This is a genomic window from Polaribacter sp. HL-MS24 (assembly GCF_032758595.1).
In the GTDB taxonomy this organism is placed as follows: Bacteria; Bacteroidota; Bacteroidia; order Flavobacteriales; family Flavobacteriaceae; genus Polaribacter.
Map to the genome: position 1 here is coordinate 1,235,417 of NZ_CP136415.1, position 115,343 is coordinate 1,350,759.

94 protein-coding genes and 8 pseudogenes (2 of these 102 running past the window's edge) are annotated in these 115,343 nt (G+C 34.6%); 71 read left to right on the plus strand and 31 right to left on the minus strand.

Features of this window, described 5'->3' with window-relative positions:
• Positions 1–617, minus strand: the 5' portion of a protein-coding gene (locus RRF69_RS05875; protein WP_316941085.1) for a class I SAM-dependent methyltransferase. The gene continues 136 nt to the left of window position 1, outside the view; 617 of the gene's 753 nt are visible here — the first part of the coding sequence; its start codon is at positions 615–617; its stop codon lies off the left edge, out of view.
• A gap of 44 nt (positions 618–661) precedes the next feature.
• Between RRF69_RS05875 and RRF69_RS05880 the strand changes: the two genes are divergently transcribed.
• Positions 662–2,044 (plus strand): T9SS type A sorting domain-containing protein, encoded by a 1,383-nt coding sequence (locus tag RRF69_RS05880; RefSeq protein ID WP_316941086.1) that lies wholly within the window; start codon positions 662–664, stop codon positions 2,042–2,044.
• A gap of 55 nt (positions 2,045–2,099) precedes the next feature.
• On the opposite strand, the gene RRF69_RS05885 is transcribed toward RRF69_RS05880, so the two are convergent.
• The 3 genes from RRF69_RS05885 to RRF69_RS05895 are packed head-to-tail and all read right to left on the minus strand — an operon-like array spanning position 2,100 to position 4,500.
• The gene (locus RRF69_RS05885) at positions 2,100–2,444 is read right to left on the minus strand and encodes an SdpI family protein (protein ID WP_316941087.1); all 345 of its coding nucleotides are present in this window, start codon (positions 2,442–2,444) and stop codon (positions 2,100–2,102) included.
• 4 nt (positions 2,445–2,448) lie between these two features.
• Complete coding sequence (locus tag RRF69_RS05890) at positions 2,449–3,315, minus strand: acyl-CoA thioesterase II (RefSeq protein ID WP_316941088.1); 867 nt, start codon at positions 3,313–3,315, stop codon at positions 2,449–2,451.
• 6 nt (positions 3,316–3,321) lie between these two features.
• On the minus strand, positions 3,322–4,500 hold the full coding sequence (locus tag RRF69_RS05895; RefSeq protein WP_316941089.1) for a GNAT family N-acetyltransferase: 1,179 nt from the start codon (positions 4,498–4,500) through the stop codon (positions 3,322–3,324).
• A gap of 128 nt (positions 4,501–4,628) precedes the next feature.
• Between RRF69_RS05895 and RRF69_RS05900 the strand changes: the two genes are divergently transcribed.
• The 5 genes and pseudogenes from RRF69_RS05900 (at position 4,629) to RRF69_RS05920 (ending at position 11,346) form a co-directional block, all read left to right on the plus strand.
• Positions 4,629–5,129, plus strand: coding sequence for a MarR family transcriptional regulator (locus tag RRF69_RS05900; protein ID WP_316941090.1), 501 nt, complete (start codon positions 4,629–4,631; stop codon positions 5,127–5,129).
• 6 nt (positions 5,130–5,135) lie between these two features.
• On the plus strand, positions 5,136–6,218 hold the full coding sequence (locus RRF69_RS05905) for an efflux RND transporter periplasmic adaptor subunit (RefSeq protein WP_316941091.1): 1,083 nt from the start codon (positions 5,136–5,138) through the stop codon (positions 6,216–6,218).
• A 37-nt stretch (positions 6,219–6,255) separates the two neighbouring features.
• Positions 6,256–9,453: pseudogene (locus RRF69_RS05910) on the plus strand (efflux RND transporter permease subunit).
• Positions 9,443–10,762, plus strand: a complete 1,320-nt coding sequence (locus RRF69_RS05915; RefSeq protein ID WP_316941092.1) for a TolC family protein — start codon at positions 9,443–9,445, stop codon at positions 10,760–10,762. Before RRF69_RS05910 ends, RRF69_RS05915 begins: the two are co-directional and overlap by 11 nt.
• A gap of 2 nt (positions 10,763–10,764) precedes the next feature.
• Positions 10,765–11,346 (plus strand): methyltransferase domain-containing protein, encoded by a 582-nt coding sequence (locus tag RRF69_RS05920; RefSeq protein WP_316938928.1) that lies wholly within the window; start codon positions 10,765–10,767, stop codon positions 11,344–11,346.
• Between the two features lie 17 nt (positions 11,347–11,363).
• Here the strand turns inward: RRF69_RS05920 and RRF69_RS05925 are convergent, their stop codons facing one another.
• Positions 11,364–12,542, minus strand: a complete 1,179-nt coding sequence (locus tag RRF69_RS05925) for an acyl-CoA dehydrogenase family protein (protein WP_316938929.1) — start codon at positions 12,540–12,542, stop codon at positions 11,364–11,366.
• A gap of 170 nt (positions 12,543–12,712) precedes the next feature.
• On the opposite strand from RRF69_RS05925, the gene rnpA reads away from it, so the two are divergent.
• The 17 genes and pseudogenes from rnpA to purD all read left to right on the plus strand — a co-directional run bounded on the left by rnpA (position 12,713) and on the right by purD (position 30,340).
• Positions 12,713–13,105 (plus strand): ribonuclease P protein component, encoded by a 393-nt coding sequence (gene rnpA, locus RRF69_RS05930; protein ID WP_316938930.1) that lies wholly within the window; start codon positions 12,713–12,715, stop codon positions 13,103–13,105.
• Positions 13,092–14,732 (plus strand): S41 family peptidase, encoded by a 1,641-nt coding sequence (locus RRF69_RS05935; RefSeq protein ID WP_316938931.1) that lies wholly within the window; start codon positions 13,092–13,094, stop codon positions 14,730–14,732. Before rnpA ends, RRF69_RS05935 begins: the two co-directional genes overlap by 14 nt.
• Before the next feature lie 39 nt (positions 14,733–14,771).
• Positions 14,772–16,456: pseudogene (locus tag RRF69_RS05940) on the plus strand (DUF6909 family protein).
• A gap of 20 nt (positions 16,457–16,476) precedes the next feature.
• Entirely contained in the window at positions 16,477–17,514 is a 1,038-nt protein-coding gene (locus tag RRF69_RS05945; RefSeq protein WP_316938932.1) for a hypothetical protein, read from the plus strand.
• A gap of 127 nt (positions 17,515–17,641) precedes the next feature.
• Positions 17,642–18,805 (plus strand): CDP-glycerol glycerophosphotransferase family protein, encoded by a 1,164-nt coding sequence (locus RRF69_RS05950; protein ID WP_316938933.1) that lies wholly within the window; start codon positions 17,642–17,644, stop codon positions 18,803–18,805.
• A gap of 5 nt (positions 18,806–18,810) precedes the next feature.
• Positions 18,811–19,500, plus strand: a complete 690-nt coding sequence (locus RRF69_RS05955) for an IspD/TarI family cytidylyltransferase (RefSeq protein WP_316938934.1) — start codon at positions 18,811–18,813, stop codon at positions 19,498–19,500.
• Positions 19,490–20,059: an SDR family oxidoreductase gene (locus RRF69_RS05960; RefSeq protein ID WP_316938935.1), complete on the plus strand. Its 570-nt coding sequence runs from the start codon at positions 19,490–19,492 to the stop codon at positions 20,057–20,059. Before RRF69_RS05955 ends, RRF69_RS05960 begins: the two co-directional genes overlap by 11 nt.
• A 5-nt stretch (positions 20,060–20,064) precedes the next feature.
• Positions 20,065–20,199 (plus strand): hypothetical protein, encoded by a 135-nt coding sequence (locus RRF69_RS05965; RefSeq protein ID WP_316938936.1) that lies wholly within the window; start codon positions 20,065–20,067, stop codon positions 20,197–20,199.
• Between the two features lie 102 nt (positions 20,200–20,301).
• Positions 20,302–21,543 carry an oligosaccharide flippase family protein gene (locus tag RRF69_RS05970; protein ID WP_316938937.1) on the plus strand — a complete coding sequence of 414 codons (1,242 nt, stop codon included), beginning with the start codon at positions 20,302–20,304 and terminating at the stop codon, positions 21,541–21,543.
• Between the two features lie 229 nt (positions 21,544–21,772).
• Positions 21,773–22,831, plus strand: coding sequence for an O-antigen polymerase (locus tag RRF69_RS05975; RefSeq protein WP_316938938.1), 1,059 nt, complete (start codon positions 21,773–21,775; stop codon positions 22,829–22,831).
• Positions 22,832–22,952: 121 nt separating this feature from the next.
• Positions 22,953–24,047: an O-antigen ligase family protein gene (locus tag RRF69_RS05980; protein ID WP_316938939.1), complete on the plus strand. Its 1,095-nt coding sequence runs from the start codon at positions 22,953–22,955 to the stop codon at positions 24,045–24,047.
• Positions 24,044–25,120: a glycosyltransferase family 4 protein gene (locus tag RRF69_RS05985; RefSeq protein ID WP_316938940.1), complete on the plus strand. Its 1,077-nt coding sequence runs from the start codon at positions 24,044–24,046 to the stop codon at positions 25,118–25,120. Before RRF69_RS05980 ends, RRF69_RS05985 begins: the two co-directional genes overlap by 4 nt.
• Positions 25,120–25,668, plus strand: a complete 549-nt coding sequence (locus RRF69_RS05990; protein WP_316938941.1) for a putative colanic acid biosynthesis acetyltransferase — start codon at positions 25,120–25,122, stop codon at positions 25,666–25,668. Before RRF69_RS05985 ends, RRF69_RS05990 begins: the two co-directional genes overlap by 1 nt.
• Positions 25,661–26,827, plus strand: a complete 1,167-nt coding sequence (locus RRF69_RS05995) for a glycosyltransferase family 4 protein (protein WP_316938942.1) — start codon at positions 25,661–25,663, stop codon at positions 26,825–26,827. Before RRF69_RS05990 ends, RRF69_RS05995 begins: the two co-directional genes overlap by 8 nt.
• Positions 26,828–26,860: 33 nt before the next feature.
• A complete protein-coding gene (locus RRF69_RS06000) occupies positions 26,861–28,213 on the plus strand; it encodes an exopolysaccharide biosynthesis polyprenyl glycosylphosphotransferase (RefSeq protein WP_316938943.1) in 1,353 nt (450 codons plus the stop codon).
• Complete coding sequence (locus RRF69_RS06005; protein WP_316938944.1) at positions 28,213–28,986, plus strand: glycosyltransferase family 2 protein; 774 nt, start codon at positions 28,213–28,215, stop codon at positions 28,984–28,986. The genes RRF69_RS06000 and RRF69_RS06005 overlap by 1 nt, the downstream gene beginning before the upstream one ends.
• Positions 28,987–29,066: 80 nt before the next feature.
• A pseudogene (gene purD / locus RRF69_RS06010) lies at positions 29,067–30,340 on the plus strand (phosphoribosylamine--glycine ligase).
• Positions 30,341–30,348: 8 nt separating this feature from the next.
• On the opposite strand, the gene RRF69_RS06015 reads toward purD, so the two are convergent.
• On the minus strand, positions 30,349–31,389 hold the full coding sequence (locus RRF69_RS06015; protein WP_316938945.1) for a sensor histidine kinase: 1,041 nt from the start codon (positions 31,387–31,389) through the stop codon (positions 30,349–30,351).
• Between the two features lie 10 nt (positions 31,390–31,399).
• Positions 31,400–32,095 carry a response regulator transcription factor gene (locus tag RRF69_RS06020; protein ID WP_316938946.1) on the minus strand — a complete coding sequence of 232 codons (696 nt, stop codon included), beginning with the start codon at positions 32,093–32,095 and terminating at the stop codon, positions 31,400–31,402.
• A gap of 211 nt (positions 32,096–32,306) precedes the next feature.
• Here RRF69_RS06020 and RRF69_RS06025 point away from each other — a divergent pair, with 211 nt between their 5' ends.
• The gene (locus RRF69_RS06025) at positions 32,307–33,950 is read left to right on the plus strand and encodes a lamin tail domain-containing protein (RefSeq protein WP_316938947.1); all 1,644 of its coding nucleotides are present in this window, start codon (positions 32,307–32,309) and stop codon (positions 33,948–33,950) included.
• A 71-nt stretch (positions 33,951–34,021) separates the two neighbouring features.
• Complete coding sequence (locus RRF69_RS06030) at positions 34,022–34,738, plus strand: 3'-5' exonuclease (RefSeq protein ID WP_316938948.1); 717 nt, start codon at positions 34,022–34,024, stop codon at positions 34,736–34,738.
• On the opposite strand, the pseudogene RRF69_RS06035 reads toward RRF69_RS06030, so the two are convergent.
• Positions 34,739–36,597: pseudogene (locus RRF69_RS06035) on the minus strand (ABC-F family ATP-binding cassette domain-containing protein).
• Between the two features lie 183 nt (positions 36,598–36,780).
• On the opposite strand from RRF69_RS06035, the gene RRF69_RS06040 reads away from it, so the two are divergent.
• The 6 genes from RRF69_RS06040 to RRF69_RS06065 all read left to right on the plus strand — a co-directional run bounded on the left by RRF69_RS06040 (position 36,781) and on the right by RRF69_RS06065 (position 42,505).
• A complete protein-coding gene (locus tag RRF69_RS06040; RefSeq protein WP_316938949.1) occupies positions 36,781–38,454 on the plus strand; it encodes an ABC transporter ATP-binding protein in 1,674 nt (557 codons plus the stop codon).
• A gap of 58 nt (positions 38,455–38,512) precedes the next feature.
• The gene (locus tag RRF69_RS06045; protein ID WP_316938950.1) at positions 38,513–39,529 is read left to right on the plus strand and encodes a sugar phosphate nucleotidyltransferase; all 1,017 of its coding nucleotides are present in this window, start codon (positions 38,513–38,515) and stop codon (positions 39,527–39,529) included.
• The gene (locus tag RRF69_RS06050; protein WP_316938951.1) at positions 39,530–40,510 is read left to right on the plus strand and encodes a tetratricopeptide repeat protein; all 981 of its coding nucleotides are present in this window, start codon (positions 39,530–39,532) and stop codon (positions 40,508–40,510) included.
• Between the two features lie 5 nt (positions 40,511–40,515).
• Positions 40,516–41,283, plus strand: coding sequence for a DUF4292 domain-containing protein (locus RRF69_RS06055; RefSeq protein WP_316938952.1), 768 nt, complete (start codon positions 40,516–40,518; stop codon positions 41,281–41,283).
• Between the two features lie 101 nt (positions 41,284–41,384).
• Positions 41,385–41,990: a hypothetical protein gene (locus RRF69_RS06060; RefSeq protein WP_316938953.1), complete on the plus strand. Its 606-nt coding sequence runs from the start codon at positions 41,385–41,387 to the stop codon at positions 41,988–41,990.
• Between the two features lie 113 nt (positions 41,991–42,103).
• Positions 42,104–42,505: a murein hydrolase activator EnvC family protein gene (locus RRF69_RS06065; RefSeq protein ID WP_316938954.1), complete on the plus strand. Its 402-nt coding sequence runs from the start codon at positions 42,104–42,106 to the stop codon at positions 42,503–42,505.
• Between the two features lies 1 nt (position 42,506).
• On the opposite strand, the gene RRF69_RS06070 is transcribed toward RRF69_RS06065, so the two are convergent.
• The 4 genes from RRF69_RS06070 to RRF69_RS06085 all read right to left on the minus strand — a co-directional run bounded on the left by RRF69_RS06070 (position 42,507) and on the right by RRF69_RS06085 (position 46,130).
• Complete coding sequence (locus RRF69_RS06070; protein WP_316938955.1) at positions 42,507–44,096, minus strand: NAD(P)/FAD-dependent oxidoreductase; 1,590 nt, start codon at positions 44,094–44,096, stop codon at positions 42,507–42,509.
• Between the two features lie 58 nt (positions 44,097–44,154).
• Positions 44,155–44,652: a mechanosensitive ion channel domain-containing protein gene (locus RRF69_RS06075; RefSeq protein WP_316938956.1), complete on the minus strand. Its 498-nt coding sequence runs from the start codon at positions 44,650–44,652 to the stop codon at positions 44,155–44,157.
• Positions 44,653–44,663: 11 nt separating this feature from the next.
• Complete coding sequence (locus RRF69_RS06080) at positions 44,664–45,173, minus strand: acyl-CoA thioesterase (RefSeq protein WP_316938957.1); 510 nt, start codon at positions 45,171–45,173, stop codon at positions 44,664–44,666.
• Between the two features lie 75 nt (positions 45,174–45,248).
• Positions 45,249–46,130, minus strand: coding sequence for an SPOR domain-containing protein (locus RRF69_RS06085; RefSeq protein ID WP_316938958.1), 882 nt, complete (start codon positions 46,128–46,130; stop codon positions 45,249–45,251).
• A gap of 94 nt (positions 46,131–46,224) precedes the next feature.
• Between RRF69_RS06085 and dprA the strand changes: the two genes are divergently transcribed.
• Positions 46,225–47,325, plus strand: coding sequence for a DNA-processing protein DprA (gene dprA, locus RRF69_RS06090; protein ID WP_316938959.1), 1,101 nt, complete (start codon positions 46,225–46,227; stop codon positions 47,323–47,325).
• A gap of 165 nt (positions 47,326–47,490) precedes the next feature.
• Positions 47,491–48,558 carry a hypothetical protein gene (locus tag RRF69_RS06095; protein WP_316941115.1) on the plus strand — a complete coding sequence of 356 codons (1,068 nt, stop codon included), beginning with the start codon at positions 47,491–47,493 and terminating at the stop codon, positions 48,556–48,558.
• Positions 48,559–48,563: 5 nt separating this feature from the next.
• Here RRF69_RS06095 and RRF69_RS06100 read toward each other — a convergent pair whose 3' ends face one another.
• Both RRF69_RS06100 and mfd read right to left on the minus strand, forming a co-directional pair.
• Positions 48,564–49,421 carry a DMT family transporter gene (locus RRF69_RS06100; RefSeq protein WP_316938960.1) on the minus strand — a complete coding sequence of 286 codons (858 nt, stop codon included), beginning with the start codon at positions 49,419–49,421 and terminating at the stop codon, positions 48,564–48,566.
• On the minus strand, positions 49,421–52,801 hold the full coding sequence (gene mfd, locus RRF69_RS06105) for a transcription-repair coupling factor (protein ID WP_316938961.1): 3,381 nt from the start codon (positions 52,799–52,801) through the stop codon (positions 49,421–49,423). Before mfd ends, RRF69_RS06100 begins: the two co-directional genes overlap by 1 nt.
• Before the next feature lie 171 nt (positions 52,802–52,972).
• On the opposite strand from mfd, the gene RRF69_RS06110 reads away from it, so the two are divergent.
• From RRF69_RS06110 to RRF69_RS06140, 7 genes and pseudogenes are all read left to right on the plus strand, one after another.
• Complete coding sequence (locus tag RRF69_RS06110; protein WP_316938962.1) at positions 52,973–53,623, plus strand: metal-dependent transcriptional regulator; 651 nt, start codon at positions 52,973–52,975, stop codon at positions 53,621–53,623.
• A 1-nt stretch (position 53,624) separates the two neighbouring features.
• On the plus strand, positions 53,625–54,461 hold the full coding sequence (locus RRF69_RS06115) for a ZIP family metal transporter (RefSeq protein ID WP_316938963.1): 837 nt from the start codon (positions 53,625–53,627) through the stop codon (positions 54,459–54,461).
• A gap of 157 nt (positions 54,462–54,618) precedes the next feature.
• Positions 54,619–57,753: a UvrD-helicase domain-containing protein gene (locus RRF69_RS06120; protein WP_316938964.1), complete on the plus strand. Its 3,135-nt coding sequence runs from the start codon at positions 54,619–54,621 to the stop codon at positions 57,751–57,753.
• 48 nt (positions 57,754–57,801) lie between these two features.
• The gene (gene kbl, locus RRF69_RS06125) at positions 57,802–58,995 is read left to right on the plus strand and encodes a glycine C-acetyltransferase (protein ID WP_316938965.1); all 1,194 of its coding nucleotides are present in this window, start codon (positions 57,802–57,804) and stop codon (positions 58,993–58,995) included.
• Positions 58,996–59,109: 114 nt separating this feature from the next.
• Entirely contained in the window at positions 59,110–60,468 is a 1,359-nt protein-coding gene (locus RRF69_RS06130; protein WP_316938966.1) for an OmpA family protein, read from the plus strand.
• Positions 60,469–60,621: 153 nt separating this feature from the next.
• A pseudogene (gene atpD / locus RRF69_RS06135) lies at positions 60,622–62,135 on the plus strand (F0F1 ATP synthase subunit beta).
• Between the two features lie 72 nt (positions 62,136–62,207).
• Positions 62,208–62,501: a hypothetical protein gene (locus tag RRF69_RS06140; RefSeq protein ID WP_316938967.1), complete on the plus strand. Its 294-nt coding sequence runs from the start codon at positions 62,208–62,210 to the stop codon at positions 62,499–62,501.
• 69 nt (positions 62,502–62,570) lie between these two features.
• Here the strand turns inward: RRF69_RS06140 and RRF69_RS06145 are convergent, their stop codons facing one another.
• The 3 genes from RRF69_RS06145 to RRF69_RS06155 are packed head-to-tail and all read right to left on the minus strand — an operon-like array spanning position 62,571 to position 66,855.
• Positions 62,571–64,028, minus strand: a complete 1,458-nt coding sequence (locus RRF69_RS06145; protein WP_316938968.1) for a DUF5689 domain-containing protein — start codon at positions 64,026–64,028, stop codon at positions 62,571–62,573.
• Between the two features lie 18 nt (positions 64,029–64,046).
• A complete protein-coding gene (locus tag RRF69_RS06150; RefSeq protein ID WP_316938969.1) occupies positions 64,047–66,128 on the minus strand; it encodes a TonB-dependent receptor in 2,082 nt (693 codons plus the stop codon).
• Positions 66,067–66,855: a carboxypeptidase-like regulatory domain-containing protein gene (locus RRF69_RS06155; RefSeq protein WP_316938970.1), complete on the minus strand. Its 789-nt coding sequence runs from the start codon at positions 66,853–66,855 to the stop codon at positions 66,067–66,069. The genes RRF69_RS06150 and RRF69_RS06155 overlap by 62 nt, the downstream gene beginning before the upstream one ends.
• A gap of 140 nt (positions 66,856–66,995) precedes the next feature.
• Here RRF69_RS06155 and RRF69_RS06160 point away from each other — a divergent pair, with 140 nt between their 5' ends.
• The gene (locus tag RRF69_RS06160) at positions 66,996–68,045 is read left to right on the plus strand and encodes an endonuclease/exonuclease/phosphatase family protein (RefSeq protein WP_410479452.1); all 1,050 of its coding nucleotides are present in this window, start codon (positions 66,996–66,998) and stop codon (positions 68,043–68,045) included.
• A gap of 16 nt (positions 68,046–68,061) precedes the next feature.
• Here RRF69_RS06160 and recJ read toward each other — a convergent pair whose 3' ends face one another.
• Positions 68,062–69,747, minus strand: a complete 1,686-nt coding sequence (gene recJ / locus RRF69_RS06165) for a single-stranded-DNA-specific exonuclease RecJ (RefSeq protein WP_316938972.1) — start codon at positions 69,745–69,747, stop codon at positions 68,062–68,064.
• 24 nt (positions 69,748–69,771) lie between these two features.
• Complete coding sequence (locus tag RRF69_RS06170; protein ID WP_316938973.1) at positions 69,772–70,194, minus strand: OsmC family protein; 423 nt, start codon at positions 70,192–70,194, stop codon at positions 69,772–69,774.
• Positions 70,195–70,267: 73 nt separating this feature from the next.
• Between RRF69_RS06170 and RRF69_RS06175 the strand changes: the two genes are divergently transcribed.
• The 13 genes from RRF69_RS06175 to RRF69_RS06235 all read left to right on the plus strand — a co-directional run bounded on the left by RRF69_RS06175 (position 70,268) and on the right by RRF69_RS06235 (position 84,998).
• Positions 70,268–71,812, plus strand: coding sequence for a lectin-like protein (locus tag RRF69_RS06175; RefSeq protein ID WP_316938974.1), 1,545 nt, complete (start codon positions 70,268–70,270; stop codon positions 71,810–71,812).
• Positions 71,776–72,417, plus strand: coding sequence for a T9SS type B sorting domain-containing protein (locus RRF69_RS06180; RefSeq protein ID WP_316938975.1), 642 nt, complete (start codon positions 71,776–71,778; stop codon positions 72,415–72,417). Before RRF69_RS06175 ends, RRF69_RS06180 begins: the two co-directional genes overlap by 37 nt.
• Before the next feature lie 54 nt (positions 72,418–72,471).
• Positions 72,472–73,062: a carboxymuconolactone decarboxylase family protein gene (locus RRF69_RS06185; protein WP_316938976.1), complete on the plus strand. Its 591-nt coding sequence runs from the start codon at positions 72,472–72,474 to the stop codon at positions 73,060–73,062.
• A gap of 562 nt (positions 73,063–73,624) precedes the next feature.
• Positions 73,625–73,840 (plus strand): hypothetical protein, encoded by a 216-nt coding sequence (locus RRF69_RS06190; protein ID WP_316938977.1) that lies wholly within the window; start codon positions 73,625–73,627, stop codon positions 73,838–73,840.
• 258 nt (positions 73,841–74,098) lie between these two features.
• A complete protein-coding gene (locus tag RRF69_RS06195) occupies positions 74,099–76,009 on the plus strand; it encodes a M12 family metallo-peptidase (protein WP_316938978.1) in 1,911 nt (636 codons plus the stop codon).
• Between the two features lie 82 nt (positions 76,010–76,091).
• Positions 76,092–76,667 (plus strand): hypothetical protein, encoded by a 576-nt coding sequence (locus RRF69_RS06200; protein ID WP_316938979.1) that lies wholly within the window; start codon positions 76,092–76,094, stop codon positions 76,665–76,667.
• A gap of 320 nt (positions 76,668–76,987) precedes the next feature.
• Positions 76,988–77,179 (plus strand): pyridoxamine 5'-phosphate oxidase family protein, encoded by a 192-nt coding sequence (locus tag RRF69_RS06205; protein ID WP_316938980.1) that lies wholly within the window; start codon positions 76,988–76,990, stop codon positions 77,177–77,179.
• 267 nt (positions 77,180–77,446) lie between these two features.
• Positions 77,447–78,022 (plus strand): hypothetical protein, encoded by a 576-nt coding sequence (locus RRF69_RS06210; protein ID WP_316938981.1) that lies wholly within the window; start codon positions 77,447–77,449, stop codon positions 78,020–78,022.
• A gap of 611 nt (positions 78,023–78,633) precedes the next feature.
• Positions 78,634–79,776: a hypothetical protein gene (locus RRF69_RS06215; protein WP_316938982.1), complete on the plus strand. Its 1,143-nt coding sequence runs from the start codon at positions 78,634–78,636 to the stop codon at positions 79,774–79,776.
• A 4-nt stretch (positions 79,777–79,780) separates the two neighbouring features.
• Positions 79,781–81,448: a hypothetical protein gene (locus RRF69_RS06220; protein ID WP_316938983.1), complete on the plus strand. Its 1,668-nt coding sequence runs from the start codon at positions 79,781–79,783 to the stop codon at positions 81,446–81,448.
• A complete protein-coding gene (locus tag RRF69_RS06225; RefSeq protein WP_316938984.1) occupies positions 81,441–81,965 on the plus strand; it encodes an ATP-binding protein in 525 nt (174 codons plus the stop codon). The genes RRF69_RS06220 and RRF69_RS06225 overlap by 8 nt, the downstream gene beginning before the upstream one ends.
• Before the next feature lie 2 nt (positions 81,966–81,967).
• The gene (locus tag RRF69_RS06230) at positions 81,968–82,990 is read left to right on the plus strand and encodes a hypothetical protein (RefSeq protein WP_316938985.1); all 1,023 of its coding nucleotides are present in this window, start codon (positions 81,968–81,970) and stop codon (positions 82,988–82,990) included.
• A 70-nt stretch (positions 82,991–83,060) separates the two neighbouring features.
• Positions 83,061–84,998 carry a hypothetical protein gene (locus RRF69_RS06235; protein ID WP_316938986.1) on the plus strand — a complete coding sequence of 646 codons (1,938 nt, stop codon included), beginning with the start codon at positions 83,061–83,063 and terminating at the stop codon, positions 84,996–84,998.
• A gap of 99 nt (positions 84,999–85,097) precedes the next feature.
• Here RRF69_RS06235 and RRF69_RS06240 read toward each other — a convergent pair whose 3' ends face one another.
• Entirely contained in the window at positions 85,098–85,748 is a 651-nt protein-coding gene (locus tag RRF69_RS06240; protein WP_316938987.1) for a helix-hairpin-helix domain-containing protein, read from the minus strand.
• A 56-nt stretch (positions 85,749–85,804) separates the two neighbouring features.
• On the opposite strand from RRF69_RS06240, the gene RRF69_RS06245 reads away from it, so the two are divergent.
• Entirely contained in the window at positions 85,805–86,269 is a 465-nt protein-coding gene (locus tag RRF69_RS06245) for a pyridoxamine 5'-phosphate oxidase family protein (protein ID WP_316938988.1), read from the plus strand.
• On the plus strand, positions 86,259–86,594 hold the full coding sequence (locus RRF69_RS06250; RefSeq protein ID WP_316938989.1) for a n-acetylglutamate synthase: 336 nt from the start codon (positions 86,259–86,261) through the stop codon (positions 86,592–86,594). Before RRF69_RS06245 ends, RRF69_RS06250 begins: the two co-directional genes overlap by 11 nt.
• Before the next feature lie 140 nt (positions 86,595–86,734).
• On the opposite strand, the gene groL is transcribed toward RRF69_RS06250, so the two are convergent.
• From groL to miaB, 7 genes and pseudogenes are all read right to left on the minus strand, one after another.
• Positions 86,735–88,375: a chaperonin GroEL gene (groL, locus tag RRF69_RS06255; protein ID WP_316938990.1), complete on the minus strand. Its 1,641-nt coding sequence runs from the start codon at positions 88,373–88,375 to the stop codon at positions 86,735–86,737.
• 79 nt (positions 88,376–88,454) lie between these two features.
• Positions 88,455–88,730: a co-chaperone GroES gene (gene groES / locus RRF69_RS06260; RefSeq protein ID WP_087564052.1), complete on the minus strand. Its 276-nt coding sequence runs from the start codon at positions 88,728–88,730 to the stop codon at positions 88,455–88,457.
• Between the two features lie 170 nt (positions 88,731–88,900).
• Positions 88,901–89,233: a preprotein translocase subunit SecG gene (secG, locus tag RRF69_RS06265; protein WP_316938991.1), complete on the minus strand. Its 333-nt coding sequence runs from the start codon at positions 89,231–89,233 to the stop codon at positions 88,901–88,903.
• Positions 89,230–89,976, minus strand: a complete 747-nt coding sequence (locus RRF69_RS06270; RefSeq protein ID WP_316938992.1) for a hypothetical protein — start codon at positions 89,974–89,976, stop codon at positions 89,230–89,232. The genes secG and RRF69_RS06270 overlap by 4 nt, the downstream gene beginning before the upstream one ends.
• Positions 89,970–90,476 carry an LptE family protein gene (locus RRF69_RS06275; protein ID WP_316938993.1) on the minus strand — a complete coding sequence of 169 codons (507 nt, stop codon included), beginning with the start codon at positions 90,474–90,476 and terminating at the stop codon, positions 89,970–89,972. The genes RRF69_RS06270 and RRF69_RS06275 overlap by 7 nt, the downstream gene beginning before the upstream one ends.
• A gap of 17 nt (positions 90,477–90,493) precedes the next feature.
• Positions 90,494–91,716, minus strand: a pseudogene (locus RRF69_RS06280) (sigma 54-interacting transcriptional regulator).
• Between the two features lie 72 nt (positions 91,717–91,788).
• Positions 91,789–93,242 (minus strand): annotated as a pseudogene (gene miaB / locus RRF69_RS06285) (tRNA (N6-isopentenyl adenosine(37)-C2)-methylthiotransferase MiaB).
• 203 nt (positions 93,243–93,445) lie between these two features.
• Between miaB and topA the strand changes: the two are divergent.
• From topA to RRF69_RS06325, 8 genes and pseudogenes are all read left to right on the plus strand, one after another.
• On the plus strand, positions 93,446–95,944 hold the full coding sequence (gene topA / locus RRF69_RS06290) for a type I DNA topoisomerase (RefSeq protein ID WP_316938994.1): 2,499 nt from the start codon (positions 93,446–93,448) through the stop codon (positions 95,942–95,944).
• A 39-nt stretch (positions 95,945–95,983) separates the two neighbouring features.
• A pseudogene (locus RRF69_RS06295) lies at positions 95,984–97,146 on the plus strand (formimidoylglutamase).
• A gap of 96 nt (positions 97,147–97,242) precedes the next feature.
• Positions 97,243–98,601 (plus strand): gliding motility lipoprotein GldK, encoded by a 1,359-nt coding sequence (gene gldK / locus RRF69_RS06300; RefSeq protein WP_316938995.1) that lies wholly within the window; start codon positions 97,243–97,245, stop codon positions 98,599–98,601.
• A 38-nt stretch (positions 98,602–98,639) separates the two neighbouring features.
• Positions 98,640–99,272: a gliding motility protein GldL gene (gene gldL, locus RRF69_RS06305; protein ID WP_316938996.1), complete on the plus strand. Its 633-nt coding sequence runs from the start codon at positions 98,640–98,642 to the stop codon at positions 99,270–99,272.
• A gap of 46 nt (positions 99,273–99,318) precedes the next feature.
• Positions 99,319–100,686: a gliding motility protein GldM gene (gldM, locus tag RRF69_RS06310; RefSeq protein WP_316938997.1), complete on the plus strand. Its 1,368-nt coding sequence runs from the start codon at positions 99,319–99,321 to the stop codon at positions 100,684–100,686.
• Positions 100,673–100,858: a GldM family protein gene (locus RRF69_RS06315; protein WP_316938998.1), complete on the plus strand. Its 186-nt coding sequence runs from the start codon at positions 100,673–100,675 to the stop codon at positions 100,856–100,858. Before gldM ends, RRF69_RS06315 begins: the two co-directional genes overlap by 14 nt.
• A 17-nt stretch (positions 100,859–100,875) precedes the next feature.
• A complete protein-coding gene (gene gldN / locus RRF69_RS06320) occupies positions 100,876–101,745 on the plus strand; it encodes a gliding motility protein GldN (RefSeq protein WP_316938999.1) in 870 nt (289 codons plus the stop codon).
• 77 nt (positions 101,746–101,822) lie between these two features.
• Positions 101,823–102,869 (plus strand): FAD-binding oxidoreductase, encoded by a 1,047-nt coding sequence (locus tag RRF69_RS06325; RefSeq protein WP_316939000.1) that lies wholly within the window; start codon positions 101,823–101,825, stop codon positions 102,867–102,869.
• Between the two features lie 4 nt (positions 102,870–102,873).
• On the opposite strand, the gene RRF69_RS06330 is transcribed toward RRF69_RS06325, so the two are convergent.
• Positions 102,874–103,092: a hypothetical protein gene (locus RRF69_RS06330; protein ID WP_316939001.1), complete on the minus strand. Its 219-nt coding sequence runs from the start codon at positions 103,090–103,092 to the stop codon at positions 102,874–102,876.
• 203 nt (positions 103,093–103,295) lie between these two features.
• Between RRF69_RS06330 and RRF69_RS06335 the strand changes: the two genes are divergently transcribed.
• From RRF69_RS06335 to RRF69_RS06350, 4 genes are all read left to right on the plus strand, one after another.
• Complete coding sequence (locus RRF69_RS06335; RefSeq protein ID WP_316939002.1) at positions 103,296–105,215, plus strand: ABC-F family ATP-binding cassette domain-containing protein; 1,920 nt, start codon at positions 103,296–103,298, stop codon at positions 105,213–105,215.
• A 72-nt stretch (positions 105,216–105,287) separates the two neighbouring features.
• Entirely contained in the window at positions 105,288–106,223 is a 936-nt protein-coding gene (locus tag RRF69_RS06340) for a 1-aminocyclopropane-1-carboxylate deaminase/D-cysteine desulfhydrase (protein ID WP_316939003.1), read from the plus strand.
• Positions 106,223–107,047 carry a glucosaminidase domain-containing protein gene (locus tag RRF69_RS06345; protein WP_316939004.1) on the plus strand — a complete coding sequence of 275 codons (825 nt, stop codon included), beginning with the start codon at positions 106,223–106,225 and terminating at the stop codon, positions 107,045–107,047. Before RRF69_RS06340 ends, RRF69_RS06345 begins: the two co-directional genes overlap by 1 nt.
• Before the next feature lie 2 nt (positions 107,048–107,049).
• A complete protein-coding gene (locus tag RRF69_RS06350) occupies positions 107,050–107,565 on the plus strand; it encodes a gamma carbonic anhydrase family protein (protein ID WP_316939005.1) in 516 nt (171 codons plus the stop codon).
• 103 nt (positions 107,566–107,668) lie between these two features.
• On the opposite strand, the gene RRF69_RS06355 is transcribed toward RRF69_RS06350, so the two are convergent.
• Positions 107,669–108,112: a hypothetical protein gene (locus tag RRF69_RS06355; RefSeq protein ID WP_316939006.1), complete on the minus strand. Its 444-nt coding sequence runs from the start codon at positions 108,110–108,112 to the stop codon at positions 107,669–107,671.
• 94 nt (positions 108,113–108,206) lie between these two features.
• Between RRF69_RS06355 and RRF69_RS06360 the strand changes: the two genes are divergently transcribed.
• Entirely contained in the window at positions 108,207–109,829 is a 1,623-nt protein-coding gene (locus RRF69_RS06360) for a mechanosensitive ion channel family protein (protein WP_316939007.1), read from the plus strand.
• Between the two features lie 177 nt (positions 109,830–110,006).
• Here RRF69_RS06360 and RRF69_RS06365 read toward each other — a convergent pair whose 3' ends face one another.
• A complete protein-coding gene (locus RRF69_RS06365; protein WP_316939008.1) occupies positions 110,007–110,345 on the minus strand; it encodes a HopJ type III effector protein in 339 nt (112 codons plus the stop codon).
• Between the two features lie 29 nt (positions 110,346–110,374).
• Positions 110,375–111,052: a 16S rRNA (cytidine(1402)-2'-O)-methyltransferase gene (gene rsmI, locus RRF69_RS06370; RefSeq protein ID WP_316939009.1), complete on the minus strand. Its 678-nt coding sequence runs from the start codon at positions 111,050–111,052 to the stop codon at positions 110,375–110,377.
• A gap of 239 nt (positions 111,053–111,291) precedes the next feature.
• Here rsmI and aspS point away from each other — a divergent pair, with 239 nt between their 5' ends.
• The gene (aspS, locus tag RRF69_RS06375) at positions 111,292–113,049 is read left to right on the plus strand and encodes an aspartate--tRNA ligase (protein ID WP_316939010.1); all 1,758 of its coding nucleotides are present in this window, start codon (positions 111,292–111,294) and stop codon (positions 113,047–113,049) included.
• A 173-nt stretch (positions 113,050–113,222) separates the two neighbouring features.
• A protein-coding gene (locus RRF69_RS06380) for a DUF2339 domain-containing protein (RefSeq protein ID WP_316939011.1) crosses the window boundary here: on the plus strand, positions 113,223–115,343 show its 5' portion. 363 nt of this gene lie beyond the right edge of the window; 2,121 of the gene's 2,484 nt are visible here — the first part of the coding sequence; it begins with the start codon at positions 113,223–113,225; the stop codon falls past the right edge of the window.

Genomic DNA, 115,343 nt, shown 5'->3' on the forward strand with positions numbered 1-115,343 from the left:
AATTCTAGCTCTTTAGGCAATAATTTAAAAGTATGAGCATCTCCATGAGTGGTTAAAAAAAGAAGCCCATTGTTTTTTAAAACCCTAGTTAATTCTGTCATCCAAGAATAATGCAATTCTTCTGAAAGATGTGTAAAGATGGATATACCATAAATAATATCTAAAAAATCATCCTTAAATTGTAAAGGAGGATGTAAATCATTATTTTTAAAATGAATTCCTTCTAAATTTTCAGAACACCATTTTACATATTTTTTATTGTAATCTGTTCCATAAAAAGTATTTGTTTTTTTTAATGTTAAAGGTAAATGCCTTAAAATTCTACCAGTTCCACATCCCCAATCTAAAATTGATATGTTTTCTAATTTTTTAAATTGACTTAAGTGATTAATTAACCATGTTGCTGTAGGAATTCCATTAGTATAAAATTTATCGTAATTTAGATTGAAAGTTTCATATAAATAAAAATCAGGGGGGAGTTTTACCTTAGGATTATTTTTTTTAAACTTTTTATTTGATTTTCTGTTTTTCCATTTTTGGCGATAAAAGTTTATCTGTTCAATAATTGATAATAAATTAAGATGAGATAATATTTTTTTTAAGATAATTTTTTTCAACTTAAGATAAGTTTATATTTTTGTAAATATAAAATAAAATCAACATGAAAAAGCAACGAATTACATTTTTTTTTCTTTTAATGGTTAATTTTTCTTTTTGTGGTAACAGTAAAGATAATCCGATATATCCAGCTTCTTATGATACTTTGATTTCTGTAACTTCAGTTGGCACAGAAGATGTAGGTTTTATCTCTAATGGTATTCAATTAGAATGGAGAGATCGTGTTGAAAATTTAATTGGAAATTCAAATTCAACTCATCATTTAAATAATCTAGTTGACATACCAGCTCCTGGTTATACCATACCAGTGTTAATAAACAATTATCAAGGAATAAAATATTGGGAAGTTTGGGGTACATCTACTGCGGCTTCTCATATTAGTGGTACAATTAGATTAATGTTAAGTGAAAACTCAAGTTTAAATTCTAAAGAAGTTGAGAGTATTTTAAAACTAACCTCTTCAAATTTAGATTCAATCCTAGAAAACAATAACTACATAAACAAAATGGGGGCAGGTAGATTAGATGCGTATAAAGCAGTTAAAATGGTGTATAAAATGACACAGCCAAATGATTTTATAGAAATAAAAAATCCACCTTACGCTATAAAAATTAACAATGAAAAATTTAGAGAAAGTATAAAAGTAGATTTTACTGCTAGGAATTATATAGAATTAGAAAATACAGTTTTAGAGCCTAATTCAAATGGATCAACAATTCTTTCTATAGACCCAACAATTCCTTTACCTTCTTCTGCACGGATATCACAAAATAGGAATTCAAAAAAAGCAACTGTTAGTACTTCTTTTTTTGACGGGAAAATATTTCAACTAGAGTATTTTTTAAAGAATGGAGTACAAGAAAATTTAGATTTAGTAAACCCTAATGATCCAAGTGGAAGTACATCTAGAAGTGTTCCTTTTATAGAATTCACGTTCAATATGGAAAGTGATAAATTGGAAGTTGATATCAGTGGTTACTGTAACGTAACTTCAGCTAAATATGTTGCTAACGAAACAGATTTTGAAGTTGTTGAAATAGGAGCAACAACTTTGTCAGATTGTGGAGAAGATGAAGAAACAGACTATTTTAAACCTATAACAGGTAATTTTTATATGCAACAACCTGCAGAAAAAGTAAATTATCAAATAACTGAAAATCAAAAAGGCTTATGGCTTTGGGTAGATGAAACTCACCAATTATTCTTTTCAGAAAAAGTGTTAAGTGTTGAGGAAAATGAATTGGAAAAAGTAGTGAATATATATCCTAATCCGTCTAAAGGAATTGTAAATATTGATGTAGAATCAACTTCAATAGAGATTTTAGAAGTTTCAATTTTTGACATTCAAGGTAGAGAAATTATAAAAAAAATAAATAATTTAAAAGCCATTGATATTTCTAAAGTATCTTCAGGTGTTTATTTTTAAAAGTGAAAAGTTCTAATAATACGTCAATAATTAAAAAAATTCTAAAAGAATAGTGTTATTTTCTTTTCCCTTCATCAGTAAAAATTTCAGAAATTGATTTCTCAGTTTTGAGAATACAAACGACTAGGGTAAGCATTACCAACACCATGGGCTGCCAGCTGATATTTGTTTGCGCAATCGAAGCAAAAAGAAGTCCAGCTAAAAAAGAAATTCCGGCATAAATGACTAGGTTTTTATTGAAGGTAGTGTTTGCAAAGTTCCATATATCAAGGTTTTGCATGGTTCTATAGGTTCGGTAACCATAGAGTTTGTTGATGTTCTTTGGAGGGAATTTCCAAAAGAGAATACTTATTAAAAACAATAATCCATTGGTAGTTAAAACATAGGTAAAGGCATTCATTATCTTATCTTTTTTTGGGTCTTATCAATCCTTCTTGTGCAAATGATGCAATCAGTTTTCCATCTCGGGTAAATAAATTTCCTTTTGACAAGCCTCTGGCTCCAAAAGAATTTGGTGATTCTGAAGAGAACAGCATCCAGTCATCAAAATCAAAGTCTCTAAAAAACCACATCGAATGGTCCAAGCTGGCAGTTTGTAAATTTCCAAAATTCGCTTTGCTCGCATTTGGATTGATAGCAGCGTTTAACACATTGTAATCAGAAATATAGGTAAGAATTTGTTGTTTTGTTTGAAGATCCAGTCCTGATGCATCCCCTTTTAATTTGAACCAAATCGTATCTTCTGCAGGCAAATCTTTCGGGTCTAGAGGATTTGGAATTAGCGTGGGTTTAAACTCAATGGGTCTCTCAATATTCAAAAAAGCTTTCATGTCTTTTGGAATAAAATCTCCAAATTGGTCCACTATTTCACTCCAACCAATTAATTCTTCGGGTTGTTTGATGTTGGTCTCTATTGCTTTCTGGTGCTCATAACCTTCTTCAGATTTATGAAAAGAGGCTGCCAAAATAAAAATAGTCACCTCATTTTGCATGGCTTTTACACGTCTCGTTGAAAAACTCCCACCATCACGCACAATTTCTACCTTAAAAACAATTGGAATGTCCAGTTTTCCAGCTTCAAGAAAATAGGAATGCAAGGAGTGTAAAATACGATCTGTTGGAACCGTCCTATTGGCAGCATTTAAGGATTGTGCCAACACCTGTCCTCCAAAAACATTGGGGCTTCCGATGGTTTTACTAATCCCTTTATAGGTATTTGCATCAATTTGTTCTAAGTTTAATAATGCAATTAAATCGGTTACATTTTTCATTTGCAATTATTTTTTAAAAGGAAATTTTTGATGAAAAGGCGTAGGCTCAATTCGTTGTAAAAATAACTTTATAATTCTATTTTTGATTGATTTTTTATGACGAATGTATATTGTCAAGTCCTGTGGGACAGCGCCAACAGAACTTTTAATTTCGCTAGCAGTTCTTCCAAAATTTAAATATTTTAATTTTTTGTGAATAGCAATTTCTACATAGTCATATAACATTCTTTGATAGATGGCGTATTCTCTGTTTAAGGCATAATCAATCCCTACAAAATGAGCATCCAACGAATTTTGGTTGATACTTCCAGACATAAATCCAACCATTTTTCCATCTAAAAAATACGCTTTGAGAAGATAGTTTTTTTCTAGTTTTTCTATAAGTTTTTTATAGGTGTCTAGATTGAAATTGCCTAAATTAAAATCAGCTTTTGAAGCTACTTTTTTATAAAGCGCAGTCATTTCAGGCAATAAGCGATCGATGTTTTTTAGAGTTACATTTTCTCTTTCTAACGAAGCACTCAATTGAATGGCTTTTCTGGCTTTGACCCTAAATTTGGTTTTTAAAGCGGCCAAATAATCATCGAAATGATGCCATCCTTTTTGGAGTTCCAAAAGCATGTTTGGTGCTACTAAAAAGGGGCTGTAATTGTAATCTTTTAAAGCATCTGTAATCCATAAAGATTCCTTTTTAAAATCTTTCAATAAGAAAAAAGTTACTTCTTTTTTTAAGTTAGGATGACTATTGGTATAATGTAAAATTGCTTTTGTAATTTCCTTAAGGATTGTTTTTTTGTTTTGATTCTCTTTAATGTAAACGCCATGTTCCCCACTCACAAAGGTATTGCCGCAGATTAGTATTTTTATGGGTCTTTTCTTTGGAAAGAGGTGCAGTTGTCTACCAATGTTTTTAATTTTTCGAATAAAAAACTCCAAATCATTATTGATATCGTTTATATAAAAGTCGAAAATTTGTAGGGCTGCAAAAGCAATTGCTTGTTCGTTTACATCAACCAAAACAACATAGGAAAACTGCATTTCAGGATGGTTTTCCTCAATTGAAAGTAAATACTCTTTGCGAAAGTAAAGATTCTTTTCACACTGCAGCGCATGCCAATATCTTTCAGGGATTTCTGAAACAGAGGAAAAGTATTGGGCATTATTTGTGTTGGCGCAAGGAATCAAATCAATGTTTTCATGGGTTACACTATTCGAATTTTTTTGTAAAGTTCCGTTTTATTGGTTTAAAAAGATACATTTATTCAAAGAAATTTAAGGGTATTTGATTTTTGACAAACTTTATTTAGTTGCATATGCAACTAAATAAAGTTTTTAGCTATCTTTGTTTGGTGAACAAAGAAGACATTCATATAGATTTTGAAAATTCGATTGGTCCTTGGATAGGAAAAACGGTCAAATTGATGGACTATATTATTCTTGAGTCATTGAAGTCCAATAATTTAGATTTGACTAAAGAACAAATGATCGTTTTGAAAAACCTACATGAAACAGATGGTTTGAATCAAAACGACCTTGCTTTTTTGACACTCAGGAACAAATCTTCACTGACGAGGCTGCTTGCTAAAATGGAAAGTAAAAATTATATTTTAAGAAAACAGAGCCCAACAGACAAGCGGGTCAACAATGTGTTTTTGACAGACTTAGGAAAAGAAACGTTTAATAAAACAAAGCCTGTTATTAAAGAAATGATAACGACCATGGAGTTGGGGATCTCTAAAGAAGAAAAGGATCAGATGATTAAAACGCTCAAAAAAGTACAAACAAATTTTAATTCTAATAGTGAATTCATTTAAATAATTATGAGAAAAATAATTCTAGCAATTTTAGGAGTTGGACTCATTGCAGGAGCAATGTATGTAGGCAACATTCTTGTGGAGAAAAATCAGAAGGCAAAGCCGATTTTCAAACAAAAAATCAAAACTGTTTTTGTTGAGGTCGTTGAAAACAAAGACATTCCTGTTATTTTAACAGCAAGTGGAAACTTGATTGCCAAAAATAAAATTGCCTTGTTCTCTGAAGTCCAAGGAGTTTTAAAATCTTCACATAAGGCCTTTAAAGCGGGGACTCGCTTTGCAAAAGGAGAAACTCTTTTGAATATCAATAGTGACGAATTTTATGCAAGTTTGCAATCACAGAAAAGTAATTTACAGAATTTAGTGATCGCAATTTTACCTGATCTGAGATTGGATTTTCCAAACGATTTTCAAAAGTGGGAACGTTTTCTAGAGGGGTTTGATATGAATTCTGCAACGCCAGCCCTTCCTGATTTTTCATCGGATAAAGAAAAATATTTTGTTTCTGGAAGAGGGATTATAACAGCCTATTATACGGTTAAGAATTTAGAAGTTCGCTATGCAAAACATGAAATAAGAGCTCCTTTTTCTGGAGTAATTACAGAAGCATTAGTGCATCCAGGAACCTTGGTAAGACTTGGACAGCAGTTAGGAGAGTTCATAGACACCAGTGTGTATGAAATGGAAGTTTCTATCAGTACAGAATATGCACGTTTTGTGAAAGTGGGCAATCCAGTTGTGCTCTCTAATTTTGAGAAATCAACACAGTATCGTGGTAAAGTAGTTCGTATCAATGGCAAAGTAGATCAAGAATCACAAACTATAAAAGTATTTATTGAGGTTCAGCATGCAGACTTAAAAGAAGGAATGTTCTTGGAGGCTAGTTTGGTCGCAAAAACAATACCTCAAGCCTTTGAAATTTCAAGAAAATTATTGGTAGAGAATCAAGCAGTATATCTTGTAAAAAATGACAGTATTTTAACTTTGACAAGCGTACAACCCATGTATTTTGGTGCAGAAAAAGTTGTGATTAAAGGACTTTCAAATCAAGCAAAATTACTTACGCAAGCAGTACCTTGGTGCTTTTGACGGAATGGTCGTAAAAATCAATACCAAAAAGTAAACCATGAGAAAAATCATTACGTATTTTATCAAATATCCAGTAGCGGTAAACGTTATCATCATTGCATTTCTTGTTTTTGGTGTTATTGGTGCTCTGAATTTAAAATCTTCTTTTTTTCCGCTGACTGACTCGCAGTTAATTCGAATTAGTTTGGTCTATCCAGGAGCTTCACCTGCCGAAATGGAAGAGGGAGTTGTTTTAAAGATTGAAGATAATTTAAAAGGAATTGTAGGGGTAGAAAGAGTTACTTCTGTTTCTAGAGAAAATTCTGCAAATGTAAATATAGAGGTTGAAAAAGGAAAGAATATCGACGTTGTTTTGTCTGACGTAAAGAATGCGGTAGATAGAGTACCCTCTTTTCCTTCTGGAATGGAACCCCCAGTAATTGCAAAGGTAGAAAACATTCGACCGACCATTAGTTTTACATTAAGTGGCGATAATGTTTCTTTAAAATCGTTAAAAGATTATGCCCGGAATGTAGAAAATGACATCCGAGGAATTGAAGGAATTTCTCAAGTAGCTCTTTCGGGGTTCCCAGAAGAAGAAATCGAAATTGCGCTTAGAGAGAAGGATTTACGTGCCTTTAAATTGTCTTTTACAGAAGTTGCAACTGCAATTCAAAATGCCAATTTATTAATTACTGGAGGAAACATTAAAACTGCTGAGGAAGATTATCTTATCAGAGCAAGTAACCGATCGTATTATGGAGTAGAACTTCAGAATTTAATTGTGAGAACTGAGTCTAACGGGACCATTATTCGTCTAAAAGATATAGCAACATTGCGAGACACCTTAGTCTGAAAATCCAGATCGATTATATTTTAACGGCAACTTAGCAATTGATATCACAGTCAGTAATACCAATAATGAAGACCTTATTTCTTCAGCAGATAAAATAAACGAGTACATTGAAAAGTACAATCAGCAACAGCAAAACGTTCAATTAAGTGTAACTAGCGATCGGAGTACAACCTTAAAAGACCGAACCTGGCTTTTGACTAAAAATGCCATTTCTGGGATTCTTTTGGTTCTATTTTTCTTAGCATTATTCTTAAATTTAAGATTGGCAATTTGGGTTGCTTTTGGGTTGCCCGTTGCCTTTTTAGGGATGTTTGTTTTTGCAGCACAATTTGGAGTAACAATCAATGTGTTATCCCTGTTTGGAATGATCATCGTAATCGGAATTTTAGTAGATGATGGAATTGTAATTGGTGAAAACATTTATCATCATTATTATGACTTGGGCAAATCAAAAATTAAAGCAGCAATAGATGGAACAATGGAGGTAATTCCACCAATTGTTTCAGCAATTCTAACGACCATTATCGCTTTTTCGACGTTCTTTTTTGTAGACGGTAACATTGGGAGTTTTTTCAGTGAGGTCTCTACAATTGTATTGTTAACTCTGAGCGTTTCTTTAATTGAAGCGCTCATTATTTTACCCGCACATATTGCTCATTCCAAAGCGTTGGATCGAAAAAAATTAGAAAAAGGAGATGCATTTAACACAAATAAGGTAGATGTTTTCTTTAAAAAAATAAACAAAAAAGCAGATACTGTATTGGGCAAATTTAGAGATCAGTACTATGTGCCTTTTTTGAAATTTTCATTACAGCATAAGTTTTTTGTTTTCTGCATTTTTGTTGCTACACTTTTAATCAGCTTTTCGTCATTGACAGCAGGAATTATAAAAAGTTCCTTTTTCCCAAGAATTGCCAGTGACCGAGTACAAGTTACCTTAAACATGCCTCAAGGAACCAATGAGAAAATCACCGATTCGGTAATTTCTTTTATTGAAGAGAAAGTATGGCTGGTCAATAAGGAATACACCCAAAAGCAGACAGGAAACCTACAAGTTGTTCAAAACACCCTGAAAAGGGTTGGTCCCGGAAGTGCCAATGCGACTTTGACCATCAATTTACTCCTGGAGAATCTCGTGATTTTTCTTCACCTGAAATTACGAATGCCATTGAGGAACTTGTTGGGAAGGTATATGGTGTAGAAAATTTGGTTTTTGGTTCTGGAGGTAATTTTGGAGGAAGCCCTGTTGCAGTTTCTTTGTTGGGAAATAATATTTCCGAATTAAAAGCTGTGAAAAAAGAATTAAAACAAGTCTTAGAAAACAACCCTGTTTTAAAGGATGTGGCAGACAATGATCCTGCAGGGATCAAAGAGGTACGCATTCAACTAAAAGACAATGCCTATTTGCTTGGGCTCAATTTGCAATCGGTCATGGCACAGGTACGAAATGGATTTTTTGGTTTTCAAGCCCAACGTTTTCAGAGGGGTCAAGACGAAATCAAAGTTTGGGTTCGCTATGATAAAAAAGACCGATCTTCTATTAAAAACTTAGATGATATGCGCCTGATCACTCCATCTGGAAATCGAATTCCTTTTTCAGAAATAGCGACCTATACTATAGAACGTGGAGATATTGCAATCAACCATTTGGAAGGGAAACGAGAAATTCAAATCACGGCAGATTTAAAAGATTTAAGCGCTAGTGAAACGGAAATCTTAGAGGATATTAAAACCACTATTCTGCCAGAAATCTTGTCAAAATATCCCACGGTTTCTCCTTTGTATGAAGGGCAAAATCGAGAGGCAAAAAAAACAACAGATTCTTTAGGAAAAGTAGGGTGGGTTATTTTAGGGCTCATTTATATTGTTATTGCCTTTACGTTTCGTTCCTACTCCCAACCCATATTGCTTATCGTAATGATTCCTTTTAGCATGATTGGAGTAATTTGGGGGCATTATTTACACAATTTTGCCATTGGAATTTTATCCTTTTTAGGAATTATTGCTCTTGTTGGAATTATGGTCAACGATGGGTTGGTTTTAATCGGAAAGTTTAACAGCTACCTCAAAGACGGCATGAAATTCGATGTGGCATTGATCAAAGCTGGGCAATCTCGTTTTAGAGCTATTTTCTTAACCTCATTGACTACGATTGCGGGTCTTGCTCCGTTAATATTCGAAAAAAGTAGGCAGGCACAATTTTTAATTCCAATGGCAATTTCTATTGCCTATGGGATTTTGATAGCTACAATTTTAACCCTAGTAATGTTACCCTTGTTACTTTCGGTTTCAAACACAATAAAAGTTTGGGTAAAATGGTTACGCACCAATCAAAAAATAACTAGAGAAGAAGTAGAAAGAGCCATTATCGAATCTAAATTTGATGAAGATGAAATTTAATAAACACTATATTTTAGTACTGATTTGTATTACCGTTTTAGAGGGTTTTTCACAAGAAATTTTGACCAAAGAAGACGCTCTTGTAATTACCTTAGAAAATAATTTTGGGATTCAAATTGCCAAAAATAATTTAGAAATTGCCAAAAATAATTCGAGCATTTACAATACTCGGTATTTGCCTTCAGTAGCCCTTTCCTCTGGAGCCAATTTCAGAAGAGACAATCAGACCATTACTCGTCAAGACGGAAGTGCGACGAGTATTGATGCTGCGATTACAAAATCATACAATAGTTCTGTAAATCTAAATTACACGCTCTTTGATGGTTTGGGAAGAAAATACAATTATCAGCAGTTAAAAGAAACATACAATCTAAGTGCTTTGCAGGCAAGAGAAACCATTGAAAACACGTATTTTCAATTGTTTACAGCCTATTTTCAAATTGCTAGATTTTCTGAAAACAAAAACAATTTGGAAGAGGCTTTGCAAATTTCTAAAACACGTTTACAAAGAGCTACCTATCAATATGAATATGGACAATCAACACAATTGGCGTTATTAAACGCCAAAGTAGATGTCAATAATGATAGTATAGCCTTGATGAGTGCAGTGCAGTTACTAAGTTCAGCCAAACGGGGATTGAATTTTGTTTTAGGAGTCGAAAAAGAGTTGGATTATGAAGTAGAAACTCAGGTCCATTTTAATAGCTTGTTGAATTTTGAAGATTTGCATCAGAAGGCACTTCTACAAAACACCACTTTAAAACAAAATGAAAAGAACATCGCAATCAGTGATTTTAATATTAAAATAAACAAGGCAAACTACTTACCATCTTTAGGGCTGAATACTTCCTATGGCTGGAACATGAGTGAAAATCCAGCCACTTCTTTTTTAGCGGGTTCAACCTCTAATGGATTGAATGCGGGTTTAAATTTATCGTGGAATTTGTTTGATGGAGGCCTGAACAAGACCAGAGTTTCCAATGCCAAAATTGCTCGAGAGAATCAGCAAATTGCACTCGAACAACAAAAACTCAATATCAAAAATACCTTGAAAAATACTTGGGATAATTATCAAAATCAATTGTTTATCTTACAAGCACAAGAAGCCAATGTACTCACTACAAAAAATAATTTTGAAAGAACTCAGGCTCAGTATCAATTAGGGCAAGTTACTTCCATTGAATTTCGACAAGCACAAATCAATTTTATCAATTCAAAAACCGCCTTTAACAACGCGAAGTTTGACGCCAAATTGATTGAAATTCAGCTGTTACAATTGAGTGGAGACATTTTAAATGTTCAATTTTAACAATGAAATTATCAGAAACCTTTTGGAACACCAAATATAAAGATCAGAAAACAGGATGGGATTTAGGCGTAATTTCACCGCCTTTAAAGGCCTATTTTGATCAAATTGAAAACAAAGAACTCAAAATTTTAATTACAGGTGGTGGCAATTCCTATGAGGCAGAATATTTGTTTTCGAAAGGCTTTGAAAATGTTTTTGTGCTTGATATATCAAAAATTGCTTTAGAAAACATCAAAAAACGAGTGCCCAATTTTCCAACAACGCAGTTACTTCATGCCAATTTTTTTGAGATTGAAGATTCTTTTGATTTGGTGATAGAACAAACCTTTTTTTGTGCAATAGATCCAAGTTTAAGGCTACAGTATGCTCAGAAAATGGAGTCAATCTTAACACCAAAAGGCAAAATTGTTGGATTACTTTTTGAGGCAGTATTGAACGAAGATCATCCTCCTTTTGGTGGGACAAAGGAAGAATATTTGACGTATTTTCAGCCCTATTTTCAGATTGTGAAGATGGATCCTTGTTATAATTCTTATCCCAATAGACAGGGAATGGAGCTATTTGTTCAGCTGATTAAAAAATAACAAGGAATCCTTAATTTTTATTTAAAGGCGTTCAAGCCTGTAATGTCAAATCCAGTGATTAGTAGATGAATATCGTGAGTTCCTTCATAGGTTATTACGCTTTCTAAATTCATCATATGACGCATGATAGAATATTCGCCAGTAATTCCCATACCACCAAGCATTTGTCGAGCTTCTCTGGCAATATGAATGGCCATGTCTACATTGTTTCGTTTGGCCATAGAAATTTGGGCAGAGGTTGCCTTGCCCTCGTTTTTTAAGGTTCCTAAACGCCAAGCCAATAATTGTGCTTTGGTAATTTCAGTGATCATTTCTGCTAATTTTTTTTGTTGCAATTGAAACTGACCAATAGGTTTTCCAAATTGCTCTCGTTCTTTTACATAGCGCAAAGCGGTATCATAGCAGTCCATTGCTGCTCCAATAGCACCTAAGGCAATTCCATATCTAGCAGAGTCTAAACAGCCTAATGGCGCACCCAATCCCGATTTGTTTGGCAATAAATTTTCTTTAGGAACCTTTACATTGTCAAAAATAAGCTCGCCAGTGGCAGAAGCTCTTAAAGACCATTTGTTATGAGTTTCAGGCGTCGAAAATCCTTCCATTCCACGTTCTACAATTAGTCCATGAATTCGTCCTTCTTCGTTTTTTGCCCATACCACAGCAACTTGAGCAAAAGGTGCATTGGAAATCCACATTTTTGCACCATTTAAAAGATAGTGATCTCCCATATCTTTATAATTTGTTGTCATTCCTGAAGGATTCGAACCGTGATTTGGTTCTGTCAACCCAAAACAGCCCATCCATTCTCCGGTTGCTAATTTTGGTAAATATTTTGTGCGCTGTGCTTCATTTCCATAGGCGTAAATTGGATACATCACTAAAGAAGATTGCACAGAGGCAGTAGATCTAACTCCAGAATCTCCGCGTTCAATTTCTTGCATGATCAATCCGTATGAAATTTGATCCAATCCTGCCCCACCATATTCTTCAGGAATATAAGGGCCAAAAGCACCAATTTCTGCCAATCCAGCAATGATTTGCGTTGGAAATTCTGCTTTTTGGGCATATTCTTCGATAATGGGAGAAACATCTCGTTTTACCCAATCACGTGCAGCTTCTCGAATCAACCTGTGTTCTTCCGTTAATAAATCATCAATATTATAATAATCGGGTGCTTGAAATAGATCTGGTTTCATCGGTTTTACAACGATTTAGTAAATTTTAACAAAAATATTAAATATTGTTTGATATTTAACAATTCTATTGGGAAATAATTTATTGAAATGAAGTTAAAAATACGCAACTTTTTTAAAGTTAAGGGTTGGAAATGGACAAAAAGTTATAGTTTTCTTTTAAGTTTGTAGTGATGAAGCACACCTTAGGTAAATTGGAGCGGTTAAAAAGTAAAAAGCTTATAGAGAAATTGTATCAGGATGGGAATTCGGTAAAATTGTTCCCGTTGCGAATGATGTATCTACAAACAGCACATACTTCTGATTTTCCTGCACAAGTAGGTGTTTCTGTAGCGAAAAGAAATTTTAAATTGGCTGTAGATCGAAACCGAATTAAGCGATTAATGCGCGAGGCCTATCGGTTGCAAAAAGAAATTGTTTATGATCAACTAGAAGATCCCTATGTTTTTATGATTTCGTATCTTGGAAAGGAAGAAGTTCCATACCAAGAAGTATATTTGAAGATGAAAATACTACTGACATTATTTGTCAAGGAAACTAAAAGTAAAAAAAATGAAACACTTTAAATTGAACAGATCTACAACTGTTGTACTAATCGTTGTCAGTATTTTTTTGACCTATTCTTTTCAATCAAAATTTTTTGAAGTCGCCAAACAAATAGAAATTTACACCACCTTATTCAAGGAACTGAATTTGTATTATATTGATGAAATCAATCCAGCTGAATTTACCAATAAGGCCATTAAAAACACTTTAAAAGAGTTAGACCCCTATACTAATTTTTACAATGAGCAAGATGTCGAAGACGCAAAAATTCGAAGAGCGGGATCGTATGGAGGAATTGGCGTTGAAGTATATTATACTAAAAAAGGAATTCAACTTACTGAAATTTACAAAGGATTTTCGGCAGATAAAGCTGATTTAAAAGCAGGAGACATTCTGCTTTCTGTTGATGGGCAGTCTTTGAAGGATAGGGCTCCAGAGGAGCTTTCGATGTATTTAGAAGGTGTTCCAAACAGTAGGTTTAGGGTTGAAATTGAGCGACAAGGAAAGCTTCTGACTAAAGAATTGACCAGAGATCGAATTGTTGTAAATCCTGTTCCTTTTGCCGAAATGATTGACGGAGAAACAGGATATATTACCCTCACACAATTTACAGATCAAGCCTCGAAGGAAGTTAAAAAGGCGTACAGAAAATTAAAGAAACTAGGAATGAAAAACCTGGTTTTTGATTTAAGATCAAACCCTGGAGGATCTCTCTTAGAGGCGATTCATATCTCTAATTTTTTTCTTTCCAAGGGGAAGAAAATTGTGACAACCAAGGGCAAAGTAAAAAAATGGAGCAACACTTACCTTACCCAAAACGAGCCTTTAGATCTTGAAATGCCATTAGTGGTATTGGTTAATGAAACATCAGCATCTGCTTCAGAAATTGTGAGTGGTTCGCTGCAAGATTATGACCGAGCGGTGATTATGGGACAGCGAACTTTTGGAAAAGGATTGGTACAGCGATACCGCACTTTAAGTTATGGGACTCAATTAAAAGTGACCATTTCAAAATATTATACACCAAGTGGACGGTGCATTCAGGAGTTAGATTATGCAAACAGGTCGAAAGACGGCAGGGTACCTGCCTTTTCTGAAAGTGGGATTCACGAGTTTAAAACAGCAGCTGGGAGAACCGTGTATGACGGGGGAGGGATTTTGCCCGATGTCAGGATTCAAACTTCCGAAGTTACAGCAGCGACAAAAAAATTAGTCAACTCAAGAGTTATTTTTAATTTTGCAACAGCCTATTATTACCAACATCAAAAGCTAGAAACCTCAGGAAAATTTGATTTTTCAGATTCAGATTTTCAACAGTTTATAGAATATCTAAAAAAAGATACTATTTTTGAAACAAAACAAGAAGCACTTTTTACGAAGGCATACCATACAATTCCGAAAGATAAAAACCAACGGATTGACAAAGAATATCAACACATCAAAAAAATATTGATGGAGGACAAGATTAACGAAATTTTAAAAAATAGAGACCTGATTAAAACGCTTCTAGTCGAAGAGATTTTGACGAGGTATTTTTACAAAGAAGGGGTATATCGCTACAAATTAAAAGAGGATATGGTTGTTTTGAAGGCCGTTGAACTGCTGCATAATCCTCAGCAATATCGTGCGATTTTATCAGTGGAATAACCAAATGGGGAATGTGTATCTTCGTATAAATATTTCGGAATGTTAGAAACTAGAAAAATAGATAGAACAAGAGCTCAAGAATCGACCAATGCGATAGAAAAATTATACATTTCTATGCGTCATTTATTGAGTAGAGGTTTTTATAAACCTATGGGTATTTCTGGAGAAACCTTACGAAAGTCCCTGCTGCTTTTAAGGCCAGAAATCTATGGTGCTATAGCTGAAGAGCGATTAGAACTAAATGGATTGCTCTATGTGATAGAACGATTGCCAGAAGGGATCGAAGAATGTCAGTTCATCAATTTAACGGCAGATGAGGGTTATAAAAACTCCAATTTTAAAACGATTGTTCCACCCAAGAGAAGGCGAAATTGTTATCGAATTGACAAAGATCAAATGAATATCGAAATTACCCGTGGGCGATCTGAAATTTATGATATTCTAACTCACCTTACTTTTTTATTTATTGAATCTCACAAGATCAATCAGCGAGTAAATATTCTAGATGGAAAAGATTTTACGCGGGAATGGAAAAATTTAGAGGCGGTTGTTGTAGATCAAAAAGAAATATCAAAAGAAGAACGAGAAGTCACTTTAGCTCATTTGTGTAACATCTTGGGAAGAACCTATAGTGAGGTTTCTGATATGGACAAAACCTTTGCCACGGATGCGAACCCACATCGTTTTTTTCAACTTATTTATTGGTTGGGAAAACTGGCAATTAACGAAGCGATTGATGGCAACAAACGTTCTGTCACCTTTAGTTCTGTTTTGGTAGAAGAAATTGGGCATCACATTTATGGGGATATTTGGGCTGCAAATATCAAAAAAACACTCTTAGAAAACAATTTAATTCACAGACCAATCCACATCATTAGTGCCAATATGCACAGTGTCTTGAATTCCATATATGCAGAAAAAGCCCTTCCAAAAGAAGCGAAAAAGGCAAAAGGGTTTGAACTTTTTGAATTGATGAGTGACGCTAATAGTAGCCATTTGCAGAACACCGTGAAAGATTTTGCTGCCAAAAATGGATTGATTTACCTTAAAGATACTTCGGGTACAAATATAAATGTACAAATTATTGATACCCGTGAAATAAATCAAGACGTTACTACGTTTGAAAAGAAAATTGCTCAGGAGGAAAGTCCCGTAATTATTGTGATGGATTATGCTTTTGGAGAACAGGCTTATGAAACGATGGATGAATTATTGAAACCGTACAAGTCTAGCCAAGGAGAAATTCACTTAAATGTAGCGTCGATTTCAATCATGGGAAAAGCAGGTATTTTAGAAGGAGGGAAAGGAGATATTATGATTCCTTCGTCGCATATTTTTGAAGGGACAGCCGATAACTATCCATTTAAAAACGAGTTAAAAAAAGAGGATTTAGAAGGATTTGGAGTACAGGTTTTTGATGGAGCAATGATTTCTGTTTTAGGAACTTCACTACAGAATAAAGATTTATTGAATTATTTTCACGATTCTACTGGAACGTTATTGGTTTAGAAATGGAAGGGGCGCATTATCAAAAAGCGATTCAATCTGCTTCTAGAATTAGAGGAAATATCTCAGAAAATGTAAAAGTAAGATACGCCTATTATGCCTCGGACAATCCTTTGGAAACAGGAGCGACATTGGCCTCTGGAGGTCTTGGAATGACTGGGGTAACACCTACTTATGCAATTACAAAAAGAATAATAGAACAAATTTTCAACAATTAATACGGTAAACTAAAAAAACAATGGCAACCAACCAACCCAATACCGACGAAGAAGTAGACTTAGGCTCTTTATTTGTCATCATAGGAAAAGGATTTTCAAAGATATTCAACTTTATAGGGAGTATATTTAAAGGAATTTTTCATTTTATCATTTCCCTATTACTTTTTTTAAAAGAGCATCGGCTTAAAATTTCAATAGCAACAATCATCGGTTTTATTCTTGGCGCTTTTATTGAAATTAAAAGCCCTACAACCTATAGCTCAGAACTGCTCCTTCAGACCAATTTTAAAAGCTCCACTCAATTATATGCGGACATTCAGTATTACAATGATTTGGTCAAGCAAAAGGATACAGCAAGAATTCAAAAAACCTTTGGGCTAGATCAAGACGAAGCGGTTTCTCTCAAAGAGTTTGTCATCGAACCCCTAAGAAATGAAAATGATATTATTTCAGGGTATAATGACCTTATTTTAGCGGTAGACACCCTAACCATAAGAAGTTATGATTTTCAAAAGTTTAAGACCTCTTTTACTGATTTAGACTATAATCTGCACAAAGTAACGGTTGTTTCAGAAAAGAATGATGTTTTTGAAGGCTTGGATCAAGTAATTATTTCTTCTGTTGTTGAGAATGCATATTTTAGGAACTTAAAGATTTTGACCAATGAAAACCTAAACCGTACAGATTCTATTTATAGACAAAATTTAGCGCAAGTAGATTCTTTACGAAGTGTATACATGCAGGTGATGCTGGCCGAAGCAAAAAAAGAATCCAATGGCACCAATATTGATCTAGGAGGTTCCAAAAGCACGACTAAAGAAATTGAACTTTTTGAATCCAGTAAAGAAATAAATGAAGAACTCGGGAAGACACTCAATGAGAAGTCTGAAAAATATGAGGTGATAAATGTCATTTCAAACTTTCAACCAATCGGAAATAAAATCGAAGGAATTCGTGAAAACAAAGCTTTTCAATTTGCTTTTCTAGGGGCATTATTGATGATTGGAGTTTTGGTCTTTCATAAATTAAATCGTTATTTAGAGAATTACAAGAAGTAATACTTGAAGGGGATTAAGAACATGGATTCTATTTCTGAATAAGACAGCTATTTATTACGAGTCTTTTGTAACACATGTCAGAGAGGTAGAAACATTTTGTTGAAAGAGAATTATAAATATTTCAGACTTGATAAAAAACAATATTTTAAAAGTAATAACTTACATATTAGACAAAATAATTCCTAAGAAAAAAAGGATTGTTTTTTCTAGTTTCCCTGACCTTTCTGACAATGCTTTTGCCCTTTTCAGTTTTATGGTCTCTGACAAAAGGCTAATAGAATATTCATTTATTTGGTTATTGCAAAAAGAAACTAAAAAGTATCCCGAACTTCAAAATAGGGCTAACATCCTTTTTGTAAAAAAAAATTCTGTAAGAGGGTTTTATCTTTATTTGTCTTCTATTGTAGTTTTCTATACTCATGGATTGTATAAGAATATCGTTTCTTTTAACAATAAAAAAAGGATTAACTTATGGCATGGGATGCCATTTAAAAAAGTAGGAATTCTAGAAGATAATTTTATGGGCGCCATTCCATCACAAGATAAATTAATTGTTACTTCCCAAAAATGTGCTCAAATTTATGCAAAGCCATTTAATATTTTAGAGAAAAATATTTTACCGTTAGGTCAGTCCAGAAATGATTTTTTAAAAAAGGAGACCTTTTTTTTTAAAAATAAGGGGATTGATTTATCTCAATATAAAAAAATTATATCTTGGCTTCCTACTTATAAAAAATCAAATTTTGATAGTAGAATAGATGGTGTTTTTGATGAAAATAAAATAGGTTTTCTAAAAAGAGCTGAATTAAAAATCTTAAATTCATATTTATTAGATAAAAAGATACTTCTTATTTTAAAACTTCATCCAATGGATGCGTTAAACAAAGAGGTTTTTGATTCTTTAAAAAATATTTTAATTATTAGAAATAAGGATTTGGAAGATTGTCAAGAACAGTTATATCCAATCCTTGGTTTATCAGATGCACTGATTACCGATTTTTCTTCAGTATTTATTGATTATTTACTTTTAGATAAACCAATAGCTTTTGATTTGGCTGACTTTGAAAGTTATAATAAGAGCAGAGGGTTTTTATTTGATGATCCCAAAAAATTATTAATTGGGAATCACCTATACAATTATAATGATTTGATCGTTTTTCTAAATAATATTTATGAAGAAATAGATGAGTATAGAGAAGAAAGAATTCTTGTAAAAAACATGTTTCATAAAAACTGTGATTTTGACAGCTCTAGAAGAATTACAGATTGGATGCTAAATGAATTAATTTAAAAAAAATGAAAAAAAATTCAGTGTTACTGTTATCAGGAGGAATTGGTGCTCGTATGCAAAAATCAATACCAAAACAACATTTATTACTTTTTGGTAGACCGATTATTATTCACTCACTAGAGCGTATTGATAAGTTGGTTGATATTGATAAAATTGTAATTACATGCAATAAAAATCATATTGATGATTTAAAAGAAATGACAAAAGTGTATGGTTTTAAAAACGAAATAATCATCATTGAAGGAGGTAAATCGAGGCAAGAATCTGTTCAAAAAGGCTTGATGGAAATTAATACTCCTTCTGTTTTAATTCATGAAGCTGCAAGACCTTTTGTCAGGTTAAAAGAGTTTGAAAAGCTTATAGATTCAAAAGAACAAAATATCACATATGGAGTTGATATTCCATATACAGTATTAATGAGAAAAGGAGATTTTATTACTGAAAACTTAAACAGATCAAGTTTAATTAATATTCAATTACCACAAAAATTTAATACCCAGAAACTAAAAAGAGCACATTTGGAAGCCATTCAGAACAAAAAGACATTTACAGAAGATACAAGTCTTCTTTTGGATTTTTTTGGGAAAAAAATTAAAATTTTTAAAGGAACAGAATTTAATATTAAAATTACAAACCCTATTGATTATAAAATTGCAGAAATTATTTATAAAGATTATATATTAAATGAAGAATAAGAAGGTTTATTTAGTCACAGGAGCAAGTAAAGGGATTGGTAGAGAAACTGCAATTAAATTAAGTAACCAAGATCCTACTGGTATTTTTGTCTTAATAGCAAGAGATTTGTCAAAATTAAATAAGACCAAAAGCTTGATGAACTCAACTTCAGAAGTTCTTACTAAGTCGCTAGATTTAGCGAATAGTAATGAAATAGTCGATTTTATTCAATCGATTGGAATAAATTACGGTAGCATAGATTTTTTAGTGAATATTGCAGGGTATGTAAACCCGAAATCGTTACAAGAAACATCAGATGAAAATTTTGAATTAACCTACAGGATAAATGTCTTTTCAGTATTTACTTTGACCAGAGAAGTTGTTAGGTTTATGAAAACAAATGGGGGTAAAATTTTAAATGTTGCTTCTACAGCAGGGTTATCTTCAAGACCTGGATGGGCTGCTTATGCTTCGTCTAAAGCTGCTGTGATTAGTTTTACTAAAACAATGTCAGATGAGTTGGAAGAGTATGGCATTAAAACATATGTTGTCTCCATGGTAGATGTGCTACTGATTTAAGAAAATTGTTAGCTCCAGAAGAAGATGCAAGCACAATTATGCAGCCAGAAGAAGTTGCGGAAACAATTGCGACCCTTTTGAGTGACAAAGGAGATAATTTAGATGGTCAAAATATAATTATAAGAAAACAAATAAGATAAGATTATTTCAGACATTTTAGGTTTTAGGATAAATATAATTACCCAAATGCTATTATAAGAATCTTTATAGAAAGCTTTCAGAAAGAAATATCATGAAGAAAAATGGGCATAATTAAGAACAATGATTACAAAATAATTGCAAAAAACCTCTCCTATTTAACTGTTTTAAAGGTTTTAAATATTGGAATTAAAATTGTTTTAGCCGGGTATTTAATTAGAATCTTAGGAGAACTGAATTATGGTATCATTACTTGGGTAGATTCTGTAGTTCAGTATTTTATAATGATCATTAATTTCGGATTCAATATTTATGCTGCAAAATATATTGTAGAACACAAAAATCAAGACACAAAAATTAACGAAATAATTTCTTCAATCTTCTATATCAAAGGGATTCTGTTTATTTCTTCAATTTTTTGTATTTTGTTCTTAGGTCAGTTCAATGAATTTTCTTCGTATAAGAACCTTCTTTTACTATTTATGTTTTGTGGTATTGGGGAAGTTTTATTTCCTATTTGGTTTTTTCAAGGGGTAGAAAATTTAAAACCAGCTACAATTATAGTTTTCTTTTCAAGACTTTTTCTATTGATTAGTACGATTCTATTTGTAAAAGCAACAACACATGTTGAGGTTTATGTTTTTTTACTTGTAATCTCGTCTATTTTAATGGGGCTACTTGGCTTTTGGTATGTTTTTAAGTATTATAACATAAAACTGATAAAGGTTTCTTTTGAGTCAATTAAAAATTATTTCAAAGAATCTTTACCCTTTTTTTTAGGAAGATTTTTGTCATTAGTGTTTAATTTTGGGACTATATTTTTTATTGGTAAGTTTTGTGAGTTCGAGCAAGTTGCTGGATTTGATATTAGTTTAAAAATTATAATGCTAGCTGTGATTCCTTTTGAAATGTTACAACAGGCTGTTTTTCCGACAATATCTAGAACTAAGGATAAAAAATTACTGAGAAAATTAATTTTAATGGCGGTTATTTTAGGTACGATACTGGGGGCTATAATTTTTTTGATATCAGAAAAATTACTTTATTTATTAGGGGGTGAAACAATCATTCTTTTTTCTTCCACTTTAAAATTATTATCCCTACTAAGTCCTTTTGTAGCATTAACATTTATTCTAGGAACCTGTTCTTTGGTAGCCTTTGGTTATTACAGAGAGTATAATTTCTCATTAATTTTTACATCAATTATTTATATTTTAATATTATTTTCACTTTATTATTTACATCAAATTACTTTTTTGAATTTAATATATTTAAGAGTTTTTGGTGATGTTTTAATGGTGGTAATTAGACTTTACTTCTCGGTTAAAAAAAGAATACTAATTTAAATCCTAACAAGTGATTATATCAATTGTCTTATTGATCTTTTTATTGATAGAATTATATTTACTTGGTAAAGTCTTAAAATACTTTTTACTAAGCCCAGTATACATATATCTTATTTTTAGCATATTATGCATCATACTTTCCATATTATATTTTTATTTTTTTGAGAATAAATTTTCTCTTTTTAATGTTGATGATGTTTCTAATAGAGTTTTTATAAAGACCATTAATATGTATATCATTGCACTAATTTCTTTTATATTTAGTGTTATTGTTTATTATGATCAATCAACAAAAAAAACAAAAAAATTATTCAATAAGTCTTTATCAGATAAACTTTTTTTTAAGTACAGTGTATCCAATATTATTGTTTATTCAGCGGGGATTATTTTAATAATAATTATTTTTCTTTTTTTTATTACTTATGGAAAAGGGATCTTTATTAGAGAAGATTATATCCCCGATCGAAATAAGGCATTAACAACAATAATAAAAATCCTAAGTTTTATAGAATCTTTAATTTTAGGTTTTATTTACAAAAAAAATAAAATAGTAAGTGTTTTATTGTTTATTCTTTTTATTTTAATTTCAATTGGGACAGGTTCTAGAACAGTATTCCTTTTTTTTATTCTTTACACATTTCTAATTTTTATTTCTAATGGGAATACATTATTAAATAAGATTCGTTTTTCAATTCAAATTTTATTTTCATTGTTTTTATTAGCTTATATAATGAAATTGAGACAACTACCCGAACATGGAATTATTCCTTATTTAAAAAGTATTGGTTCGTCGTCACAGGATATTTATCGTAGTTTCTTTTTTAATATTTATTATTCATTTATTTATGGTGTTTTTGTTACAATTAAAACAGTTGAAAAATCTCAAATAGATTGGAGTATTATTTTAATCAATATTAATCCACTACCGGGTTCTTTAGCTGGCTGGTATGACCATGCAGATAATATGAGAATCAATATATACGCACCTTATTCTCTTCACGGTAGAGTTTATAAAACTGGCCTATTTTTTACAGTTTTGTATTTTTTTCTAACCGGCCTAATTTTTTCATATTTTGAAAAAAAAATTAGAAATTTATTAAGCAATAACAAGAGAATTTATTCATTTATTATTATCATTATTTTAATACTTCATATAGTTTATGCTTTTGAATATAACATGAGATCTGCTGTTCGATATTTTTATTATGCTTTTAGTATAATTTTTATAGTTTATGTTTTCAATCAAATAAAAAAAGATTTACCTAAAATAAATGGACATCAAGAATAATTTACATTACATATCATTGTTAATATTTAGTTTATTTGCCTTGTTGCCAAATAATCTAAAGGGTTTACCAGTAATAGTGTTATTTGTGTCAAGTTTTATCATTTATTTGAAAGGTACAAGTATGAAATATCCTATTAAAAAGGTTTCTCAGATGTCCATATTGTATCTTATACTTTTGATTTCGTTATTATATACAAGAAATTTTGAAAGTATTGATAAATATCTGACAACTAGATTAAGTTTATTAATTGTCCCAATTTCTATGGGTCTCTTATATTCGACAAATGAGATATTGAGTCATAAATTTCTTTTAAACTATACTAAGATTCTATTATTTGTGACAACTTTTTATTCATTATGGATTTTATTTTTCTTTTTTCAGTTAGGGGTGTTTTCTAATAATATGAGTAAATATGATGCAATAGCCTATATTACAAATGAAATGTGGTTAATAAGTCAGCATCCAATTTATGCTTCTATGTTTATAGCAATAACTCTCCTTTTAATAGTTTACTTTTGGTTAACTCTAAAAAAAAGAATCTTCATTTTTTATACTTTACCGTTTGTTATAATTAATTTTGCAACACTATTTATTTTAGAACGTAAGGGAGTCTTATTGAGCTTGTTATTTGGGCTATTTTTTTTATTACTGAGTTTTGTCAAAAGAAATAAACAAAGAAGTTTTTTACTCAGTTTTGGCGTTATATTTTTTTTATCAAGTTTCTTCTTAATGATGTCATCAAATAGGTTCAAAGAGTTATATAGCTTTCAAAATTTTAATGAAAAATTAGAATTTAACTCAACAAGTTTAAGATTTGGAATTTATAATTGTGCCATTCGTAAAATAAGAGAAGCTCCAATATTTGGATATGGTTTAGGAGACGTTCAGGTTGAATTAGATAAATGTTATCATCAAAACGCACCCATATTAACTGAAATCACTTATAACAGTCACAATCAATATTTAAGTTACTTTTTAAGTAGTGGTATTTTTGGTTTTTTACTGTTATTTTTTGTGATGCTCAAATCGATCATAGATTCCATCCGTAATAAAAATGTTCTGTTATTATCCATATCTGTTTTCTTTGCAGTGAGTATGTTGTTTGAAAATATTTTAGAAAGGCAATCGGGAGTTATAGTATTCTCTTTTTACATGTGTTTGTTTAGCTTTTACAACTTTTCAAAGCCTAAAAAATTTGAAGTTATATCAGAATGAGAAAAATACTACTTATCGGTCCATTTCCAAAACCTATTTCAGGAGTTTCTTTAGCAAATAAAATTGTCAAAGAAATTCTTGACAAAAACCTGTTTTTTAAAGTATCCATTGTAAATACCTCATTTCCTTCTTTCAAAGAAAATATTGGTAAATTTTCGTTTCAGAAATTGGTTTTCTTTTTAAAAGTAAACCTACAGTTATACAGAATATTTCAACATCAAATAATCTATATCACCCCAGGGCAAACGTTTCTTGGAGTTTTGAAATATGGAAGCTTTATCATTTTAGGGGCGTTTTTGAAAAAAGAAATGATTGTACACGTTCATGGGAATTATCTAGGGACTCAATACAATTTATTGTCAGGAATCAAAAAAAAAGTGTTTCATTTTTTGATTTCTCAATTTACAAAAGGAATCGTTTTGTCTGATTCTTTAAAACCGAATCTTCAACCTTTCTTAACGTCTGAAAAAATATTTTCGCTTCCCAATTTTGCACAGCCCTATTTGATTTCTGAAAACCAAAATGTAGAGACCAGCGAATTAAAGATCATTTATTTAAGCAACTTAATGAAGGAAAAAGGGATTTTTACCCTTTTAAATGCTTTGCAAATACTTGAAGTTAAAAAAATAAAATATTCTGCTAAAATTGCAGGAAATATTGACGACAGCTCTTTAAAACAAATTCAATCCAAAATAAAAAAATTAAAGCATACAAGTTATATTGGAATTGTAGATGGTCAAGAGAAAAAAGAATTATTAGATTGGGGAAACATTTTTGTTTTACCCACCTATTACAAAATGGAGGGACAACCTATTTCTATTTTAGAAGCTATGGCGACTAAAAATGTAATTATTACGACTCAACATGCTGGAATTCCCGATCTTATAGAAGAAAATAATAACGGTTTTTTTATCGATCCAAAGGGAAAAGGAAAACTTGAAGATATTTTGATTTTTTTAGCCAAGCATCAAGAAGAAATTTTACGGATTGCAGAATTTAATAGAACACATTTTTTGCGTAATTTTACGTTACGTCAGTTTGAGGAAAATCTTTTACAAATACTCGATAAATAATGTACCAACAACTCAATACATTTCAACTCCCCTCAAATTTCAGAGGTAAAAACCCTTTTATCGTTCAGCTTTGGTGGATTGTTCAAGGCACATTTTTTAGAATGTCACCCCAGTTTATGTATGGATTCAGACGTTTTCTACTAAGGATTTTTGGTGCTAAGATTGGAAAAAAGGTAATTATTCGTCCCACTGTCAGAACCACTTATCCTTGGAAAGTATCTATTGGTGATTTTTCCTGGATTGGAGATGATGTAGTATTGTATTCTTTAGGAGAAATTGAGATTGGAAAGCATGTGGTAATTTCACAAAAATCATATTTATGTACAGGCTCACACGATTTCGAAAAAATTGATTTCCCCATATTTCATAAAAAAATTCAGATAGAAGACGAATGTTGGTTAGCAACTGATGTGTACCTAGCTCCAGGTGTTACAATAGGGAAAGGAACGGTTATAGGGGCCAGAAGTAGTGTGTTTAAAAACCTGCCAAGTAATTCAATATGCATGGGTTCTCCTGCCAAAATCATAAGAGAAAGAATTCGTGAATAATAAAAAGAAAATTTTAATCGTTTCTCCATTTTTTTATCCTGAACCCATTTCTACAGGTAAATTTAATACAGACCTTGTTCGGTCTTTGTCTGAAAAGGGGCACGAAGTTACCGTGTTGTGCTTTCATCCCTTTTATCCAAGTTGGAAATCAATAAAAAGCAATGAGCAAATTGAAGGGGTGACAATCATAAGGGGTGGAAATACGCTAATCTACCCCAAAAAAACAATCTTTAGAAGGATGGTTTTAGAGGTTGGATTTGCTTTTTTTGTACTTAAAAAACTTAGAAAAGTCCAAAAAAATAAAGATATTATCATGCCTGTATTCCCTCCTAGTTTAGCGTTTTATCTTCTTTTACCTTTTCTAAACAGAGAGGTTAGAAAAGTAGGAATGATTCATGATTTACAAGAAATATACTCTTCCAACAAGAAAGGATTATTAAATAAAGGGGTAAAGTATTTTATTCATAAAATTGAAAAAAAATGTTTTAACTTCTGTGATAAATTAATTTTTCTCTCTAACGAAATGAAAGAAGCAGCAGTTGAGCTCTATCAATTAGATCCAATTAAATCTGCAGTACAGTACCCTTTTATAACGCTGAAAAATACGATAACGAATCAGTTAACGACCGTTTTGAAACCAGAGAACACAAATGTTGTGTATTCGGGAGCTTTGGGAGAAAAACAAAACCCTACAGGATTGTATAATTTTTTCAATTATGCGTCTGAAATAATTGAGAATGGAGTCTTTCATTTTTTTTCACAGGGGGAGGTTTTCAATCAACTGAAAGAGGAAAATAAGAATCCAAAAATTCTCTTTCATGATTTAGTTCCAAAGGAAAATTTAGAAGAATTGTATCAAAAGAGTGATGTACAAATCTTGCCTCAACTTTCAAATACTTCACGGGGATCATTGCCTTCCAAATTGCCAAATATTTTAGCTTCTGGATGTAAAATATTGGTAATTACAGACAAGAATAGTGAGATCGAAAATCTTTTTTTAAGTAAGAATTTACATACAGCTATTAATTCGTGGGATAATGAAATAATTTTAGAAGCCCTACAGCAACTTCTTATTTCAAATTCCAAAGACCATAATCAAATAAAAGTTGCCTCAGAAATATTTACAATTGATCGTTTGATACAAGAAATTTTAATCTAAACGACCTATCTTTGGTCTAGAAATCTATAAAAATTGAAAAAAAGATATTCCTTTTTAATAAAACCCTTGCAGGTTTTACTCGATCTAATCTTAATCAATAGTATTATTTACCTTGTCTATGACAAGGAGTTTTTGAATGTATATTTTTTAAGTTATAGTTCGCTTTTTTGGCTTTTTACAGCTTATTTTACGGGATTTTATAAAGTATTTCGTTTTACCAAAAGTCTAGGGATTCTCACCTTATTGGTAAAACAATTTTTCTTTTTTGTTTTAGGTTACTTTGCCTATTTCGGAATTTTCAGAGAGGGAGAAGTGGTGCACAATCAATTCATCATCCTTGTTTCCATTTTGATTTCGATTACGGTCTTTAAGTTTTTAGGATATATGTTATTGCAGCTTTACAGATCTCTTGGACGTAATTCAAGAACCACCGTTGTTTTGGGCTATGATGATTCCTCCAAAAAAGTCATCCAAATTTTTAAAAGCAAAGCCAATTTGGGCTATCAGTTTTTAGGATTTTTTACAGATAAAGCATCATCCAATTCAAGTTATTTGGGGGCATTTAAGGATGTTTTTCAATACATAGAAGCTCATACCGTTGATGAGATCTACTGCTCTTTGTCTCAGTTTACCAATGAACAAATCAAGAAAATAAAAAAAGTATCAAATGCAAAAGGAATTGTTTTAAAGCTAATTCCCGATGCAAATGAGTTGTACAGTAAAAACCAAAGTGTCGAGTATTACGATGACACCTTAATGGTGTTGAATGTAAAAAAATTGCCTTTTGAATTTTCAGAAAACTTTTACATCAAAAGAATTTTTGATATCTTTTTCTCACTTTTTGTATGTGTCTTTGTGCTTTCTTGGTTAACCCCCATTCTTTGGGTCTTAGTGAAATTAGAATCTAAAGGACCTCTAATTTTTAAACAAAAAAGAGAAGGGATTCATGTCAAAGAGTTTGTTTGTTATAAGTTCCGATCCATGAAAATCAACAAGAAATCGAACTCTCATACTATAAAAAATGATGCAAGAGTGACCAAAATAGGCGCTTTTATGAGAAAAACAAGTATTGATGAATTGCCGCAATTTATCAATGTTTTGTTGGGTGATATGAGTATTGTAGGACCAAGACCTCATTTGGAAAGCTTGTCTATCGAATACCAAAAGAATGTAGATGAGTATTTAAAAAGGCATATTGTAAAACTAGGAATTACAGGTTTGGCTCAAGTATCTGGATATCGTGGAGAAGTACTCAAAAAGTCAGACATCAAGAACAGGGTTCGATTGGATATTTTTTATATTGAAAATTGGTCTTTTTTCTTAGATATAAAAATCATCATACTGACGGTTTTAAATATTTTTAAAGGGGAAGAAAAAGCGTATTAATGGTCTATGAATATGACATAACCGCAACCATTGTTCTGTATCATGAAGACCTCGATGTTCTTCAAAAAACTGTCGACTCTTTTTTAAAAATACCCTTTAAAAAGCGACTGTTTTTGGTTGACAATTCTGCAACAGATGTTTTAAAAAAATCCTTTCCTCAAGAAGAAATTACTTATATTTTTACAGGGAAGAATATCGGTTTTGGGGCAGCCCATAATTTGGTTTTAAACCATATAAATTCCAATTATCACTTAGTACTCAATCCGGATGTAGCGTTTGAGGAAGCGGTCCTTCCTGTTTTAATTCGACAATTAGAAATGGACAAAGAGCTAGCTTTGATAAGTCCAAAGGTGATGTATCCAAGTGGAGAACACCAATTTGTATGCCGAACTTATCCCACCCTTTTTGATTTGATCAATAGGCGTTTTAAATTTTCTAAAAATGCAATTTTAAAGCATGAGTATAGAACTCAAGACCTATCACAACCATTTTACCCAGACTTTATTCACGGCTGTTTTTTGGTTTTTAAAACCTCCATTTTTAAAGACCTCAATGGGTTTGACGAACGGTATTTTCTCTATATGGAAGATGTAGACATCTGTAAAAAAATTGATGCAATCGGCAAAAAGAAATTATATTATCCAAAGGTGGAAATTGAGCATATACTCAAAAGAGGTTCCTCTAAAAATTTTCACTTGTTAATTCTCCATATTTCATCTGCCATCAAATATTTTTTTAAGTGGGGGTTTTCAAAAAACAACACAGGTTCTTGATTTTCCCATAAAAAGTCTTTCTATCGAAAGCGGTATTCAGCAGAATTTAAAATATATTTGCATCATCAATACAACAACCCATGAACATTCTAATTTTAGGTGCTGGCGGAAGGGAGCACGCATTTGCCTTAAAACTTTCTGAAAGTAAAAAAATTACACAACTTTTTGTAGCCCTAGAAATGCGGGAACCGATACGATTGCCACGAATGTGCAAATCAATCCTACCGATTTTGAAGCGGTAAAAGAAACGGTACTCCAACATAAGATTCAGATGGTTGTGGTAGGTCCAGAAGGGCCTTTGGTAGAGGGGGTACATGATTTCTTTTTAGCCGATTCGGAATTGAAAGAGATCCCTGTCATTGGTCCCAAAAAAGATGGCGCTTTATTAGAAGGCAGTAAAGATTTTTCAAAACAATTCATGCAGAAACATGGAATTCCAACAGCTCGCTATCAATCGTTTACAAAGGAAAATTTAACAGATGGCTTTACTTTTTTAGAAACCTTAGCACCTCCTTATGTGTTGAAAGCAGATGGATTGGCGGCAGGAAAAGGGGTCTTGATTTTAAATGATTTGCAAGAGGCAAAAGCAGAATTGGAAGAAATGGTTTCCAACCAAAAATTTGGAACGGCTTCTTCAACAGTTGTGATTGAAGAATTTTTAAAAGGGATAGAATTGTCTGTTTTTGTTTTGACGGATGGGAAGAGTTATAAAATTTTACCTTCTGCTAAAGATTACAAAAGAATTGGCGAAGGAGATACAGGCCTAAATACAGGAGGAATGGGCGCAATTTCACCGGTGCCTTTTGCAGATGATGCATTTTTGTCGAGAGTTGAAGAACTAGTTGTAAAACCTACGATCAAAGGGCTTCAAAAAGACGGTATCGATTATAGAGGGTTTATTTTTATTGGATTGATGAATGATCATGGAAATCCTTCTGTTGTAGAATACAACGTACGAATGGGAGATCCAGAAACTGAAGCGGTTTTACCAAGAATCGCCTCAGACTTGTATGAATTATTTGATGGGGTTGCTAAACAGACCTTACATGAGAAGTCATTTTCTGTCCTTCCCAAAACTGCAACAACCGTCATGTTGGTTTCAGGAGGCTATCCAGAAGCCTATCAAAACGGAAAAGAAATTACAGGGGTAGCAGCTGTTAAAGATTCTATTGTTTTTCATGCTGGAACAAAAACGGAAAGTGGCAAAACCTTGACTAACGGAGGACGTGTCATGGCGGTTACTTCTTTGGGTGATTCCATCGAAGAAGCTTTGGCAAAAACCTATGCATCCATCGAAAAAATCAACTTCGAAAACATGAATTATAGAAAAGATATTGGGTTCGATCTACTTTAAAAAGCAATTTAATTTGCTTTTTCTAAGGTAAATGAAATTTCTGTTCCTTTACCAAAAGTACTTTGCAATCTAATGCTTTGATCGTGCGCTTCAACAATGTGTTTTACAATAGACAAGCCCAATCCAGAGCCCCCTTGTTCACGAGATCTACTTTGATCTACTCGATAAAAGCGCTCAAACAAACGAGGAATGTATTCTTGTTTAATCCCTTCCCCATTGTCAATCACATTTAGCATGAATGCTTTATCTGTATAGGAGTCTACGCTAACAATTGTTGATCCATTGGGCTTTCCGTACTTGATAGAGTTTACAATTAAATTGATAAGAACTTGTTCATACTTTTCAATATCTCCTTTTACAAAAACAGGAAACTCGTAAATTCGATCAAATCGCAACGTAATGTTTCTCTTTTTGGCCTTCATTTCCAATAAGTCAAACACATTTTGAACCAATTCTAAGACGTTAAAGATTCCGATGTCTAGGTACATCCCATCTGTTTCCAACTTGGCAATCATGTCTAAATCTTTAATGACGGCAACCAATCTTTCTACACCTTTATTTGCACGATTTAGATATTTGGTTCGAATTTCCTTGTCGTTTGCGGCACCTTCTATTAGGGTTAAGATATAGCCTTGTACCGTAAAAAGAGGTGTTTTTAGCTCATGGGCTACATTCCCTAAAAAATCACGTCTAAAAGAATCAATTTCTGTTAGATTCTTAATTTCTAATTGTTTTCCTTTTACAAATTTTTGGACACTCAACGAAATCGATTCAATGTCTGTTGTGACAGGTTTTCGCTGAATTTCGTTAATGTCGAGGTTAGAAAATTCTTTGTATATGGTTTTAATCTTTCGATAAATAAAGCGTTCTGCCCTGTATTGAATGATGAAAAAAGACAAGACAAACTGTACGATAACAAAAACAAATCCTGCTGCAGCTCCGATAGATGCATACAGAAAAAAGTAGCATAGTGTTCCAATTACAACCGATAATAAAGTAAGGTATAAAGAGGAAACCAGAGCATATTTATACTTTTTTTTAAGTTTCATACTTCTCGTTTTAAAGATCTTCTTCTAAAACAAATTTGTAACCCACCCCTTTGACAGTTTTAAAGTGATTGTCTCCTATTTTCTCTCTTAGTTTCCGAATGTGAACATCAATAGTTCTTCCTCCAACCACAACTTCATTTCCCCAAACAGTATCTAAAATAACTTCTCTTTTAAAGACTTTACCGGGTTTTGAGGTAAGTAAAGAAAACAATTCAAATTCTTTTCTTGGCAATGCAATTTTTTTATCCGCTTTATAAACCACATATTGATCTCTATCGATCACAATATCTCCAATCTTAAACGAAGCTTCATTTTCTTCTTTAGTTTTTAGTCGTCTCAATAAAGATTTGACCTTACTAATTAGCACTTTTGGCTTAACGGGTTTTGTAATATAGTCGTCTGCTCCTGCTTCAAATCCAGCAACTTGAGAATAATCTTCTCCGCGTGCGGTTAAAAAAGAGATAATTACATTGTCCAAAGATTTGATCTTTCGTATTTTTTCACAGGCTTCGATACCATCCATTTCTGGCATCATGATGTCCAATAAAATCAAATTTGGAATGTTCTTTTTTGCAGATTTAACAGCTTCGACCCCATTAGATGCTGTAAAAACTTGATATCCTTCGTTTTTTAAATTATACCCTACTATTTCTAGAATATCTGGTTCGTCATCAACAAGAAGGATTTTAATATCACTTTTATTCATAAACTATTTTCTATATTGTTTCAAAAATAAGCATAATTAAATAAGCATACTCAGACTTAACAATCATTTAATTTTAACGATTTAATTTAACATTCAGATAACATTTGATGCTAAGGAACTCGTTTTTAGGATCTTTTAAAAAAAAATTAACATACTGATATTTTATTTTTTTTTAATTTTATCCTAGATTAATCAATAAAAATAAATGAAAATGAAAAAGAATTATCTCATAACTTCATTTATAACACTCTGTTTTGGTTTTTTGTCCTATGGACAGATTGTTATCAATGAAGTTGACTCAGACACTGATGGCACAGACGTTGCCGAATTTATCGAACTGAAATGGACACCCAATACGGCCTTAGATGGCTATGTTGTTGTTTTGTTTAATGGAGCTGATGATTTAAGTTATGATTCCTTTGATTTAGATGGAAAAAGTACCGATGCAAATGGGTTTTTTATATTGGCAAATACTCCTTTAGCTGAAAGTGGAGATATCGATATGGGTGCTAGTGGAAAAATTCAGAACGGTCCAGACGCCGTTGCTGTTTATCAAGCCAATGGGACTGACTTCCCTAATGATACCCCAATTACTCTCACAAATTTGATTGATGTTATCATTTATGATATTGATGAAGCTGATGATTCTGGCTTATTATCAGGTTTCAATCAAACGGTCCAATACAATGAGGCAGAAAATAATGCATCAACAACACAATCAATCCAAAGGTTAAGCGATGGAAGTTATAAGATTTCGAATCCTACTTTCAGAGCAGAGAACGAAAATTCAGCCCCTTGTGTAGTGTCATTAACAACAATCAATACAACTTGTGATATGGAAACTACGGGAGTTGATACGTATTCTGTTTCTATCGGTTTTACTGGTGGGAACACAGGTATAAGCTATACGTTAAGCTCCGATGTTGGGACCCTTGGTGGAGACCATCCAAACACAACCGAAAGTGGAACGATAACCATTTCTATGATCAATGAAGGAACCAATGCTAATTTCACGCTTTTAGGAGGAACTGGGAGTAGTTGTAGTGAAACTAGAACCTTCAATAGCCCTACTTGCTTTCCTACCCCAACATGTCCTGAGGTTGGAGCACTCATTATTACTGAGATTATGCAAAACCCAACTACTCCAAATGATGTAGGGGAATATTTTGAAATTTACAATACAACAAGTTCTTCAATAGATTTATTGGGATGGACTTTGAAAGACTCCAGTAACTCAGGAGAAGACCACATAATCGCTTCTTCAGTAGTGGTTCCTGCCAACGGATATGCCGTTTTAGGGAAGGATTCAAACACTGCGAACAATGGTGGAGTTTCGCTCGATTATGCATACGGGAATGGCTATATTTTAGGAAATACTTCAGATGATATTGTTTTGGATTGTAATGGATCAACCATTGATGCTGTTGCTTGGGATAGTGGAGTGACTTTTCCCAACCCATCTGGCAAAAGTATGGAGTTGGCTACCAATAAATATACAGCATCTGCAAATGACACCGGAACCAATTGGGCTGAGGCTACCGTAGAAATTTCCTCAGGTGGAGATTTAGGGACCCCGGGAAGTACAAATAGTTTTGTCTTGGCACTTCGCGAAGCGGTGAATTTAGATTTCAAAGTATATCCAAACCCAATCAAAGCCAATTTATTTACAATTACGACAAGTCATAACGACCCCAAGGATGTATGCATTTATACAGTATTAGGAAAAGAAGTCTTTACCCAATCATTTGCTGGAATTTCTAAAACTTTTGATGTTTCTTCCCTTCGTAGCGGGATTTATATTTTAAAAGTGACAGAAGCCAACCAAAGTGCAACAAAAAGATTAGTGATCCAATAAGGTTGCATTTGTAAAAGTATAAAACTCCAAAAATGTAGAGTACCCTACTTTTTATAAGATTAAGTACGCGTATGAATTTGAAAACCAACTTTAAGAACATTTTGTTTTTAGATATTGAGACTGTTCCTGAATTTGAAAATTGGTCTCAATTGTCAGAAGAGCAGCAAACCTTATTTGCCAAGAAAACCCAATATCAAAGAAAGGAAGACTTTAGTGCAGAAGAATTTTATGATCGCGCAGGAATTTGGGCAGAGTTTGGGAAGATTGTCTGTATTTCAGTAGGGTATTTTTGGAAAACCGGAAAGCAGAAAAAATTTAGAACCACTTCTTTTTATGGGGATGATGAATTGATAATTTTGACCAATTTTAAAGACCTTTTAAACACTCATTTTAGCCAAGACTACAAGGTTCTCTGCGCCCACAATGGCAAAGAATTTGACTTCCCTTTTATCGCCAGAAGAATGATTCTTCATAGGATTACATTGCCTCAAAAATTGAATTTATTCGGAAAAAAACCCTGGGAAATACCACATTTAGACACCTTGGAATTGTGGAAGTTTGGAGATTATAAACACTATACTTCTCTGCGATTGCTCACTTCAATTTTAGGAATTCCTTCTCCAAAAGATGATATTGATGGTAGCGAGGTTGCACGAGTATATTACTATGAAAAAAAGATAGATAGGATTGTAAAATACTGTGAAAAAGACACCATAGCTGTAGCCCAAATTTTATTGAGGTTTAACAACGAAGATTTGTTGAAAGATACCGATATAACAAATGTGTAATTAGTCTTCTAATTTCATAGAAAGCTCTAACCAACGCTCTTCTTTCAGAGTCAATTCAGCAATTATTTCAGCAAGTTCTTCCGACTTTGCTGCAATTTCATCGGCAGGAATTTCTACGTTCACAAACTGATTTTCAATGGTCGCTTTTCTTTTTTGAAGGCGTTCGATTTCAACATCTAAACCTCCAAATTCTCTTTTTTCATTAAAATTTAACCCTTCTGTTTTTTTCTTTTTTTGAACAACTTTTTCAGGAACTTTCGTAACTTCTACTTCTGAAGGTCCAGAGGCATCGTAGGCTCTAAAATCTGAGTAATTTCAGGAAAATTTTCAATAATACCTTCACCTCTAAAAACAAACAAGGCATCGACAATTTTGTCCATAAAGTACCTGTCGTGAGAAACAACCAATAAATTTCCTGGGTAATCCAACAAGAAATTTTCCAAGACATTTAAGGTTACAACATCAAGATCGTTGGTAGGTTCATCTAAGATCAAAAAGTTTGGATTTTGAATTAAAACGGCACACAAATACAATCTTTTTTGTTCTCCTCCAGAAAGGCGTTCTACAAAATCGTATTGTTTTTTCTTGTCAAACAAAAAGCGCTCCAACAACTGCGAAGCAGAGATTTTTCGTCCTTTAGTCAATGGAATAAATTCTCCAAATTCTTTAATCACTTCAATTACTTTTTGACCCGGTTTCACATTGATTCCAGCCTGTGTATAGTATCCGAATTTTACAGTTTCACCTACGGTTACTTTTCCACTATCAAGTGCGGCTGTTTCTGTGATGATATTTAAAAAGGAGGATTTTCCAGTTCCATTTTTCCCTATCATACCGATACGTTCTCCACGTTTAAAAATATAATCAAAGCCGTCTAAAATCTTTTTGTCGCCATAAGATTTTTTCAATTTATGAAGCTCTAGGATTTTACTGCCCAAACGCTCCATATGAATTTCCAATTGAACCTGATGGTCTTGTCTTCTTTGATGTGCCTTTTCTTTAATCTGATAAAAGTCGTCCGTTCTAGATTTCGACTTTGTCGTTCTTGCTTTGGGCTGTCTGCGCATCCAGTCCAATTCTTTTTTGAAGAGACTTTTTGCCTTGCCCAAATTTGTAGCTTCTAAAGCTAAACGCTCTTCTTTATTCTGTAGGTAGTAGGAGTAATTTCCTTTGTATTTATATATTTTCCCTTCGTCTAACTCGATGATTTCATTACAAACGCGCTCCAAAAAATACCGATCATGTGTAACCATAAAAAGCGTAATTTTCTCTTTTGCAAAGAAGGCCTCTAGCCATTCAATCATTTCTAAATCCAAATGATTCGTAGGTTCATCTAAGATTAATAAATCGGGTTTATTAATCAAAACAATTGCCAATGAAAGACGTTTTTTTTGCCCTCCAGATAGCTTACCCACTTTCAAGCTAAGATCGTCTAATTTTAATTTGGATAAAATTTGGGTGTACTGTGTTTCAAAGTCCCATGCATTGTACTGTTCCATCAACTCAAATGCTGTCTGATATGCATCTGAATTTTCAGGATTTTTCAAAGCCTCTTCATACTGTTTTACAACATTGAGGACGGTATTGTCTGTTGTAAAAATAGTTTCTTCAATAGTTAGATCAGGATTGAGGTCCATGTTTTGAGCCAAATACGCAATAGAAATTCCTTTTCTGGAAACAACTTGCCCAGAATCTGAGCTGTCTAGACCTGCAATGATATTCAAAATCGAGGTTTTACCACTTCCATTTTTAGCAACAAAGGCAATTTTTTGGTCTTTATTAATTCCGAAGGAGATCTCTTCAAACAAAACACGTTCGCCGTAAGATTTAGATATATTTTCTACTGTTAAGTAATTCAAAAGATTCAATTTTAGAATTGCAAAGTAACAAAAAACCCAAGTGGGAATGAGGGTTTTAAATGTATAAATTTCGATTTTTAAATCCTGTGATTTTTAGGATTCTCTTTTTATTTAAAAGTTTCTACTGCTTCAGAAATTGGAATAAAATTAAAAGCTTATTTTTATTTTTTTAAAAGCCCGTGAATGCTAGACATTAAGAATTTTTCAATTTCTTTTCTTCAAGATCAAAAGTACTCTACAGTCATTCATGAGATTTCTTTTTCACTAGGGAAGAACGAAATCCTGGGCATTGTTGGCGAGTCGGGAAGTGGAAAGTCGGTCACCTCATTAGCAATTTTGGGGCTTTTGCAGAGGAAAGTTTCAAAAACAGAGGGATCTATTTTGTACCACAATGAACCTATCAACAATTATTCAGAAAAGCAATTTCAAAAAATACGAGGTAATAAAATTGCCATGATTTTTCAAGAACCCATGAGTTCTTTAAATCCCACCGTAACCTGTGGCGCTCAAGTTGGAGAAATGTTACAACAACATACGCTTCTTTCAAAAACAGAAATTAAAGAAGCAGTACTTTCTCTTTTTGAAAAAGTAAAATTACCCACAGTAGATCGAATTTACAAGGCTTATCCACATCAAATTAGCGGAGGTCAAAAACAACGGGTAATGATTGCGATGGCCATTGCTTGCAAACCAGAAATTTTAATTGCCGACGAACCGACCACGGCTTTAGACGTTACAGTTCAAAAAGAAATTATATTGTTGCTCAAAGAACTGCAGCAAGAATACGGGATGAGCATTCTTTTTATCACTCACGATTTGGCTTTGGTGTCCGAAATAGCGGATCGCGTTCTTGTCATGTATCAAGGTGTTATTGTTGAGCAAGGAGCAGTTGAGGCTGTTTTTGGAAGTCCCAAACAGGAGTATACCAAAGCGCTAATCAGCTCCAAACCCAATTTAGAGCACAGACTTCACAAGCTGCCAACAGTAAAAGATTTTATGGACAAGAAGGTGGACAGCGCTATCTATACTAGCGCCGAAAGAACTGCTTTTCATAAAAAAATATATCAGAAAAATCCTCTTTTAGAACTTCGAAATTTAAATAAAAGCTTTGTTACAAAAGCATCATGGTTCCAAAAAGAGGAGGTAGTACATGCGGTCAACGATGTTTCTTTTCAAATTTTTGAAGGAGAAACCTTAGGCTTGGTTGGAGAGTCTGGATGTGGAAAAACAACTCTAGGAAGAACCATTTTACATTTAGAAAAAGCGACTTCTGGACAAGTATTTTTTGAAGGAAAAGACATTACGAGATTGACTAAAACCGAATTAAAAAAAGTACGAAAAGACATTCAGATAATATTTCAGGATCCCTTTTCATCTTTAAATCCGAGAATTACAGTTGGAAACGCAATTTTAGAACCCATGAAAGTGCATGGTATTTTATCGAATACCAAGGAACGAACTGACTATGTTTTGGGTCTACTAAAGAAAGTAGGTTTAGAGGAATCTCATTTTAATAGATATCCCCATGAATTTTCTGGGGGACAACGCCAACGAATTGGGATTGCAAGAACCATTGCCCTTCAGCCAAAATTGATAATTTGTGACGAATCGGTTTCCGCACTAGATGTTTCGGTACAGGCTCAGGTTTTAAATTTATTGAACACTTTAAAAGCAGAGTTTAAGTTTACATATATATTTATTTCACACGATTTGTCCGTGGTCAAGTACATGTCGGACCAATTGGTCGTTATGAATAAAGGGAAAATTGAAGAGATTGATGATGCGGATATTGTTTATAAATCTCCTAAAACGACCTATACAAAAACGCTTATTAATGCAATTCCAAAAGGGATGTAAGGTTTTTTAATCCCTTAAGAAGTGGTATATTGCACCTTGAAATTAAAAAATCACCCCTATGAAAATAATAGTTCCCATGGCCGGAATTGGGTCACGTTTGCGACCACATACATTAACAGTTCCAAAACCATTAACTGTAATTGCAGGAAAACCCATTGTTCAACGATTGGTAGAAGATATTACAGCAGTTATTGATCAACAAATCGATGAAATTGCCTTTATTATTGGTCCTGTTGCAAAAGGATTCCCCGTAAATACCAAAGAACAATTATTGAAAATTGCAGCAGAACTTGGGACTAAAGGAACGGTTTACATACAAGAAGAAGCTTTAGGAACAGCGCATGCATTGTATTGTGCCAAAGAATCTTTAAGCGGTCCTTGTGTAGTTGCTTATGCAGATACTTTGTTCAAAGCAGACTTTAAATTAGATGCAAGTGCAGATGGTGCAATTTGGGTAAAGCAGGTGGAGGACCCTAGTGCTTTTGGTGTAGTACAAGTGGAAGAGGGGTTCATTACCGATTTTATTGAAAAGCCAAAGGACTTTGTTTCTGATTTAGCCATTATTGGAATCTACTATTTTAAAGATGGTGATCAAGTGCGCAAAGAGGTTCAGTATTTAGTAGACAACGATCTTAGAGAAAATAATGAATACCAATTGACCAATGTCCTAGAAACCTTAAAAAGAGATGGCGCAAAATTTGTTCCTGGAAAAGTAGAGGCTTGGATGGATTGTGGGCTGAAAGATCCAACAGTGGACACCAACAAACAAGTTTTAAGTTTTGAATATGCTGCAGGAAACAATTTGGTTTCGAATGATTTACAGTTAGTAAATTCAGAAATTATTCAACCCTGTTACATCGGTAAAAATGTGGTGTTGAAAAACAGTAAAATTGGCCCTTATGCTTCTATTGGTGAAAATAGCGTAGTGGAAAATTCGAACATATCGAATTCACTTATTCAATCTAATGTTCAGATTACAAATGCAACTTTAGACAATGCCATGATTGGAAATCATGCAAAATACAATGGAGAGTTTACGTCTATAAGTATAGGAGATTATACAGAATTACTATAAATGACTTTTAAAAGGAAGACAAAAGAAGGAAGCATTTCCAACCAATTTATGGCAATTAAGTGGATGGGGATTCTTTGTTTTTTTCTTTTGTTTTCTAACCCGCTTTCAGCTCAAGACAGCATTCCTTTGCCCACCGATGTAAATGAAGAAAAAGAGATTAAGTTTCAACAATTTTTTTTCAAAGCTTTATCAGAAAAGGCAATCCTTAATTTTCAAAAAGCTATTGAAAATCTAGAGAGCTGTCATCAAATCGTCCCGAATGATGTAGCAGTTTTCTTCGAGTTTTCTAAAAATTATTACGCATTGCATCAACCCCAATTAGCCAAAGCATACATAGAGAAAGCACTTGAAATAGACCCTCAAAATCCATGGATGAGAAGTCACTTATCAGCTATTTTACAAAGCAACAATGCTCTTGAGGATGCGATTGAAATCCAAAAAGTTCTTGTAGAAGAATATCCAAGGGAAGCTTCTTTTGCAATGACATTATCCAAACTATATCTTCAAAGTGATCAACCCCAAGAGGCGCTCAATTTCTTAAGTCAATTAGATCAAAAAAACCAACTAGGAACCTCTTTAAGGCAGTTAAAGGATTCTTTGGAAACCCATGCATCTAAGGTTGAAATAAAAGCCCCCCTAACTCAATCAGCTTCTAATATAGAGCTCTTTGAATCCATGAAGACCTATGCATCTTTGAAGACCCTATTAGAGAATTCAAAGAGTGAGGCTGTTTTATTGAAATACAGTGAACTGGGAATTCAGCTTTTTCCAGCTCAGCCCTATATATATTTGGTTTTTGGAACCACACTTAACAAACAGCAATCGTATCAAAAAGCCATTTCTGTTTTAAAGAATGGTCTAGATTTTGTGTTTGAAGATGCACAAGAAAAAGCCTTTTTCAGAGAATTGGTTCTTTCTTATCTAGGAATCGGAAAGATTGAAGAAGCTCAAAAATATATAAAGAAGATAGAAAAAGAATAGCGTCGATGAAATACCTCCTACAATTTTGTTTTTTTTTAACTGTTTTTACAGCATGTAAAGCCAATAAAGCAGTGATTGATGCAACGGTCATTGCAGAAAAAACTTCTGCCAAAAAAGTAGCAAGAAAACATGTTTCTGCGAATTTTGATAAAAAAACAGTTTCTGCGAAATTAAAGGTGAAGTTTGACAACGGTAAAACACAGCAAAACCTTGTCGTAGAAATGCAAATGGTAAAAGATGAGGTGATTTTACTAAAAGTCTCAAAATTCATGACGGTTTTAAGAGCAAAAATCACCCCAACAAGTGTCCAGTATTATTCTCCATTCTTTAAGAATTCTTTTGAAGGCGATTATTCCAGTGTTGCAGATGTATTAGGAGTTGCAATCAATTTTGAACAACTGCAAAATGTTCTTTTGGGACAGGCAATCCAGAATGTGAAAAAGCAACAACATCACCTTGAAATTATAGACAATGCCTATGTATTGTCCCCTGAAAAACAATCTCTGATGTTTGATTTATTCTTTGCAATCAATCCATCGCATTATAAATTGGATCGACAAAGTATAGTAAGCACCTCAGAAAGTAAACGATTGGATATCCTATACAAGAAATATCAAATTATTGAAGATGAAGTTTTTCCAGCAAAAATGAGTTTGAAAGCAAAACAAAAAAAGAAGACAACGACGATCGATATCACATTGAAAACGGTTAAATTTAACACCGAAATTGACACCTCTTTTCGTATTCCAAGTAATTATAAGCGCATTCAATAATGACCAAACTTCGACTTTGCATACCAGTTTTTGTTCTCTTTTTGAGCTCATTGTGTTTTGTTGGTCAAACAAGAAAGCAATTAGAAACACAACGGAAGGAATTGAATGTTAAAATTCAAAAAGTAAACAAGTTAATTTTTAAAGCAAAAAAAGATCAAAAAAATGCTTTGGAAGATTTAAAAGACCTCAATCAAAAAATTGAAGTTCGTGAACAATTGATTGCAACGATCAATTTAGAAGCCAAGCTTTTATCAAATGAAATTACCTCAAACGAAAAGAAAATTGCACAACTTGATAAAAAACTGGCTACTTTAAAAAAGGATTATGCAGACATGATTTACAAATCCTACAAGAGCAAATCACAGCAAAGTAGAATCATGTTTTTGTTGTCTTCTAAGAATTTTAGACAAGCATACAAGCGGTTGCAGTATATGAAACAATATACCTCTTTTCGAAAAAAACAAGGGGAAGAAATTACTGTTCAAACCCTTTTGATTACTCAGTTAATAGATTCTTTAACCCTTCAAAAAAAGGAAAAAGACACACTGGTTCTTTTTGAAAAAGAAGAAAAAAAGAAGATTGAGGTTGATCAAGAAAAGAAAAAAAGCTTGGTTTCTCAAATAAAAAAGAAAGAAAAAAATATAAGAAAGAACTTCGAAATTCGATTCGAGAAGAAAAAAGAGTTGCTGACAAAATTGATAAATTAATTCGAGAGGCCATTGCAAGAGCAAATAGGAAAGTCAAAGAAAAGTCAAAAAACACCAAAAAAAATGAATTTATTTTAAGTCCAGAAGCTAAAGCGCTCGCTGCAAAATTTGAATTGAACAAAGGAAAGCTACCTTGGCCTTTACGAGAGAGTTTGATCACAAGGCGTTTTGGAAAACAACCCCATCCAACTTTCAGTGGAATCACCTTAAACAGTCCTGGACTCCATCTGGTAACTCAAAAAGGAGCCTATGCAGAAGCTATTTTTGGAGGCACAGTATTGGCAATACAATTGTCCTCAGAACGCAAAAAAAATGTATTAGTTCAACATGGAAACTATATCACCGCCTACAACAACCTTGAGAATACATTGGTAAAAATGGGAGATAAGGTTGTGACGGGACAAAAATTAGGAAAGGTATATACCGATAAAGTGACGGGGAAGACCACCTTAATTTTTGTATTGTTTAAAAATACAACCCGTTTGAATCCAGCTTCTTGGATGTTAAAACGCTAAACTACGCTTTCAAAATTTTTTTGATAAGATTTTTCTTTGTCAATGCAGCACTTGTAATGACTCCTGAAAACAATGCAGCAGCAACCCCTGCAGTAACGATATCTTGTCCTGTTAGGTAGAAATTTTGAATGGGAGTTCTTGGCTGTAAGAAGCGTTGTCTGAATCGCTTTGGACTATGGTCTACTCCGTAAATCTCTCCTTCTTTATAATTGACGAAGTGTTTTGTAGTTAGGGGAGTAGAAAGTTCGTAATGTGTAATTTTTCCTTCTGCCTGAGGAATGTGTTTGTACAATTCCTTTAACAATCGTTGAGCAATTTTTTCTTTAAGGGCAGTATAGGCTTCATCTCTTTTCATCCATTGAGAATTGCTCCACTTGTCAAAAGGGGCATAGGGCAACAAGGTGATGATGTCTATTGTGCTTTTTCCTGGATAGCGATTGGACCAGTCAGGGTCTTTTGCAGATGGAAAAGAAATATAGACTACAGGAAAATCGGCATCTAAATCCTTTACATACTCATCAATAGCAGTGTCGTGATCCAAGTGTTCTGGATAAATCCAATAATTAGTTTTAGGCAATTGCAATGTTTCTGGAGAACCTTCCAGACCAATATACAAACAGGCGTGCGAAACCGATCGTTTGACCTTTTGAAGCTGCTTTTTCAATTGATGTTTTTGAACTGTTTTCTGAGGTAGTAGATGGTCATATGTGGTCATGATTCCTGCTCCTGAAATAATATTTTTAGTAGAAAATTGTTTTCCGTCTTTCATTTGTACACCCGTTGCTTTGTTCTTTTCAACGATAATCTTATCTACTTCAGCACTGATTAAGATAGTTCCTCCCGCCTTTTCAATAACCTTGTCTAGGGACGCTGCAATTACTGAAGAACCCCCAACTGGGAAACTTCCCCCAGAAAAATAATGTCTTGCCACTGCAGCGTGCATTACAAAACTACTTTGTTTAGGGGGCAACCCATAATCACCATATTGTGCTGAAAGCACTTTAATTAATGTTTTGTTTTGGGTGATGGAGGAAAGAACTTCGTAGGTCGTTTTGTCTGAAAACTTATAAAAGGCTTTTCGGAATTTTCTTCCGAATAATTTACTTAACAATGGAGACAAGGCTTTGTCCATATAAAACCCTTTACTGGTTTTTACGGCTGCAAATACCAAATCTACATAAGCAATGATGGCCTCTTTTTCTTCTGGGAAATGTCCTGTTAAGGTGTCTTTAAAATTCTGTACCCCTTTTACAAAGTTGTACTCTTTCTTACCAATCACCACTTTGTCGTAGACTTCCCCCATATCAGCCCATTTCAATTGATTATCAGAAATATAATTGAAGATTTTTTTAATGATTGAATTTTCTCGTTGTACCTCGCCAATATAATGAATACCAACATCCCATTCGAAGCCCTTTCTTTTAAAAACATGGGTGAATCCACCAGCGATATAGTGTCTTTCTAGTACCAACACTTTTTGCCCTTCTTTGGCAAGAATTGCTGCAGTGGCTAAACTACCTATTCCAGAACCAATAATGATGGTATCGTACTTTTGAGCTAGGACGGGTTGTTTTTTGTAAGATTGAATCATTGTTTAAAATTGTATTGGGAATAAACGAATATACAATCTTAAAAATGAAGAGGGCTCCTTAATTGTTTTTGTACTTAATGGGTTTGTCTAGAATCACAGAATTGGGAACCGTAATTAATTCATTCTCATCTGTTTTTAAGGTAATGAAAAAAGCATTTACGTTCATAATTTTACCAGTTATCGTATTGTCAAGTTCGATGATGGAAATGGTATCACCGATTTTTACAGGATAATTTAGAAAAATTATGATTCCAGCAGAGATGTTTGATAAAATAGACCATTTTGCAAAGAAAGCAATTCCTAAAACGGTTAAAAAGGAAGAGATAAAGAGAAGTAATTCTTGCCTTTCAACCCCCCATATAAATGAAATAAAGACAATGATTAAGGAATAAACAATGATGGATACAATTTTATTAATCACAAGAATTCTCGCTTTTTGAAATCCAAATTTTATTTGAATTTTATGCAAAGAGAGCGTAATGATATAACGAGTGAGGAGCGCAAGGATAAGCGTTGCTACCGATTGAAAAATTTTAAAATTATCGAAGACAATCATAGTTTTTTTATTTATGTAAACAATGCTTTTAGTTCAGTAGCATCTGCAGGATTTAGTTTTCCGGCTAAAATCAAACTCAATTGTTTTCTTCGTAAAGCGCCTTCAAAACGTTCTATTTCTAAATCAGATTCTGGAATAATTTGGTCAACTGCAACTGGTTTTCCTGTTTCATCAACCGCAACAAAGGTATAAATACCTTCATTCACTTTAGTTTTGATTCCCGTTTGCCTGTCTTCAATCCATACGTCTGCAAAAATCTCCATTGAGGATTTAAATGCACGCGATACCTTGGCTTCTATAGTTAGTACACTCCCTACAGGAACCGACTTATTAAATGCCACATGATTTACAGAAGCGGTCACAACTATTTTTCTTGAATGGCGTCTTGCTGCAATACTGCATGCTCTATCCATTCGAGCCAATAATTCACCTCCAAATAGATTGTCCAAATAATTGGTCTCTCCAGGTAAAACAAGATCTGTTAATACGGTTAGTGATTCTGAAGGTGTTTTTGCACTCATACTTATTTTTTTCGAAGGTAAGATTCATTGAGTAACAAATGCGAAGATTGAAAAGAAAAGGAGTTCTGTACGTTGTTAGAACTTCTTAATCAAAATCCAAGCATCTTTTGAAACTTCTTTTTTAATGGTAGCAAGTGTTGTAATTGCTTCTTTTTTTGTGTAAAAACTATCAAAAGAAACTTGTGTTAGCCCCCATTTATTGACCCCTAAAATTGCTGCTTTAAAACCTTTATTTCGTAATTGTTTTAATTTTTTCTCTGCATTTTCAGGAAACTGAAAAGCCCCTGCAATAATATGAAACGATTTAGGAGCAGCCCTGGACACATTGAGTTCAATAGTTGGAAGCGGATTCGAAATCACAAATGTGGCAGTTTGAATTTTTTTCTCTAGAGCTTCTTTTTGGGATGCATAGACTGCATTTTGTTGTCTTTCCTGATATCCATTATGGACAATAAATCCCAGTGAGAATAGGATCGCAGCGGCTGCCGCATATTTTGCAATTAAAGGAATTACCGAAGTTTTGGTATTCACCATTCCTAGGTGCTGAATTGCGGGAGAGGACACCATTGAAAGTCCAAAAGAATTTGTTAAAAAATTATGGTCTTTTTGGGGTTCAAAAATAAACTGTTGGTTTTCGTCTAGAGTAATTGCACCAATGTTTTCAAAAATAAGAGCCTCTTTTTTTAAAGTTTCTTTCCAAGAAGAAACACTTTCACTAATTTTTGCAATCGCTTTTTCAAAAGAAATATTTTCTACAGAAGCAATATAATTCACCAACAAACCATCATTCTGTTTTAAGTGGACATTGAACGCAATTTGCTTTGAAGGTGGATAAAACTGATGTGTAAATGGATTCAATTTGGCACCAATTCGATTACTAATAAAACCTCCAAAATTGGGTACAATTACACAATCGTATCTGTATAATAAATCATTGATGTATTTTGCTACTGTCATAGAGACAAATATATAAAATTTGGATGCCTGTTAAAACTCTTCACAGAATAATTATCAACAATTTTTTTTATCTTAGTCTTTAAATTGTGAACTTTTGGAGGAAGAAAAATTACTTGCAATCTTACGATTACAGAAAAGCAAAGCAGTTGGAGATATTATCGCCAAAAAACTCATCGTGCACGTAGGGGATGTTGAACAGATTTTTAAAGAAAAAAAGGCAACGTTGGCAAAAATAAATGGGATTAACAAAAAAATTCTGGAACATTTTTTTGACAAAGAACCTCTTGTAAAGGCTGAAAAAGAATTGGAATACATCCAAAAAAATAAGGTTCAGTTCGCATATTTTTTAGACGATGACTATCCTAAAAATTTACAACACTGTATAGATGCACCCATTTTGTTATTTCGGGATGGAAATATAGATTTATCCAACGAAAGGATCATTTCTATAGTAGGAACTCGAAAGATGAGTTCCTATGGGCGGAATTTTTGCAATCAATTGATTGAGGAGCTTCGGGATTACAACCCCATCATCGTAAGTGGTTTTGCCTATGGCGTAGACATTTGTGCTCACAAAGCAGCCATAAAAAACAATCTACAAACCATTGCAGTGCTAGCTCATGGTTTGGATCTTATCTATCCCAAAGTACATAAAAAATATATGCATCAAGTCAATGAAAATGGCGGTTTTTTAACTGAGTTTTGGCATGATGAAAATCCAATTCCTGAGCATTTTTTAAAAAGAAATAGAATCGTAGCAGGAATTTCAAAAGCAACATTGATTTTAGAATCTGCAGAAAAAGGAGGTTCTTTAGTTACTGCAGACATTGCAAACTCCTATGATAAAGATGTGTTGGCGGTACTAGGAAGAACAACCGATATTTATAGTAGCGGGTGCAATCAGTTGATCAAGAACAACAAAGCACATTTGTTAACTTCGGCTGAAGATGTTGTCAAAATATTGAACTGGGATCTTCAAAAAAAGACAAAACCCATTCAAAAAAAAATGTTTGTAGAGCTGACCCCAACCGAACAAATAATTCATGATCAATTGCATTCAAAAGGAATACTGCTCCTTGATGAGCTTGCTATAGAATGTAACATCCCAGTATTTCGATTGTCATCCATTTTAGTCCAAATGGAAATGAATGGGGTGTTGAAACCTTTGCTAGGAAAGCGTTTTGAATTGGTCTAATTGAAATCAATAAATTCAATTCTAGTTGCGAGAATTCTTGCTACAATTCACTTTCAAAGAAATGTTTTTTCAACAGAACTAGGAGTAGGAAATTTAAAATTGACAAAACGAAAACTAGAAAATTCCTTTATTTATCACTATTTTTGAGGGAAATCAATAGAAATGATGGCCGTAGAAAAAAAATTGATGACTAAAAAAAAACCTACATTTCTAATCAATGAAATGTTGGGGAAGTATTTAGTACAATATAACAGAACAATAAAAATACCCATTTTTTACGATGATTTATTGCGTTTTCAAGGCTCTACAACAGTCTATGATAAGAATGATGAAGATACCCTTTGGATTCGGACCTATTATTCTGAGTTTGATCGAGAGGAAATTGACAAGAGCTTAAAAAAAATATATACCCTGTTGCATTCAGACGGGAACGATGCCTCCATTCCGTATTTAAATGTAGATGGAATTGATTATTGTACGTTTGGAAACTCAAAGCCTTTTCGAATAAAAATCAGAAATATCTTAAATGATAATTACACCTATTTTTATGTTAAAAAAGCCGATGCTTCTCGGATTTATGGACTAGAATTAGAGCATATTTTGTCTCCACATAACATGAATTTTTTAGTTCATAAAGACACTTTAATTGAAGAGCATATTGCAGGTATTCCTGGAGATGATTTTATCAAAGACTTTTTGCCAAAATGTACCGAACCAGAAAAATCTCAAATTGCAAAAGAATTTGTAAAGTTCAAAGAACGTTGTTTGGTGCGTTTATTGGGAGACATGCGTTCGTATAATTATGTAATCATCCCAACGCATGATTTCGATCAAATTATTTATAAAATTAGAGCCATTGATTTTGACCAACAATCTTTTGAAGGAAATTTGAAAGTGTATAATTTACAGTTCATGAAAGAGAACTTTAAAATTGTAGAAATGGTCGGAAAAAAGTTGGATAACAATTCCATTCTTCAATATAAAATTGAAGAGCGGTCTTATATGGCCAAAAGAATGATTGCAGCGCCAAGAAGAGCTACTCGACTCATAAAATGCATGAAAAACGACATCATTTCTTATCCTAACAACGTACAGCTTTTAAAAAAGCACTTGATCAAATACGTAGGAGATGTGAAGTTTAAAGAGTGCGAAAATATGGGCGAAATTTTAGAAACTATTCTTGATTTTGTAAAGCGAAATTATTTGGATATTAGTAATAAAGAATTGTTTTAAGAGCCTTATTTTTTACTCCGAACACTCTCTACACCAACCGTTAATAGAATCAATCCACCACCAATATAGGTATTTAATGTAAGAGCTTCGCTCAAGAAAAGAACTGCCAAACCAATTCCGAAAATAGGTTGTAAACTACTAATAATAGTGGTCGTTGTTGCCGAAAAGAATTTTAGAGAATGCAGCATCAAACTGTGTCCAATTGCAGTAGTAAAAAGTGCCAATAAGAGCAAATAGGGAAACTGACCTTGCAGGCCAGAAAGATCCATAAAAAACAAGGTTGGAAAAAGCAATATACTTACAATAACTGTTTGATAAAACATGAGCACTGTTCCGTTATAATTAGAAACATGTTGTTTTAAGATGAGAATCCGGATTGCATAACAAATTGCTGAGAATACCCCAAATAAAATTCCTTTTACTTGGTCACTTTCAAGATCAAATTCAGGAACCAAAAAAGAGAGCCCCACCAATACCATGATTCCCAAAACAAGATATATTGGGTTGAATTTTACTTTGATAAACAAAGGCTCCAGCAACGCAGTGATAATTGGAAAGGTATACAAAGACAAAACCCCCAGAGCAACATTAGAAAGTTTTAATGCGTAAAAATATGTAACCCAATGGGCAGCCATAAAAACACCACTTATAAAAAATGGGAAGTGCTCTTTTGAAGATTGAATTTTCAAATCGATCTTTTGGTATCGGCAGTACATAAATAAAAACACCATTGCCATAGAAGCCCGAAACCAAATAATAATTTCTGCAGGAAGGGCAATGTATTTTCCCAAAACTCCCGAAGTACTGATGCATAGAGTTGCTAAAAGTAAACTCGACAGGTTTTTTAAATGAGCGTTTTTCATCAAATTTTCTGTAAAATATCTAATGCAGTTTTAACTGAATCAATCCGGATAAAGGTAACTAAGAGTCGCAACCCATTTTTGGTTTCTTTTTCTTTCATAACACAGCTTTTTCCGTTTTGTTGGACATATTTCAGCATTTTTGAAAATGCCTCTGTTTGATAAAAATCGCTCTGCTGATTGCCTACAAAATAGCCAATCATTCTTTTTTGTTTTAAAACAATCTTCTCTAATCCAAGTTCTTTTGCCAGCCATTTAATCCTCACCGAATCGAGGAGATCACTGACTTCATTTGGGACTTTTCCAAAACGGTCTACGATTTCGGTTTCAAAAGTTTCCAATTCCGTTTCTGTTTCAAGAGCTCCTAATTTGTTGTAGAGGCTCAATCTTTCAGTAACTGAATTCACATAATCATCTGGAAATAAAATTTCAAAATCAGTATCAATTTGTACTTCTTTTACAAACTCCTTAGGCTTTGATTCATCTACAGGATAGAGTTCTTTAAACTCATTCTCTTTCAATTCGTCAATGGCCTCTTTTAGAATTTTTTGATACGTATCAAACCCAATATCATTGATAAAACCACTTTGTTCTCCCCCTAATAAATCTCCTGCACCCCGAATTTCTAAATCTTTCATTGCGATGTTAATTCCACTTCCTAAATCGGAAAACAAGACCAAGGCCTCAATTCGTTTTCTAGCATCATCCGTCATCATGTGATAGGGTGGAGTGATAAAATAACAAAAGGCTTTTTTATTTGAACGGCCAACTCTACCCCGCATTTGGTGGAGGTCGGAGAGGCCAAAATTATTGGCATTATTAATAAAAATGGTGTTCGCATTAGGAACATCCAATCCGCTTTCAATAATAGTAGTAGATACCAAAACATCAAATTCATTATTCATAAATCCGAGCATTAATTCTTCCAGTTTCTTTCCTTCCATTTGCCCGTGGCCTACATTGATTTTTGCGGAGGGAACCAATCGCTGTAACAGGCCTGCAACTTCTTTGATATTTTCAATTCTATTGTGAATAAAGAAGACTTGTCCCCCTCGTGAAATTTCATAAGAAATGGCGTCGCGTATCGTTTCTTCGCTAAAGCGAATGACACTCGTATCTATAGGGTGTCGGTTGGGGGGAGGTGTTTTGATTACCGATAAATCTCTTGCAGCCATTAGGCTAAACTGTAGGGTTCTCGGAATGGGAGTTGCGGTCAACGTGAGCGTATCCACATTTTCTTTTAGCGTTTTTAATTTATCTTTTACGGCGACCCCAAATTTCTGTTCCTCATCAATAATCAACAGCCCTAAATCTTTAAATTGAATTCGTTGATTGGTCAGTTGATGCGTTCCAATAATAATATCCACCGCTCCGCTATTAACACCTTCAATCGCAGATGACTTTTGTTTTGCCGTTCGAAATCTGTTTAAGTAATCAATCTTAATTGGGAAATCTTTTAAACGCTCAGAAAATGTTTTAAAATGCTGAAAAGCCAAAATTGTCGTTGGTACTAAAATAGCAACTTGTTTGCCATTATCGACAGCCTTAAAGGCGGCTCTGACGGCTACTTCGGTTTTCCCAAAACCAACATCACCACAAATCAATCGATCCATGGGTTGGTCCTTTTCCATATCCGTTTTTACATCTTGGGTTGCAGTAAATTGATCTGGTGTATCCTCATACATGAAACTAGCTTCCAATTCATGTTGCATATGCGTGTCGGGGCCAAAAGCCATTCCCTTTTGTAATTTTCTTTTGGCATACAACTGAATTAAATTAAAAGCAATATGTTTGACTCTCGCCTTGGTCTTTTGTTTGATTTTCTTCCAAGCACCAGAGCCTAATTTGTAGATTTTCGGAGCTTTGCCATCTTTGCCATTGAATTTCGAAATTTTATGAAGTGAGTGAATGCTTACATATAATATGTCTCTGTCTCCATAGACCAATTTGATCGCTTCTTGCTTTTTGCCCTCCACATCAATTTTTTGCAGTCCGCCAAATTTCCCAATCCCATGATCCATATGGGTCACATAATCCCCAATTTCTAATTTGTTCAGTTCTTGAAGGGTGATGGCTTGCTTTTTTGCATAGCCATTTTTTAGTTTAAACTTGTGATAACGCTCAAAAATTTGATGATCGGTATAGCAAACTAACTTCGCATCTACATCGATAAATCCCTGATACAGAGGAAAAACAACAGTTTCGTAGTGTACCTCTTCTTCTGCGTCATCAAAAATATCATGAAAGCGTTGTGCTTGTTGTTCGTTGGCACAGAAAATATAATTGGTAAAACCCGCTTTGTGATATTCGTTTAAATCTTCAATTAATAAATTGAATTTTTTGTTGAAAGAGGGTTGGGGTAGTGTGTTGAATGTGATACAATTCTTTTGTTGCTCAGAAGAAAATGATTTGGAAACTTTGGAAGTGTTACCAAAAGATACCAAAGAAAAATGCTCTAATTGTTCTCGAATGAATGCTCCATCACAAAACAATTCCAAGGGTTTTGCATGGTTTATTTCCCGAGATAAATCGGTAAAGGCACTTTCTGCTTTTTTGAAAAAGACATCCAAATGCTCAGCAAGCACATCCACATCTTTAATAAAGACAATCGTTTTAGAAGCAATGTATTTTAAAAAGCTTTCACGGGTTTTAAGTTGTGAGCTGCTAGAGGCATTAGGAAGTGATTTGTTTTCGATGTTGGGGATGATTGCAATTTTTTGCAATTTATCTTTAGAAAGCTGAGTTTCTACATCAAAACTTCGAATACTTTCAATTTCATCACCAAAAAATTCTATTCGGTAAGGTTCATTGTTTGAAAAAGAAAAGACATCTATAATCCCCCCTCTTACCGAGAAATCTCCAGGTTCGGTCACAAAATCGACCCTTCTGAATTTGTATTCAAATAATATTTCGTTGACAAAGTCTAAAGACAAGTTTTCACCAAGGGTGATTTTTAAGGTATTTTTTTCTAACTCTTTTTTAGTAACTACTTTTTCAAATAAAGCAGTGGTGTAGGTAACAATGATTGCGGGTTTTTTTCTAGAATTGATTCGGTTCAACACCTCAGATCGCAGCAAAACATTCGCATTATCTGTTTCTTCAATCTGATAAGGCCTTCGATAGGAACCGGGGTAAAAAAGAACATTTTTGTCTCCTAAAAGCTGCTCTAGATCATTCAAGTAATAGGCTGCTTCTTCTTTGTCGTTAAAGATTAAAAGATAAGGAGTATCGGTTTTTTTAAACGCTTCAGAAATCGCAAAAGACAATAAAGATCCCACCAAATTCCTAAGTTGAAGATGGTTTCTTTCTTGCTGAATTTCTGTAATTATCTGCGAAACATTCGCAGATCTTTGATACTGGTTTACAATGTCCTGTTTACTCAAGGAACTAAATTTTGAACAAATGTAAGTCTCATTTTTGTAATTAAATACCATTTTTAAAACTTTATCGCATCGAGTAGCGCTCCCCTGAATAGAAAAGGCTTATTAAAAATTATTTTTAGACTTGTCTAAAAATAATTTTTAGTATTCAAAAAAAAATAGTATTTTTGCTACATGTTTACACAAACGGAAGAAAATTATCTAAAGGCCATTTTTCATTTAAGTGAAATTTCTTCCAAAGGAATTTCTACGAATGCTATTGCTAAAAAATTAGCAACGAAAGCCTCTTCTGTTTCGGATATGATTAAGAAGCTCTCAGAAAAAAAAGTGGTTGCTTACAAGAAGTATCAAGGGGTATTACTCACCGACTTGGGAAAAAAAACAGCATCAAACATCGTTCGAAAACATCGATTATGGGAAGTTTTTTTAGTTGAAAAGTTGAATTTTTCGTGGGCAGAAGTGCATGAAGTAGCCGAGCAATTAGAACATATTAAATCACCCAAATTAATCAACGAGCTAGATGCCCTCTTAGGTTTCCCAAAGCAAGACCCTCATGGAGATCCTATTCCAGACACAGATGGGAAATATCCTCAAATAGAAAAAAGATTATTATCCACCTTGAAGGCTGATGAAAAGGGAATTTGCATTGGGGTTCAAGATTCTTCTTCAGCATTTTTAGAATTTTTAGACAAGCAAAATATTGCATTAGGAAACGAAATTAAAGTCATTGAAAAAGAACCTTTTGATGGCTCTTTACAAATAGAAATAGCACAGCGGAAATTTTCAATTTCAAACAAGATAGCAACTAATTTATACATTCGATAAGATGAGTACATTTGATCAAATAGTGGCATTCGCAAAAGTACATCCTATTTTAGCAGCCTTGTATGCTTCACTTTTTACATGGGGGCTAACCGCGTTGGGTGCAGCCCTAGTGTTCTTTTTTAAAAAATTAAACAGAGCCGTTTTAGACGGAATGTTAGGGTTCACTGGAGGGGTTATGGTAGCAGCAAGTTTTTGGAGCTTGCTGGCGCCAGCCATTGAGAATAGCCCAGGAGAAGGCTTTGTAAAGGTCTTTCCTTCTGTCATTGGCTTTGGTTTAGGGGCCTTGGCCTTATTTGGAATGGATAAAATTTTGCCTCATTTGCACATCAATTTTAAAGAGAACGAAGCAGAAGGCGTAAAGACAGAGTGGCATAAAACCACCTTATTGGTTTTGGCGATTACTTTACACAATATTCCTGAAGGTTTAGCCGTAGGTGTATTGTTTGGTGCAGCTTCTACTTTAGTGGGTGTTGAGCAAACAGAAATGATCATCGCAGCCATTTCATTAGCGATAGGTATTGGAATCCAAAATTTTCCAGAAGGATTTGCGGTTGCCATGCCTTTAAGAAGACAAGGAGTAAGTCGATTAAAAAGTTTTTGGTACGGGCAATTGTCTGCAATTGTAGAACCTGTTGCAGCAGTTTTTGGAGCTTTGGCAGTATCGTTTTTTACACCAATTCTACCATACGCACTAGCATTTGCCGCAGGAGCTATGATTTTTGTTGTTGTTGAAGAGGTAATTCCCGAAACACAAAGAGATCAATATACCGATATCGCTACACTTGGCTTTATAGGGGGCTTTATCGTCATGATGTCATTGGATGTTGGGCTAGGTTAGGCAAATCTTAAATTCATCGAGAAGATAAAAAATACGTTTAGAAATCTATTTGTTAGGAGGATGTATTTTGAGTCTGTAAATTGATTTTAGGTAGAAAAACATTCACTTAATAGGATCTTTTGATTAAATTCGTACAATTCATTTCTAATAAATAATTGTGCAACAACCTTCAACGTTTCAAGTATACAATGCTTCTGCTGGAAGTGGGAAAACGTTCACCCTTGTAAAGGAATATCTCAAAGTGTTACTCAACACAAATGATATATTTCGTTTTCAAAAGGTATTGGCAATTACCTTTACCAACAAAGCCGCAGCAGAAATGAAGGAGCGTGTTTTGTCTAATTTGGAGCTTTTTAGTGAGGGAGGCGAGAATGACTTGTTACAGTTGATTCTTCAAGAAACAACTATTGAAAAGGCAATAATTCAAGAGCGAAGCAAAAAGATATTAGCTGTAATTTTACAAAATTATTCTGCATTCTCCATCACCACGATCGATAGCTTTACCCATAAAATCATTAAAACCTTTGCGTTCGATTTAGGCTTGTCCTTAAATTTTGAAGTAGAAATGGATGCTGTTTCACTTTTACAGGAAGCTGTGGACGTTCTGATTTCGAAAATTGGTACAGACCCCAAATTAACTAAATTATTGATCGATTTTTCTTTAGAAAAAACCGATGATGATAAGTCCTGGGACATTACTCGTGAACTCATTGAGTTTTCAAGAATTTTGTTAAACGAAGAAGATACGGCTCATTTTAGAGGTTTGGCTGACAAGTCAATTGGAGATTTTGCAGCACTTAAAAAGAAACTCAACAAAGAGCAAACAGAATTAAAGAGTAGGTTTACAGAAATTGGAGTCACAGGTCTCGCGCTCATTGAAGCCGCAGGATTAGACCATAAAGATTTTTATTATTCCCTTTTACCCAAACATTTTTTTGCACTTTCAACAAACCATGAGAAAGCATCATTTTTTGATGACGGAAAACTCAAAGAACGCATCGAGGAACAACTTTTTTATTCAAAAAACAAATCCCAACAAATCATCAATAGTATTGAGGAAATTTTACCTGAACTATTAACTCTTTACTCAGAATCAGAAGCCATATTTCAGCAACTTACCTTGCGGAAGTTGGCATTAAAAAGCCTTATTCCGTTAGCGGTTCTCAATCATATCAATGCAGAATTGACAACGATCAAAGAGGAAAATAATATTCGATTGAATGCCGAGTTCAATCAATTGATCTCAGACAACATCAAAGATCAGCCTGCTCCTTTTATTTATGAAAGAATCGGTCAGAAATACATGCATTATTTTATAGATGAAATGCAAGATACCTCTGTGCTACAATGGCAAAACCTGACCCCTCTCATCGAAAATGCTTTGGCCCAAGAAGATAGTAGTTTGCTGTTGGTAGGAGATGGGAAACAGGCCATTTACCGCTGGAGAGGTGGGAAAGCGGAGCAATTTATTGAACTAGGGACCGATGATGAAAATGCGCAAAACCTATTTCAAGTCCCCAAAGAGATTCAAGAGTTGGAGACGAACTTTCGAAGTTATTCTGAAGTTATTGGTTTTAATAATCTGTTTTTTCAACATACGGCTCAATTTTTACAAAATAAAGGGTATCAAAAAATTTTTATTGATGGAAATAAACAGCTAGACACTTCTAAGAAAGGGGGATATGTACAACTTTCTTTTTTGGAGAAGCAAGAAGATAAAGAAGAAGAGCTCCTCAAATATCCAAAGAAGATTTTGGAAACAATACGCAATTTAGATCCACAATTTTCCTTGAGTGATGTCTGTGTGTTGGTTCGAAAAAAGAAACATGGTGTAGCGGTTGCTAATTATTTGTCTGAAAATGGCATCGCAATTGTTTCTTCTGAAACGTTGTTGTTAGCCAATAGTTCTAAGGTGAATTTTATTGTTCATTTTTTACAAATCCTTCAGCATTCATATGATAAAGAGACTCTTTTAGAATGTCTTTACTTTTTGCATCAACATTTGAAAATTTCAGAAGGGAAACATGAATTTATCAGTAGGTGTATTCCTATAGAGATGGGTCAGATGATTGAAGAACTCAATAGTTATGGAGTGTTCTTTGACCTTTCAAAATTTCATCAAAAGCCCTTTTATGAAAAAGTAGAAGAAATCATTCGTAGTTTCCAATTGATTGGCACTTCCGATGCCTATGTTCAGTTTTTTTTAGACGTTGTATTGGAGCAGCAAAGAAAAGGAACCAGTATTCAAGAATTTTTAGACTTTTGGGAAGAAAAAAAAGACAAACTGAGTATTGTGGCTCCCGAAACTGAAAATGCAGTACAAATCATGACCATTCACAAGTCGAAAGGATTGGAGTTTCCCGTGGTCATTTTCCCATATGATTTGGATATCTACCGACAGGTAAATCCGAAAGTTTGGTTGGACGAATTGCCAGAATCATTTCTTAATTTTAAGGAATTGTTGGTCGATTATAATAAATCACTTAGCTATGTCAATGAGAGAGGGATGCAATTGTTCAATGAACAAAGAGAGGATTTGGAACTTGATAATTTTAATTTACTGTATGTCGCATTAACCAGAGCTGTAGAACAGCTGTACATTATTACCGAGTACAAAGTCAATAAAGCAGGAGAAGAAAACACCCATTTCTATTCGGGAATTTTTTTGAATTACCTAAAAGAACAACATCATTGGAAAGAAGGAATTTTTGAATACAGTTTTGGCGAACAAAAGAAATTAAGTATTGCTCAAGCACCTCAAAATAATGCCGAAATACAACAGGAATTTATTTCAACTTCTCTAGAAGAACACGATGTTTTACTCTTGGCAAGTTCATCAAAGTTATGGGATACGTCTCAGGGGAAAGCAATTGATTTTGGGAATTTGATACATGAAATGATGGCAAAGATCAGTACTTCAAAAGATGTTGATAAAGTTGTTAAGCAGTATGTTCAAATGGGATATATTTCAAAAAGCGAATCGGCACAACTCCATCAAGTCATCATTAAAATTATTGAAAACGAACAATTAAAGGCTTTTTTCACAGACGAGGTAACTATTTTTAATGAGCGTGAAATTGTGGCAGTCGACAGTCAAATTGTAATTCCAGATAGGTTGGTATTAAATGCGAAAAATGAAATGAGTATAATTGACTATAAGACCGGAGAACCTTCAAAAAAACACCATCAACAAATATTGAGGTATGCACAAGTGTTAACCTCAATGAATTATCGTGTTGCACAAAAACTATTGGTATACATTAATGAAGAAATTGATGTTGTTGAAGTATAATCAAAAAAAATAAACTTTGTACCTTTGTAATTAAAAAATTGATACAAAATGTACGGTAAAATTAAAGATACTTTAAAGAAAGAGTTGCTAGATGTTCGGAATGCAGGTCTGTACAAGTCAGAAAGAATCTTAACTTCTTCTCAAGATGCGTTTATAAAAATTTCTACCGGTGAGGAGGTGCTTAATTTTTGTTCCAACAATTATTTAGGATTGTCTAATCATCCTGAGGTAATTCAAGCAGCAAAAGAAACGATGGATTCTCATGGTTTCGGAATGTCATCGGTGCGATTTATTTGTGGAACCCAGGATATTCATAAGCAATTAGAGAAAACGATTTCCGAATTTTATACTACAGAAGACACTATTTTGTATGCTGCAGCTTTTGATGCCAACGGAGGAGTTTTTGAGCCGTTATTTACCAAAGAGGATGCAATTATTTCAGATAGCTTAAATCATGCCTCAATTATAGACGGAGTGCGGTTGTGTAAAGCGGCTCGATATCGATATGAGAATAATGACATGCAGTCATTAGAGGCGCAGTTAATCGAGGCTAACAAACAACAACATCGTTTTATAGTTATTGTAACAGATGGGGTGTTTTCAATGGATGGAATTGTTGCTAAATTGGATGAAATTTGCGACTTAGCAGACAAGTATGATGCTCTGGTCATGGTTGATGAATGTCATGCCACTGGTTTTATTGGAAAAACAGGAAGAGGAACTGTAGAGCTGAAAAACGTATTGGATCGGGTAGATATTGTTACGGGTACTTTAGGAAAAGCCCTGGGAGGAGCTATGGGAGGGTATACAACAGGGAAAAAAGAAATTATTGAAATTTTACGGCAACGTTCTAGACCGTATTTGTTTTCCAATTCACTTGCACCTTCGTTAGTGGGAGGGGCACTAAAAGTCTTTGAGATCATTTCTAAGGATACAAGCTTGAGAGATCAATTGGAATGGAATACAAAATATTTTAGGACTGAGATGGAAAAAGCAGGATTTGATCTGGTAGGCGCAGATGCTGCCATTGTTCCTGTGATGCTATATGACGCGAAAATTGCTCAAAAAATGGCAATAAAATTATTGGAAGAAGGAATTTATGTGATAGGATTTTTTTTCCCCGTAGTTCCGAAAGAGAAGGCAAGAATACGTGTGCAGTTGTCAGCTGCACATACCAAAGCACACTTGGAAAAGGCAATTTCGGCTTTTATTAAAGTGGGAAAAGAGCTCAACTTAATATAGATTCACTATAAAAACACTTTTTTTTGATTTTTTACAGAATTATCTTTGTAGATAAAATATAACCTTGTATTTTTGCTAATTATAATTAGAACTTTTAATTTAAAAAACTTGATAATGAAACATTTAAAATTAGCTGTGATAGCTTTGTTTGCTTTAGTAACCGTAGGAAACCTAAGCGCACAAGATGAAAATAATCCTTGGGTAATAGGATTTGGAGGAAATATAGTAGACTTTAACGATTCCTCTGCTGACATCAGTGGTCAACTAAAGGATTTTGTTGGTACATCTGATTTCAACTTCTTGCCTTCTGTGTCTAGACTTTCTGCAGAGAAATATTTAGAGAAAGGTTTTACCCTTCAGTTAGCTGGATCAATAAATACAATTGAAACTGTTAGCTCACCTAATGACACCGACGAACTTTATTATGCAATTGATGCAAACGTGAAGTATGACTTGAACAACTTAGTCGGAGAAACTTCTCAGTGGTTTGATCCTTATGTCTATTTAGGAGGTGGTTATACCTCTTTTGGAGATGTTTCTAAAGGAATGTTAAACATTGGTGGTGGTTTTAATACTTGGTTTAATGACAATTTAGGATTGAACTTTCAAACAGGATTTAAAGATGATTTATCTGATGAATTAAGAAGTCACTTTCAACATTCTGTAGGATTGGTTTTTAAATTTGGAGGAACTGATACTGATGGCGATGGAATCTATGACAAATTCGATGCATGTCCAGAAGAAGCTGGATTAGCTGAGTTTAACGGTTGTCCAGATGCTGATAACGATGGGATCAAAGATTCAGATGATGCATGTCCAAATGTTGCAGGTTTAGCAGCTTTAAATGGGTGTCCTGATACTGACGGTGATGGGATTGCTGATAAAGATGATATGTGTGTAAACGCAAAAGGAACAAAAGCGAACAAAGGGTGTCCTGATACAGATGGAGACAGTGTTGTAGATAAGGATGATAAATGTCCTACTACAGCTGGACCAGTTGCAAATGGAGGTTGTCCTTGGCCAGATACTGATGGAGACGGAATCTTAGACAAAGATGACAAATGTCCAGCAGTAGCAGGTGTTGCTTCTGAAGGAGGGTGTCCTGAAATCATTTCGAATGAAGCTCAAATGGGGGTGAATACTTTTGCTGAAGCAATTTTATTCTACACTGAAAGCGCTAGTTTTAAACTAGGAACTACCAAAGCTTTAGATTCAATGATAGCACTTATGAATGAGTTTCCACAAGCTGAATTCGCAGTTAAAGGGTATACTGATTCTACGGGTAGTGTTTCAGGAAATTTAAAATTATCTGAGAAAAGAGCGAATGCTGTTATGAATTATTTAGTAAAAAATGGAATTGATGCTGCAAGATTAACTGCAAAAGGTTACGGTCAAGCAGATCCAATTGATACAAATAAAACAAGAGCAGGTAGAGCTAAAAATAGAAGAGTAGAGGTAAAAGTTACCAACTAATTCTTCAAATAAAATTAATCTAAAAAGCCTCATATTTATATGAGGCTTTTTTAGTTAAAAAATTTTTTTAATTGTAATCAAAAAATTACCTTTGCACCTTGAAATAAAAGCTTTTGAGCTTTAAGAATATAATTCATTTAATTAGATAAAATAATGTCTACTACAATAGGAAAAATTTCTCAGATTATTGGGCCAGTAATTGATGTTGAATTCAATACAGAAAATTCTGATTTACCTAAAATTTACGATTCACTTGAAATTACAAAAACTGATGGATCTTTATTGGTTTTAGAAGTTCAACAACACATCGGAGAAGATACAGTTCGTACCATTTCTATGGATGCTACTGATGGTTTAAGAAGAGGACAAGATGTAATTGCAACTGGAAACCCAATTCAAATGCCAATCGGAAACGATGTTTATGGTCGTTTGTTCAACGTAACAGGAAATGCTATTGACGGTTTAGGTGATTTGCCAAAAACAGGTAAAGATGGATTGTCTATTCACAGAGCTGCCCCGAGATTCGAAGACTTATCCGTTTCTACAGAAGTTCTTTTTACAGGAATTAAAGTAATCGATTTAATTGAGCCGTATGCAAAAGGAGGTAAAATTGGATTATTTGGTGGAGCTGGAGTTGGAAAGACTGTATTGATTCAAGAATTAATTAACAATATTGCAAAAGGACACGGTGGTTTATCAGTTTTTGCAGGAGTAGGTGAAAGAACTCGTGAAGGAAATGATTTACTTAGAGAAATGTTAGAATCTGGAATTATCAAATATGGTGACGATTTTATGCATTCTATGGAAGAAGGAGGATGGGATTTGTCGAAAGTTGATAAAGCTGGAATGAAAGATTCTAAAGCAACATTCGTTTTTGGACAAATGAACGAGCCACTTATGGAGCACGTGCACGTGTAGCATTATCTGGTTTGACGATTGCAGAATATTTTAGAGATGGAGCAGGAGAAGCTCAAGGGAAAGACGTACTTTTCTTCGTAGATAATATTTTCCGTTTTACACAAGCAGGTTCTGAGGTTTCTGCCTTATTAGGACGGATGCCATCGGCAGTAGGATACCAACCTACATTAGCAACAGAGATGGGTGCAATGCAAGAACGTATTACTTCTACCAAAAAAGGTTCTATTACTTCTGTACAAGCAGTTTATGTACCTGCAGATGATTTAACAGATCCAGCACCAGCAACAACATTTGCCCATTTAGATGCAACCACAGTATTGTCTCGTAAAATTGCTGAATTAGGAATTTATCCTGCAGTAGATCCATTGGATTCTACTTCAAGAATTTTATCTGCTGAAGTATTAGGAGATGAGCACTACAATACTGCAACTGCTGTAAAAGAATTGTTACAACGGTATAAAGAATTACAAGATATTATTGCCATTTTAGGAATGGAAGAACTATCAGAAGAAGATAAATTGGTTGTTCACAGAGCAAGACGTGTACAGCGTTTCTTATCTCAACCATTTCATGTAGCTGAACAGTTTACAGGGATTCCGGGTGTTTTGGTAGATATTAAAGACACCATTAAAGGATTCAATATGATTATGGATGGAGAATTGGATAAATATCCTGAAGCAGCATTTAACTTGAGAGGTTCAATTCAAGATGCAATTGATGCTGGAGAAAAAATGTTAGCAGAAGCGTAAAATAAGTTGACAGTTGTTTGTTGATCCTCTTGAACGATCACTAAACAACGAACAACTAAAAACTAAACAAAAATGTTTTTAGAAATTGTAACACCAGAAGCTATTTTATTTTCGTCAGAAGTTGATTCTATATTTGTACCTGGAAGTAATGGAGAGTTTCAAATGTTGAATAATCACGCACCCGTGGTTTCTGTTTTAAAAGAAGGAACTGTGAAAATTCATCTACATTCTCAAGAGCAGATCCATAAAGATGATTTAAAAGGTGCACTCGCATTTCATCCTGAGGACGCAAAAATACTTACCCTAGCAATCAATTCAGGAACGCTAGAGTTCAATGAGAACAAAGCAATTATATTAGCCGATTAATTTCGTTTTAGATATTGTACAAAAGCCTCAAAACAATTTGTTTTGAGGCTTTTGTATTTGAAGGAAAATTTAATTTCCAGTAACATTTATATTGTCAATTTGAAAAGTTGTAGTCACACCATTATCAGCTCCTTTGTATACAAACGCAACGTGGACTTCTCCAGAAAGACAAGACAAATTGATTGCTCCAGAATTTGTAAAGGCTGCTTCATATCGGTCTCCAGGACCATCAGCGATAGTCGCATCTAACTGAAGCCAAGTTGCAGAGGAAAGATCTCCGTTGTAATCTGAAGAGATCCAGGCTGTCAATGCAGCGCCATTGTTATAGCCAGTTTTTGTGTCAAAGGTAAGTACTTCGTCAGTGGAATTCTCCAAGTCAATTCTAGGGGATATTAACCATATTTCTAAAGGGGTTTCGTTCGAATTGTATGCGGATGCCTGTACATAATTATTCCCACTAAAACTCCGTAAAGAAAATAGGTTATTTCCACCATTGGTATTTCTATTGGTCCATCCAGAATTTGACAAACTAGAAAGGCCTTCAAAATTTTCTTCAAAAATCATTACATTACCAGTGGCTGCATTGTGATTGCATTCCAGTATAGGAGGGTCACACCGATTTGTATCTGTAAAATCTAGGGCGTCTGGACTCGATGCAACAAGCACAAAAAACTCAGAGCGATAGTCTTTTGTCAATATCAAATTCGCTTTTCCTTTTCCTGTAGGAATTTGATTAGAACCAAAACTTGCAAAAGTACTCGTTTGTAAAAAGAGCCTTGCTTGAGTTTCACACTCGATCAGCGATCTAAATCCATCAAAACTATCATTGAGTTCGTTAGAAAATGTTTTTCCAAGCTGATTTTTTTCAAATTGAACGTTGTTGAGTTGTACTAAAGTATTCACATGTTTTTGTTCGATACGGTCTATTTCAATTGGAGTGGGGACTATTTTTGCGACTTCAGAAGATTTTACAATAGTAGTTCGATAGCTCGTTGAAGGAATTTCTACAATCTGACCGGTATGATCCAAAAATCCAAGGGTATATTTCCCGGGACTTGTTGGGTTTCCATACGAATCAAATAAGTTGGGATTGATTTTTGTTGCACTTTCACCATCATCATAGCTCACCGTTAAACCATCCAATTTGAGATAGATTTTAGTCCCGATGCTATAGGTTTCACTAAGAGCGCCTTCATTTACTTTAACTTCAATACCTCCTTTTGGGTTTTCAAGGGCATCTTGAATGATTAATTTTTTATAAAAATTTCCGGTTGCATCACTCGATACTACGTATCCAATTGCATAGGTAGGGTTGTCATTTACTCGATAGGTATATGAGGTTTTCCCAGTACTATTGAATTCTTGAATCAAGTCTGTTTGAATTTTCATAACAGTAATATCAGTCTTAATAGTAGGTTCTTTGATCTGAAGATCTGGCAAAGAGAAATCTTCACTTCCTATACAAGAGGTGATTGCACAGCAAATCATTAAAAAGAAATAGGAGTTGTATTTTTTGAGTGTTTTCATAGGGTTGTATTTTTTGATTTAAAAACTGTAGTTGAGGTTTAAGAAATAAGTAGTGCCTCTTCCAAACCAATATTTATTTCCGAAGACAGGTGTCGCTAGAGATTTGTCTTCCTTCAATTGTCTGTAGTTGGCATTTCTTCCTTGCTCAAAACCTCCTGTTTTATATACTGTATTCAATACATTGCCAATACTTCCAAAAAAACTCAGATAGTGTTTTCCGAGCATCCACGATTTTCCACCAATGAGATTGACCACGAGATAGGGGTCAAATTGTTCTTGTCGCAATAATATTTTCGCAATTTCAGGATCGTAATCGTTAAAAGGAATTCCTCCATCATCTGCAAAATTGGAAGTGCGAGTTAATGGTGCAATGTCAATATAGCTGTCGTCAAAATAGTTTGCAGTGGCACCAAAAAACCAATATTCAGGATCTCTGTATTCGAAACCCAAAGAGAGGGCTGTTTGTGGACCTGCTGCCAATTTGTAATTTTTAAGATTTGCTGAACCAACATCTTTACGTCCAGCAACAAAACCTGCCGCTACAGAGCGGTTGTTGTTTTCTGATGTCAAGTACAAATTCGGGTTATTTGCATAGGTAAATTGCCCTATACTTGCAGCAGCTTTTAATGTAATTCTATCAGTTACCTTGGCTTCTATCCCAAACTCTATCCCAAAGTGATTTTTATCAATTCCTGATAAAATTTCTTGTACAAAGGCAGTATGATCTCCTCCAATTCCGTCTGCAAAGAAAAAGGAGATATCTGTTGCGTCTTCAATTTTTGTGTAATAACCAGTCAACTTTGCTTTGATACCCGAAGCTCTATAGAGATAACTTGCATCTGTGGTGAGGATTTTTTCACTGACCAAATCATCTACAATCGCATCATTTTCTCTTGCATTTGTAAAAGTATTTCGTAATGTGGGTGCTGTGGTCAAATAGCCCGCATTATAATCCAATAAGTGACGCCCTGAAAATTTATAGGTTCCACCGAACTTTACCCCATAGTTTGTAAAAGTCTGTTTGGGAGTAGTAGTCAGAGAATTCTTTGAAAACCCACCGTTTTTATACAATCCTTCTCTTTGATGGGAAGTTTGGGACAGGCTCCCAGCAACATAAAAATCGATGTTCTTATATTTCCATTGAGCTTGCCCAAAACCATCGATAATGTTGCTATACAAATTATAGTTGTATTGAAACCTTTCACCAACGCCAACCGCTCGCAAAGGATGCAACACATCATTTTGTTTTTCATCAAAGCCATCTGCAAAAGCATCGACATCTAAGTATCGGCTTCCCCCTAAAAGATCAATTACATTCGCGAAATTCTCTGATTTTAATGTGACATACTGCAACCTCCCTTGAATAGAGAAATGGGCATTGAGCTCTTTGTCAAGAAATGTGTTTATTGTAAATTGAGTATCATCGTTCCGGTCTTCATATAGGAGGTAGGATGCATACCCCTGATTGCTCGGAGTTGTATTTGCAGCATACAAACGAATCCAGTCGACTTGTCCGTTCTTTATGAAAGCTTGCTGTATGTCGTATACTTTTGGAAATCCCTCCCTTAGAGCATAACTTGGTAATTTTTGATAATAGGTAGGGTCGGGATTAGAAGTTCCCAAGCCAACAATATAAGGGTTTCCTAAACCGTCTGGAGCTCCCGATAACACCTGACTTCCCGTATTGTCGATCCGACTGTTCCCTATTTTCCCAAATTGGTATGAGATATTTGTATTGATACTCGTTTTCTTATTGAGTTGCCAATCGTGGTGGAACATAAAGATTGGCTCAAAAATCGTCCGTATTCTAGAATTTCGAATTTTTCCATTTTGAAAACCCCAATAGGAGTTGTACTGAATTCCTTTCAAATCGATTACTTCTTGGGTTTGAGGTGCAGCTTTTCCTCTTTTATTTTCTGCGATGATCGTCGTAAAATGGACCTCATGCTGATCATTGAATCTTTTTTGTACGGTACCAAAAAAGGAGTGGGCATTATAATTGGTTCCTTCTGAAAACCCCTCTTTTGCCGTTCTTCGACTAGCAGAAACAGAGTAGGCCCATCCTTTTTTTGATAGCGCAGAAGTATGTGTAACCATCATCCGATCGGTATAACTTCTGTTGGAAGACGCATATGAAACACGAGTGCCTTAGTCTTTGGGAGGAAGCCCTTACATTGATGTTGGTAGCGCCTAAAGCACCACCAAAAGTATACGGCGAAGCCGAAAGTCCAAATCGATACTCTTGATTTCTTAAAACGTCATTTAAGCCACCCCAATTGCTCCACTGGGGGCGTCCGTTGAACTGTTTGTTCATTTCGATGCCATTGATTAGTAATTTTCCATTTTCAGAACCTAAGCCACGAGGTCTAAAAAACGAGGGGCTAAATTCAAATGCGGCGGCTCTTAAAAACACATCTTGAGACGATTGCAGAAGTCCTACAATATTATCTGCTGTACTTGCGTCATTTGTCAGCTCATCATCAGAAATGGTAATGACACTGAAGTCAATTTCATCGGAAAGATCCACGTAAAATAAGATGATTCCCAAATCGATACTTGTATCAGTTAGCGTTATCGGAAAATTTTGAGTTTCATAGTGATCTAGAGCCATCTCTAAAATATAATTCCCATTGGGAACATTTTGAAACTCAAAAACACCCTCAGTATTTGTTGAAGCAATCCGTTGGGTATTTTTTAGACGAACACGAACACCGAGAAGATTTTTTTCGGAATCATGATCAACCACAATTCCAGTGATTGTATTTTGTGCTTGTAAGGTAACCATCAAGCATAACCCACAAAAAAGCATGAGTAATTTCTTTTTCATATAGCAGCTTTTTTAAGTAAACACCTGTTTAACAAGGAACTAAAATAGTATATTGCCAAATATTTTCAAATTTTTGTTGTGATAATTTAATTTTTAGCTCAAATTTGTTTTCTTTTAAACGACAATGCATGCGGCCAAAAATGACATTCATATTGATCTTATTTGTTGGTATTTTGGGAGGTTTTGCTCAAAAAAAACTGTCAAAAAACTACCACATTCGAACGATTGCTTTTTACAACTTAGAGAATTTATTTGACACAATTAATGATGTGACAAAAAATGACGAGGCAAGCCCGATAATGGAATTGAAAGCTAATAGATCGAAGGTGTATTGGGATAAAATAGACAAACTGGCAACTACGATTTCGAAAATTGGTTTGGAGAAAACCAAAACAAGTCCAGTAATAATTGGGGTTGCAGAGGCTGAAAACCGAACAGTATTGGAGGATCTCATTCATTCAGCGCATTTACAGAAGTACCAATATGGAATTGTACACTACGACTCGCCAGATAAAAGAGGAATAGATGTTGCCCTCTTGTACCAACAGCGTTATTTTAAGCCAATTTTTCATCAAGCCTTCAATCCCAATATTTACAGAGAGAACAGAAAAATTACGACACGAGATCAATTGTTGGTTTCGGGGTATCTGGATGATGAATTGATCCACTTGATAATAAATCACTGGCCCTCTAGAAGTGGTGGCGAAGCAAAGAGTCGTCCTTTAAGGGAAAAGGCAGCCTATCAAAACACGAGAATCATTGCTCAAATTCGAGAAAAAGATGTTGCTGCAAAGATCCTACTCATGGGAGATTTTAATGATGATCCAATCAATACCAGTTTTAAAAAGGTGTTAAATACCAAAAGGAAAAAAGAAGAAGTTCAAAAGGGAGATATTTATAATCCCTATGAAGAGTTGTTTCGGAGGGGGGAGCACTCTTTGGTGTATCGAGACAATCTCAATTTGTTTGACCAAATTTTGATTTCTGAACCGCTATTAGACAAAGGAGAAAAAGATTTTTCTTCCTACAAAATGTTCAAAGCGATGGTTTTTAACAAAGGCTTTTTAAGCGATAAAAAAGGAAAGTATAAAGGATACCCTTTTCGAAGTTTTTCTTCTGGAAATTATACAGGTGGTTATAGCGATCATTATCCCGTATATCTCTATCTGATCAAAGAACAACAAGAATAATTTTTATAAAAATTCTTTATTGAAGGTCCTTTAGGAGTAATTGAATGGATTTTACACCATTCCATTCATTTTCATCCAAGGCATACACAATATCAAAATCATTTTGAATCATCGGCATTTTGCTTCCTAAGTTAAAACCGATGGCATGGTAGGTTTTCGAGTCGGCACCAGAAATGATATTTAATTTTAGGTGGGTTTTATCGGCACCTACTTGCTTGCCATATCCATTGTCTCTCACGGCAGTCGTTTTAAATATAGGTCTCATATTATGTGGACCAAAGGGCGCCATTTGCTGAATGATTCTAAAAAACTTTGGACTAATTTCAGACAACTCAATTTCGGCATCAATTAAAATTTCTGGAATCAATAATTCTTTGGGAATGGTTTTGCTGACAACCTCTTCAAATTTTGCTTTGAATTTTTCATAATTTTCTGGCAATAAGGTGAGACCCGCAGCATATTTATGCCCTCCAAATTGTTCTATAAATTCGTCACATTCTTGCAATGCGTTGTATACATCAAACCCTTTGACTGAACGTGCAGAAGCAGCCAAATAATCGCCACTTTTGGTAAAAACTAAGGTGGGTCTGTAGTAGGTTTCGATCAGTCTTGAGGCTACAATTCCAATCACTCCTTTGTGCCAGTCTTCTTTGTACACCACAGAGGTGTATCGATCCTCTTCCTGATGATCAGTGATTTGAATTAGGGCTTCATTGGTAATTTTTTTATCCAAATCCTTTCGGTCGGCATTAAAAATTTCAATGGCGGCAGCAAATTCAACAGCCGAATCAAAATCCATTTCGGTGAGTAATTCGACGGCATAGTTTCCATGTTTCATTCTGCCTGCGGCATTAATTCTCGGAGCAATGATAAAAACCACGTCTGTGATGGTCAGTTTTTCTTTTTTGGTTTGATGAATGATTGCTTTGATTCCATTTCTTGGGGTTGAATTGATAACTTGTAAACCAAAATAGGCAAGGGTTCTGTTTTCGCCATTCATCGGGACAATATCTGCCGCTATTGCAGTGGCAACCAAATCGAGGTAGGGTACAAAATCTGCAATGGTTTGCTGACGGCTTTTACCTAAAGCTTGAATTAATTTAAATCCCACTCCACAACCACACAATTCATCAAATGGATAATTGCAATCGCTTCTTTTAGGATTTAAAACCGCAGCTGCTTTGGGAATTTTGGGGCCAGGTTTATGGTGGTCACAAATGATAAAATCGATATTTTTTGTTGAAGCATAGGCTACCTTTTCGATGGCTTTTATCCCGCAGTCTAAGGCTATGATTAAAGAGAAATTATTGTCTTCGGCAAAGTCAATTCCTTTGACAGACACCCCATAACCTTCTCCATAGCGATCAGGAATATAGGTCGATACATTTGGGTACAAGTTTTTCAAATAGGAGGATACTAAAGAAACTGCCGTGGTGCCATCTACATCATAATCGCCAAAAACTAAAATATTTTCATTATTGTTGATGGCTGCTTCAATTCGAGCTACTGCACGATCCATGTCTTTCATTAAAAATGGATCGTGTAGATCCTCTAAACTCGGACGAAAAAATTTTTTAGCCTCTTCGAAGGTTTTGATGTTGCGCTGATATAAAATTTTTGAAATCGTTGTCTCTACCGATAATTCATCGGCGAGTTTTTGGATGTCTTCTTTTTGATTTTCTGGTTTTAATCTCCAACGCATTGCCCTTTTTTTGTTTTTTGAATCTTATTCGTGTAAATGAATTGCAATTGTTAGGGTTGCAAATTGCCGAAACATTTCCATGACACCACAATATTTTTCTACGGATAAGTCAACTGCCTTATTGATTTTTTCTTCGTGCAATTCATTGCCATAAAAATGATAGTCTACCAAAACCTTATGGTAGAATTTTGGGTGTTCTTCGGTCAATTCACCAGTAACAACAATTTTAAAATCATCAACATTCACTCTCATTTTTTTGAGAAGAGAAACAACGTCCAATCCCGAGCACCCTGCCAAAGATGAAAGCATTAGGGCTTTTGGGCGATAGCTAATGTCTAACCCGCCTTCTTCCTCAGGATTGTCAATTAAAAGAGAATGTCCACTAGGGTTATCAGATTCGAAAAGCATTTTCTCTTTCCAAGTTGTTGTAATTGTATTTGTACTCATATTGCTGTTTTTGGTATTGTTTTTTATAGGGATTGCAGTAAATTAGCAACGCTATTCATTTTTATATTTATAAATGTTAAAGGTAAAAAATAAAACCTTTTTTCTGCTATTTTTATTGAGTGGTCATTTCCTTTCAGCTCAAGTCGATATCCCTCCTACAATTACTGCTACTGGAGCACAGGCTTTTTGTAAGGGAAGTCCCATCAATATTGTTACAGATTTCACAATTGTAGACCCTGATGATACAGGAATAGATGCTTTTTTTATTCAAATATCTTCGGGATATCAATCTAATTTAGATCGCTTAGAACTGACTGGTTCTCACCCAAAGATCCGTTCCGCTTGGAGTAATAATGAAGGAAAACTGACTTTCAAACCCCTTATTCATGGCACCCAAATTTTATTTAGTGATTTGGAGGCTGCTGTAAAAGCGATCGTTTTCACTACTGCAGCGACCACGATTGCACTCGAGAAAAGCTTTTCGCTGTCTATTGATGATGCTAATTATTTACAGTCAACAGATCATTTTTATAAATTTATTCCTAGTAATTCTATCACTTGGGATGCAGCCAAAAGAGCTGCTGAGAGTAGCAATTTTTACGGACGTCAGGGGTATCTTGCCACTTTGACGAGTCAAGAAGAAGCCGATTTTGCAGGGAAACAAGCATCAGGCTCTGGTTGGATTGGAGGAAGCGATGCTGAAAACGAAGGAGTTTGGAAATGGGTTACTGGACCCGAAGCAGGAACTGTTTTTTGGAACGGAGCCGTGAATGGTTCTACCCCCAATTATGCAAATTGGAATGATAACGAGCCCAACAATCTAGGAGAAGAAGATTATGCACATATTACAGATCCTTCAATTGGAAAATCAGGCGCTTGGAATGATTTGGCCATCACAGGAGGAACTGGTTTGTATCAGGCAAAAGGATATATTGTAGAATATGGTACTTCAACGGACCTTCCTTTGAACATTGTAGCAAATACAAGTATCTATCTGCCAGAAATTTTAAATACGACAGCGGCGACTATTTGTGATACAGCATCTGCAACCATTTCAGCAACTCCGAGTGAAGGAACTGTTTTGTGGTTTGATGTTCCAACAGGAGGTAGTCCCGTGGGAACAGGAGTCGATTTTACCACTCCCGTATTGAGCGCTTCTACCACTTATTTTGCAAGCGTTTCTGTAAATGGCTGTGCCAGTTTAGACAGGACTCCAGTCGATGTTGTCATCAATCAAAGCCCAAGCATTACCAACACTACAGATGCATTGATTTGTATTGGATCGGCAACCTTGAGTGCTACTGCTTCGGCAGGAGACATTCTTTGGTATGAGACGAACACTAGCCTTAGTCCTATATTTACAGGACCTGTTTTTGAAACCCCTTCGTTAAGTGCTACCACTTCTTATTTTGTTGAAGCTTCTGTTGGGAACTGCAGTTCTTCCATTCGAACTCAAATTACTGCTGTTGTAGATGCGACCTTCCCTCGTTTTGATATCGAAAAAACACAATATTTTTTGTGTGAAGATATTGGCTTTGTGACCCTTTCCACCACTAACCCTCAAGATAGTTACACCTACATTTGGACCAAAGATGGACTTCCTTTTCAGGAAACTTAGCAACGAATATTGTCACAAGTGCTGGTACATATGGTGTAAAAGCAGTCTCTTTTGCAGGCTGTGAATCTTCAGAAAAAGAAATGGAAGTCCTTCAATCTTCCATCGCGACCATTAGGCATGAAGATGTATTGATTCATGACAATTCAGAAAATAATTCTATTGAAATTAGAATCGATAATTTAGGGGTTGGCAATTATGAGTTTGCCATGGATGCCATTTATGGCACTTATCAGCAAACTCCCTTTTTCGAAAACCTTTCAATAGGGAATCATACACTTTTTATCAAAGAAACCAATGGTTGTGGAATCGTTAGCTATCCATTTTCAATTTTAAAGTATCCAAAATTTTTCACTCCCAATAATGATGGGATCCATGATTTTTGGAACATCAATGGGATGGTTTCAGGGTTTTATACAGAGGTAAAAGTGACGATATACAACAGATTTGGTCAAGTTTTGATTGTTTTAGACAATGTGCAATCCCGTTGGGACGGTACTTTTAATGGTAAAACCCTGCCTTCATCCAATTATTGGTTTTCAATTGAGGCCCTTGACATCAATGGTCGAAGAATCAATAGTACTGGTAATTTTAGTTTGTTGCGTTAACCGTTCGAATTCTAAATAAATCCCGATCTTTAACTTTTTAAAAATTCTCATCATATGCCATTAGTAACTCCATTATCTGCAGATCACGATTTAGAAACCAAAGAATTGGCCACATTTTTTAATGAAACCTTAGGGTTTTGTCCGAATTCTGTTTTAACCATGCAGCGAAGACCCTCCATTTCAAAGGCTTTTATCAATTTAAATAAAGCCGTCATGGCAAATGAAGGGCGAGTTACTTCTGCCCTAAAAAGAATGATTGCATGGGTTTCGAGCAATGCTACAGGCTGTCGGTATTGTCAAGCCCATGCCATTCGAGCCGCAGAACGCTACGGGGCAGAGCAAGAGCAATTAGACAATATTTGGGAATACAAAACCCATCCAGCATTTTCAGAGGCAGAAAGAGCCGCTTTAGACTTTTCTTTGGCAGCATCGGTGGTGCCCAACGCCGTAGACGAAACCATCCAATCCGCTATAAAGATCCATTGGGACGAGGGCGAAATTGTAGAAATGCTAGGGGTCATTTCCTTGTTTGGCTATTTGAACCGTTGGAATGATTCGATGGGAACAACTCTAGAAAAAGGGGCTATCGAAAGTGGAGACCAATATCTTGGAAAGCACGGGTTTGAAGTTGGGAAACACGTTTAGGATGCACTCATCTTCGTAAAAGGATTCCCTGCAATGTAGAGCCAAAGTAAAATACATTTTACCGCTTAATGGCACATTAGGTCAAAGGTTTTTATGCCTCAAAATACAGTAGGGAATCATTAGGAATACCCATCACTAGAAGTGCTCGTCTTCGTTCTCCTCGCAAAGTATGAAGACTTTGTTGATTAAAAACTCCTTCAGCTCTTAGATTCTCTTTGCCAACCCGAGCCCCTAGTCCCTTAATTTTCTCTTCATTTTCTATCTAAAATAATCATCGCCGTTGCTAACGGCTAAAAACGCTTGCTGTCATTTTCCCCAAAAACGGCTGTATTACCTACCTCTATGTTTATTTTTATTTGATTATTTTAAAATTAATTTTTAACTTGCATTGGTAATTTAAATAACCGCAATAGGATTCTACGGTTGTTGTGATTTAAGGAAGAAACATTCCGTTAAATGATACTTCTTTGTGGGGTCTCCATACAATCTCTAAATGGGACTCTCACAGGCGGAGCTGTGTTTGGTTTATAAAAAAGAGGAGTTAAAGGGTTAAATACATAGAATGAAAAATATACTATTAAGGCCGCATCAATTGAGGAATGAACCGATTATTTTGATTCAGTTTCCTTTTGACAAGGAACTTATTGGCTGTGTCAAAACAACATTGGTTTATACTCACTTAAGTAAAAAATCTCTTGCAAATATCCAAAGTCCTTTAGATCGCATTATTGAAGATGAAAATACTGTAAATCAATTACTTATATTAAAAAACAAATAAAAATATATAAACGAAATAAACGCAACACTGCGGATATACACTAGTTATGGGCAATTAAAACCCTAAGTCTAACCAAACCTGAGAAAACGTTTTCTGCTTGGGAGAACCCTTCGACAAGTTCAGGGTAAAAGAGTGAAGAGAAAACGAAAATATTGTCTATAGCGGGAGAATCCAAAGAAATCGCTTTTCTTTGGAAGCATTTTGCAAGTTTCAACACTCCCTAAAATGTTGAGGCGTTAATTCTAAGATATAAATAAGATGAAAAAGTTAATTATTTTACTCTGCTTTCTATCTGTAACTTTAGAAAACTATGCACAGTCAAGACAACAATTACCTAAATTGTTTCAAGTAGCTGATGTACCAGAGGCTACTGTCTTTGGAACAACGCAAAAGATGAAAGGAAGATTCGAAAATCCTTTATATAAGGAGATTAGGCAAATTCAATTTACGGATATTGCTACAGAAACCAAAAGAGCCTTACCTGCCAATAGCGGTTATTTTCAGTTTTCAATTCCGTCAGGCAAGCGAACTAAAATGGTAAGGAACGTTTTAGTTTCTCCAACAAAGATAGAGACCATGCCATCTGGCGACTACACTTACATTGCCGACTTGATGACTGGGCAAAACGGAAAAGGTACGCTCATACTCTTAAAAGAAAAAGGCAAAATTTTCGGAAGTATGACCTTAAATGACCGTGTGTTTCGCATTGAACATTTAGAATCAGGTAAGCAGATCTTGGTTGAGCTAAATCAGAAAATTTTGAATTCACCACATGCCTGTGGTAATCGTGAAGGGGGTAAAATTAGTCGAACCCTTAGTCATTCAGCTAAAACAGTAAACCAGAGTTGTAACTCTAAAATTGTAAGAGTGCTGGTTTTATTCACCGATGAAGCGGACAATGTCTCAAATCCAAATCAGTTGGCACCTACACTAATAAATGAATTAACTACTGCCTTAAGCAAAAGCAAGATTTATTCATCCAATTTACGATTTCAACTGGTTGGTGTTGAAAGAATTGGTTATACAGAAACAGGAAATCCAGAGATTGATTTAGATAACCTTGTCTCAAATAACGATTTAAACAATAGAAGACAGAATGCGAGAGCAGATCTTGTTGTAGTGTTAACAGATGGAGATTATTTCGTGACTGGGGGACAGATACTAGGAATAGCTACTCTAGATGAATATTCTCAACCCAATGTTGGTCATGTTGCTATCGTTGAAGCGGATGCTGGAAATGTCACTTTTGCTCATGAAGTTGGACATCTTATGGGGTGCCGCCATGATAATGACAGCAGAATAAATGTTCCGAATTTGAGCAATACTGCAAAGGGACACAACTGGTATTATCGAAACTGGTTTTTAGGACGTAAAAGATATCAAAAGAGTGTAGTAGCAAGTGGAACTACTCGAGGGTCAAGGGTTTTACACTTCTCAAACCCTAGTGTAAAAGCACATTCTAAAGCAAGAGACAATACAGGAACATCTAGCAGAAATAACTTTGTACAGCTAAAAAATGCTGCATCTGTTGTTGGATGCTATGACGATTTTGATGATATGATTGTAAGGATAAATGGACCTTCCATTGTAGAAGTGGGAGAAACAATCACACTTAATGCCTCCGTATCTAATTGCTCAAGCCGAACCTACCGATGGGAGGTTAGCCATGATGGTTTCTCATACAGCTTTTTGGGTACAGGTAGTTCCGTTTCTTATCGAGTTTTACCACTGGATAATAACAATAGTGTAACTTTTAGATTGACTGTTACTTGTTCTGATGGTCAGGTTCGTACCGCTTTTAGATCTGTCTATATTGAGAACACAGACTGTGGAAATCAATTTAAGCCTTGCTTTCCAGAGTTAAGACTAGTTGAATTAGCTGAGACGGATGTTAATAAACAAGACTCAACAGAGTTGAGTTTTATCCTATACCCGAATCCCGTTTCTGAAGTAGCAAAATTGGCGTTTAATCAACCGATAGATGATAAAATAACTGTGGAGGCATACAGTATGTTCGCAGGAAAAAGCCACAGATTATATCAAGGAAGATTCAATGCTAGTAACGAAATTTTACTCAATGTTTCGAGGCTCAATCAAGGGCTATACCAACTTTTTGTCACAATAGATGGTAAAGAATTAGATAGCAAAAGAATGATTATTAAACGGTAATATTTTTTTATCAGAGGATGGGAGTTCATCTAATGTCCCATCCTTTGTACTACATATAAATATAAATTTGAAAGAAATGATAATGAAAAGAATGTTAATCCTGTTTAGTTCAGTGGCTTTTACCTTTCTCCTTTCATGTGAGAAAGATTCAGAGCCCAATTGCCCACCTCCCACTGGAGAAATGATTGCTCAAATAAATGATACGATAGTTTGGGATTTTAAATATGTTTCTTTCAGAAGGTGGTCAGATACCGAATTTGCAAATCAATGGGCTGATTCTTCAATAAGTATATCCTCTGAATTTATCAATTCAGGGTGTGAAAGAGAACTCTCTCTTGATTTTCATAACATTTCTCAAATATTGACAAGACAAACATTGGTAAAGCGTATTTCTGAAGAAAATCATCCTTCCCATCTACAACCTCATTCTATTTTTTATACATGGAATGTAGATGCGCTTACAGAGAAATTTGATTTGTATGAAAGTGAACCTGCATGGATTCAATTATCAGAAATCACGGAAGACAAAGTCAAAGGCATATTTCAAGGAACGTATGTTTACAGGCAGAGTACCTTTCGTTTTTGGAATTTGCCCGATACTTTGCGATTTAACAACGTTTCATTTGAGGCTATTCTTTTCGTTCCTCCCAATGATTAAAAGAATAAAAGCCCATAACAAAAGATATAAGTAATAGGCTCGTACCTCGCCCACTACTCATATCCAATCCGTTGTGTTTCATACTGACCAGCCGCATATTTTAGCACTTTCGGTTTTTGCCAACACCAGCTGCGCAAAGTCTCTCGACTTCTCGCAACTAAAAAAAGCATAAAATGAAATGCAAATTTTGAAGTATCAAAATGAATTTTGAAAAAAAATAATGAGAATTATATAAGCTCAAAGTCGGTAGACTTTGAGCAGCAAGGTAAACTCTTGCTATACATCTTTTACAATCACACCTTGAGTATAAACTAAAAAAAATGGAACTAACGACAGAAATTAAGCAATATGTAAACAGAAGTGTACTATGTTGGCTTGCGACGGTATCGACGGAAAACGTACCGAATGTCTCACCGAAAGAAGTATTTGACTATTATGAATCGGACAAAATAATAATAGCGAATATTTCTTCACCACAAACCGTTGAGAATATCAAACGGAACAATAATTAAGTGGTAAGTCAGTTTTAATAGAGTTGTAAAAAGCACTACTTACAACAAAAGTAACCATTGCACAAGCCCTGAAAAAAAGTAAAAACCCAGCTGCGCAAAGTCTCTCGACTTCGCGCAACTAAAAAAAGCATAAAATGAAATGCAAATTTTGAACAAAAAATTAATGAGAATTATATAAGCTCAAAGTCGGTAGACTTTGCGCAGCAGGGTTCATCTAATGTCCCATCCTTTGTACTACATATAAATATAAATTTGAAAGAAATGATAATGAAAAGAATGTTAATCCTGTTTAGTTCAGTGGCTTTTACCTTTCTCCTTTCATGTGAGAAAGATTCAGAGCCCAATTGCCCACCTCCCACTGGAGAAATGATTGCTCAAATAAATGATACGATAGTTTGGGATTTTAAATATGTCTATTTCAGAAGATGGTCAGATACGGAGGTTGCTGATCAATGGGCTGATTCTTCAATAGGTATATCATCTGAATTTACTAACGCTGGATGCGAATTAGAAATTTCAATCCATTTTGACAATATTTCACAAACATTAAATCAACAAAAACTTGTTAAACGTATTTTTGAAGATAATCATCCATCGCAATTTCAACCTCAATCTGTTTTTAATACTTGGAACGTAGATGCACTTACAGAGAAATTTGATTTGTATGAAAGTGAACCTGCATGGATTCAATTATCAGAAATCACGGAAGACAAAGTCAAAGGCATATTTCAAGGAACGTATGTTTACAGGCAGAGTACCTTTCGTTTTTGGAATTTGCCCGATACTTTGCGATTTAACAACGTTTCATTTGAGGCTATTCTTTTCGTTCCTCCCAATGATTAAAAGAATAAAAGCCCATAACAAAAGATATAAGTAATAGGCTCGTACCTCGCCCACTACTCATATCCAATCCGTTGTGTTTCATACTGACCAGCCGCATATTTTAGCACTTTCGGTTTATGCCAACACCAGCAGCGCAAAGTCTCTCGACTTCGCGCAACTAAAGAATTATATAAGTTCAAAGTCAGGAGACTTTGCGCAGCAGGTACTCGTTCGCTCAAACTAAAACAAGCAAACAGCTTTTCTTGATAGGTCTTTTTTCCTTGCATTCTTAAATTTAAAGAAAATATTTTTATTATCAATCTATATTTACTTATATTTGGGTAAGTTATTGTGCAACAGGCACAATGGTGTATAAGTAATAGCGGTTTAAGTGATAAAACGAAAGTATGAACATAAAACAAAGGTTAGTGAGTAGAAATCCGCTACTACTGATACACTAGACAGTTATCTACAAGCTATAAAAAAGAACAACATTTAAAATATTATTAATAAAAATCTTACACTTCGCCAGCAAATGTTTAAGCACATTTTGTTTTTTACTATCGCTCAAACACACGCTAAAAAACCAAAAGAGCTTAACCCGAGCCACAACAAAACAAACTAATTAATCTATGGAAAGAATACTAGATTTTATTGCCAAAGAAACTGACGGAAAGAATTACAAGTCTTACAAGTACTGTTTCGAATCAGTAGACATTCCAAAATTAGATTATGAAGATAAAAGAGGAATTAAAGTAAATAAAAAAGGCGAAACTGATAAAAGTCGATCAAACTCTAAATCTATTCAGAATTTAGCTGTGAAAATTAGCAAAAATAGAACTCCTTTATTCAAATTTTTTCTAGATGGTTCAAGACGCACCTATAAAGTAGATGATATTGCTTACGGTAAAAAATTATATCCAGTAATTGCTGGACAAATTGGAGTTGCTGTTTGTGAAAGAAAAGATAAACACACATTTAAGCCTGTTAATTTAAAAAATCCACTTGTGGTTTCTATTCCAGATATCGCAAATGCTCAAACGAATATGGGTAACCACGACTTGTTTTTTACCAACCTTATAAAAAAACTTAATGAGCAAGGCGTATTAGAAAAGCAGAATTTAAAATTGAGCAAAATATTACCTTACAGTAGCAAATCTATAAAAGACGACAAATACGAAGATAGAGGCATTGCAAAAATTCAAGATGAAATGATTGCTTTAGAGCAAAAAGTCGTTTTTGAATTAGTGAAAGCTAAGAAATTGAATGATGAATCATTTTTAATTAAGGATGGTTCTTTGGAATATATTAAAAGTGGTGAAGCTAGAGAACTATCTGTAATAAAATCAAACTACGATTGTGTTGTGGGTGTTTCTAAAGCATTCAATCCCGAGGCACTATCAAATGACGTAAAGGACATTTCTAGGATTATTGCTGAACTAAAACTATATCACAGAACACCTGCATTTATGTATCAAACTGAAAGAATTCCTGATGTAAAATTTGCTGTTTGGTATTTAAGAATTAGAAATACTTTAAGTCCGTTTGACGGAGTATTAAAAATTGAAAAAATTCTCGTTAGAGATATTCAGGAAGAAGAAGGATTAGATTCTGACGAAATAGATTTAATAAGTGCAAACATTATTAACGAAAGAAATCCCGTAAGTTATGGAAAGGACAACAGATGGGCAAAACATCTTTATCCTGTTCACTTAACTGAAAATTATATTAAAAGTAAATATTTAAGCGATATTCATTTTATTAACTTATTCTAAAAGTATGACGAAAACCATTGGCAAAGTTGCCGCTACCGAAAAACAACCTACCACAATAGATGAATTCTTTTTCTGGACGAACAAACAAAGGATATTAAATCCTTTTGATGTTGTTAAAGTAGAACACATTGAAGGTTCTATCTCTTTTGGGATAATTGAGGAAATATCTCATATTACAGATTCTGCAAGTTATTTAAGTAATTTTATTTCAAGCGATTTTGGTGATGTGACTACAGAACCAAATATGCACAGAATTGGAATGAATTTTGTAAAAGCGAAAGTACTAGGAAATAATAAAAGTATCTACACTCCTGTATTGGACGGTAGCAAAGTTGGGTTGGCTGACCAAGGGGAAGTATTACAAGCTTTAGGGTTAAAAGATATTAAGAACCCATTAGCTTGTGGATATATGGAAATGTATCGAGGCGAAGATAAAATTTCTCTTCCAGTTCATTTTAATTCACAATTTTTAATTGGTCCAGAAGGAGCTCATTTGAATATTTCGGGTATTTCTGGATTAGCAGCTAAAACATCTTATACAATGTTTTTGGTGAAAGCAATCCAAGAAAAATACTTGCAAAATGAAGATAGTAATGATTCTGTGGCGTTTGTGATGTTTAACGTAAAAGGTAGAGATTTGCTGGCTATTGATGAGCCTAATGAAGATTTGACTAAAGAAGAAAAAAAGCGTTATACTGAAATGCTTGGTTTAACAACTGAACCTTTCCAAAATGCTAAATATTTTTATCCTTATTCTGACCAAACAAAATCGAAAACAAGCAGTAGTGCAAAAGACCTTGATATTGAGACTCAAATTGATTTAGATAAGGGGTTTAGATATAAATATGTTTATGAAGATGATAAACCTAATCTAGATCTACTTATGTCAAATATAGAAGATTCTTCAGGTACAATGGAATCTATTGTAAATTTCATATTAACTGGGCAAGGAGGGTTTGGTGAAGTAACCACTTGGTCCCAGTTTATTGACAAGGTCAACGAACGTACCAAAGCAGGACAAAAAGGTGGAGACAAAGAGATTTCAGTTATGTCTTGGCGAAAGTTTAAAAGAGTAGTTAAAAAGGCACTTAACAATCCCATTTTTAGCCAAAGAATTGTTCCTTCAAAAAGTGAAGTAAGACTTCAAGAATCTATAGGAGAAATCAAAAAAAATGATATTCATGTTATTGATATTGCTAGATTAGACCAAGACACTCAAGCTTTTGTTTTTGGAGATGTTATAAGGGCAATTTATGAGTTAAAACTAGGTCAAGATGGTAGAGACGAGAGAGATATCCCTTCAAAAATTGTGATTTTTATTGATGAATTAAATAAGTATGCTTCAAAAGACATTCCAAAAAACTCCCCTATTTTAAAACAAATACTAGATATTTCTGAAAGAGGTCGTTCTTTGGGAGTTATTTTATTTTCAGTTGAACAATTTAAAAGTGCGATTCACGATAGAGTTAAAGGGAATTGTGCAACTCATGCTTATGGTAGAACTAATGCCATAGAAATTTCAAAAGGAGATTATCGTTTTGTACCACCAGTTTATAAAAATATGATGACTAGACTTGACCTAAGCGAATATATCATAGAACATCCCGTTTTTCGTTCTTTGCTAAATATTAAATTTCCAAAACCATTATACAAACAATTCCCAAATGGCTAAAATAAAAACGAAAATAGGAAAAGATGTCATTGAATCATTGACATTAGGAATGTATGAAGATTCTCGATTTATTTTTAGAGAATACATACAGAATGGTGCTGACCAAATTGATAAAGCGTTAGAAGAAAGGATTTTTTCAACTTTAAGAGATGGTAAAATTGAAATTGAAATCAATGCAAGTTCTAAATCTATTTCAATTTATGATAATGCTACTGGAATTGAATCGAACAAAGTACAGCCCATCCTTAAAAATATAGCTCAATCAACAAAAGACCGTACTAAGAACAAAGGATTTAGGGGAATAGGAAGATTAGGAGGACTAGCTTATTGCGACAAACTCATTTTTGAAACAAGTTTCAAAGGAGAAGAAATTAAATCTACTTTAATATGGGATTCTCAAAAGTTGAAAGCTATTATTAACAACAGAGCAACAAAAGAGGAAGCAACAGCAGTAATTGATGATGTAACTGAATTTACTACTGAAACAGAAAAAAAAATACACACTACTTTAAAGTAACATTGAAAAATGTAAGTAATGAAGCACTTTTAGATAAGGTTGATGTGTATGAGTATTTGACAATGGTTGCTCCAGTTCCATATGGTAAGGGGTTCATTTTTAAAAAATTATTAGAAAATAAAGCAAAAGAATTAGATTTTGAAATAGATGAATATTCAATATTTGTGAATAGAAATCAAGTATATAAGGCTTATACTTCTAGCATATATGAAGGAGATAAATCGAATAAAAGAAAAATTGACGAAATTCACGAAATTGAAACTTATGAAATAAGAAATAAAAAGAACAAATTACTTGCTTGGGGCTGGTACAGTATTTCAAACTTTACCAAAGTAATTCCAAGTATAAATATTGCTAGAAGTTTAAGACTAAGAAAAGGAAACATCCAAATTGGTTTAGAAGAAACTTTAACTAAATTATTCAAAGAACCTAGAGGTTCTAAATACTTTTTTGGTGAAATTCATACAGTTAGTCACGAATTAATTCCTAATTCAAGAAGAGATTATTTTCTTGAAAACTCTGACCTATTAGAGTTCGAAAAACTCGTTAAAGCTAAATTTGAAGAGTTGCATAAGCTTTATTACTTTTCTTCAAAAATAAGAAATGAAAAGAAAAAAGTAGATGATTTCAAGACCTTTGCAAAGGAATATAAAGAAAAAGCTACAAATGGTGGTTTTACAAATGAAGAAGAAAAGAAGGATTATCAAGAAAAGTTTGAAGCAAAAAAAGAAAAAGCCAAAAATGCTGAAAAAGAACTTGTAAAGGCAAAGGAAAAAGTAAATAATAGTGGTTCTTCTCAAAAAACTGTATTTGATAAGGTTGTAGGAAATATAACTACTGATGTTGAAAAAGTAAATGTTGCTCTGGGCAATGGAAAAACTAAATATATCACAGACGATATTACTACCCTAAGTCGAAAGGATAGGAAGTTGGTTTCAAAAATATTTGGTGTTATGGATAATGTTCTTCCAAAAGATATTGCAACAATATTAAAAGAAAAAATCAAAGAAGAATTAAGCAATTAATATGTCAAAAAAGCGAAACATATTACTCATAGAACCCGGATACAAAAACAAGTATCCTCCTATTGGTTTAATGAAAATTGCCACCTACCACAGAATGTTGGGAGATAATGTTGTCTTTTACAAAGGAGATGTAAAGGAATTTATTTTCAACAACATATTAAGCGAATGTCTCACAAAATTATCTGAAATTTGCGATATTATAGATTGGAAAAATCAAAGAAAAGCTATTGCTACTTATATAAAATCAAACCATTCTACCAAATTAAAAGCACTTTTGCCTTCTCCAAACGAAACAGATGAAAAATTTGATTTCATTCTCAAGCAAACTCCTTTAATTAAAATGTGGTTACAGCATTTTGCAAATTACTACAAGAAAAAAGAATATGTTAACGAACCTCAATGGGATAGAGTTTATGTAACTACACTTTTTACATTCTACTGGAAAATTACTGTAAAAGCTATTAAAGACGCTAAATGTCTTGTGAAAAATCCAAACGAACTAAAAGTTGGTGGAGTTTTAGCTTCTCTTCTAGCTAAAGAAGTAGAAGAAGAAACGGGAATAAAGCCAATAACAGGTATATTGGATAAAGTGGGAGTTCTTGACCCTAAAAATGTAAAAGCTAAAGAAATAATCATTGATGATTTACCTCTTGATTATTCCATTCTTGATGAGATAGATTATGTTTATCCAACAGGAAGTGCCTATTTTACTTTTATGACGAAAGGTTGTACCAGAACTTGTGCTTTTTGCTCTGTTCCTAAACTAGAACCTACCTACAAGGAGAAAATACCTACAAAGAAGAAGTTTGCAGAAATAAATGAACTTTATGGAGAGCAACAAAATTTACTCTTAATGGATAATAATGTTCTAGCTTCACCAAAATTTCCTGAAATAATTCAAGAAATTAAGGATATGGGATTCGTAAAAGGAGCAAGATTTGTTGAACCAAATCAATTAGATATTGCAATAAGAAATTTAAAAAAAGGAGAAAACGACAAAGTTTACATTAACAGAAGTTATTCAATTCTTAAGAACTTTATTGCCAAAAGGGTAAAGGGTGAAAATGCCCAAATAGTTTTTGATATTTATGACAAGTATAAGTTATTAAAACCTGAAACTATTGAAAAAGAAAACTTACTTATCGCTTATGACGAATTAAAAGATTTATATGAAAGGTATAGAAATAAAGCACCAAAAAATAGATATGTAGATTTTAACCAAGGTACAGATGCTCGTTATGTTACTGACGAGAATATGAAATTGATAAGCGAAATACCTATAAATCCATTACGAATTGCATTCGATTACTGGGGAATCAGAAAACAATATGAAAATGCTGTAAGACTTGCAGCAAAATATAAAATTAATAGACTTTCAAATTATTTACTTTTCAATTTTAAAGATAAGCCCCAAGACTTGTATTTAAGAATGCAAATAAATATGCAGTTATCTGAAGAGTTAGATATTCATATTTATTCTTTCCCAATGAAATTTATCCCACTTTTTGGCGAAGAAGCAAAAGATAGGCAATACATTGGAAAATTTTGGAACAAAAAATTTATTCGCGCAATTCAATCTATCAGTAATGTGACAAGAGGAATTGTTCCTCCTGAACGTAGTTTTTTTGAAAGAGCGTTTGGTAGTGATGAAAAAGAGTATTTTGAATTATTATATATGCCTGAAACGTTTATTATTTATAGAAATCTTTTTGAAGTTGATTTAGGTTTAACAAAAAAATGGAAAACTCTTTATCATTCCATTAAAGAAAACGACAAACTTTGGAATGAAACTAAAATCATCCTTGAAAAGAATGATTTTACAAATTTAAAAGAAAAAACTAAAAACAAGAAAATATTAAATCTTTTAGAATATTACACCATAACTAGAGGAGATATAAAGAAAAGTGATAGAGAGTATTTAGAATTAAAAAAGAAGTTTGACCACTTAATACAAAGTGACCAATTTATGGATTTAACTTTAACCTACGATTATGAAGAACGTGAATGAGCCCCCCCTCTTCAAAGTCTCCTGACTTCGAAGGAAATAAAAAGATAAGAATCGAAGATTCGACGCAGTTAAACTTAGCAACTGCTGTGACCACTCCCTCTACCTCAGCAGCTCCAAAAACTCTTGTTCAGAAATAATGGGTACGTTAAGGCTCTCGGCTTTGGTACGTTTACTAGGGCCCATATTGGCACCTGCCACCACATAGGAGGTTTTGGCGGAGATGGAACTCACCACCTTTCCACCGTTAGAATCGATAAGGGCTTTCAGCTCGTCACGAGAGACCGTTTCAAACACCCCAGAAACCACAAAACGCAGGCCTTCTACCTTTGTGGTTTGCTTGGACAAGGCCTCTTCAGTTAGTTGGAGGCCATATAAAATCAAGCGCGAGACCATTTGAAGGTTGGCCTCGGAACTAAAGAAATCCACCACACTTTCGGCAATCCGAATGCCAATTTCGTCCACAGTTTCTAAATCTTCCAAAGTGGCTTTGGACAAAGCTTCGATGGATTTGTAATGTTTGGCTAGTTTTTTCGCCACTGTTTCCCCTACATAGCGAATGCCCAGTCCAAACAACACCCGTTCAAAAGGCACGTCTTTAGACGCCTGCAACCAGCTGCGCAAAGTCTCTCGACTTCGCGCAACTAAAAAAAGCATAAAATGAAATGCAAATTTTGAAGTATCAAAATGAATTTTGAACAAAAAATTAATGAGAATTATATAAGCGCAAAGTCGGTAGACTTTGCGCAGCAAGGCAAACTCTTGCTATACAACTTTTACAATCACACCTTGTGTATAAACTAAAAAAAATGGAACTAACGACAGAAATTAAGCAATATGTAAACAGAAGTGTACTATGCTGGCTTGCGACGGTATCGACGGAAAACGTACCGAATGTCTCACCGAAAGAAGTATTTGACTATTATGAATCGGACAAAATAATAATAGCGAATATTTCTTCACCACAAACCGTTGAGAATATCAAACGGAACAATAATGTTTGCGTGAGCTTTATAGATATTTTAGTGCAAAAAGGATTTCAGATAAAAGGGAAAGCTGAAATAATTGGAAAAACGGATTCGGATTTTGAAGAAATGGAAAAAGTATTGACCAAAATGACAAACGGAAAATTTCCTTTTGCGACCATAACAAAAATTACGATTGGACAGATTAAACCGATAATAGCACCAAAGTATTTTCTCTATCCAGAAACGACCGAAAAAGAACAAATTGAAAGTGCGAAAAAAGCTTATGGGATAAAAAATGAACTATAACAACAAAAAATTTAGAGTTTATGAAAATTCCGAAAATGGAGAAACCACAATGGAAACTATTTTTGAATATAAACAAAATGGAAATATTCTAACATCTGAATATAGTGGCGGACAAATTGTTCGAGGACATTTAATTGGACTTGTTGACGATAATGGTAAAATAGAAATGAGTTACCACCAAATTAACACAAAAGGGGAATTAATGACTGGAATTTGTTTTTCAGAACCTGAGTTGACCGATAATGGAAAAATAAAACTTTATGAAAATTGGAAATGGACGTCGGGAGAAAAATCAAGTGGTAAGTCAGTTTTAATAGAGTTGTAAAAAGCACTACTTACAACAAAAGTAACCATTGCACAAGCCCTGAAAAAAAGTAAAAAAACAAAAAAAATCCGTTAGAAATTTCTAACGGATTTTTTACTACTTCTCACCAAGGAAAAACGCTTGTTTTTCGATATTGTGATTTACATCATTCCTGGCATTCCACCACCCATTGGAGGCATTCCACCACCGCCCGCAGTAGCAGCTTCTTTAATGTCTACCAAAGCACACTCTGTGGTTAAAATCATTCCAGCTACTGAGGCTGCATTTTCTAGGGCCACACGGGTTACTTTTTTAGGATCAATAATTCCTGCCTTTAGCATATCAACATAAGCGTCAGATTTTGCATCGTAACCGAAATCTTTTTTTCCTTCAAGTACCTTGTTCAAGACTACTGAACCTTCACCACCTGCATTTTCAACAATAATTCGCAATGGAGCTTCAATGGCTTTGTTGATAATTTGTACACCTGTAGTTTCGTCCAAATTTTCTGTGGTAATTTTAATCAAAGCGCGTTTAGCTCTTACCAAAGCAACACCTCCACCGGCAACAATTCCTTCTTCAACAGCGGCTCTTGTGGCATGTAAGGCATCGTCTACTCGGTCTTTCTTTTCTTTCATTTCTACTTCCGAAGCAGCACCTACATATAAAACAGCAACCCCGCCAGCCAATTTAGCCAAACGCTCTTGAAGTTTCTCTTTGTCATAATCGGATGTGGTTGTTTCTATTTGTGCTTTTATCTGATTTACTCTCGCTTTGATAGCAGCAGCATCTCCAGCGCCATTAATAATGGTGGTATTGTCTTTATCGATGGTAATGGTCTCAGCACTTCCCAAAAAGTCTAAGGTCGCGTTTTCTAATGAAAACCCTCTCTCTTCAGAAATGACAGTTCCACCGGTTAAGATGGCGATGTCCTCTAACATGGCTTTTCTACGGTCTCCAAATCCTGGTGCTTTTACAGCAGCAATCTTCAATCCACCGCGTAATTTATTGACGACTAAAGTTGCCAATGCTTGTCCGTCTACATCTTCAGCAATAATGACCAAAGGTCTGCTAGATTGTGCAACCGGTTCTAAAATGGGAAGAATTTCTTGTAAGTTAGAAATCTTTTTATCGAATAATAAAATATATGGATTTTCTAAATCAGCAATCATTTTATCTGCATCCGTTACAAAATACGGAGACAAATACCCTCTGTCAAACTGCATTCCTTCAACAACGTCAACATAGGTTTCCATTCCTTTTGCTTCTTCAACAGTAATTACACCTTCTTTCCCTACTTTGGAAAATGCAGTTGCAATAAGCTCACCTATAGTATTGTCATTATTGGCAGAAATTGCAGCAACTTGCTTTATTTTTTCTGAAGAGTTTCCAACTTTCTGAGTTTGTTTTTCAAGGTCTGCAATAATTGCAGCAACTGCTTTGTCAATTCCGCGTTTTAAATCCATCGGATTTGCACCAGCAGCAACATTTCTCAATCCTTCATTTACAATCGCTTGAGCAAGAACCGTAGCGGTTGTTGTTCCGTCACCTGCCAAATCGTTGGTTTTAGAAGCCACTTCTTTCACCATTTGAGCACCCATGTTTTCAAGCTCATTTTCAAGCTCAATTTCTTTTGCAACAGAAACTCCGTCTTTGGTTACTGTTGGTGCTCCAAAAGATTTCGAAATGATTACATTTCTACCTTTAGGACCTAAAGTTACTTTTACTGCGTTTGCCAATGCATCCACTCCACGTTTCAATCCGTTACGAGCTTCAATATCAAATTTTATATCTTTTGCCATTTGTGTTATTCATTTAAAGTTCCCAACTTAAAAAAATAGTCTTTGGAACGGTTGTCTTAATTGTTTGTTCAATAAAAAATTAAATAATTGCAAGAATATCAGATTCTCGCATCATTAAATAATCGGTTCCTTCTAATTTTAATTCTGTTCCACCATATTTACCATACAAAACAGTGTCTCCAACTTTCACAGTTAAAGGCTCGTCAACTTTACCATTTCCAACAGCAACTACGGTTCCTTTTTGTGGTTTTTCTTTTGCGTTATCTGGAATGATTAATCCAGAAGCCGTTTTTGTTTCTGCAGGCGCAGGTTCTACAAGAACTCTGTCCGCTAAAGGTTTAATGTTTAATCCCATAATGATATATTTAATTGGTTAAATTTATTTTAGTCAAATAGTCAGAAATGATGCCAACCTGTTATAACTGACAAGATTTCTATTTCTTCTTTTGAATCGGTATGAATCTTATAAAAAAAATGCCAACGTGTCATTTACGTTGGCATTTCTGTATAAGATCAACAAATAGATTACTCTTCGTCCTCTGTTGTTGTAACTGGAGCTGCTGGTGCAGGTGTTGTAGATTCGATACCGTCTAAAGTATTATCTAGTTTAAATTCACGATCGCCTCCTCTATCGATTGAGAAGTTTGATAATAAAATTAAAGCAAACATTGCAATTGCCAACGTCCAAGTTGTTCTGTCTAAGAAATTATTAGTGTTTTGCACGCCTCCTAAAGATTGTGCTCCACCACCACCAAATGAAGAAGATAATCCTCCTCCTTTAGGATTTTGTACCATCACTATTAAAATTAAGATCACGGCTACCAATAATATGATACCTAAAAATACGTTATAACTCATGATTTATTTTTTTGTAAAGTTTGAATTCTTTTGATTTGATCTGCAAATAAACCACTTTTTTCTGGATATTTCAAACTTAAAATTTTATAAGCTTGAATTGCATTTTCATACTTTTTTTGTTCCAAGTATACTTTGGCCAAAGTTTCCGTCATTAAAGAGCTTGAGGACTCATTTTTAGAAACCAAAACCGTCATATTTTTATCTTTTTCTAGGGCTTTAATTTTTGGGTTTTTCTCTATAAAACGATTGATAATTGAGGTTTTAGAAACGGGTGTATCTTCCTTTTTTGGGACTCGATCAATCGGTTTTGCAGAAGACAATTGCAGCCATTCGCTAAATGAATATTTCTCTGAACTCGAAAACGATAAGGGTTTTCCAAGATTTAATGACTGTTCTAATCCTTCTAAAGGCTCAGTTTTCGGAGTTGCTGGTTCAACAGAATGAAGGGGCTGGTCCATCAAAAGCGCTTTTTCACTTTCATGATGGCTTGCTTTTTGAATTTGGTTGAAAGAGGTTGATGTGATAAAATCGAATAAAATTGTTCTGTCGGTGGTATGTGCAGCAGTAATTTTTAATTCGTTATTGTATTTAAAACTGTCTTGATTTTTCAATCCTTTTAAATACATGCTCCTTGCCGATTGAAAATACGGGTAACGTTCCACTACTTTTCTTAGCGACTGAGTTTCTTCCTGTTGAATGTTCTCAGGATTTTTTAAAAGGGATATGAATGTTTCTGTTACCAATCTCCTAAAGCTGCATTAAAGATATCTTGATGTACCCGTTCTAATATTTCGTCCAAAGCAGCTTCCAAAACCCCACCAACCAATTGTTGGGAAGCTCCAAAATCAGAATAAAATGAAAAGACTTTTTCAAAATCTTTTTCTTCGTTCAGCTTATTGTAAAATCGCACATTTACCGATACGGTCAATCTGTTTTGAGCAGCTGTTTGCTGAGAAGTTGCACTCATCGGAATAATTCGATAACCTGTAATTTCTCCTTCCAAACGCAAATCTGCATTCTCGTTGTTCACCAAGGTTAAGTTGGTCTGACGTAAAAATAATTCTTGAAGTTCGGGGGTAAATCGCTGACTTAAGGTAGGCTCAACTAAGGTGGCTTCGTTTCTAAAAAAACGCACTTGTAAGGTTTCGGCATCTGTGGTTGCTCCTGTAAATGAATAGGCACCACAAGCAACCATCAGCAGTGAATTGATTGCGAAAAATAGAATGTAAAGTGTGTTTTTCATCTCTTAGAAGGTTGAATTTACAGATCGTATTGTTTAATTTTTCGATACAAAGTACGCTCAGAAATACCCAATTCTTTTGCAGCTAATTTACGTTTATTGTTGTTTTTTTCTAGTGATTTTTTAATCATTTCGATTTCTTTGTCTTGTAAAGATAAAGATTCGTCTTCTTCAATGGTCTCAATAAAATCAAAATCTTTTTCCAGAGAGGCATTTTGAGTGATTTTTAAGACCTCAAAATCTTGGGTATCGATTTCCTCATCTGCATATATTTTTTTGATTAAGTGTCGATTTTTTTCTTCCACTTTTTCGATGTCTCCAGTTTTCATTAATTCCAGGGTCAACTTCTTCAAATCGTTAATATCACTTCGCAAATCAAACAACACCTTGTACATAATATCACGTTCGTTTGAGAAATCATTTTTAGAATTTCTTCCAATGATTGCTGGTAAATTTGTGGTGTAATTCGGGAGATATTGAACAATTCGTTCAGGAGTAATCAATCGATCTTCTTCAACAACCGAGATTTGTTCTGCGATATTTCTCAGTTGACGAATGTTTCAGGAAAACGATAGTTCATCAATAGTTTCGTTGCATCTTCGTCCAACCGAACTGCTGGCATTCGGTATTTTTCAGCAAAATCAGAAGCAAATTTTCGAAATAACAAATGGATGTCTGTTTTTCGTTCACGAAGCGGAGGCAATGGAATTTCGATCGTGCTCAATCGATAAAATAAGTCTTCTCTAAATTTTTCTTTCGCAATGGCTTCTTGCATGTTCAGATTGGTTGCTGCTATAATCCGAACATTTGTTTTTTGAACTTCAGAGGAGCCTACTTTTAAGAATTCCCCATTTTCTAAAACGCGTAACAACCGAACTTGCGTCGTTAAGGGCAATTCTCCTACTTCATCTAAAAAAATGGTTCCCCCATCGGTGACTTCAAAATAGCCTTTCCGTGTGGTGGTTGCTCCTGTAAATGCTCCTTTTTCGTGACCAAATAATTCGCTGTCAATAGTCCCTTCTGGAATGGCACCACAGTTTACTGCAATGTATTTTGCGTGTTTTCTGTGCGATAAAGAATGAATGATTTTTGGGATGTTTTCTTTACCAACACCACTTTCTCCAGTAACCAATACAGAAATATCTGTTGGGGCAACTCGTACGGCTTTTTCTAGTGCACGGTTAAGGTGTATATCGTTTCCAATAATGCCAAAACGTTGTTTTGTTGTTTGTAAATTTTCCATTTTTTATCTAGAATAGAAAAAAGAACAAAGAGAAAAAACCTAGGTCGAGTTTCTTTTCTTTAGTCTTTCTTTTTAATTATTATTAGAATATCCAACTACGGTTCCTCGTAGGGTTGCAGAAGTACAGTCTTCTACTTTTACCATCACAAAATCTCCTAATTGATAGGTCCCTTTATCAAAAACAGCTACGGTATTTTGTGTGTTTCTTCCTTTCCATTCATTAGGATTTTTTTAGAAGTTCCTTCGATCAAAAATTCTTCAATCTTCCCTAAATGTTGCTGTGTTCTATAGAGCGCATGTTCTTGTTGCAAGTCAATGACCTCTTGTAGGCGACGTTTTTTCACTTCTTCAGGTACGTCATCTACCATTTTATTTCCAGCCAATGTGCCTGGTCTTTCCGAATAGGTAAACATAAATCCGAAGTCGTATTTTACATACTCCATCAAGGCCAAAGTATCTTGATGATCTTCTTCTGTTTCTCCACAAAAACCAACAATCATGTCTTGTGATAAAGACATTTCTGGAACAATCTTATAGATATTGTCAATCAATTCCATGTATTCTTCACGAGTGTGTTGTCTGTTCATTGCTTTCAACATCGCATTACTTCCACTTTGTACCGGTAAATGCAGGTACTTACAAATATTGTTGTGTTTTGCCATTACATGAATAACGTCTAAACTCATATCCTGAGGATTTGAGGTTGAAAAACGAAATCGAGTTTTTGGAAATTGTGTCGCACACATGTCTAGTAGTTCAGCAAAATCTACAGCAGTTGCTTGTGCTATTTCGGATGCTTTTTTGAAATCTTTTTTCAATCCACCACCAAACCATAAAAAGCTGTCTACATTCTGTCCTAGTAGGGTAATTTCTTTATAGTTTGCATCGACCATCGATTGAATTTCTTCTAAAATACTCTTCGGATCTCTACTTCGTTCACGACCTCTGGTAAAAGGAACTACACAAAAGGTACACATATTGTCGCAACCACGAGTGATCGAAACAAAAGCGGTAACTCCGTTTGTGTTTAATCGAACTGGAGAGACATCGCCATAGGTTTCATCTTTAGAGAGGAGAACGTTCACCGCATCTCTTCCCGACTCAACTTCTTGCAACAAGTTGGGTAAATCTCTGTAGGCATCTGGACCAACAACTAAGTCCACAATTTTTTCTTCTTCTAAAAACTTTTCTTTGAGACGTTCTGCCATACAGCCCAAAACACCAACCTTCATTTTTGGGTTCACCTTTTTTACGGCATTGTATTTTTGCAAACGGCGTCTTACAGTAGTTTCAGCTTTTTCACGAATCGAGCAAGTGTTTACCAAAACCAAATCGGCTTCCTCTAATATTTGAGTAGTGTTGTAACCCTCTTTGTCTAAAATGGCTGCAACAATTTCACTATCATTCATATTCATTTGGCAGCCGTAGCTTTCGATGAATAATTTTTTAGTGTTTTCTTTTTTATTTTCGGTCACAAGAGCTTTCCCTTGTATTCTTTCGTCGATGATTTTTTCTTCTAGCTCCATGTCTCAATTTTCATTTTAATGGTGAGCAAAGATACAACCAAAAACTAAATTTTATGACACATTGGCAGAAAAATACAGTTGATTTTTGTCTTACTATTTTCTAAAAACCTATGAAAAAATAGGTAATAAAAAAAAACTGTCTACTTTTGCAGTCCAAAATCACGCAATTTAGATTGTTTGAACTTCGAAAAAAAGAAAGATACATGGCAAAGAATTTAGTAATTGTAGAGTCGCCAGCTAAGGCAAAAACGATTGAAAAGTTTCTCGGAAAAAACTTTCAAGTAGAGTCTAGTTATGGTCATATCGCAGATTTACCTTCCAAAGAATTAGGAATTGATGTTGACGGAAATTTTAGTCCAAAATATATTGTTTCTGACGATAAGAAGGCAATTGTAAAAAAATTGAAAGCTTTAGCAAAAAAGGCCGACATGGTCTGGTTGGCAAGTGATGAGGATCGAGAGGGAGAAGCAATTGCATGGCATTTAAAAGAACAATTAGATTTACAGGAAGCCAATACCAAACGGATTGTCTTTCATGAGATTACCAAAAATGCAATTTTAAAAGCAGTAGAAAATCCAAGAGATATAGACTACAATATGGTCAACGCACAACAAGCGCGTAGAGTTTTAGATCGCTTGGTTGGGTACGAATTATCTCCAGTTTTATGGCGCAAAGTCAAAGGAGGGTTATCGGCAGGAAGAGTACAATCTGTTGCAGTTCGTTTGATTGTTGAAAGAGAAAGAAGTATTCAAGAATTTAAAACGGAAGCACATTATAAGGTCATTGCAGAATTTTCGAATGTAGAAGGAAAAAAGTTTAAAGCAACCATTCCAAAGAATTTCAATACAAAAAAAGCTGCAGAAGATTTTTTAAATTCTTGTGCAAAGGCTGATTTTTCTATTGCTGATCTAACAAAGAAACCCGCAAAGAAATCTCCAGCGGCTCCTTTTACAACGTCAACATTACAGCAAGAAGCTTCAAGGAAACTAGGATTTCCAGTTGCTAAAACCATGCAAGTTGCACAACGATTGTATGAAGCGGGTTTGATTACTTATATGAGAACAGATAGTGTCAATTTATCTGTAGATGCAAGAAATGCTGCCGAGGAAGAAATTACCAATTATTACGGAAAAGAATTTAGTAAACAACGTGTTTTTAAGTCGAAATCAAAAGGAGCTCAAGAAGCCCATGAAGCCATTCGACCTACCAATATGAAAATGCATACGGTGGATACCGAATATGATCAAAACAGGTTGTATGATTTGATTTGGAAACGAACCTTGGCCTCTCAAATGAGTGATGCTCTCTTGGAACGCACCAATGTAAAAATAGAAAATACTGCCAACGAAAAAATCTTCACAGCCAATGGAGAAATGATCAAGTTTGAAGGATTTTTGAAAGTGTATTTAGAGGGCACAGATAACGAAGATGAGGAACAAGCTGGAATGTTACCAAACCTAAAAGCGAAGGATCCGTTGACGTATACCTTTATCAATGCAACAGAACGATTTACGAGTCCTCCTTACCGATTTACAGAAGCTTCTCTGGTAAAGCAATTAGAAGAATTGGGAATTGGACGCCCTTCCACTTATGCACCAACAATTTCTACTGTACAACGTAGAGGATATGTCGACAAAGGGCAAAATGAAGGTATAGAAAGAAATTATCAACAATTAGTATTGTCAGAGGGAGCTGTAAAAACACAAACATTAACAGAGAGAACAGGATCTGATAAAAACAAATTAGTTCCTACAGATATTGGAAATATTGTCAATGATTTTTTGGTGGCAAACTTTTCAACTATTTTAGATTTTGGGTTTACTGCCAAAGTAGAATCTTCTTTTGATGATATTTCTGAAGGGGAAGAGAATTGGACAGAAATGATCAAAACTTTTTATGGAGAGTTTCATGAAACAGTTGAACATGTGAAAGAAAATGCAGAAAGAGAAAGTGGAGAACGAATTTTAGGGAAACACCCTGTTTCTGGAAAAACAGTCTTAGTTAGATTAGGAAAATTTGGAGCCATCGCACAAATTGGAGCACCTGAAGACGAAGAAAAGTCATTTGCAAGTTTAAATGTAGATCAAAACCTCGGAACCATCACTTTAGAAGAGGCTTTAGAGTTGTTTTTATTGCCAAAAACTTTAGGTGTTTATGAAGGAGAAGAAGTGATTGTTTCCAATGGACGTTTTGGTCCCTATATCCGTTTTGGAAGTTTATTTGTATCTTTAGAAAAAGGAGAGAATCCGATGGAGGTTGATTTACAAAGAGCCCAAGAACTAATTGTTGCAAAACAACAAGCAGATGCTCCTATTGCATTTTATGAAGAGCTACCCGTTCAAAAAGGAGTGGGACGTTTTGGACCTTTTATCAAATGGAATTCTATTTTTATCAACGTTAGTAAAAAATATGATTTTGACAATCTAAGCAATGAAGATATAATTGAATTGATTGAGGTTAAAAAACAGAAAGAAATTGATAAAGTAATTCACAACTGGGAAGATGAGGGGATTCGAGTAGAGAAAGCAAGGTGGGGGAGATTCAACGTTTTAAAAGGAAAAATTAAAATAGAACTTCCTAAAACTACAGACATCGAAAAGCTTTCAAAAGAAGACGCTGTTAAAATGATTGCCGCAAAAATGCCCAAGAAAAAAGTAGTAAAAAAGAAAACAGCAACCAAAAAAGCAGCAAAAAAGAAATAATTTGCAAGTATCTTGTATCTTTGTTTTTCAAAATAATATATGAATACAGACTTTTTATCTCCTGTAAAAGATTCACTTGTAGCACAATTGGTGTTGCAGTCCGCCTTGTCTTTGGGTAAAAAAGTCAAAATTCATTCTCATAAGGAAGGTGTTCCTGATTTAGAGAATGTTCAAATTGCGATTTTAGGAGTACAGGAAGATCGCAATTCTCAAGATAATTTTGGTTGTGGAGAACATTTAGATTGTATTCGTAAAAAGTTATATCAATTGTTTCTGGAAATTGGCATACAGGGATTGTTGATTTAGGAAATGTATTGAAAGGAAATGCGGTTTCCGACACCTATTTTGCAGTATCAGAAATTATCACTTCCCTACTAAAGAAAAATATTATCCCTGTGATTATTGGTGGTGGACAAGATATTACTTACGTGAATTATAGAGCCTACGACGCTTTAGAACAAACCGTAAATATTACCGCTGTTGACAGTCGATTCGATTTAGGAAGCTTAGAGGATGAGTTGACTTCGCAGTCGTATTTGAGTAAGATAATTATGCAAGAACCCAATAATTTATTCAATTATTGCAATGTTGGGTATCAAACTTTTTTGAATTCTCAAGAGGAGATTCAACTTTTAGATCAGCTGTTTTTTGATGCTCACAGATTGGGAGAAGCGAAGGATCTAGAAAGTATTGAACCCGCATTTAGAAATGCAGATATTGTTTCTATTGATATTGGTGCGGTACGACAAAGTGAGGCCCCTGCAAATAACAATGCCTCACCCAATGGTTTTTATGGAGATGAAATTTGTGCGATTTCTCGCTATGCAGGCATTAGTGATAAGGTTTCTTCTTTTGGGATTTACGAGTACAATTCTCAATATGATACCAACCAGCAAACAGCACATTTAATTGCACAAATGATTTGGTATTTTATTGAAGGGGTCAACGCTAGAGCCGAAGACTACCCTTTTACAAGAAAAGAAGATTACCAAAAATTTACCGTTTTATTAGAAGATGATGATCCGCTCACTTTTTATAAGAGCCATAAAACGGGAAGATGGTGGATCGAGATAAAAATTTTATCAGATAATAAATACAAAAGGCATGCGTTAATACCATGTACTCATCAAGATTATATAGATGCCACCAAAGAGATTATTCCTCAAAAGTGGTACAAATCGATGCGAAAATTAATAGAATAAAAGAAATGATGATTACGTTAAAAAATCACTGTAAGATTGTTTTTTAACAAAAAATACGATAGGTTTACAAACTTTTTAGTCAAGATATTTTACAATATGAAGAAAGTAGCAATATTTGCACTCTTAATAACAGTTTTTTATAGTTGCGGATCTAATGATAGAGGTGAGCTTGTAGGTGTAAAAGCGAAGAAAAAATGGTTTTCGGAAAAACCTTATGGAATGACTTTAATTCCAGGCGGATCTTTTACCATGGGGAAGCAGGACGAAGATATCATAGGAAAACTCACAACACCTCCAAAAACGGTAACTGTTCGCCCCTATTATATGGACGAAACAGAAATCACAAATAATGAATACAAACAATTTGTGGTTTGGGTTCGAGATTCTGTTACACGAACAAAATTAGCCAATCAGCAGGAGTTCGCTGCAATGTCTGCAACACCTGCCCCTGACGGAGACGCTTTGTCTGGAGGAATTCACGATTATGCATATGCAACCGCAGATACTGTCAACGCGACTGCCTATCAAAAATACATGTTTGAAAATTACTACGAATTTGACACTATTAAGCCTTTAAACTGGGAGCAAGATCTTGTTTGGGATCGGGAAGATTTTCCAGATATCGATTATGTAGAAGTGATGGATTCTCTTTTTATTTCTAGAGAGAACGCAGTAGGAGGTGTCAGAACATTTAACACAAAGTTTTTAAAATACAGATACTCTTGGTTTGATAAAAACAAAGCTGCAAAAGAAGGAGGAGACCGCAAGGACTTTGTAGTTAAAGAAGAAATACTTATTTATCCAGACACAACGGTATGGATCAAAGATTTCAATTATTCCTACAACGATGCCATGCATCAAGATTATTTTTATCATCCATCCTATGGAGATTATCCAGTAGTTGGCGTTACTTGGGGACAAGCAACTGCATTTTGTAATTGGAGAACCAAAAATAAAAACGATTATTTAAAAACCAAAAAATCAGCATCTGTGCCTGTATTTAGATTGCCTACAGAAGCAGAATGGGAATATGCAGCCCGTGGTGGATTGGAATTTGCAACCTATCCTTGGGGTAGTGGAAGCGCAACAAGTGATCAAGGATGTTTCTTAGCAAACTTCAAACCTGTTCGAGGAAACTACGCTGTAGATGGCGCCTTGTATACCATGGAAGCAAAATCGTTTAATGCAAACGATTACGGCTTGTACAACATGGCTGGGAATGTCTCTGAATGGACCAATACTGCTTATAACTTATCTTCTTACTACATGGCTTCAACAATGAATCCAAATGTGGAAGATCGAGAAAATAAACGTAAAATTATCCGTGGAGGATCTTGGAAAGACGTTGCGTATTTTTTAGAAGTAAGTACCAGAGATTTTGAATATGCAGACACTGCAAGGAGTTATATTGGTTTTAGAACCGTGCAAGATTTTATCGGAGATATCAACAAATAAATTATAAAAACCCCCAACAAATATTAAAGTAAAGTATTATGGCACAGTCAAAAGTTTATAAAAAAAGAATGAATTTCGTTTATGGAATGGGAGCAGCAATTGTTATTATTGGCGCTTTATTTAAAATTCAACATCTATCCTTTGGTTTTATAACTGGAGGGGTAATGTTGACCATTGGTTTGGTTGTAGAAGCCTTGGTTTTTGCCATTTCTGCATTTGATCCACCAGAAGAAGATTTGGATTGGTCAAAAGTATATCCAGAATTAAACGGAGGTCCTGCCTCAGAAAAAGGACAAGATGTTGAAGGGATGTTGTCTCAAAAATTAGACAGCTTATTGGCAGAAGCTCATATTGATTCAAAATTGATGGAGAGTTTAGGAACCAGTATGAAAAACTTTCAAGGTGCTGCAGAAGGATTGTCTGCTGCTGCAGAGTCTATTTCGGCGACAAACAAATACAACGAGCAAGTTTCTATGGCTGCAACTCAAATGGAATCCCTAAATGGGTTGTATAAAGTTCAAGTCGAGAGCTCAAACCTACAAGCGGAATTAAATTCATCCGTAGTAGAAAATACAGAAAAGTTAAAAGAACAAATGGATTCTTTAGCGAAAAACTTGGCTTCACTGAATGGAGTTTATGGAGGAATGCTTTCTGCAATGTCAAACAAATAATAATTAGTTCAACGAAAAATCGAACCTAAATTAAAAACTATTTAGAATGGCAGGAGGAAAAATGTCGGCAAGACAAAAAATGATTAACTTGATGTACTTGGTGTTTATTGCAATGTTGGCAATGAACATGAGTAAGGAGGTGTTGTCAGCTTTTGGATATACCAATCAGAAATTGGAAGAGAATAATATATCCATTACAAATAAAAATAATGCAGCCTACGCAAATTTACAAACCAAGGCTTCCGAACAAGCAGCAAAGTTTGGTGAATTGAACGCAAAAGCGGTGCAAATTAGGAAATATTCAAACGAGTTTTACCTTTACCTAGAGGATTTGAAGACCCGAATGCTTTCTGAAATTGAAGATAAGACTGATTATGAGTCCATGGATAAGACGGACTGGTTGGATGCTTATTTTTTTAAAGGAGACGGATATACACCAGAAGGGCAAACTTTTTTAGACCAAATAAATGGTTATAAGGAAAATCTTATAAAGTTGGGACTTAAGAATGAATTTGTAGCATCCCTACAAAGTCGGTTCAATACTGATGATGTTAAAAGAGGAAAGGAACAAACGCAAAAATTCTTAAATGCAAGATATGAAGGTTTTCCAATGATTGCTTCTTTGACAAATTTTACGCAGTTACAAACAGATATTAGAAATACCGAAAGTGATATTGTTTCTGATTTGTTAGGCGGGCAATTGGAAAGTGATAGTAAATTGACGGGGAGTAATTATAAGGGAATTGTCTCTTTGAATAAGACGGCCTATTTTTCAGGTGAAAAAATTAAGGGTCAAGTTGTTTTAGGGAGGTATGATTCTAATTTGGTACCAACAAAAGTTACTCTAAACGGGAAAGATATTACAAGTAGTGTTCAAAATGGACAAGTGATGTTAGACCTTCCTGCTGGAAATGTTGGAGAAAAAACACTGAAAGGGGTTATTTATTTCATACAAGATGGTAAAGAAGAACCGATTCCTTTTGAAAGCAACTACTCTGTTATAGCAGAACCAAGCAGCGCTGTTGTGTCTGCAGATAAAATGAATGTAGTCTATAGAGGTATCGACAACCCAATTTCTGTTTCGTTGCTAGGAGTCGCTGCAAAAGATTTAAAGGTTTCAACTTCAGGGGGAGTGTTAACAAAAACAGGAACCTCTTATGTTTTGAAACCCGGTTCTGCAGCAATTGCCAAAATAACAGTGAATGCAAAATTAAGTAGTGGTAAAAATGTTCTTTCAAATTCAGAATTCAGAGTGAAAGAGATTCCTGCTGCACAAGGAGTGATTAGAGGCGAATTTGGAAAGTTAAGTTTGCTAGGAGCAAGTATTCCAAACATAACGGTAGGTGCGGGACTTCCCGATTTCCTATTTGATTTAAAATTGGTAGTAACCAGTTTTAAAGTTGGAGTGCCTTAGTCAATTTGCCGTTGATGTAGAAGGGGCTACCATGTCATCTGCTGCAAAAAATTTGATATCCAAAGCTAGAAAAGGAGACTTAATTAGTATTTACGACATCAAAGCAAAAATTATAGGCAATAATTATAAATTGAAAAGAGTATTACCCATAATTATTGAAGTATCCAATTAGGAGTAAAAAAAACCAATATGTACAAAAACTTTTTAATCATCATTTTTTCATTCGCAACGTTGGGTGTTGCACATGCGCAAGCGAATTTGTTGTCAGCTCAAAAAGCATCTGATATTGGAAAAATAACAGATGCGCAAATAGCTGCTGACAATGATGGCCCGATTCCTTATGGGTATGTAGATGATAGAGATGTTTTATGGTCTAAAGTAGTTTGGGAAGTGATTGATTTAAAACAGAAAATTAATCTTCCACTTTATTTTCCAAAAGACACTTCCAGAATTTCTACTGATAGAAGATCTTTATTTGATACTCTATTAAAAGGAATACGACAAGGCAAAATTACAGAAGTGTATGAAGATTCGTATTTTAAAAAGAAATTCACAAAAAGTGAAGTGGAGGACCGTATTAATTATGTTCGTGAATATACAGGGAAAGATGGAAATCAATATAAAGATTCCTATTATGTAAAAACAGAAGAGGTTACGGAGTTTATGATCAAAGGAATGTGGTTTTTTGACAAGCGACAGGGAGAATTAAAATATCGATTATTAGCAATTGCACCGATGGCTGCCGATGTCAAAAAGAAAGGAACCATTGCCGAAGATGCGAAAGAAACCTTAGAATTGTTTTGGGTATTCTTTCCAGATGCTCGCGAAGTATTGCATCGTTCAAAAGTATACAATCCTCAAAACTCTACTCAACCCATCTCATTTGACCATTTGTTAAATGCCCGAAGATTTAGCGGGACGATTGTAAGAGAAGAAAATATCTATGGGAATAGAGCCATTGCAGATTATATTCGCGGGAATTCTTTGTTCCAGCTTTTAGAAGCCGATAAAATCAAAGAAGACATCCGTAACAAAGAAATTGACATGTGGAATTATTAATGTTCTAAGGAAAGATTCATAAAAGCGTTCTAAACATTACTTGGAACGCTTTTTTTCGTAAAAAAAACTATTTTTGAATGGTACAAGTAGATTATATTCTTGTTGGTTTAGGGCTTGCAGGTTTGGCCTTTGTGGAGGAATTGCTAGAAGCAAATAAGAGCTTTATTGTTTTTGAAAACAATTCCCAAACTTCTTCTTTAGTTGCTGGTGGAGTATACAATCCAGTAATTTTAAAACGATTTTCACCTGTTTGGAATGCCAAAGAGCAGTTGGCAGTTGCCCTTCCTTTTTATGAAAAGTTAGAAAAAAAATTCAACACAAAATTTGATGAAAAGTTTGTGACCAAAAAGGCCTTTAAGTCTATCGCTGATCAAAACAATTGGTTTTCATCCATGGACAAGCCTACAGTAGCGCCTTATTTAGATCTCAAATTAGATACGCATACCTACTGGGGCGTTTTGGGAGATTTTCATTTTGGAAACGTCAAGGAAACGGGTAGGATTGATACCTATTCATTGATACAGACCTACAGAACGTATTTGGAAGAAAATAACTGGATGAGATTGGAAAAATTCAACCATGAAGAAATTGTTTTTGAGGAAGATTTCGTTCAGTACCAAGAATTGAAAGCAAAGAATATCGTATTTGCAGAAGGTTTTGGAATCAAACAGAATCCCTATTTTGATCACTTACCGCTCGAGGAGGCCAAAGGAGAAACGATTGTTATTCATGCCCCAGAATTAGAAATTGATTTTTTGCTAAAGTCGACCCTGTTTGTCATGCCTTTAGGCAATAAGCATTATAAAGTAGGTGCGACCTTCAATTCTACAGATAAAACATCAGAACCTTCTGAGGAAGGAAAAGAAGAACTGGTAGAAAAATTGAAAAAAGTAATTGCGGTTCCGTATACAATTGTTAGTCAAACAGCAGGAATACGACCCACTGTAAAGGACAGAAAGCCCATGATTGGTATTCATCCCGAGCATTCGCGATTAGCAGTCTTAAACGGGCTCGGAACACGGGGTGTGATGATTGGCCCTTCCGTAGCAAAAAATTTGTTTCATCATATAGAAGAGGGGCAAGAAATCGATTCAGAGACCGATATTAAACGCTTCAGAAAATAGCCAGCTATGCCTCGTAGCTAATAAATAAGTTAATCCACAAGATTCTTGACAATCGCAAGTTGATTGGAGCCAACAAAAACAGTGCACCAACAATAGCCGCGAAGGATTGAAGTAATGATAGGTTAAAAAGAAGTGTCCCGATTAAAAAAGTAACAATTGAAATTCCAACGGTGATTCCGTAATTCACATACATGGCTCCATAAAAAAAGGAAGGTTCCAACATGTATTTGAGATTACATTTCGAGCAATTGGAGTCAATTTTAGTTACTTTTGAGGGGTTGAATGTGAAAGGATATTTAAAAAAATTACCTTCTTGGCACTGAGGACATTTCCCCTTCAAAATGCTAAATAATTTTGTCCCTTTTTTAACCATCGTAACTCTATTTTTTTGAGTAGCTTTGCGCCTTACAAATTTACAAAATTTTCATGTTAAACGTACACAATTTGACGGTTTCCTTTATGGGGACAGACTTATTTTCTGGAATTACTTTTAAACTAAATAAGGGCGATAGAATTGGCCTTATTGGTAAAAATGGTGCAGGAAAATCAACCCTATTAAAAGTCTTGTCGAAAGATATCGAAACAAGTGGTGGAACCATGGCTTTTGATAAAGATATCCGCATGGGATTTTTACGTCAGGACATCGATTTTGTAGAAGGAAGGACCATTTTAGAAGAAGCCTATCAGGCATTTGTAGAGATCAAAGAAATCGAAGCAAACCTCGAAGCCATTAATGAACAATTAGTTACAAGAACTGATTATGAAAGTGAAGCATACAGTCAGTTAATCATCGATTTAACAGACTTAACAGAGCGATATGAACTGCTAGGAGGGTACAATTATCAGGGAGATACCGAAAAAATCTTACAAGGATTGGGCTTTCAAAGAGAAGATTTTGACAAGCTGACCGACACCTTTTCTGGGGGTTGGAGAATGCGTATTGAATTGGCAAAATTGTTATTGCAAAACAACGATATTTTGTTATTGGATGAGCCGACCAATCACTTAGATATCGAATCGATTATCTGGTTAGAAAATTTTCTGAAAGGCTATTCAGGGGCTATTGTGCTGGTTTCGCATGACAAAATGTTCTTAGACAACGTAACGAACAGAACCATAGAAATTTCTTTAGGTCAAATTTACGATTATAAAAAGCCCTATTCAGAGTTCTTATTGTTGCGAGGAGAAATCAAAGAAAAACAACTTCAAGCTCAGAAAAATCAGGAGAAAGAAATTAAGCAAAAGCAACATCTAATCAACAAATTTAAAGCAAAAGCGAGTAAGGCTTCGATGGCGCAATCCTTAATGAAGCAGCTAGATAAAGTTGAATTGATTGAAGTAGATCAAGATGACAATCAGGCAATGAATTTGCGTTTTGCGATATCTAAAGAGCCGGGTCGAATTATTGTCGAGGCTGAAAATTTATCGAAAAGTTATGGAGACAAACACGTATTGTCTAATGTTGATTTATTAATTGAGCGCAACAGCAAAATTGCTTTTGTAGGTCAAAATGGACAAGGAAAATCTACTTTAGCGAAAATGATGGTTGGTGATATTCCTTTTGAAGGGACTCTCAAACTAGGTCATAATGTTGAGGTTGGATATTTTGCACAGAATCAATCAGAGCATTTACCTCCAGAAAAAACAGTCTTAGAAATCATGGAAGATGCCGCTACTGATAGTAATAGAATGCGTGTCCGTGATATGTTAGGGTCATTTTTGTTTGGTGGTGATGCGGTTGATAAAAAAGCAAAAGTATTATCAGGAGGTGAGAGAAATCGATTGGCATTGTGTAAATTATTATTGGCACCCTTCAATGTGTTAATCATGGATGAGCCCACAAATCACTTAGACATTGCCTCTAAAAATGTTTTAAAAGAAGCCCTAAAACAATTCAACGGAACCTTAATTGTGGTTTCGCATGATCGGGATTTCTTACAAGGATTGACGTCTACCGTTTACGGATTTAAAGATAAAGAAATCAAAGAATACCTTGGAGATATTGATTATTTCTTAGAACAACACAAAATTGAAAACCTTCGAGAAGCAGAAAAAAGAACGGTGGTAAAGGTTGAAAAAACACCTCAAAAAAAAGAAGCTCAGCAACTCTCTAGAGATCAAGAAAAAGAGTTAAAAAAACTCAACAACAAGCTCTCTAAGATCGAAACAGATATTGCCGATTTAGAAATTGAAATTGAGAAAATTGATTTAGAGCTGGCAGAGAATTATGAGGCAGTTGCTGCAAGACCGAACTTTTTTGAAACCTACAAAAGAAAGAAAGCAACCTTGGATGCTTTGATGTCGGATTGGGAAAAAGTAGAAGCTCAGATTTCAAACTTTTCCTAGAGGATGTAGTTCTTCAGTCTAGGAGTTTAGGAAGTACATCCGGGTTTCTGTTTTTTAAAGGGATAAAAAATCATGAATTACGATATCAAAATACAACCTATAAACCAGCAAATCCATCTTCCAATTTTGGAAGAAAGAAAAGTAGCACTCTTTCTTAAAAGAGAAGATTTATTACATCCTTTTGTTTCGGGGAATAAATTCAGAAAATTAAAATACAATTTGGCTGCTGCAAAAAAACAGCAACAAAAAACCCTATTAACTTTTGGAGGCGCTTTTTCCAATCATATTGTTGCAACCGCAGTTGCGGCCAATTTAAACGGCTTTCATTCAATAGGAATTATCAGAGGGGATGAACTGGGGGAAGATCTCCAGAAAACACTTGAAAAGAACACTACCCTAAAAAGAGCGCATCAAAACGGAATGACCTTTGAGTTTGTTTCAAGATCCGCCTATCGAAATAAGAGTACTCCAGAGTTCATTGCGCTGTTAAAAGAAAGGTATGGTGATTTCTATCTCATCCCCGAAGGAGGTACTAATGAACTGGCGGTAAAAGGCTGTGAAGAAATTTTAACAACAGTAGATTTAAAATTCGATTATATTTGTAGTGCCATAGGAACAGGAGGAACTATTTCGGGATTGATCAATGCTGCAGCGGCACATCAAGAAGTAATTGGATTTCCAGCCTTAAAAGGGGATTTTTTACATACCGATATTCAAAAATTTACCTCTAAGGAAAATTGGCATCTAGAGACCGCTTATCATTTTGGAGGGTATGCAAAATATAATGAGGAATTGATTCGTTTTATCAATCAGTTTACAGCGGATCACAAAATTCTGTTAGATCCCATTTATACAGCAAAAATGCTGTTTGGAATTTTAGACCTAGTTGCAAAAGAGTATTTTCCAGAAAATAGTACAATTTTAGCCATTCACACCGGGGGATTGCAAGGAATCGAAGGGTTCAACCAGAAATTAAAACAGACACATCAAAAAATAAACCCAATCTAATGACAATAAGAATCCTTTTTATCTTCCTTTTTTCATTGCTATTTGTTAGTTGTGGTTCTAAAAAAACGGTTGTCAGAAAGCCCTCAAGAATTGTTGTTGTAGAACCTAAGCCTGAAAAAATTCCTTCAGTAAATCAAGCGAAACACATACGGAACCTTCAAAGGAGTTCTACAACTTTGAATACAGATGTACTTCAGTACATCAGGAAGTATGCACCGATTGCAGTCCATGAAATGCATACTTCAAAAATTCCTGCAAGTATCACTCTGGCACAAGGGATTTTAGAATCTGGAAGCGGGAAAAGTCTTTTGGCAAGGAAATCCAATAATCATTTTGGGATTAAATGTCACAAGAATTGGAAAGGAGAACGCGTCTATCACGATGATGATGAAAAAGGAGAATGTTTTCGGAAATACACCTATGTAGAAAGCTCTTATAAGGATCATTCCGCATTTTTAACACAAAGAAGACGTTATGCCTTTTTGTTTGATTATGGGACAAAAGATTATAAGAAATGGGCAAAAGGTCTCCGAAAGGCAGGGTATGCTACTGATAAAAAATATCCTCAAAAATTATTAAAACTCATTAAAACCTATCAATTATTTGAGTTTGATTCTTTTAAAAAGCGACATTTTAAAACGGCAAAACACAGTAAAAAATATTTGCCAAAAAAGAAAGAAACAAAAACCTATATTGTTAAAAAAGGAGATACTTTATATGCAATCTCTAAAAGGTTTGACATTTCTGTAGCAGCTCTAAAAGAGCAGAATAATTTAAAAAATAACGACTTAGAAATCGGAAAAAAACTAATTATAGAACACTAAAGATGACACTGATAAAACCTGTAAACGGAAAACACCCTCAAATACCTACCGATTGTTATGTGGCAGAAAATGCTACAATTGTTGGTGAAGTCTCTTTTGGAAAAGAGTGTTCGGTATGGTTTAACGCGGTCATTCGTGGAGATGTACATTTTATTCAGATTGGAAATAAAGTCAATATCCAAGATGGAGCAGTCATTCATGCTACCTTCCAAAAATCGCCAACAATAATTGGCAATAACGTTTCTATTGGTCACAATGCAATCGTACATGGATGTACCATACATGACAACGTCTTGGTTGGAATGGGGAGTATCATTATGGATGATTGTATTATAGAATCCAACTCCATTATCGCTGCAGGTGCTGTGGTTACTAAAAATACGAGAGTAGAAAGTGGCAGTGTATTCGCGGGAGTACCTGCGAAGAAAGTAAAAGAAGTTTCACAAGAATTGATTTCTGGAGAAATTGACCGAATTGCCAATAATTATGTCAAGTATTCTGGATGGTTTCAAGAATGATGTTTGTTTCATTCCTAGTTCATTTTGAAACCAAATAATGCATAAAAAAACCCGATTTCAAATTTGAAACCGAGTTTTACTTCAACCAATTTATTAAAATTAATTAGTCTCTCTTTTCTCTCCTTCTTTCTTTTGTAACTTTTTGATGCTTCCTTCTTTTCATTCTTTTGTGCTTTTTTTCTTTTGACATTTTCTTGAATTTTTCAAATTGTTCTTTCGTCAAAATCTCTTTCATCTTGTCTCTCATTCTAATTTGAGCATCCAAACGAGTATTTTCCATAGTAAAAATCTCGTCAGATGTTGGTTTTTTACTTCCTTTTCTAGCGTTCAAATGTGCTGTTTTTGTTTCGATTTGTTGTTGTATCAAGGGAGTGATTTCTTTTTGTTGCTGAGCGGTTAAGTCCAACGCCAAGGTCATTTTTTTAACCTTTAAAATTACTTGTTGTTCTGTCGTCATTTGTGGGCCTTTTGGACCTTTTTCTTTTTGAGCTTGTGCTGTAAGAGTTGCTGCAAAAACAAAGAATACAATAGTTGCTAATTTTTTCATGATGGTTTAATTTTTATATACTCCTTTTTGACCCTACATTTTTGAAAAGGTTTAAATTTGCAATGCTGTTTAACAATAGATTAACACCTTTACAATGAAAAGAATACTTTGGTTACTTGTTTTTATTCCATTTTTGTCCAATGCACAAGATAGCACTCGGGTAGATCTTCGCAACCCCTATGCAACCGTATATACCCACTTGTATTTTTTACAGGAAGATTCCTATGAACCCTCAAAATCAGCAAAAACTATTTTGGGTTTTTCTGAAGAAATGGCCATCGAAAAAGCCATAAAATTAAAGAAGATTTTAGACGGAAAGGGCTTGTATGTCGATTTTAACAAGATTTCTACAAACCCAAATTATAACGATACTATTGGTTATTCGGCTTCCTATAAATACCTTCTTTTCCCACAAAGAATGCCCGATATTTCTGTTGAAAAAGTAAATAATAATTGGTATTATTCTTCTGAAACGGTTTCTAAGATTGATAAAATTTACAAAGAAGTATTTCCTTGGTATGTAGAAGAATTACAGAAAATTGTCCCTGCTTCGGGTCATAAAAAAATATTTTCAATAGAACTTTGGCAATGGGTTGGAATCTTGGTCATGTTGATATTTGGGTATGTTCTTTTTTTAATTGCAAAAAAAATTGCGTTTTTGATTTTGAAAAAAATCCAACATCAAATCACACAGAAAACCAATTTAGAGCTCAACAAAGTATTGTTGAAATTGGCGCATCCTCTGAGTCTATTGTTGGTGTTTTCATTTTTCGATAAAATTTTCGCCTCTTTTCAATTTGGATTGGAAATCAATACCTGGGTTTTTAAAGTCATCAATATCGCCATTGTTGTTTTTTGGATATATGTGTTCTTAAAAATTGTACAAGTGGTCATGGAAATTTACAAGACATATACGGCTGGAACCCATGGGAGGTTGGATGATCAATTGGTGCCCATATTGAACAATTTTTTCACAGGGTTGGTCATGGTTATTGGAGTTTTCAGACTGTTGGCATTAGTCGGGGTAGATACCTCAACCATGCTTGCGGGAGCAACTATTGGAGGATTGGCATTTGCCTTGGCATCACAAGACACAGTAAAAAACTTGATCGGGACCATTATGATATTCTTAGACAAACCCTTCCATATAGAAGACTGGATTGAAGCGGGTGAAGTTGTTGGAACCGTAGAAAAAGTAGGCTTTCGTTCGACAAGTGTTCGAGCGGCAGATACTTCGGTATACCAAATCCCGAACAGCAAATTGTCAGAAATAGTAATCAATAACAAAGGGTTGCGATTGTTTCGACGATACCATACCAATTTGGGTTTGCGTTATGATACTCCACCAGAATTGATAGAAGCGTTTGTAAAAGGTGTGCGAGAAATTATTATTGCCCATCCAGAAACACGGTCTGATTCTTACAACGTAGAGTTTTCAGGCTTTGGTGATTCGGCATTACTCGTTATGGTCAATGTATATTTTAAGAGCTTGACATGGGGTATTGAGCAATCTTCAAAACACCGATTGCATATTGCGATTGTAAAGTTGGCAAAAGATTTAGGAGTAGATTTCGCATTCCCATCCACGACTGTAACCATCGAAAATTTCCCAGAGAAAAAGGGTTTGAGTCCAAAATACGATACCAATATGGAACGAATAAATGCGGTTATTGCAAAAACCGTTTCGGATTTTACAAGTGAAAACCCAAAGGAGTAGTTGCTTTATGAACTTTTAAATATTTGAAGCAAATAGGGTACTTTTTGCAATGACAAGTAACACTTTATACCATAGCAATAGCGTTGTGTTACCCCAGCCTCTAGCTCCCTTTATCGCAATTAGGCGGATAGCCCAAATTATTTTATTGAGTAAATAGTGCTCTTATGTGAAAACAGTTTATGATTTTAAAACCCTCCCTTTGAAAGACAAACCTTCAAAACCTGTTTTCATAAAATTACGGATGTTTTGGTGTGAAGTTCCATTTTCGTCTTCTAAAACACTTTGATAATGTTCTCCAAAACAGTGCAAGGTGGCTGCTTTGGTGAGATGCTGTAGCTCCGCAAAGGCAAATAATTTACAAGAACCGGTATTGCTGCCTATTTCGTTTATCAACTCTCCGTTGGTAAATGCTCTTGGTGTATAGTGGTAATTGCTATCAATCACTTCCATGGTTTCTGCAAAAGTAATGGATGTTGGTGTTGAGTGTAGTTTTTGTAAGAAGTTTTCGAGTGTCATTAGTCTAAATTATTGGTAGTGAATTTTATTTAAGCCTTCCTGTTCCCGTCCACAACGATTACAATCTCACCTTTTGGCGGTTTGTTTGTATAATGTGCAAGGACTTCAGTAGCAGTTCCTCTGATAGTTTCTTCAAACATTTTAGAGAGTTCTCTTGAGACTGAAACTTGTCTGTCAGCCCCAAAGTACTCCACAAAATGCCCTAAGGTTTTGACTAATTTATGAGGCGATTCATAAAAAATAATCGTTCTTGTTTCTTCTGCTAACAGTAAAAAACGAGTTTGCCTCCCCTTTTTAACAGGTAAAAACCCTTCAAAAACAAATTTGTCATTGGGCAATCCAGAATTGACCAAGGCAGGAACAAAGGCAGTGGCATAAGGCAAACAATCTACTTCAATTCGATTTTCTACACAGGCTCGCGTGAGCAAAAATCCAGGATCGGAAATGGCTGGAGTTCCAGCGTCAGAAATCAAAGCACAGGTTTCTCCAGCTTGAATGCGTTTTAAAATGCCTTCTATAGACTTGTGCTCATTGTGCATGTGATGACTGTGCATTTGTGTAGAAATCTCGTAGTGTTTTAAGAGTTTTCCACTGGTACGTGTGTCTTCTGCTAAAATAAAATCAACTTCTTTTAGAATGCGAATCGCTCTAAAGGTCATGTCCTCTAAATTCCCTATGGGTGTTGGAACTAAATATAGTTTACTCATTTTCGGTTTTTAGTTATCGTACGCAAGCTTCTACTTGAAGATGCATGACACACGTACCGACAAATTTACGAAGAAATGAACAGATTTTGGGTGACCGATTGCAGCAATTGTTTGAGTTCTCCTGCTTTTTGACAGGAAGCGAGTGCGAAAAGCGGGGCATTTCTCCATAGAAATGAACACCCAAAAGAGGATTATTCAATTGAAAATGTCTAATTTTGCAACTTAAATTTACAGAAATAATGTACAGAAGTCATTCTTGCGGCGAGTTAAGAGCATCGCATATCAATACTGAAGTGACCTTGGCAGGTTGGGTTCAGAAATCTCGTGACAAAGGGTTTATGGTTTGGGTAGATATACGAGACCGTTATGGAATTACGCAGCTTATTTTTGATGAAGCGAGAACTCCGATTGAAATGATCGAAATGGCTAAATCCTTAGGGAGAGAATTTGTAATACAAGTTACAGGAACGGTCATTGAACGTGAATCCAAAAACACAAAAATGGCAACGGGCGACGTGGAGGTTTTGGTTTCTAAATTGGAAATCTTAAACAAGTCTTTGACCCCACCTTTTACGATTGAAGATAAAACTGATGGAGGAGAAGACATCAGAATGAAATATAGATATATAGACATTCGAAGAAATCCTGTAAAAGACAGTTTGATCTTTCGTCATAAAGTTTCTATGGAGGTTCGTAAATACTTGTCTGATCAAGAATTTATTGAAGTTGAAACTCCCTACTTAATCAAATCTACACCCGAAGGTGCACGAGATTTTGTTGTGCCTTCTCGAATGAACGAAGGACAGTTTTATGCGTTGCCACAATCGCCACAAACCTTCAAACAATTATTGATGGTAGGAGGAATGGACAAGTATTTTCAGATTGTAAAATGCTTTAGAGATGAAGATTTACGTGCTGACAGACAACCCGAATTCACACAGATTGACTGCGAAATGGCCTTTGTAGAACAAGAAGATATTCTGAATATTTTTGAAGGCTTGACCCGACATTTGCTCAAAGAAATCAATGGTGTTGAAGTTAAAGAATTTCCAAGAATGCGCTATGATGATGCCATGAGGATTTATGGAAACGACAAACCAGACATCCGTTTTGGAATGGAGTTTGGCGAATTGAACGCCATTGCACAACACAGGGAGTTTTCCGTATTTAATTCAGCCGAATTGGTTGTTGGAATTGCCGTTCCTAGTGGAAATAGCTATACACGAAAAGAAATAGACAAACTTATTGATTGGGTACGAAGACCTCAAGTAGGGGCTTTGGGAATGGTGTATTGCCGCGTCAATGAGGACGGAAGCTTCAAATCTTCTGTAGATAAGTTTTACGATCAAGAAGATTTGGCGCTTTGGGCTCAAAAGACCAATGCAAAACCTGGAGATCTAATCTGTATTTTGTCTGGAGAAACTCATAAAGTAAGAGCGCAGTTATCTGCTTTAAGAATGGAATTGGCAACCCGTTTAGGACTGAGAGATCCAAAAGTGTTTGCACCATTATGGGTAATTGATTTTCCGTTGTTAGAATTGGATGAAGAAACAGGGCATTATCATGCCATGCACCATCCGTTTACTTCTCCAAAGCCAGGGCAACTGGAATTGTTAGATACACATCCAGGGGATGTAAAAGCAAATGCCTATGATTTGGTTTTAAATGGAAATGAAATTGGTGGGGGTTCTATTCGAATTCACGACAAACAAACACAGGCCTTAATGTTACGTCATTTAGGGTTTTCTGAGGAAGATGCCAAAGCTCAATTTGGATTCTTAATGGATGCCTTTGAATATGGAGCGCCTCCTCATGGTGGACTGGCTTTTGGACTGGATCGGTTGGTCGCAATTTTAGGTGGTCAAGAAACGATTCGTGATTTTATTGCTTTTCCAAAAAATAATTCTGGCCGAGATGTTATGATCGATGCACCCGCATTGATAGACCCAGCACAACTAAAAGAATTGAGTATTCAATTGGATATTCAAAAAAAATAAGGAGCAATTTTTGAAGCAAATAGCTTCATCTATTGTACGAAAATAAGAGCGTAGACCTTGCGGATTTCAAATCTGTGAGGTTTTTTTGACTTCCATATTCTTACGCTAATATTTGATTTTTTTAGTTGTACAAAAAAAACTTACATTTGATAAGATAATCTAAAACAAAATACATGGAAGTTTTTCTACTACTTATTGCAATTGTGTTCTTAATTTTGATTTATACGAAGCAAAGTTCTAATTTTAGTAAGTTAAAAAAGCACATCGACCAACTTAATGAAAGAATTGAAGTGTTCTCTGAAAAAACAATGACTTCAGCAACGACACCAACAAAGCAAGAAGTAGGAAAGCCAGAAGAACCCCTGATCCCTAAAGAAGTTCAAGTACCGACTCCTGTTGAAACTCCATTAGAGAAACATTCTGAAAAAATAGAAGAAAGCCCTGTCGTCTCATTTTCTGATGGTGCTTCAAAAACTTCAAAACCCATTCAAGAGAAAAAGGAAACGAAAATTCTTTTAGAAAAGCCTATAAAGAAGACCCCTAAAAAGTCCTTATTTGAACGCTTTAAAGAAAAAAACCCAGATTTAGAAAAGTTTATTGGTGAAAATTTAATCAACAAAATTGGGATTCTAATTTTAGTATTAGGAATCAGTTTTTTCGTAAAATATGCTATTGACAAAGATTGGATTACCGAATCGGCACGAGTGGGAATCGGTGTTTTATGTGGTGCTTTGGTGATGGCTATTGCCCATAAATTAAAGAAAAATTATGCCGCTTTCAGTTCTGTTTTAGTGGCTGGAGGTATCAGTATTTTATATTTTACCATCTATATTGCATTTCATGAATACCAGTTGTTTAGTCAAACAATTGCCTTTTCTATCATGGTATTGATCACTGTTTTTAGCACTTTGGTATCGGTCTCCTATAACCGACAAGAATTGGCTGTTTTGGCTTTGATTGGTGGTTTTGCAGTGCCTTTTATGGTGAGTACTGGAGAAGGAAATTATCGGGTGTTATTTAGTTATATTGCCATTTTAAATATCGGAATTTTAGGAGTTTCCTATTTCAGAAAGTGGAAGATTGCGACCATTTTAGCATTTGTATTTACATCCCTGTTATACGGTGTTTGGTTATTAACGAGAATTGACCAATCAGAATTTTCACATTCAGGGGCTTTAGTATTTGCAACACTCTTTTATTTTATTTTCAGCATTATCATTGTTTTGAACAACCTTCAAAACAAAGGGGAATTTTCAACTATAGAATACCTTATTTTAGTCGCAAACACGTTCTTTTTCTTTGGAATGGGAATGGCGATTTTACAAAGTTGGGATTCTAATTATACAGGCCTATTTACTTTACTGTTGGCCGTTTACAATTTGTGTTATGCCGCTATTTTATATAGAAAATTTGGGCTTGAGAGAAATGCAATTTATCTCCTAATTGGTTTGGCGTTGACCTTTGTTACGCTCACCATTCCGATTCAATTTGAAGGAAACCAAATTACGCTTTTCTGGGCAGCAGAAGCGGTCTTGTTGCTCTGGTTGTTTCAAAAATCAACCCTCAATGCATTTAAGACAGGTTCTATTGTGGTGCAAATCTTGGCAGTTTTTAGTTTGTTATTGGATTGGAAGTGGTATTCCTCCAATTCGGAAGAACTTTCTATTGTTTTAAATCCAGTATTTATTGCTGGTTTTGTGGTGCTGATCTCCTTGTTTTTATCCCATTGGTTTTTACAGAAAGAAAGCAATACAGAAGCCACTGATTCAAAACCAAAGAGCAACATGCACTCCACCATCGTTTTGATACTGGCAATTGTGATTTCCTATTTTACAGGAATTTTAGAAGTCCATTATCAAGCCACTCAAATTTTAGCAAATAATGCTTCAGCAATGTCTTTGTCCGTAGCATATCATTTTGTGTTTGTGAGTCTGTTATGGTATTTCAACTCTTTTTCTCAAAATACAAATTTCACCAAAGGGATCTTTGCATTAGGAATCGGTTCTGTCTTTTTCTATCTGCTTCGCTTTTATGCACTTCCAACAAATGAGCTTGTTGAAAACTCCATTAAAGAGCTCAATTCTCAGTATGCCTTTATAGTGCATTATCTTATTTTGGGATGCTTGGTCTACTTCGGATATCAGTTTGTTAGAAACACAACAAGTGTGTTTAAAATGCAGCCAAAGCGCCTGAAATTGCTCCCGTGGTTCTTTGTATTTGCTGTGGTATTCATTTTAAGCAATGAAATTACAGTACATAGTTTGTATTTTTCAAATAGTAGCCTAGATGTCAAC

Excerpts from the sequence above, each read along its gene's own strand:
- RRF69_RS05885 (WP_316941087.1), bottom strand. The coding sequence starts at position 2,444 with ATGAATGCCTTTACCTATGTTTTAACTACCAATGGATTATTGTTTTTA.
- RRF69_RS06245 (WP_316938988.1), top strand. The coding sequence starts at position 85,805 with ATGGAACTAACGACAGAAATTAAGCAATATGTAAACAGAAGTGTACTA.
- RRF69_RS06200 (WP_316938979.1), top strand. The coding sequence starts at position 76,092 with ATGAAAAGAATGTTAATCCTGTTTAGTTCAGTGGCTTTTACCTTTCTC.
- RRF69_RS05880 (WP_316941086.1), top strand. The coding sequence starts at position 662 with ATGAAAAAGCAACGAATTACATTTTTTTTTCTTTTAATGGTTAATTTT.
- RRF69_RS06215 (WP_316938982.1), top strand. The coding sequence starts at position 78,634 with ATGGAAAGAATACTAGATTTTATTGCCAAAGAAACTGACGGAAAGAAT.
- RRF69_RS05905 (WP_316941091.1), top strand. The coding sequence starts at position 5,136 with ATGAGAAAAATAATTCTAGCAATTTTAGGAGTTGGACTCATTGCAGGA.
- RRF69_RS05945 (WP_316938932.1), top strand. The coding sequence starts at position 16,477 with ATGGCAACCAACCAACCCAATACCGACGAAGAAGTAGACTTAGGCTCT.
- RRF69_RS06155 (WP_316938970.1), bottom strand. The coding sequence starts at position 66,855 with ATGAAAAAGAAATTACTCATGCTTTTTTGTGGGTTATGCTTGATGGTT.
- RRF69_RS06340 (WP_316939003.1), top strand. The coding sequence starts at position 105,288 with ATGAATTACGATATCAAAATACAACCTATAAACCAGCAAATCCATCTT.
- RRF69_RS06050 (WP_316938951.1), top strand. The coding sequence starts at position 39,530 with ATGACTTTTAAAAGGAAGACAAAAGAAGGAAGCATTTCCAACCAATTT.
- RRF69_RS06055 (WP_316938952.1), top strand. The coding sequence starts at position 40,516 with ATGAAATACCTCCTACAATTTTGTTTTTTTTTAACTGTTTTTACAGCA.
- RRF69_RS06150 (WP_316938969.1), bottom strand. The coding sequence starts at position 66,128 with ATGATGGTTACACATACTTCTGCGCTATCAAAAAAAGGATGGGCCTAC.
- groES (WP_087564052.1), bottom strand. The coding sequence starts at position 88,730 with ATGGGATTAAACATTAAACCTTTAGCGGACAGAGTTCTTGTAGAACCT.
- RRF69_RS05890 (WP_316941088.1), bottom strand. The coding sequence starts at position 3,315 with ATGAAAAATGTAACCGATTTAATTGCATTATTAAACTTAGAACAAATT.
- RRF69_RS06040 (WP_316938949.1), top strand. The coding sequence starts at position 36,781 with ATGCTAGACATTAAGAATTTTTCAATTTCTTTTCTTCAAGATCAAAAG.
- RRF69_RS06110 (WP_316938962.1), top strand. The coding sequence starts at position 52,973 with ATGTTTACACAAACGGAAGAAAATTATCTAAAGGCCATTTTTCATTTA.
- RRF69_RS06345 (WP_316939004.1), top strand. The coding sequence starts at position 106,223 with ATGACAATAAGAATCCTTTTTATCTTCCTTTTTTCATTGCTATTTGTT.
- aspS (WP_316939010.1), top strand. The coding sequence starts at position 111,292 with ATGTACAGAAGTCATTCTTGCGGCGAGTTAAGAGCATCGCATATCAAT.
- RRF69_RS06335 (WP_316939002.1), top strand. The coding sequence starts at position 103,296 with ATGTTAAACGTACACAATTTGACGGTTTCCTTTATGGGGACAGACTTA.
- groL (WP_316938990.1), bottom strand. The coding sequence starts at position 88,375 with ATGGCAAAAGATATAAAATTTGATATTGAAGCTCGTAACGGATTGAAA.
- RRF69_RS06235 (WP_316938986.1), top strand. The coding sequence starts at position 83,061 with ATGAAAATTGCCACCTACCACAGAATGTTGGGAGATAATGTTGTCTTT.
- RRF69_RS06195 (WP_316938978.1), top strand. The coding sequence starts at position 74,099 with ATGAAAAAGTTAATTATTTTACTCTGCTTTCTATCTGTAACTTTAGAA.
- RRF69_RS06170 (WP_316938973.1), bottom strand. The coding sequence starts at position 70,194 with ATGAGTACAAATACAATTACAACAACTTGGAAAGAGAAAATGCTTTTC.
- RRF69_RS06210 (WP_316938981.1), top strand. The coding sequence starts at position 77,447 with ATGAAAAGAATGTTAATCCTGTTTAGTTCAGTGGCTTTTACCTTTCTC.
- RRF69_RS06355 (WP_316939006.1), bottom strand. The coding sequence starts at position 108,112 with ATGAAAAAATTAGCAACTATTGTATTCTTTGTTTTTGCAGCAACTCTT.
- RRF69_RS05980 (WP_316938939.1), top strand. The coding sequence starts at position 22,953 with ATGAAATATCCTATTAAAAAGGTTTCTCAGATGTCCATATTGTATCTT.
- RRF69_RS06080 (WP_316938957.1), bottom strand. The coding sequence starts at position 45,173 with ATGAGTGCAAAAACACCTTCAGAATCACTAACCGTATTAACAGATCTT.
- RRF69_RS06220 (WP_316938983.1), top strand. The coding sequence starts at position 79,781 with ATGACGAAAACCATTGGCAAAGTTGCCGCTACCGAAAAACAACCTACC.
- RRF69_RS06075 (WP_316938956.1), bottom strand. The coding sequence starts at position 44,652 with ATGATTGTCTTCGATAATTTTAAAATTTTTCAATCGGTAGCAACGCTT.
- RRF69_RS06045 (WP_316938950.1), top strand. The coding sequence starts at position 38,513 with ATGAAAATAATAGTTCCCATGGCCGGAATTGGGTCACGTTTGCGACCA.
- RRF69_RS06205 (WP_316938980.1), top strand. The coding sequence starts at position 76,988 with ATGGAACTAACGACAGAAATTAAGCAATATGTAAACAGAAGTGTACTA.
- RRF69_RS06020 (WP_316938946.1), bottom strand. The coding sequence starts at position 32,095 with ATGAATAAAAGTGATATTAAAATCCTTCTTGTTGATGACGAACCAGAT.
- RRF69_RS06360 (WP_316939007.1), top strand. The coding sequence starts at position 108,207 with ATGAAAAGAATACTTTGGTTACTTGTTTTTATTCCATTTTTGTCCAAT.
- gldK (WP_316938995.1), top strand. The coding sequence starts at position 97,243 with ATGAAGAAAGTAGCAATATTTGCACTCTTAATAACAGTTTTTTATAGT.
- RRF69_RS06185 (WP_316938976.1), top strand. The coding sequence starts at position 72,472 with ATGCCATTAGTAACTCCATTATCTGCAGATCACGATTTAGAAACCAAA.
- RRF69_RS05955 (WP_316938934.1), top strand. The coding sequence starts at position 18,811 with ATGAAAAAAAATTCAGTGTTACTGTTATCAGGAGGAATTGGTGCTCGT.
- RRF69_RS06145 (WP_316938968.1), bottom strand. The coding sequence starts at position 64,028 with ATGAAAACACTCAAAAAATACAACTCCTATTTCTTTTTAATGATTTGC.
- RRF69_RS06025 (WP_316938947.1), top strand. The coding sequence starts at position 32,307 with ATGAAAAAGAATTATCTCATAACTTCATTTATAACACTCTGTTTTGGT.
- RRF69_RS05920 (WP_316938928.1), top strand. The coding sequence starts at position 10,765 with ATGAAATTATCAGAAACCTTTTGGAACACCAAATATAAAGATCAGAAA.
- RRF69_RS06160 (WP_410479452.1), top strand. The coding sequence starts at position 66,996 with ATGACATTCATATTGATCTTATTTGTTGGTATTTTGGGAGGTTTTGCT.
- topA (WP_316938994.1), top strand. The coding sequence starts at position 93,446 with ATGGCAAAGAATTTAGTAATTGTAGAGTCGCCAGCTAAGGCAAAAACG.
- RRF69_RS06095 (WP_316941115.1), top strand. The coding sequence starts at position 47,491 with ATGGCCGTAGAAAAAAAATTGATGACTAAAAAAAAACCTACATTTCTA.
- RRF69_RS06005 (WP_316938944.1), top strand. The coding sequence starts at position 28,213 with ATGGTCTATGAATATGACATAACCGCAACCATTGTTCTGTATCATGAA.
- rsmI (WP_316939009.1), bottom strand. The coding sequence starts at position 111,052 with ATGAGTAAACTATATTTAGTTCCAACACCCATAGGGAATTTAGAGGAC.
- gldL (WP_316938996.1), top strand. The coding sequence starts at position 98,640 with ATGGCACAGTCAAAAGTTTATAAAAAAAGAATGAATTTCGTTTATGGA.
- RRF69_RS05975 (WP_316938938.1), top strand. The coding sequence starts at position 21,773 with ATGTATATCATTGCACTAATTTCTTTTATATTTAGTGTTATTGTTTAT.
- RRF69_RS06140 (WP_316938967.1), top strand. The coding sequence starts at position 62,208 with ATGTTTTTAGAAATTGTAACACCAGAAGCTATTTTATTTTCGTCAGAA.
- rnpA (WP_316938930.1), top strand. The coding sequence starts at position 12,713 with ATGAAGCACACCTTAGGTAAATTGGAGCGGTTAAAAAGTAAAAAGCTT.
- recJ (WP_316938972.1), bottom strand. The coding sequence starts at position 69,747 with ATGCGTTGGAGATTAAAACCAGAAAATCAAAAAGAAGACATCCAAAAA.
- secG (WP_316938991.1), bottom strand. The coding sequence starts at position 89,233 with ATGAGTTATAACGTATTTTTAGGTATCATATTATTGGTAGCCGTGATC.
- RRF69_RS06130 (WP_316938966.1), top strand. The coding sequence starts at position 59,110 with ATGAAACATTTAAAATTAGCTGTGATAGCTTTGTTTGCTTTAGTAACC.
- RRF69_RS05985 (WP_316938940.1), top strand. The coding sequence starts at position 24,044 with ATGAGAAAAATACTACTTATCGGTCCATTTCCAAAACCTATTTCAGGA.
- RRF69_RS06190 (WP_316938977.1), top strand. The coding sequence starts at position 73,625 with ATGAAAAATATACTATTAAGGCCGCATCAATTGAGGAATGAACCGATT.
- RRF69_RS06070 (WP_316938955.1), bottom strand. The coding sequence starts at position 44,096 with ATGATTCAATCTTACAAAAAACAACCCGTCCTAGCTCAAAAGTACGAT.
- RRF69_RS06175 (WP_316938974.1), top strand. The coding sequence starts at position 70,268 with ATGTTAAAGGTAAAAAATAAAACCTTTTTTCTGCTATTTTTATTGAGT.
- RRF69_RS06275 (WP_316938993.1), bottom strand. The coding sequence starts at position 90,476 with ATGAAAAACACACTTTACATTCTATTTTTCGCAATCAATTCACTGCTG.
- RRF69_RS05915 (WP_316941092.1), top strand. The coding sequence starts at position 9,443 with ATGAAATTTAATAAACACTATATTTTAGTACTGATTTGTATTACCGTT.
- RRF69_RS06015 (WP_316938945.1), bottom strand. The coding sequence starts at position 31,389 with ATGAAACTTAAAAAAAAGTATAAATATGCTCTGGTTTCCTCTTTATAC.
- RRF69_RS06330 (WP_316939001.1), bottom strand. The coding sequence starts at position 103,092 with ATGTTGGAACCTTCCTTTTTTTATGGAGCCATGTATGTGAATTACGGA.
- RRF69_RS05935 (WP_316938931.1), top strand. The coding sequence starts at position 13,092 with ATGAAACACTTTAAATTGAACAGATCTACAACTGTTGTACTAATCGTT.
- gldN (WP_316938999.1), top strand. The coding sequence starts at position 100,876 with ATGTACAAAAACTTTTTAATCATCATTTTTTCATTCGCAACGTTGGGT.
- RRF69_RS05990 (WP_316938941.1), top strand. The coding sequence starts at position 25,120 with ATGTACCAACAACTCAATACATTTCAACTCCCCTCAAATTTCAGAGGT.
- RRF69_RS06085 (WP_316938958.1), bottom strand. The coding sequence starts at position 46,130 with ATGACAGTAGCAAAATACATCAATGATTTATTATACAGATACGATTGT.
- RRF69_RS05925 (WP_316938929.1), bottom strand. The coding sequence starts at position 12,542 with ATGAAACCAGATCTATTTCAAGCACCCGATTATTATAATATTGATGAT.
- RRF69_RS05900 (WP_316941090.1), top strand. The coding sequence starts at position 4,629 with ATGCAACTAAATAAAGTTTTTAGCTATCTTTGTTTGGTGAACAAAGAA.
- RRF69_RS06030 (WP_316938948.1), top strand. The coding sequence starts at position 34,022 with ATGAATTTGAAAACCAACTTTAAGAACATTTTGTTTTTAGATATTGAG.
- kbl (WP_316938965.1), top strand. The coding sequence starts at position 57,802 with ATGTACGGTAAAATTAAAGATACTTTAAAGAAAGAGTTGCTAGATGTT.
- RRF69_RS06350 (WP_316939005.1), top strand. The coding sequence starts at position 107,050 with ATGACACTGATAAAACCTGTAAACGGAAAACACCCTCAAATACCTACC.
- RRF69_RS05960 (WP_316938935.1), top strand. The coding sequence starts at position 19,490 with ATGAAGAATAAGAAGGTTTATTTAGTCACAGGAGCAAGTAAAGGGATT.
- RRF69_RS06225 (WP_316938984.1), top strand. The coding sequence starts at position 81,441 with ATGGCTAAAATAAAAACGAAAATAGGAAAAGATGTCATTGAATCATTG.
- RRF69_RS06365 (WP_316939008.1), bottom strand. The coding sequence starts at position 110,345 with ATGACACTCGAAAACTTCTTACAAAAACTACACTCAACACCAACATCC.
- RRF69_RS06115 (WP_316938963.1), top strand. The coding sequence starts at position 53,625 with ATGAGTACATTTGATCAAATAGTGGCATTCGCAAAAGTACATCCTATT.
- RRF69_RS06250 (WP_316938989.1), top strand. The coding sequence starts at position 86,259 with ATGAACTATAACAACAAAAAATTTAGAGTTTATGAAAATTCCGAAAAT.
- gldM (WP_316938997.1), top strand. The coding sequence starts at position 99,319 with ATGGCAGGAGGAAAAATGTCGGCAAGACAAAAAATGATTAACTTGATG.
- RRF69_RS06100 (WP_316938960.1), bottom strand. The coding sequence starts at position 49,421 with ATGAAAAACGCTCATTTAAAAAACCTGTCGAGTTTACTTTTAGCAACT.
- RRF69_RS06325 (WP_316939000.1), top strand. The coding sequence starts at position 101,823 with ATGGTACAAGTAGATTATATTCTTGTTGGTTTAGGGCTTGCAGGTTTG.
- RRF69_RS05970 (WP_316938937.1), top strand. The coding sequence starts at position 20,302 with ATGGGCATAATTAAGAACAATGATTACAAAATAATTGCAAAAAACCTC.